Origin of the sequence: Aeromonas sp. R5-4 (assembly GCF_040908215.1) — a bacterium.
Classification (GTDB): domain Bacteria; phylum Pseudomonadota; class Gammaproteobacteria; order Enterobacterales; family Aeromonadaceae; genus Aeromonas; species Aeromonas veronii.
Genome location: NZ_JBFODG010000030.1, coordinates 1 through 114,421, shown reverse-complemented (window position 1 = coordinate 114,421; position 114,421 = coordinate 1). Strand labels below are relative to the sequence as shown.

106 protein-coding genes and 2 tRNA genes (1 of these 108 cut by a window edge) are annotated in these 114,421 nt (G+C 59.6%); 58 read left to right on the top strand and 50 right to left on the bottom strand.

Features of this window, described 5'->3' with window-relative positions:
* From ispF to putP, 4 genes are all read right to left on the bottom strand, one after another.
* A protein-coding gene (gene ispF, locus AB5Y83_RS15915; protein ID WP_005335518.1) for a 2-C-methyl-D-erythritol 2,4-cyclodiphosphate synthase crosses the window boundary here: on the bottom strand, positions 1–329 show its 5' portion. It extends 148 nt beyond the left edge of the window; 329 of the gene's 477 nt are visible here — the first part of the coding sequence; the start codon lies at positions 327–329; its stop codon lies beyond the left edge, outside the window.
* Positions 330–475: 146 nt separating this feature from the next.
* Entirely contained in the window at positions 476–1,168 is a 693-nt protein-coding gene (gene ispD, locus AB5Y83_RS15910) for a 2-C-methyl-D-erythritol 4-phosphate cytidylyltransferase (protein WP_224969498.1), read from the bottom strand.
* Complete coding sequence (gene ftsB, locus AB5Y83_RS15905; RefSeq protein WP_005335520.1) at positions 1,161–1,478, bottom strand: cell division protein FtsB; 318 nt, start codon at positions 1,476–1,478, stop codon at positions 1,161–1,163. Before ftsB ends, ispD begins: the two co-directional genes overlap by 8 nt.
* 208 nt (positions 1,479–1,686) lie before the next feature.
* Positions 1,687–3,204 (bottom strand): sodium/proline symporter PutP, encoded by a 1,518-nt coding sequence (putP, locus tag AB5Y83_RS15900; protein WP_005354514.1) that lies wholly within the window; start codon positions 3,202–3,204, stop codon positions 1,687–1,689.
* Positions 3,205–3,529: 325 nt separating this feature from the next.
* Here putP and AB5Y83_RS15895 point away from each other — a divergent pair, with 325 nt between their 5' ends.
* Complete coding sequence (locus tag AB5Y83_RS15895; protein WP_368175495.1) at positions 3,530–4,423, top strand: VirK/YbjX family protein; 894 nt, start codon at positions 3,530–3,532, stop codon at positions 4,421–4,423.
* A 69-nt stretch (positions 4,424–4,492) separates the two neighbouring features.
* Here the strand turns inward: AB5Y83_RS15895 and AB5Y83_RS15890 are convergent, their stop codons facing one another.
* The 8 genes from AB5Y83_RS15890 to AB5Y83_RS15855 form a co-directional block, all read right to left on the bottom strand.
* The gene (locus AB5Y83_RS15890; protein ID WP_005354531.1) at positions 4,493–5,419 is read right to left on the bottom strand and encodes a L,D-transpeptidase family protein; all 927 of its coding nucleotides are present in this window, start codon (positions 5,417–5,419) and stop codon (positions 4,493–4,495) included.
* Between the two features lie 187 nt (positions 5,420–5,606).
* The gene (locus AB5Y83_RS15885; protein ID WP_058059635.1) at positions 5,607–6,848 is read right to left on the bottom strand and encodes a mechanosensitive ion channel family protein; all 1,242 of its coding nucleotides are present in this window, start codon (positions 6,846–6,848) and stop codon (positions 5,607–5,609) included.
* Positions 6,849–6,991: 143 nt separating this feature from the next.
* Positions 6,992–8,191 (bottom strand): acetate kinase, encoded by a 1,200-nt coding sequence (locus AB5Y83_RS15880; RefSeq protein WP_005354534.1) that lies wholly within the window; start codon positions 8,189–8,191, stop codon positions 6,992–6,994.
* 221 nt (positions 8,192–8,412) lie between these two features.
* On the bottom strand, positions 8,413–8,883 hold the full coding sequence (locus AB5Y83_RS15875; protein WP_201990144.1) for a YhcH/YjgK/YiaL family protein: 471 nt from the start codon (positions 8,881–8,883) through the stop codon (positions 8,413–8,415).
* Between the two features lie 314 nt (positions 8,884–9,197).
* The gene (locus AB5Y83_RS15870; protein ID WP_042084524.1) at positions 9,198–10,304 is read right to left on the bottom strand and encodes a 1-acyl-sn-glycerol-3-phosphate acyltransferase; all 1,107 of its coding nucleotides are present in this window, start codon (positions 10,302–10,304) and stop codon (positions 9,198–9,200) included.
* 130 nt (positions 10,305–10,434) lie between these two features.
* Positions 10,435–11,133, bottom strand: a complete 699-nt coding sequence (locus AB5Y83_RS15865) for an aspartate/glutamate racemase family protein (protein ID WP_368175494.1) — start codon at positions 11,131–11,133, stop codon at positions 10,435–10,437.
* A gap of 126 nt (positions 11,134–11,259) precedes the next feature.
* Positions 11,260–11,850 (bottom strand): LysE family translocator, encoded by a 591-nt coding sequence (locus tag AB5Y83_RS15860; protein WP_005335534.1) that lies wholly within the window; start codon positions 11,848–11,850, stop codon positions 11,260–11,262.
* 125 nt (positions 11,851–11,975) lie between these two features.
* Positions 11,976–12,572 carry a LysE family translocator gene (locus AB5Y83_RS15855; protein WP_005335536.1) on the bottom strand — a complete coding sequence of 199 codons (597 nt, stop codon included), beginning with the start codon at positions 12,570–12,572 and terminating at the stop codon, positions 11,976–11,978.
* Positions 12,573–12,688: 116 nt separating this feature from the next.
* Here AB5Y83_RS15855 and AB5Y83_RS15850 point away from each other — a divergent pair, with 116 nt between their 5' ends.
* From AB5Y83_RS15850 to AB5Y83_RS15840, 3 genes are all read left to right on the top strand, one after another.
* Positions 12,689–14,065, top strand: a complete 1,377-nt coding sequence (locus tag AB5Y83_RS15850; RefSeq protein ID WP_042084528.1) for a PLP-dependent aminotransferase family protein — start codon at positions 12,689–12,691, stop codon at positions 14,063–14,065.
* A 54-nt stretch (positions 14,066–14,119) separates the two neighbouring features.
* Positions 14,120–14,587: a hypothetical protein gene (locus AB5Y83_RS15845; protein WP_323907083.1), complete on the top strand. Its 468-nt coding sequence runs from the start codon at positions 14,120–14,122 to the stop codon at positions 14,585–14,587.
* A 168-nt stretch (positions 14,588–14,755) separates the two neighbouring features.
* Positions 14,756–16,417 (top strand): hypothetical protein, encoded by a 1,662-nt coding sequence (locus AB5Y83_RS15840; protein WP_368175493.1) that lies wholly within the window; start codon positions 14,756–14,758, stop codon positions 16,415–16,417.
* Between the two features lie 115 nt (positions 16,418–16,532).
* On the opposite strand, the gene AB5Y83_RS15835 is transcribed toward AB5Y83_RS15840, so the two are convergent.
* A complete protein-coding gene (locus tag AB5Y83_RS15835; protein WP_368175492.1) occupies positions 16,533–16,946 on the bottom strand; it encodes a CBS domain-containing protein in 414 nt (137 codons plus the stop codon).
* A 154-nt stretch (positions 16,947–17,100) separates the two neighbouring features.
* On the opposite strand from AB5Y83_RS15835, the gene AB5Y83_RS15830 reads away from it, so the two are divergent.
* The 3 genes from AB5Y83_RS15830 to AB5Y83_RS15820 are packed head-to-tail and all read left to right on the top strand — an operon-like array spanning position 17,101 to position 20,313.
* Positions 17,101–19,011 (top strand): ABC transporter ATP-binding protein, encoded by a 1,911-nt coding sequence (locus tag AB5Y83_RS15830; protein WP_368175491.1) that lies wholly within the window; start codon positions 17,101–17,103, stop codon positions 19,009–19,011.
* Positions 19,004–19,465 carry a DUF2390 domain-containing protein gene (locus AB5Y83_RS15825; protein ID WP_368175490.1) on the top strand — a complete coding sequence of 154 codons (462 nt, stop codon included), beginning with the start codon at positions 19,004–19,006 and terminating at the stop codon, positions 19,463–19,465. Before AB5Y83_RS15830 ends, AB5Y83_RS15825 begins: the two co-directional genes overlap by 8 nt.
* Positions 19,459–20,313 (top strand): 23S rRNA (adenine(2030)-N(6))-methyltransferase RlmJ, encoded by an 855-nt coding sequence (locus AB5Y83_RS15820; RefSeq protein WP_368175489.1) that lies wholly within the window; start codon positions 19,459–19,461, stop codon positions 20,311–20,313. Before AB5Y83_RS15825 ends, AB5Y83_RS15820 begins: the two co-directional genes overlap by 7 nt.
* Positions 20,314–20,431: 118 nt before the next feature.
* Here the strand turns inward: AB5Y83_RS15820 and AB5Y83_RS15815 are convergent, their stop codons facing one another.
* Positions 20,432–20,638, bottom strand: a complete 207-nt coding sequence (locus AB5Y83_RS15815; protein WP_043821654.1) for a hypothetical protein — start codon at positions 20,636–20,638, stop codon at positions 20,432–20,434.
* Between the two features lie 191 nt (positions 20,639–20,829).
* Between AB5Y83_RS15815 and AB5Y83_RS15810 the strand changes: the two genes are divergently transcribed.
* Both AB5Y83_RS15810 and AB5Y83_RS15805 read left to right on the top strand, forming a co-directional pair.
* Entirely contained in the window at positions 20,830–21,195 is a 366-nt protein-coding gene (locus AB5Y83_RS15810; protein ID WP_042084552.1) for a DUF2061 domain-containing protein, read from the top strand.
* Positions 21,196–21,382: 187 nt separating this feature from the next.
* A complete protein-coding gene (locus AB5Y83_RS15805) occupies positions 21,383–21,979 on the top strand; it encodes an MliC family protein (protein WP_127006138.1) in 597 nt (198 codons plus the stop codon).
* 38 nt (positions 21,980–22,017) lie between these two features.
* Here AB5Y83_RS15805 and AB5Y83_RS15800 read toward each other — a convergent pair whose 3' ends face one another.
* A complete protein-coding gene (locus AB5Y83_RS15800) occupies positions 22,018–23,193 on the bottom strand; it encodes an aspartyl protease family protein (RefSeq protein ID WP_368175488.1) in 1,176 nt (391 codons plus the stop codon).
* 725 nt (positions 23,194–23,918) lie between these two features.
* On the opposite strand from AB5Y83_RS15800, the gene AB5Y83_RS15795 reads away from it, so the two are divergent.
* From AB5Y83_RS15795 to AB5Y83_RS15785, 3 genes are all read left to right on the top strand, one after another.
* Entirely contained in the window at positions 23,919–24,521 is a 603-nt protein-coding gene (locus tag AB5Y83_RS15795) for a hypothetical protein (protein ID WP_019445334.1), read from the top strand.
* A gap of 66 nt (positions 24,522–24,587) precedes the next feature.
* On the top strand, positions 24,588–25,775 hold the full coding sequence (locus AB5Y83_RS15790; protein ID WP_368175487.1) for a restriction endonuclease: 1,188 nt from the start codon (positions 24,588–24,590) through the stop codon (positions 25,773–25,775).
* 260 nt (positions 25,776–26,035) lie between these two features.
* Positions 26,036–26,521: a GNAT family N-acetyltransferase gene (locus AB5Y83_RS15785; protein WP_368175486.1), complete on the top strand. Its 486-nt coding sequence runs from the start codon at positions 26,036–26,038 to the stop codon at positions 26,519–26,521.
* A 125-nt stretch (positions 26,522–26,646) separates the two neighbouring features.
* Here the strand turns inward: AB5Y83_RS15785 and eno are convergent, their stop codons facing one another.
* The 5 genes from eno to rlmD all read right to left on the bottom strand — a co-directional run bounded on the left by eno (position 26,647) and on the right by rlmD (position 34,693).
* Entirely contained in the window at positions 26,647–27,948 is a 1,302-nt protein-coding gene (eno, locus tag AB5Y83_RS15780; RefSeq protein ID WP_005335583.1) for a phosphopyruvate hydratase, read from the bottom strand.
* 89 nt (positions 27,949–28,037) lie between these two features.
* Entirely contained in the window at positions 28,038–29,675 is a 1,638-nt protein-coding gene (gene pyrG / locus AB5Y83_RS15775) for a glutamine hydrolyzing CTP synthase (RefSeq protein WP_005343329.1), read from the bottom strand.
* 141 nt (positions 29,676–29,816) lie between these two features.
* On the bottom strand, positions 29,817–30,614 hold the full coding sequence (mazG, locus tag AB5Y83_RS15770; protein ID WP_368175485.1) for a nucleoside triphosphate pyrophosphohydrolase: 798 nt from the start codon (positions 30,612–30,614) through the stop codon (positions 29,817–29,819).
* A gap of 73 nt (positions 30,615–30,687) precedes the next feature.
* Complete coding sequence (gene relA, locus AB5Y83_RS15765) at positions 30,688–32,901, bottom strand: GTP diphosphokinase (protein WP_005335588.1); 2,214 nt, start codon at positions 32,899–32,901, stop codon at positions 30,688–30,690.
* A gap of 469 nt (positions 32,902–33,370) precedes the next feature.
* The gene (gene rlmD, locus AB5Y83_RS15760) at positions 33,371–34,693 is read right to left on the bottom strand and encodes a 23S rRNA (uracil(1939)-C(5))-methyltransferase RlmD (protein WP_368175484.1); all 1,323 of its coding nucleotides are present in this window, start codon (positions 34,691–34,693) and stop codon (positions 33,371–33,373) included.
* 153 nt (positions 34,694–34,846) lie between these two features.
* Here rlmD and barA point away from each other — a divergent pair, with 153 nt between their 5' ends.
* The 7 genes from barA to galE all read left to right on the top strand — a co-directional run bounded on the left by barA (position 34,847) and on the right by galE (position 43,822).
* Complete coding sequence (gene barA, locus AB5Y83_RS15755) at positions 34,847–37,564, top strand: two-component sensor histidine kinase BarA (protein ID WP_107682715.1); 2,718 nt, start codon at positions 34,847–34,849, stop codon at positions 37,562–37,564.
* A gap of 89 nt (positions 37,565–37,653) precedes the next feature.
* On the top strand, positions 37,654–38,133 hold the full coding sequence (locus AB5Y83_RS15750; RefSeq protein WP_005335594.1) for a DUF1456 family protein: 480 nt from the start codon (positions 37,654–37,656) through the stop codon (positions 38,131–38,133).
* 34 nt (positions 38,134–38,167) lie between these two features.
* On the top strand, positions 38,168–39,055 hold the full coding sequence (locus AB5Y83_RS15745; RefSeq protein ID WP_368175483.1) for an N-acetylmuramoyl-L-alanine amidase: 888 nt from the start codon (positions 38,168–38,170) through the stop codon (positions 39,053–39,055).
* 155 nt (positions 39,056–39,210) lie between these two features.
* Positions 39,211–39,678: a Dps family protein gene (locus AB5Y83_RS15740; protein ID WP_005362843.1), complete on the top strand. Its 468-nt coding sequence runs from the start codon at positions 39,211–39,213 to the stop codon at positions 39,676–39,678.
* A gap of 288 nt (positions 39,679–39,966) precedes the next feature.
* Positions 39,967–41,616 carry a hydroxylamine reductase gene (gene hcp, locus AB5Y83_RS15735; RefSeq protein WP_368175505.1) on the top strand — a complete coding sequence of 550 codons (1,650 nt, stop codon included), beginning with the start codon at positions 39,967–39,969 and terminating at the stop codon, positions 41,614–41,616.
* 111 nt (positions 41,617–41,727) lie between these two features.
* Positions 41,728–42,714: an FAD-binding oxidoreductase gene (locus tag AB5Y83_RS15730; protein ID WP_368175482.1), complete on the top strand. Its 987-nt coding sequence runs from the start codon at positions 41,728–41,730 to the stop codon at positions 42,712–42,714.
* A gap of 94 nt (positions 42,715–42,808) precedes the next feature.
* Positions 42,809–43,822, top strand: coding sequence for a UDP-glucose 4-epimerase GalE (gene galE / locus AB5Y83_RS15725; RefSeq protein WP_368175481.1), 1,014 nt, complete (start codon positions 42,809–42,811; stop codon positions 43,820–43,822).
* A 69-nt stretch (positions 43,823–43,891) separates the two neighbouring features.
* Here the strand turns inward: galE and AB5Y83_RS15720 are convergent, their stop codons facing one another.
* Complete coding sequence (locus AB5Y83_RS15720) at positions 43,892–44,593, bottom strand: phosphatase PAP2 family protein (protein WP_368175480.1); 702 nt, start codon at positions 44,591–44,593, stop codon at positions 43,892–43,894.
* A 258-nt stretch (positions 44,594–44,851) separates the two neighbouring features.
* On the opposite strand from AB5Y83_RS15720, the gene mpl reads away from it, so the two are divergent.
* Both mpl and AB5Y83_RS15710 read left to right on the top strand, forming a co-directional pair.
* A complete protein-coding gene (gene mpl, locus AB5Y83_RS15715; RefSeq protein ID WP_204381565.1) occupies positions 44,852–46,222 on the top strand; it encodes a UDP-N-acetylmuramate:L-alanyl-gamma-D-glutamyl-meso-diaminopimelate ligase in 1,371 nt (456 codons plus the stop codon).
* Positions 46,219–46,830 carry a flavin prenyltransferase UbiX gene (locus AB5Y83_RS15710; RefSeq protein ID WP_042052375.1) on the top strand — a complete coding sequence of 204 codons (612 nt, stop codon included), beginning with the start codon at positions 46,219–46,221 and terminating at the stop codon, positions 46,828–46,830. The genes mpl and AB5Y83_RS15710 overlap by 4 nt, the downstream gene beginning before the upstream one ends.
* A gap of 72 nt (positions 46,831–46,902) precedes the next feature.
* On the opposite strand, the gene AB5Y83_RS15705 is transcribed toward AB5Y83_RS15710, so the two are convergent.
* Positions 46,903–47,517 (bottom strand): TetR/AcrR family transcriptional regulator, encoded by a 615-nt coding sequence (locus tag AB5Y83_RS15705; RefSeq protein WP_005335617.1) that lies wholly within the window; start codon positions 47,515–47,517, stop codon positions 46,903–46,905.
* A gap of 201 nt (positions 47,518–47,718) precedes the next feature.
* On the opposite strand from AB5Y83_RS15705, the gene hpt reads away from it, so the two are divergent.
* The 8 genes from hpt to AB5Y83_RS15665 all read left to right on the top strand — a co-directional run bounded on the left by hpt (position 47,719) and on the right by AB5Y83_RS15665 (position 53,488).
* Positions 47,719–48,249 (top strand): hypoxanthine phosphoribosyltransferase, encoded by a 531-nt coding sequence (gene hpt / locus AB5Y83_RS15700; RefSeq protein WP_005335618.1) that lies wholly within the window; start codon positions 47,719–47,721, stop codon positions 48,247–48,249.
* Positions 48,250–48,360: 111 nt separating this feature from the next.
* Positions 48,361–49,278: an ABC transporter ATP-binding protein gene (locus tag AB5Y83_RS15695; RefSeq protein ID WP_019445350.1), complete on the top strand. Its 918-nt coding sequence runs from the start codon at positions 48,361–48,363 to the stop codon at positions 49,276–49,278.
* Entirely contained in the window at positions 49,275–50,048 is a 774-nt protein-coding gene (locus AB5Y83_RS15690; protein WP_005362866.1) for an ABC transporter permease, read from the top strand. The genes AB5Y83_RS15695 and AB5Y83_RS15690 overlap by 4 nt, the downstream gene beginning before the upstream one ends.
* Before the next feature lie 225 nt (positions 50,049–50,273).
* A complete protein-coding gene (locus AB5Y83_RS15685) occupies positions 50,274–51,425 on the top strand; it encodes a double-cubane-cluster-containing anaerobic reductase (RefSeq protein WP_368175479.1) in 1,152 nt (383 codons plus the stop codon).
* Positions 51,426–51,434: 9 nt separating this feature from the next.
* Positions 51,435–52,217, top strand: a complete 783-nt coding sequence (locus tag AB5Y83_RS15680) for an acyl-CoA dehydratase activase (RefSeq protein ID WP_368175478.1) — start codon at positions 51,435–51,437, stop codon at positions 52,215–52,217.
* Positions 52,214–52,522 carry a DUF3343 domain-containing protein gene (locus AB5Y83_RS15675; protein ID WP_064339450.1) on the top strand — a complete coding sequence of 103 codons (309 nt, stop codon included), beginning with the start codon at positions 52,214–52,216 and terminating at the stop codon, positions 52,520–52,522. Before AB5Y83_RS15680 ends, AB5Y83_RS15675 begins: the two co-directional genes overlap by 4 nt.
* Positions 52,523–52,536: 14 nt before the next feature.
* Entirely contained in the window at positions 52,537–52,956 is a 420-nt protein-coding gene (locus AB5Y83_RS15670) for a MauE/DoxX family redox-associated membrane protein (protein ID WP_232489825.1), read from the top strand.
* Between the two features lie 4 nt (positions 52,957–52,960).
* Positions 52,961–53,488, top strand: coding sequence for a rhodanese-like domain-containing protein (locus AB5Y83_RS15665; RefSeq protein WP_368175477.1), 528 nt, complete (start codon positions 52,961–52,963; stop codon positions 53,486–53,488).
* Between the two features lie 83 nt (positions 53,489–53,571).
* Here the strand turns inward: AB5Y83_RS15665 and AB5Y83_RS15660 are convergent, their stop codons facing one another.
* The 10 genes from AB5Y83_RS15660 to thpR all read right to left on the bottom strand — a co-directional run bounded on the left by AB5Y83_RS15660 (position 53,572) and on the right by thpR (position 62,549).
* Positions 53,572–54,936 (bottom strand): cation:dicarboxylase symporter family transporter, encoded by a 1,365-nt coding sequence (locus tag AB5Y83_RS15660; protein WP_368175504.1) that lies wholly within the window; start codon positions 54,934–54,936, stop codon positions 53,572–53,574.
* A 152-nt stretch (positions 54,937–55,088) separates the two neighbouring features.
* Positions 55,089–55,439 carry a putative quinol monooxygenase gene (locus AB5Y83_RS15655; RefSeq protein ID WP_005354654.1) on the bottom strand — a complete coding sequence of 117 codons (351 nt, stop codon included), beginning with the start codon at positions 55,437–55,439 and terminating at the stop codon, positions 55,089–55,091.
* 24 nt (positions 55,440–55,463) lie between these two features.
* The gene (panC, locus tag AB5Y83_RS15650) at positions 55,464–56,321 is read right to left on the bottom strand and encodes a pantoate--beta-alanine ligase (RefSeq protein ID WP_368175476.1); all 858 of its coding nucleotides are present in this window, start codon (positions 56,319–56,321) and stop codon (positions 55,464–55,466) included.
* Positions 56,322–56,522: 201 nt separating this feature from the next.
* Positions 56,523–57,317 (bottom strand): 3-methyl-2-oxobutanoate hydroxymethyltransferase, encoded by a 795-nt coding sequence (gene panB, locus AB5Y83_RS15645; RefSeq protein ID WP_042063124.1) that lies wholly within the window; start codon positions 57,315–57,317, stop codon positions 56,523–56,525.
* Positions 57,314–57,823 carry a 2-amino-4-hydroxy-6-hydroxymethyldihydropteridine diphosphokinase gene (folK, locus tag AB5Y83_RS15640; protein WP_005354659.1) on the bottom strand — a complete coding sequence of 170 codons (510 nt, stop codon included), beginning with the start codon at positions 57,821–57,823 and terminating at the stop codon, positions 57,314–57,316. The genes panB and folK overlap by 4 nt, the downstream gene beginning before the upstream one ends.
* Positions 57,824–57,834: 11 nt before the next feature.
* Positions 57,835–59,301, bottom strand: a complete 1,467-nt coding sequence (gene pcnB, locus AB5Y83_RS15635; protein WP_139440709.1) for a polynucleotide adenylyltransferase PcnB — start codon at positions 59,299–59,301, stop codon at positions 57,835–57,837.
* A 346-nt stretch (positions 59,302–59,647) separates the two neighbouring features.
* Entirely contained in the window at positions 59,648–60,556 is a 909-nt protein-coding gene (gluQRS, locus tag AB5Y83_RS15630; protein ID WP_368175475.1) for a tRNA glutamyl-Q(34) synthetase GluQRS, read from the bottom strand.
* Positions 60,557–60,667: 111 nt separating this feature from the next.
* Positions 60,668–61,117, bottom strand: a complete 450-nt coding sequence (gene dksA, locus AB5Y83_RS15625) for an RNA polymerase-binding protein DksA (protein WP_005335644.1) — start codon at positions 61,115–61,117, stop codon at positions 60,668–60,670.
* A 119-nt stretch (positions 61,118–61,236) separates the two neighbouring features.
* Entirely contained in the window at positions 61,237–61,980 is a 744-nt protein-coding gene (gene sfsA / locus AB5Y83_RS15620; RefSeq protein WP_368175474.1) for a DNA/RNA nuclease SfsA, read from the bottom strand.
* The gene (gene thpR, locus AB5Y83_RS15615; RefSeq protein WP_368175473.1) at positions 61,977–62,549 is read right to left on the bottom strand and encodes an RNA 2',3'-cyclic phosphodiesterase; all 573 of its coding nucleotides are present in this window, start codon (positions 62,547–62,549) and stop codon (positions 61,977–61,979) included. The genes sfsA and thpR overlap by 4 nt, the downstream gene beginning before the upstream one ends.
* Positions 62,550–62,727: 178 nt before the next feature.
* On the opposite strand from thpR, the gene hrpB reads away from it, so the two are divergent.
* The 3 genes from hrpB to AB5Y83_RS15600 all read left to right on the top strand — a co-directional run bounded on the left by hrpB (position 62,728) and on the right by AB5Y83_RS15600 (position 68,027).
* Positions 62,728–65,175: an ATP-dependent helicase HrpB gene (gene hrpB, locus AB5Y83_RS15610; RefSeq protein WP_368175472.1), complete on the top strand. Its 2,448-nt coding sequence runs from the start codon at positions 62,728–62,730 to the stop codon at positions 65,173–65,175.
* A 73-nt stretch (positions 65,176–65,248) separates the two neighbouring features.
* On the top strand, positions 65,249–67,567 hold the full coding sequence (mrcB, locus tag AB5Y83_RS15605; protein WP_368175471.1) for a penicillin-binding protein 1B: 2,319 nt from the start codon (positions 65,249–65,251) through the stop codon (positions 67,565–67,567).
* 58 nt (positions 67,568–67,625) lie between these two features.
* Positions 67,626–68,027, top strand: coding sequence for a VOC family protein (locus AB5Y83_RS15600; RefSeq protein WP_100645137.1), 402 nt, complete (start codon positions 67,626–67,628; stop codon positions 68,025–68,027).
* A 78-nt stretch (positions 68,028–68,105) separates the two neighbouring features.
* Here the strand turns inward: AB5Y83_RS15600 and AB5Y83_RS15595 are convergent, their stop codons facing one another.
* Positions 68,106–68,426, bottom strand: a complete 321-nt coding sequence (locus tag AB5Y83_RS15595) for an SMR family transporter (protein ID WP_005335659.1) — start codon at positions 68,424–68,426, stop codon at positions 68,106–68,108.
* Positions 68,423–68,809: a multidrug efflux SMR transporter gene (locus AB5Y83_RS15590; RefSeq protein WP_368175470.1), complete on the bottom strand. Its 387-nt coding sequence runs from the start codon at positions 68,807–68,809 to the stop codon at positions 68,423–68,425. Before AB5Y83_RS15590 ends, AB5Y83_RS15595 begins: the two co-directional genes overlap by 4 nt.
* Before the next feature lie 158 nt (positions 68,810–68,967).
* On the opposite strand from AB5Y83_RS15590, the gene AB5Y83_RS15585 reads away from it, so the two are divergent.
* From AB5Y83_RS15585 to ppa, 3 genes are all read left to right on the top strand, one after another.
* Positions 68,968–69,849 (top strand): LysR family transcriptional regulator, encoded by an 882-nt coding sequence (locus tag AB5Y83_RS15585; RefSeq protein ID WP_076492513.1) that lies wholly within the window; start codon positions 68,968–68,970, stop codon positions 69,847–69,849.
* 109 nt (positions 69,850–69,958) lie between these two features.
* Positions 69,959–71,539, top strand: coding sequence for a DUF3369 domain-containing protein (locus AB5Y83_RS15580; protein WP_005354680.1), 1,581 nt, complete (start codon positions 69,959–69,961; stop codon positions 71,537–71,539).
* A gap of 216 nt (positions 71,540–71,755) precedes the next feature.
* Positions 71,756–72,286: an inorganic diphosphatase gene (ppa, locus tag AB5Y83_RS15575; RefSeq protein WP_005335667.1), complete on the top strand. Its 531-nt coding sequence runs from the start codon at positions 71,756–71,758 to the stop codon at positions 72,284–72,286.
* 26 nt (positions 72,287–72,312) lie between these two features.
* On the opposite strand, the gene AB5Y83_RS15570 is transcribed toward ppa, so the two are convergent.
* On the bottom strand, positions 72,313–72,660 hold the full coding sequence (locus AB5Y83_RS15570) for a hypothetical protein (RefSeq protein ID WP_219264406.1): 348 nt from the start codon (positions 72,658–72,660) through the stop codon (positions 72,313–72,315).
* A gap of 139 nt (positions 72,661–72,799) precedes the next feature.
* Here AB5Y83_RS15570 and AB5Y83_RS15565 point away from each other — a divergent pair, with 139 nt between their 5' ends.
* The 10 genes from AB5Y83_RS15565 (at position 72,800) to AB5Y83_RS15520 (ending at position 82,844) form a co-directional block, all read left to right on the top strand.
* Positions 72,800–73,690 carry a hypothetical protein gene (locus tag AB5Y83_RS15565; RefSeq protein WP_043821720.1) on the top strand — a complete coding sequence of 297 codons (891 nt, stop codon included), beginning with the start codon at positions 72,800–72,802 and terminating at the stop codon, positions 73,688–73,690.
* Positions 73,691–73,910: 220 nt separating this feature from the next.
* The gene (locus tag AB5Y83_RS15560) at positions 73,911–74,453 is read left to right on the top strand and encodes a YtfJ family protein (RefSeq protein ID WP_005343253.1); all 543 of its coding nucleotides are present in this window, start codon (positions 73,911–73,913) and stop codon (positions 74,451–74,453) included.
* 44 nt (positions 74,454–74,497) lie between these two features.
* On the top strand, positions 74,498–74,797 hold the full coding sequence (locus tag AB5Y83_RS15555) for a hypothetical protein (protein WP_257701034.1): 300 nt from the start codon (positions 74,498–74,500) through the stop codon (positions 74,795–74,797).
* A 31-nt stretch (positions 74,798–74,828) separates the two neighbouring features.
* On the top strand, positions 74,829–75,419 hold the full coding sequence (locus tag AB5Y83_RS15550) for a DUF2796 domain-containing protein (RefSeq protein WP_368175469.1): 591 nt from the start codon (positions 74,829–74,831) through the stop codon (positions 75,417–75,419).
* Between the two features lie 4 nt (positions 75,420–75,423).
* Positions 75,424–76,113 carry an ABC transporter ATP-binding protein gene (locus AB5Y83_RS15545; protein WP_005335686.1) on the top strand — a complete coding sequence of 230 codons (690 nt, stop codon included), beginning with the start codon at positions 75,424–75,426 and terminating at the stop codon, positions 76,111–76,113.
* A complete protein-coding gene (locus tag AB5Y83_RS15540) occupies positions 76,107–77,354 on the top strand; it encodes an ABC transporter permease (protein WP_368175468.1) in 1,248 nt (415 codons plus the stop codon). The genes AB5Y83_RS15545 and AB5Y83_RS15540 overlap by 7 nt, the downstream gene beginning before the upstream one ends.
* A gap of 32 nt (positions 77,355–77,386) precedes the next feature.
* Positions 77,387–77,860 carry a DUF3299 domain-containing protein gene (locus AB5Y83_RS15535; protein ID WP_026034852.1) on the top strand — a complete coding sequence of 158 codons (474 nt, stop codon included), beginning with the start codon at positions 77,387–77,389 and terminating at the stop codon, positions 77,858–77,860.
* 104 nt (positions 77,861–77,964) lie between these two features.
* A complete protein-coding gene (locus AB5Y83_RS15530) occupies positions 77,965–78,825 on the top strand; it encodes a TIGR03899 family protein (RefSeq protein WP_019444767.1) in 861 nt (286 codons plus the stop codon).
* Positions 78,826–79,101: 276 nt separating this feature from the next.
* Positions 79,102–80,739: a PAS domain-containing methyl-accepting chemotaxis protein gene (locus tag AB5Y83_RS15525; RefSeq protein WP_368175467.1), complete on the top strand. Its 1,638-nt coding sequence runs from the start codon at positions 79,102–79,104 to the stop codon at positions 80,737–80,739.
* Between the two features lie 560 nt (positions 80,740–81,299).
* Complete coding sequence (locus AB5Y83_RS15520) at positions 81,300–82,844, top strand: RNA-directed DNA polymerase (RefSeq protein ID WP_205759603.1); 1,545 nt, start codon at positions 81,300–81,302, stop codon at positions 82,842–82,844.
* Between the two features lie 147 nt (positions 82,845–82,991).
* On the opposite strand, the gene cysC is transcribed toward AB5Y83_RS15520, so the two are convergent.
* The 5 genes from cysC to cysG form a co-directional block, all read right to left on the bottom strand.
* Positions 82,992–83,591 (bottom strand): adenylyl-sulfate kinase, encoded by a 600-nt coding sequence (gene cysC, locus AB5Y83_RS15515; RefSeq protein WP_368175466.1) that lies wholly within the window; start codon positions 83,589–83,591, stop codon positions 82,992–82,994.
* 138 nt (positions 83,592–83,729) lie between these two features.
* Positions 83,730–85,454 (bottom strand): SLC13 family permease, encoded by a 1,725-nt coding sequence (locus tag AB5Y83_RS15510; protein WP_107682750.1) that lies wholly within the window; start codon positions 85,452–85,454, stop codon positions 83,730–83,732.
* A 4-nt stretch (positions 85,455–85,458) separates the two neighbouring features.
* Positions 85,459–86,886 (bottom strand): sulfate adenylyltransferase subunit CysN, encoded by a 1,428-nt coding sequence (gene cysN / locus AB5Y83_RS15505; protein WP_106844398.1) that lies wholly within the window; start codon positions 86,884–86,886, stop codon positions 85,459–85,461.
* Positions 86,887–86,898: 12 nt separating this feature from the next.
* Positions 86,899–87,831, bottom strand: a complete 933-nt coding sequence (gene cysD, locus AB5Y83_RS15500) for a sulfate adenylyltransferase subunit CysD (protein ID WP_335843379.1) — start codon at positions 87,829–87,831, stop codon at positions 86,899–86,901.
* Between the two features lie 72 nt (positions 87,832–87,903).
* Positions 87,904–89,340 carry a siroheme synthase CysG gene (gene cysG / locus AB5Y83_RS15495; RefSeq protein WP_368175465.1) on the bottom strand — a complete coding sequence of 479 codons (1,437 nt, stop codon included), beginning with the start codon at positions 89,338–89,340 and terminating at the stop codon, positions 87,904–87,906.
* 197 nt (positions 89,341–89,537) lie between these two features.
* Between cysG and AB5Y83_RS15490 the strand changes: the two genes are divergently transcribed.
* Positions 89,538–90,461, top strand: coding sequence for an SPFH domain-containing protein (locus AB5Y83_RS15490; protein ID WP_005335703.1), 924 nt, complete (start codon positions 89,538–89,540; stop codon positions 90,459–90,461).
* The gene (locus AB5Y83_RS15485; protein ID WP_201907593.1) at positions 90,458–90,913 is read left to right on the top strand and encodes an NfeD family protein; all 456 of its coding nucleotides are present in this window, start codon (positions 90,458–90,460) and stop codon (positions 90,911–90,913) included. Before AB5Y83_RS15490 ends, AB5Y83_RS15485 begins: the two co-directional genes overlap by 4 nt.
* Positions 90,914–90,982: 69 nt before the next feature.
* Here the strand turns inward: AB5Y83_RS15485 and AB5Y83_RS15480 are convergent, their stop codons facing one another.
* The gene (locus AB5Y83_RS15480; protein ID WP_368175464.1) at positions 90,983–93,088 is read right to left on the bottom strand and encodes a methyl-accepting chemotaxis protein; all 2,106 of its coding nucleotides are present in this window, start codon (positions 93,086–93,088) and stop codon (positions 90,983–90,985) included.
* 140 nt (positions 93,089–93,228) lie between these two features.
* Between AB5Y83_RS15480 and nadA the strand changes: the two genes are divergently transcribed.
* Positions 93,229–94,302: a quinolinate synthase NadA gene (gene nadA / locus AB5Y83_RS15475; RefSeq protein WP_005335706.1), complete on the top strand. Its 1,074-nt coding sequence runs from the start codon at positions 93,229–93,231 to the stop codon at positions 94,300–94,302.
* Between the two features lie 70 nt (positions 94,303–94,372).
* Here nadA and AB5Y83_RS15470 read toward each other — a convergent pair whose 3' ends face one another.
* Together AB5Y83_RS15470 and gap are read right to left on the bottom strand one after the other, a co-directional pair.
* Positions 94,373–95,239, bottom strand: coding sequence for a D-hexose-6-phosphate mutarotase (locus AB5Y83_RS15470; RefSeq protein WP_368175463.1), 867 nt, complete (start codon positions 95,237–95,239; stop codon positions 94,373–94,375).
* A gap of 86 nt (positions 95,240–95,325) precedes the next feature.
* Entirely contained in the window at positions 95,326–96,321 is a 996-nt protein-coding gene (gene gap, locus AB5Y83_RS15465; RefSeq protein ID WP_005335708.1) for a type I glyceraldehyde-3-phosphate dehydrogenase, read from the bottom strand.
* A gap of 347 nt (positions 96,322–96,668) precedes the next feature.
* Between gap and malQ the strand changes: the two genes are divergently transcribed.
* The 4 genes from malQ to msrB all read left to right on the top strand — a co-directional run bounded on the left by malQ (position 96,669) and on the right by msrB (position 103,729).
* Positions 96,669–98,858 carry a 4-alpha-glucanotransferase gene (gene malQ, locus AB5Y83_RS15460; protein ID WP_252412449.1) on the top strand — a complete coding sequence of 730 codons (2,190 nt, stop codon included), beginning with the start codon at positions 96,669–96,671 and terminating at the stop codon, positions 98,856–98,858.
* An 82-nt stretch (positions 98,859–98,940) separates the two neighbouring features.
* Complete coding sequence (gene glgB / locus AB5Y83_RS15455; RefSeq protein WP_058059677.1) at positions 98,941–101,118, top strand: 1,4-alpha-glucan branching protein GlgB; 2,178 nt, start codon at positions 98,941–98,943, stop codon at positions 101,116–101,118.
* Positions 101,118–103,274 carry a glycogen debranching protein GlgX gene (gene glgX / locus AB5Y83_RS15450; RefSeq protein WP_368175462.1) on the top strand — a complete coding sequence of 719 codons (2,157 nt, stop codon included), beginning with the start codon at positions 101,118–101,120 and terminating at the stop codon, positions 103,272–103,274. The genes glgB and glgX overlap by 1 nt, the downstream gene beginning before the upstream one ends.
* A gap of 68 nt (positions 103,275–103,342) precedes the next feature.
* Positions 103,343–103,729, top strand: coding sequence for a peptide-methionine (R)-S-oxide reductase MsrB (gene msrB, locus AB5Y83_RS15445; protein ID WP_005354730.1), 387 nt, complete (start codon positions 103,343–103,345; stop codon positions 103,727–103,729).
* A gap of 75 nt (positions 103,730–103,804) precedes the next feature.
* Here msrB and chrA read toward each other — a convergent pair whose 3' ends face one another.
* Positions 103,805–104,956, bottom strand: a complete 1,152-nt coding sequence (chrA, locus tag AB5Y83_RS15440) for a chromate efflux transporter (RefSeq protein WP_128815817.1) — start codon at positions 104,954–104,956, stop codon at positions 103,805–103,807.
* Positions 104,957–105,029: 73 nt separating this feature from the next.
* Positions 105,030–105,485, bottom strand: coding sequence for an NUDIX hydrolase (locus AB5Y83_RS15435; RefSeq protein WP_058056594.1), 456 nt, complete (start codon positions 105,483–105,485; stop codon positions 105,030–105,032).
* A gap of 206 nt (positions 105,486–105,691) precedes the next feature.
* Between AB5Y83_RS15435 and AB5Y83_RS15430 the strand changes: the two genes are divergently transcribed.
* Both AB5Y83_RS15430 and AB5Y83_RS15425 read left to right on the top strand, forming a co-directional pair.
* A complete protein-coding gene (locus tag AB5Y83_RS15430) occupies positions 105,692–105,919 on the top strand; it encodes a hypothetical protein (RefSeq protein ID WP_040068243.1) in 228 nt (75 codons plus the stop codon).
* Positions 105,920–106,064: 145 nt separating this feature from the next.
* A complete protein-coding gene (locus AB5Y83_RS15425) occupies positions 106,065–106,382 on the top strand; it encodes a hypothetical protein (protein WP_201958292.1) in 318 nt (105 codons plus the stop codon).
* Positions 106,383–106,518: 136 nt separating this feature from the next.
* Here AB5Y83_RS15425 and AB5Y83_RS15420 read toward each other — a convergent pair whose 3' ends face one another.
* On the bottom strand, positions 106,519–106,995 hold the full coding sequence (locus AB5Y83_RS15420; protein ID WP_005304871.1) for an Lrp/AsnC family transcriptional regulator: 477 nt from the start codon (positions 106,993–106,995) through the stop codon (positions 106,519–106,521).
* A 467-nt stretch (positions 106,996–107,462) separates the two neighbouring features.
* Between AB5Y83_RS15420 and AB5Y83_RS15415 the strand changes: the two genes are divergently transcribed.
* A complete protein-coding gene (locus AB5Y83_RS15415; RefSeq protein ID WP_368175461.1) occupies positions 107,463–108,281 on the top strand; it encodes a Cof-type HAD-IIB family hydrolase in 819 nt (272 codons plus the stop codon).
* A 51-nt stretch (positions 108,282–108,332) separates the two neighbouring features.
* On the opposite strand, the gene AB5Y83_RS15410 is transcribed toward AB5Y83_RS15415, so the two are convergent.
* Positions 108,333–108,896 carry a DUF2799 domain-containing protein gene (locus AB5Y83_RS15410; RefSeq protein ID WP_042062007.1) on the bottom strand — a complete coding sequence of 188 codons (564 nt, stop codon included), beginning with the start codon at positions 108,894–108,896 and terminating at the stop codon, positions 108,333–108,335.
* Positions 108,897–109,103: 207 nt separating this feature from the next.
* On the opposite strand from AB5Y83_RS15410, the gene AB5Y83_RS15405 reads away from it, so the two are divergent.
* Together AB5Y83_RS15405 and AB5Y83_RS15400 are read left to right on the top strand one after the other, a co-directional pair.
* On the top strand, positions 109,104–109,943 hold the full coding sequence (locus tag AB5Y83_RS15405) for an isopenicillin N synthase family dioxygenase (protein WP_368175460.1): 840 nt from the start codon (positions 109,104–109,106) through the stop codon (positions 109,941–109,943).
* A 211-nt stretch (positions 109,944–110,154) separates the two neighbouring features.
* The gene (locus tag AB5Y83_RS15400) at positions 110,155–111,468 is read left to right on the top strand and encodes a sodium-dependent transporter (protein ID WP_124928530.1); all 1,314 of its coding nucleotides are present in this window, start codon (positions 110,155–110,157) and stop codon (positions 111,466–111,468) included.
* A gap of 3 nt (positions 111,469–111,471) precedes the next feature.
* Here the strand turns inward: AB5Y83_RS15400 and AB5Y83_RS15395 are convergent, their stop codons facing one another.
* On the bottom strand, positions 111,472–112,191 hold the full coding sequence (locus AB5Y83_RS15395) for an ABC transporter substrate-binding protein (protein ID WP_058059681.1): 720 nt from the start codon (positions 112,189–112,191) through the stop codon (positions 111,472–111,474).
* 432 nt (positions 112,192–112,623) lie between these two features.
* On the opposite strand from AB5Y83_RS15395, the gene AB5Y83_RS15390 reads away from it, so the two are divergent.
* Positions 112,624–113,937 carry a sodium-dependent transporter gene (locus AB5Y83_RS15390; RefSeq protein WP_201938699.1) on the top strand — a complete coding sequence of 438 codons (1,314 nt, stop codon included), beginning with the start codon at positions 112,624–112,626 and terminating at the stop codon, positions 113,935–113,937.
* Between the two features lie 304 nt (positions 113,938–114,241).
* Here AB5Y83_RS15390 and AB5Y83_RS15385 read toward each other — a convergent pair.
* Positions 114,242–114,317, bottom strand: a tRNA-Val gene (locus AB5Y83_RS15385).
* 17 nt (positions 114,318–114,334) lie between these two features.
* Positions 114,335–114,410, bottom strand: a tRNA-Lys gene (locus AB5Y83_RS15380).
* Positions 114,411–114,421 lie beyond the last annotated feature (11 nt).

Below are 114,421 nucleotides of genomic sequence, written 5' to 3'. Positions count from 1 at the left end.
ATATGGGGCGCCATTTTGGGGGCTTGGGCGATGATGGTCACATCCAGGTTGCCGATGGCATAACCCGCCTTCTGTACCCGGGCAAAGACATCCCGCAGCAGGATGCGACTGTCGATCCCCTTGAACTCGGCAGCGGTATCGGGGAAGTGGCGACCGATGTCACCGGCACCGATGGCCCCCAGCAGGGCATCGCTCACCGCGTGCAGCACCACATCGCCGTCAGAGTGGGCAACCAGCCCCTGCTCGTAGGGAACCGGCACGCCACCCAGCATGCAGGGGCCAACACCACCAAATTTATGAACATCAAAACCATGACCAATGCGCATCATCAGCGGCAACCTCCCAACATGCTGAAACCAACCCCATCAATTTTGTGTACGTCCACACCATGTCCAATCCGGATCATGCTAACTCCTTGTTCGGGCCTGTTTGTTCGAGACACTCTGCTCTGAACGGTCTGTTCTGACTGAGGGGCTTATGCCTGCTGGCTTAAAAACAGCCCCGCCAGCGACAAGTCTTCCGGCCGGGTCACTTTGATATTGTCGGCGCGCCCCTCCACCATCCGCACAGTGAATCCGGCCCGCTCCATGGCGGAGGCCTCGTCGGTGATGGTGGCGCCCAGCAGCAGCCCCTCTTCGAGCGCCCGCTTCAGGGCACGGGTAGGGAACATCTGCGGCGTCAGGGCATGCCAGAGCTGCTCGCGCTCGACGGTGGCGATGATATTGCCCTCCCCATCGGAGCGTTTCATGGTATCGCGCACCCGACTGCCGAGAATGGCACCGCCGCAGTTCATGGCCGCGGCAATCAGCGCATCTAGATCGCCGTGAGTCAGACAGGGACGGGCCGCATCGTGCACCAGCACCCACTCCCCTTGCGCCACATGGAGACCATTGAGGACGGAAAAGGCGCGCTCGGCGCCTCCCTCTACCCGCACAATGCGCGGGTCGGCCGCCACGGGCAGGGCCTCGAACCAGCGGTCATGGGGCGCCAGCGCCACGATCACCTGGGCGATGGCCGGGTGGGAGAGCAGCCGCTCCAGGGTATGTTCGAGAATGGTTTTACCCGCCAGTTGCAGGTACTGCTTGGGGCAATCGGCCCCCATCCGGCTGCCGATACCGGCGGCAGGGACGATCGCCGTCAGGCCGGATATCCGGCTGGCATCAGTCATCGTAGGGCTCATCGTCCGGCGCTGTCTCTTTGTCTTTCTCTTTGGGGATGATCCGGTAGAAGGTCTCCCCCTGCTTGATGTAACCCAGATCGTTGCGCGACAACTCCTCGATGGCCTCGAGGCCAGAGGTGAGATCATCTATCTCGCGGTAAATGAGGTCGTTACGATCCTTGAGAGTCTGGTTGTCCCGCTGTTGCTGCGAGATGGCCTCCGACAGGTTCTGATAATCGGATAGCCCGTTCTTCCCCAGCCAGAGGTCATATTGCAGTCCCCCCAGCAGGAGGATCAGGATCAGGGTGAATAGCCGCATGCACTAGGTCTCCTTCAGGCGGCCTAGTGTCCCATATTCGGTGCCAAGACAAAAGAAAGCGAGCACCCGGGAGCCACCGGCCGAACATAAAAAAGTGCCCAAGAGTGAATCAGATAGCACAAAGCCCCGCCAAACCGGTGCAAGGATGGCCAACCAGGGCGCTCCTTGTCCGGGGGCGGGGCTCTCAATCAGAAAGCGGTAAGGGGGATCAGTTCACCGCGACCGGCTCTCCCGCGCTCTCGGCCGGAGTGTTGTACTCCTCCTCGGCATCGCGGAAACGCTCCAGCATCGCTTTTGAGGGCGCTTCGCCCAGCAGACTGCCCACCACGATGGCCAGCAGTGCGAACAGGAAGCCCGGGATGATCTCATACAGCCCCAGCCAGCCGAACTGCTTCCAGACGATGACGGTGATGGCACCGACCAGCATGCCCGCCAGCGCGCCGTTGCGGGTCATTCGCGGCCAGAGCACCGAGAGCAGCACCACGGGGCCAAAGGCGGCACCGAAACCGGCCCAGGCGTAGCTCACCAGCCCCAGCACCCGGTTTTCCGGATTCATGGCAACGGCGATGGCAATCACCGCGATCAGCAGCACCATCAGGCGACCCACCCACACCAGCTCACGCTGGGAGGCGTTCTTGCGCAGGAACGGCTTGTAGAGATCCTCTGTGATGGCGCTGGAGCAGACCAGTAATTGACAACTTAGAGTGCTCATTACCGCCGCCAGAATGGCGGAGAGCAGCACCCCGGCGATCCAGGGGTTGAACAGGATCTTGGAGAGCTCGATAAAAACCCGCTCCGGGTTGCCGGTCACCCCAGCTGCCACTTCCGGGAAGCGGGCAAAATAGGCCAGCCCGAAGAAGCCGATGGCCACCGCGCCAGCCAGACAGAACACCATCCAGGTCATGCTGATTCGGCGGGCATTGGCCATGGAGTGGTGGGAGTCCGCCGCCATGAAACGGGCCAGAATGTGGGGCTGGCCGAAGTAGCCAAGGCCCCAGGCCATCAGCGAGACAATGGCGATCACATCCAGATTTTTGAACATGTCGAGGTTGGTAGCGCTCTTGGCGGCCACCTCGATCATGGCGCTGTCCACCCCGCCGACGGCGATGATGACGAAGACCGGGGTCAGGATCAGGGCGAAGATCATCAGGGTTGCCTGCACCGTGTCGGTCCAACTCACCGCGAGGAAGCCGCCGAAGAAGGTGTAGGTGATGGTGGCGGCGGCACCGACCCAGAGGGCGGTGTTGTAATCCATGCCGAAGGTGCTTTCGAACAGACGGGCACCGGCCACCACGCCGGAGGCGCAATAGATGGTGAAGAAGAGCAGGATCACCAGCGCCGAGAGGATGCGCAGCACCTTGCTGTGATCTTCAAAGCGATAGGTGAAATAGTCCGGCAGGGTCAGGGCGTTGCGGTTCTTCTCGGTATGCACCCGCAGGCGACCCGCTACCCAGCGCCAGTTGAGGTAAGCGCCGATGACCAGACCGATGGCGATCCAGCTCTCGGAGATGCCGCTGACGAAGACAGCGCCGGGCAGCCCCATCAGCAACCAGCCGCTCATGTCGGAGGCGCCGGCAGAGAGAGCGGTCACCCAGCTCCCCATCCGGCGACCGCCCAGAATGTAGTCATCAAAGTTGCGGGTGGCGCGATAGGCGACGAAGCCGATCAACACCATCCCGAGGATATACACCAGGAAGGTGATTAACATAGGTGTGCTAGCTGTCATGCAAAACTCCGTTTTGTGTCATTTTCTGCCCGCTCTGGTGACGGGCTCATCCCTAAAAAACCGGCCTAGCTTAATCAGCCGTTCGCGCCAGCTCAACCACTTTTAACAAACACAAAACACAATAAAAACCTTTGCGCATCAAATCATCTGCCGCATCAAGAGGATGGCGCCAGATTTCCTGCCATGGTCGTATTGTCCATATCGCAGCGCCCGCCGCTACTGAGCGTTCTGTTTTCACATTTTGTTACTATCCATTTTTTACAAGCCAGCGCCCCGCTCCTACACTCCCCGCCCTGTCTCATCACACCAGCCAGAGGTCGGCACCATGTCATCTCATCTGTCACACCTGCGAACCCTCGCCCGCCGCCTTCATCCGGTGGCGGAGTCGGGTCATCTCATCCGACGGGCCAAGTATGTGGGGCGTCTCTGGCTCAATCCCGGCGCCCGCGCCCTCTATCGCCAGCAGCAGGAGCAACCACTGCTGGCGCAGGCGATCAGCCGCTTCCCCGATATTCTGGAAAAGCCGATCCACCCCTATCGCCACAAAGGGCTCCGCAAGCGCCTGCGAGCGGGGCTTATCAGCGGCCACTACCAGCAGCTGGCACGTCAGCTGCCCAAGGCGCAACAGCTGGCAATCTACAGCGGGCGCGGCCTGCTGCTGGCCCAGTGGCAGAGCGACAAGCTGACGGCCCCCCTCACCCTGCAACTGGATTACCAAACCCACATGGGCAAAGAGGGGGAGATGAGCCTGACCCTCAAGCTGGGTGACGCGGCGCTCTATTACATGGCCCTCAATCTGCGCCCCGCGCCGAACCCGACCCTCGAGATCTGCTCGCTGCAGGGCGGCAAGGGGCAGAGCGAGGAGATCAAACAGGTCACCAAGGCGTGCGGCGGGCTGCGCCCCATGTCCCTGCTGGTCTATATGGCCGCCGAGCTGGCCCGGGGGCTGGCGTGCAAGAGCCTGCTCGGGATCCGCACCCAAAGCCACGTCTATCAGAGCAGCAAGCGCACCGCCGATCGGGTCAAGTTCGATCTCGACGGCTTGTGGCAGGAGCATCAGGGCTGCGTGCAAGATGAACTCTGGATGAGCCTGCCGCTGGAGGTGCCCCGCAAGACGCTGGAGGAGATCCCCTCCCGCAAGCGGGCCAGCTACAAGGCGCGTTATCAGCTGCTCGATCAGCTCGGCAGCGAGCTGCAGACAAATCTGCTACGAAGCTGAGTCAACCTAGCAGAAACAAAAAGGGCGAACAGCATGCTGTTCGCCCTTTGTCGTTACGGGGATTTGCCCTTAGCGGTTGATCGCCATCGGCATGCCGTTGCGCTGCTCCAGCGCCTGCTTCACCAGTTGGGAGTCGCTGTCGGCGTGGGCAATGAAACGGGTCACCGCCGGGGTCATCGGCAGCGGTGCCGGCAGCTTGGAGTTGAACTCCTCTTCGCTGCGCGACAGCGGCTGATGCACTTCCAGATAGCGGACACCGTTGGGCTCGAGAGAGGCCTTGATCGGCTGGTTGACGAACTGGACGCGAGTACCGACCGGTACCTGCTTGAACAGGTAGGCGATGTCGTCGTTGCGCAGACGCACACAGCCGTGGCTCACCCGCAGGCCGATGCCGAAGTTGGCGTTGGTACCGTGGATGGCGTACATCTTTCCGATGTAGAGGGCAAACAGACCCATGGGGTTGTCCGGGCCGGCCGGCCATACCGCAGGCAGGCTCTCGCCACGGGCGGCATATTCGGCATGCATCTTGGCGGTCGGGGTCCAGGTCGGGCCCGCTTTCTTGCGCTGCACGCTGGTCACCCAGTTTTCCGGAGTGTCGGTGCCGAGCTGGCCGATACCGATGGGCAGCACTTCCACCACTTTTTTACCCTTGGGGTAGTAGTAGAGGCGCATCTCGGCCACGTTCAGCACGATCCCTTCACGGGGTGCATCCGGCAGGATCAGTTGCTGGGGGATCACCAGCTTCTCGCCGGTCTGTACCAACAGGGGATCCGCATCGGGGTTGGCTTCGGTCATGTTGGTGAGCCCCAGCTGGAATTTGGCCGCAATGGCCTCCAGCGGCTGGCCGTTCTCTTCGGCCGGAACCACATATTCCAGATTCTCCCCTACCAGACGGCTGTTGGCCGCAGGCAGAGCATATTCAACAGCGAAAACCGGCGCAGCGGTCAGCAGCAGGCTGTAGCAGAGTGTTGCCACACTATTGCGAAGGAGCTTCATAACTTTCCCATGATGATGACTTGAAGTGACGTCTCTGGGCTGGCAGCTGATCAAGAGGGGATCAGGGGCGCGAAGAGAAGGCCGCCATTTTTCTCCTCTAAACGGCAAATTTCAACTGACAAGTGGCGACGGGTCGATGATTAATATGCGGTTTTTTCCGCGTCTCCGACCCGCCCCATTTCCCTGTTTATCCCCGTTGCCAGGCACGCATGTCGTAACCTGTGGGAGATTGATGCAACCGCAGATGAAATTGCTCAATGATGGCGAAGATATGGTCGAAAATATCGGCCTGGATCCCTTCGTAATCGGCCCATGCGGTGGTCGCGGTAAAGCAATAAATTTCCAGCGGCAGACCATCTGACGTGGGCGCCAGCTGGCGCACCATCAGGGTCATGTCCTTGCGAATACCGGGGTGGGCACGCAGATAGGCATCCAGATAGGCGCGCAGGGTGCCGAGGTTGGTGAGGTGACGGCCGTTGATGGGGCAGCTCAGGGCATCGCTCAGCTGCTGGTTGTAGGCACTCAGCTCCTGCTCCTTGCGGCTGAGATAGGGTGCCAGCAGCTGCGCTTGCTTGAGCTGCAACTGCTCATCGGCTGTCAGAAAACGCACGCTGGTCATGTCGATATTGACGCTGCGCTTGATGCGACGGCCGCCCGACTCGGTCATCCCCTGCCAGTTCTTGAAAGAGTCGGAGATCAGGGCATAGGTAGGAATGGTGGTAATGGTCTTGTCCCAGTTCGACACCTTGACCGTGGTAAGCCCGATGTCGGTCACCTCGCCATCGGCGCCGTACTTGTCCATCTGCAGCCAGTCACCGACGCTCAGCATCCGGTTGGCGGAGAGCTGGATCCCCGCCACCAGCCCGAGGATGGGGTCCTTGAACACCAGCATCAGCACTGCGGTCATGGCACCCAGACCGCTGAACAGGAACAGCGGCGACTTGCCGAGCAGCAGGGCGATCATCAGGATGCCCACCAGAATGCTGCCTACCAGCTTGGCCCCCTGGAAGATGCCGCGCAGGGGCAAATCCCGACCAAGGCGGGTGTAACGGCTCACCGACAACAGGCAGTCGAGCAGGGCGAAGAAGGCCAGCAGCAGGAACAGCAAAATCCAGAGCTGGGCCACCATCTCGATAAGTTTGAGGCTATCTGATTGGCGAGGCAGCCAGATCTCCGCCTGACCGAGCAGCACGGCCCCCTGCAACACGAAAGCGAGCCGGTTGAAGAGGCGCTGTTGCAGCTGGGGCGGCAGCCACACCTGCTTGGCCTTGCCGAGGATCCCCACCAGCCGGACCAGCAGTACCCGGTGCAGCGCCATGTGCAGCAGCAACGAGGTGATGACGATAAAGCCCAGCGCGATCACCAGCGCCATCAGGCTGGTCACTTCCACCCCAAGGCCCGACAACCAGTTAAAAAACGCCTCTTTCATTGCTCTCTCCCGAACCGGGCAGCCCGCTGGCTGCAAAAACAGTGGTGGTCAGGGTACCGCTCCCCTCCCCCATGTCAAATCGGCGTACGCCAGAAATGACAACGCCCGGCACTGGCCGGGCGTTGTTTCAAAGCGAGGCTGACTTAGCAGACCAGGCTCAGGGCATCGCGAGCGATGACCAGCTCTTCGTTGGTCGGGATCACCATGGCGCAACGGCTGTCGGCGGTGGTGATGCGACCTTCGCCACCCAGTACCGCGGCGTTGTTGGCCTCTTTGTCCACCTTGAAGCCGAACAGGGCCAGACGGTTCAGCACCATCTCGCGCACCATGGCGGCGTTCTCACCGATACCGCCGGTGAAGACCACGGCGTCCAGACGACCGTCCATCGCAGCGGCGTAGGCACCGACATACTTGGCCACACGGTAGGTGAAGACATCCAGCGCGCGCTTGGCACCGGCGTCGGTGGCGTAGTTGGTGGTGACGTAGCGGCAGTCGCTGCTCGCTTCGGTCATCCCCAACAGACCGGACTCACGGGTCAGGGTGTGGTTGATCTGCTCAACGCTGTAACCGAGCTGGTCGTGCATGAAGAAGACCACGGCCGGATCGATATCACCGGAGCGGGTACCCATCGCCAGACCTTCCAGCGGAGTCAGACCCATGGAGGTGTCAACGGATTCGCCGTTCTTGATGGCGCAGACAGAGGCACCGTTACCCAGGTGGCAGTTGATGATGTTCAGTTCATTCAACGGCTTGCCCAGCTCTTTTGCCGCTTCTTCCGCGATGTAGCGGTGAGAAGTACCGTGGGCACCGTAACGACGGATGCCGTGTTCGCGGTAGAGCTTGTGCGGCAGCGCATAGAGGTAGGCCTCTTGCGGCAGGGTCTGGTGGAACGCGGTGTCGAAGACGGCCACGTTCTTCTCGGACAGCTGCGGGAACACTTTCAGCGCGGCGCGAATACCGATGAGGTGGGCCGGGTTGTGCAGCGGGGCGAACGGAATGGCGGCTTCGATACCGGCGATCACGCCGTCATCGATACGCACGGAGCGGGAGAACTGCTCGCCACCGTGTACGATTCGGTGACCGATGGCCACCAGTTGCTCGGCAAGAGTCGGATCCTGCGGCAGGATGTGACCCACGATATGGTCGAGGGCCTCCTGGTGAGCGGCACCCGCTCCCAGCATGGCTTCGCCCTTGACCCCGTGGAGTTTCCATTTGATACGTGCATCATCCAGATTGAAGCATTCGGCCAGGCCGGACAGCATGTCCTCACCTGTTTCGGCGTCCATTACGGCAAATTTCAGGGAAGAGCTACCGCAGTTAAGGATCAATACCAACTTGCTCATTTTCTACATCTTCCTGTGCTTCGGCTTTATGCCGACAGTGTCGTGTCATCCAAAAGAGGATGGGATTCCCCTGCCGGGGGCTTATGGTCGCAGGAGGGTGCGTCCAATTTTTCAATTCTTGCTCTTGAAAGAGTGATCGCAACTTGTGGTGCGTATCACTGGTTTCAATGCTTGCGAGTCTCAACGCATCAGCTGCGCAGGGCTCGCCTCAATGGGAATGCTCAGGCGATAACCAGCAGATCCTTGTGTACCTTGACCACCAGCTTCTTCACCTTGGCGGGCTGGTTGAAGGTACAGAGCGGGCGGTGCAGCTCGCCCGGCCAGAAAATGGCGAAATCGCCCGGTTGCAGCGCCAGGTAGCTGGTCTGCTCGTCATCGACAAACCAGAGGTCGGGATGGGGATGGTCGGCGCCGTCGCTCACGTAGTCGTGGGGGCCCACACCTATCCACTCTTCACCGCGCAGCAGCAGCTGGATATCGAGATACTGCTGATGGAATTCGCCACGGCGATCCGCGGCTGGCTCGGTCAGATCCTCGCTCACCAGACAGAACAGGTTGAGGCCATCAATCTCGGTCTTGCCGAGCGGAGCGTCACCCCAGTGAGCCACGCTCTTCACTACCTCAGCCATGATGCGGGCCAGCGGGGCGGGCAGCGGCGTCCGCTGCAGGGTGTTCAGGCTACCGGTGATCATGGCGTCTGTTTCCTGTTAGGTATATCTGGGCGGCATCTTTGCCCGCCAATGAAAAAGGACCTGTGACAGGTCCTTCAATAATGCCGTCTGCAATCCGTGCAAACCGGTTTAGAGCTTTTGCTCATGTTCAGCTATATGGGCACTGTTACACACTCGTCAGCACCTTGCCAAGAGACATAATCCCATTTTCATAGTGATCGTACCAGCTGAAACCATATTATTTACCACCCTTTCCCCCTCGACTTTGACCAGACGCAAAAACGGGCGCATCAGCGCCCGTTTTTTTCGCAAAACCGTTTAACAACCGGTTTCATTCAAGCCTTTTGGGCATTTTCCACCGGTTTGGCGTACATGGCCCGCCAGATCGCCTTGTGCTCTTCCGGCACCTCTGACTGACGAGTCAGGAAGGCCGCCTGTTCGATAGTATTGGCCTTGCCGGAGACATCTGCCGCCAGATAGTTGCTGGGGAAGAGGTGGTAGCTGCTCCAGATCGCCTTGTCGATCAGCGCGGCCAGTTCGTCCGGATCGCTGAAGCCCTCGGTGATCGGCGCGCCGAAGGAGACGTGTACCCGCCCCTTCATACCGACGATACCGGCGACGATACTCTCGATATCCTCGAACTCGCCCTTCTCGTAGCTGCCGTTGACCGACTTCTCGTAAAGCTCTCGCGCCTTCGCCTTGTCGGTCGGATCCAGCTCGTAGCTGATGCTGACCGGCACGATATTGAGGCTGCGCATGTAGTCGACGAAGTCGATCTTCTGCTTCTTGCCGTCGACGTAGAACATCTTGAGGATGGCGGGATCTGTCTTGTCATCGCCATTCTTGGCGCGTCCTTCCTTCTGGGCAATCCAGATGGAGTGACCTTCATGGACCGAGTTGCCAATATAGGCAGACAGCTCGCCGAGCGCCTTCATCATCTCCCGCGGCCCCTTGGCGGAACGTTTGACGATAAAGCTCTTGTTGAGCTTCATCAGCTCGGTGGCGCAGGGTTTGCGCAGCAGGTTGTCACCGATGGCGATGCGCACGGTATCAAAACCGTGGGTGTGCAGCCCCCAGTTGACGAACGCCGGATCCATGGCGATGTCTCTGTGGTTGGAGACAAACAGATAGCCCTGCTCTTTCTTCAGATGCTCGATCCCGGAGAAGGTCACCCCCTTGGTGGAGGTGGCGATCATGCGGGACATATACCGGGTGACCCCCATCTGGACCTGATGCACCGTGGTCACTTTTGACCATTTGCGGCGCAGGAACAGGCGGATCATCGGGCGGATGGCCCAACCCAGCCAGCTCATCAGGGAACCGAAACGATACTTGGCGATGGCGCCGATAAATTCATCATCCTGGATCAGCCGTTCGATGGCTGCCGGCACTTCTTCATCGCGGTAGGGGCGAATATCCGCGAATCTATCTACTTCAGTCACAATGTCAGCCTTGCATGCTAGGAAACCGCAGCCAACCCGCGTTGGCCGGGGAAAATTCAGGGCGCAATTTTACACGCTTTTATGGCAAGGGGTATGAGACAAGCATGAATAGTGAGATCTGACCAGTTTATTAATCAGCTGCCAGTGCCAGCGCGACCGCCGCTTCGGCATGGATGGCGGTGGTGTCGTAGAGCGGCACCGCCGCCCGGGCATCCCCCACCAGCAGGGCAATCTCGGTGCAGCCAAGGATCACCGCCTCGGCACCCGCAGCCGCCAGCCCCTCGATAATCGCCAGATACTCGGCCCGCGACGATGCGCGGATCTCCCCCAGACAGAGCTCGTCATAGATGATCCTGTGTACCCGCTCCCGCCCGGCCTCATCGGGTACCAGCACCGCCAACCCGAAGCGCTCCTGCAAGCGCCCTTTGTAAAAATCCTGCTCCATGGTGAAGCGGGTGCCGAGCAGGCCGACCCGGGTTATCCCGTCCGCCCGCAATTTGGCCGCGGTGGCATCGGCGATATGGAGCAGCGGGATATCGATGGCCGCCTCAATCTCGGGCGCCACCTTGTGCATGGTGTTGGTGCCGATCAGCAAGAAATCGGCGCCGCCATCCTGCAACTTGCGCGCCTCCGCCGCCAGCAGGCGGGCGGTAGCGGGCCAGTCACCGGCATGCTGCAGCCGCTCGATACCGGCAAAGTCGACGCTATTGAGCAGCACCCGCGCCGAGTGCAAGCCACCTAGCTGTGCCCGCACCCCGCGGTTGAGCGCCTGATAGTAACTGACGGTGGACTCCCAGCTCATGCCACCCAGCAGACCGATACATTTCATATGAACTCCTTTCATCCCAAGGGAGGGCAGAACCACGCCACCTTGCAGGCAAGGTCACGGGATCGAGATAAAAAAGGCCCCGCAGGGCCAACAAGACAGCCGGTAAAGGCCCGGGTCAACCCCGGGCTAAATCCAGATCATCCCGACACAGGCGGCCGTCGCCAGCCCCATGCCGAGATTGAAACGCCGCCAGCCCCGGGCTGTGCGGATGATTTGCCGCACCTGGGCACCAAAAAGCACCCAGAACGCCCCGGTGTAGAGGCCGGTAATAAAGAAGATCACCAACACCCAGAGCGCGGAGGGCCAGTAAGCCTCCCCCGCCAGGGTGAAACCGCTGATGGCGGAGAGCGCCATCATCCATGCCTTGGGGTTGAGCAGTTGCAGCATGGCCCCCTGATGGGCGGGAATGAGCGGCCGGTTCCCCTCGGCCGGGCCGCTGGCGGTCGCCACCTTCCACGCCAGCCAGAGCAGATAGGCCGAGCCGATAAGCTTGAGGCCATCGTGCAGCAGCGGCACCTTCTCGAACACCACGCCAAGCCCCAGCGCGGTGGCGAGGATCATCAGATTGATCCCCCCGACCACCCCAACCAGCAGGGGAATCGTGCGGCGAAACCCCTGCGCCGCCCCGGCGCTGGTGAGCAACATATTGTTGGGCCCCGGCGTGCCGCAGGTAACCAGGGCAAACCCCGCCAGGGGCAGTAACCAGTTCAGATCCATCTCAACCTCTTGTCGATACAACGCACCCGTTATGGGGAAAGCCTTCTAATATGCAGAGCCAACCCCGTGGCGACAAGTCAGAAATGCCTCTTTCTAGGCCACCTCCCCCATCAGCGCAACACGGCTCAATACCAGAGCATCACCACACAGAGTGCCGTCAGCAGACCGAGAGAACCGTTGAGTCGCCGCCAGCCCCGATCCGAGCTGATCCAGTTGCTCAGCTGATGGCCGAACAGTACCCAGACAAAGCAGACCGGCAGGGCCACCAGTACAAACATGACCATCACCGCCAGCTGACTCGACCAGTAACTGGCGCCGGGCAGGCTGAACAGACTGATGGCGGAGATCCCCATCATCCACGCCTTGGGATTGAGGAACTGAAAGCCCAGCCCCTCCAGCATGGTTAGCGGACGGGCGCGTCGGGCCGGATCCCCCGGCGCCCCGGCCACTGCGATACGCCACGCCAGCCAGAGCAGATAGAGGCTGCCGAAGATCTGCAAACCGAGGCGCAACAAGGGCCAGCGCTCGAACAGCGGATAGAGCCCCAGCGCCAGCACCAGTTGCAACACCGGCTGCCCCAGCCCCACCCCGAGCAGATGTGGCAGGGTGCGACGCACCCCGAAGTTGGCGCCGGAGGCTGTCAGCATCAGGTTGTTGGGCCCCGGCGTACCGCAGGTGAGTACGGCAAAACCGAACAGGGTGACATACCACTCCATCGTCATATTGTGACTCCTTGCTTGCCACATTGTATCGATACAATGCGTGCTATTTGGTTGTTATCAGGTTGAAATTCACGCTATATTGACAACAAATTTTGATCAATGGATTTATTGTCACCATGACAATCTGGACACCCGACCTTACGGCCTTCGATGGCCCCCTCTACCTCAAGCTGGTCAAAGCTATCGAACAGGGGATCGCGAATGGCGAGCTGCCACCGCAGACCCGATTGCCCACCCACCGATCCCTGGCGGATCGTCTGGGTGTCACCGTTGGCACCGTCACTCGCGCCTACAGCGAGGCGGAGCGGCGCGGCCTGCTGGCCGCCCGGGTGGGCCACGGCACCTGGGTCAAGGGAGCGAACACGGATCCCGCCAATGAGTGGGTGATCCGCCAGGAGGAGGGGCACCGCATCGAGCTATGGCAAAACCTGCCGGTGCAGCTGGATCGGGCGGCCATCATTCGCCCCATGTTGGGGGAAGTGGCGGACGGGGATCTCAACGCCCTGCTCGGCTACGACAAGGAGGCAGGACGACCGGATCAGCGCCAGCAGTTCGTCAACTGGCTGGCGGAGCAAGGAGTGGCCTGCAGTGAGGATCGCCTGCTGTTCAGCCACGGCGCCCAGCACGGCATCATGCTGGCGCTGCTGGCGACCGGCTGCGTGGGGGAGACCATCCTGTGCGAGGGGCTGAGCTACCCCGGCATGCTGGGCAATGCCCGCCAGCTGAAGAATCAGGTGGTGGGACTGGCGATGGACGAGGAGGGGCTGCTGCCCGAGGCGCTGGACGCCGCCTGCCGCACCCGCCGGGCCAAGCTGCTCTACCTCACCCCGACCCTGCAAAACCCCACCACCGCCATCATGAGTCTGGCGCGGCGGGAGGCCATCGTCGCCATCGCCCGTCGCCACGATCTGCTGATCATCGAGGATGACGTCAACGGTCTGCTGCCCCAGCAACCTGTGATCCCTCTGGTCAATCTGGCGCCGGAGCGGGTCATCTATCTGGGCAGTCTGGCCAAGATCGCTTGCGGCGGCCTGCGGGTGGGCTTCGTGCTGACGCCCCCTGCCCTGCGCAGCGCCTTCGCCCAGACCATGCGGCTGTCGAGCTGGATGGTGAGCCCGCTGCTGATCGAGCTCGCCTGTAAAATGGTCAGTCAGCGCCAGATCATGCCGCTGGTCGAGCAGCAGCGGGAGATCCTCAAGCGCCGTGGCGAACTGCTGCGCCACCTGCTGCCCGCCGCCCGCTGGCAGCCGGGCAGCATGCACGCCTGGCTGCCGCTGCCGGAGCCCTGGCGCAGCCAGCAGTTTGCTGCTGCCGCCGACGCCCTTGACGTTGGCGTGGCGAGCGGGGAACACTTCGCCGCCGGTCAGTTTGCCGCTCCGCAGGGGGTGCGCCTGAGCCTGAGCCAACCCGCCACCGACGCCCGGGTCGGCGAGGGGCTGGCCCGTCTGGCCCAACTGCTGCAGGGGACGCCCCCCAGCAATCCCCTGCTATAGTCAGGGCCAGCCGACCTGACCTTCACGCTTCATCGTCATAGCCAAGGAGATGCCGTGCCCCCCATCAGAGCCGCCCTGTTGCTTGCCACCCTGTTGCTGGGTGGCTGCGCCTCGTCAACGACCCACCAGCAGCTGGGGGCCGCGCTCAATGGACTGGAAGGGGAGTTGCAACGACTGGAAGAGGAGCTGGCGGCGATGAACGGCCTGCACTATCAAAAGGCGATCGATGCACCGCTCAGTTTGCGCCGCGCACTCGGGGCGCCGCAGCCCACCCCAGAGGGGCTGGTGCCAGTGACCAGCAAGCTGGAGGATGGGCCACTCCTGCACTATCAATACCGACTGCCAGCGGGGATGGCGAGCCTGCCCCAGGACAACCTCTGCCAGCGCTACGAGTTCGAGCTGCGTCATCTGGGCCGCCTCGGCAAACTGGAATTAAGCTGGCTGGGGGAACAGGGCAAAGGGTCGCGACTGATCCGCCAGAGCGACTGCCCCTTCGGGACGCAGGTCCGCCCTCTGCAATAACAGGTTGCCGCCCTGAGAGGTGGCATAACCGATTGAAATAACAGCCCATAGTGCGCCTTCCAGCACCCTGCTGGCTACTGTCAGCTTTTCACTCAGCGAGTGCTGTGCCTATGTTCCTCTTGGGTCTACCATAATCAACCTAATGGTTTGCTCACAGGAAGTACCTGCATGACGATACTGCTGCTCGAAGAGGATCCCCTGCTCCGTAGCGCCATCACCCGGGAACTGACCGAACAGGGGGTACCCGCCGACCGGATCCACTACCACAGCCATCCAAACCACGAGCGCAGTGGTCTGCTGGCCCTGCTGCAACAGCACGCCTTCGACGCCATCATCTGTCAGCAGGACAAGCAGCAGGATCTTGACGGAGCCCGGCTGCTGCACGAAGCGCACTATCTCGGCCTGCTGCAACCCGGTTGCGTATTGCTGCTACTCGATGCCGATCAGAGCGAGCAGGAGTTTCTCCCCTCGGATCTCTACTTCTCCCTCTATCTGCCCCTCCCCTTCATGACCCAGCAGCTCACCGCGGTGCTTGGCCAGCTGGTGAAGTTAAGCAACCTGACCCGTATGCTGGCCGCCCCCATTCTGCTGCGGGAGTGGCAACTGGCTACCGCCCTCTGTGAAGACCTGCTGTTTCAACGGGAGAATCGCTCGCTGACCCCCTGGCTGGATCGGCTCAAGGGCTATCTGCTGCTGCAATCGACCGAGCGGATCACTGCCGCCCAGCACTATGCCCTCTGTGCCAACGAGTATCAGGCGAGCTGGCCAAGGGCCGGGCTCTTCTACGCCATGCTGAGGCTCGGCAAATTGCAGAGCGCCCGGATCGACTTGCAGCGCCATCAAGCCAGCGTCTCGATGGCCACCCGGCTGGAGCTGCAACTCGCCAGCCAGCTGCATCAGCATCACTGGCTGGCGGCCTGGGAGACCATGGGAGAGCTGCTGCAGATCCGCCCCCATCAGCCGCGCTGGCATCAGCTGGCGATGTTGCTCGGGCTGGTGCTGCAAGATGAGGAGAAGGTGCTGGAGCAGGCCAACAGCCTGACCCTGCGCCACTTCAGCGAACAGCGCGTCCGGCTCGCCATCGACAGCTTCATGCTCAATGCCAGTCTGGCTGTGCTGTGGCACGCCCCCTCCAGCAACCGGATCCGCTCCCTGCAACAGGAGTGGGAGCACCTCAAGCGCACCGTCCACCTGCAACCCCACGAATATGAGCTGCTGCAGGCGTTGATGCTGGGGCTGGATTACCGCTTCGACGAGGCGCTGATCCTGATTGCCCACCACCAGCCGGATAAGGGGAGCGACAACCACCTCACCCTGCTGCTCGGCTTTGCGGTCAGCCAGTTCTGCGGTTTGCCCCACCACGCCCAGCGCTACCTGATCCAGCTGACCCAATACCGCGTCAGGGTGGCGCCCCACCCGCTCACCCGCCAACTGTTCCACCATCTGGTGGCCGAGCTGGGCCAGCGCCTGACGGCGAGAGAACAACGGCTGAGCGAACTGCGCCAGCTGCGCCACAAGGCGATGCAGGCCAGCCAATATCAGACAGCCCTGCAAGCGGGCTTGCAGCTGCTGGAGGAGTTCCCCGCCCTGCCGGGCGATGCCTGGCAACTGCTGGAGCTGCTGCAACACTGCTGGCCAGCCGGTATGGCGGCCCCCAGGGTGGCGCTGCTGGTCGATACCCTGGAGCGACGCCTCAAGCACAGCCCCGCGTTTCTCGATCAGCATGCCCAGCAGTACCAGCGCACCCTGCAGGAGATCCGCACCCATCTTCAGCCGCACCTCTCCGGCAGCGGCCCCTCCTGTCTTGTCGCAGGGCAGCCCGAGCCGTGATGATGCTGGCGGCGTGCAAACCAGCATTGTCGGCAAAGCCAACATAGAGAGAGGGGAGCCTTGGCTCCCCTCTCTCTATTTGTTCTCTGTCAGCTAGTGGCGATAAGCGTTGGGCTCAAACCAGCGCGTCACTCTCCAGCGCCGCCTTGAGAAAATCCTTCCAGCTGATGATGCCGACCAGGGTGCCATTCTCCAGCACTGGCAGGCAGGAGACCCCCTTCTCCAGCATCAGCTTGACGCCGTCGCGCACGGTGAGATGGGGAGCGATAGTAACGGGGTGACGGCTCATGATCTGATGGGCCCGCTTGGTGAGGGTTTCGGTATCACGGCTCATCTCGGCTTCGGAGTCGAGATAGGGGCTGATGGCACGGAACAGATCCCGATCCGAGATGACCCCTACCAGCACCCCTTCTTCCAGTACCAGCAGGTGGCGAAAGTGTGCCTGCTCGAAGATATCCTTGATGACACTGAGTCGATCATCCATTGAAACGGTGGCGACCCGGGTCGTCATAATATCCCTGATATGCATGCTAACCTCCCGTAACCAAACTGGTTTCTCTGTTATGGCATGTTTTTGCAGCGCCAGCCAGTGGCCAGCCCTTCGCTACAGTGCAAATCAGCGTCATTTCACGTAAGATCCGCGCCAGTTTTTCTCCTCCATTTTGAGCAAGCAGATCCCACCCATGATAGTTGCCAGTCAAATCGAACTGATCCGCGGCGGCCGCAAGCTGCTGGACAACGCCTCCGCCACCATTCACCCCGGCCACAAAGTGGGTCTGGTGGGCAAAAACGGCTGTGGCAAGTCCACCTTTTTTGCACTGGTACGGGGCGAGCTGGCCATCGACAGCGGCACCTTCAGCCTGCCCGCTGGCTGGCAGATCGCAGGCGTCGCGCAGGAGACCCCGGCGCTCGACTGCTCCGCGCTCGAGTACGTGATCGACGGCGACAAGGAGTTCCGCTCGCTGGAAGCCCAGCTGGTGCAAGCCGAGCAGGATGACAATGGTCTGCTGGTGGCCGAGCTGCACGGTCGCCTCGATACCATCGGCGCCTACAGCATTCGCGCCCGCGCCGCCGAGCTGCTGCACGGCCTCGGTTTCAGCGACGAGCAGCTGAGCTCGCCGGTGCGCAGCTTCTCCGGTGGCTGGCGCATGCGCCTGAACCTCGCTCAGGCGCTGCTCTGCCGATCCGATCTGCTGCTGCTGGATGAACCGACCAACCACCTGGATCTTGATGCGGTGATCTGGCTGGAGAAGTGGCTCAAGGGCTATCAGGGCACGCTGGTGCTCATCTCTCACGACCGCGATTTCCTCGATTCGGTCATCAGCCGCATCATCCATATCGAGAACGGCAAGCTCAACGAATACACCGGCGGCTACTCCGACTTCGAACTGCAGCGCGCCGAACATCTGGCCCAGCAGCAGTCGATGTACGAGAAGCAGCAGCGGGAGATGTCCCACATGCAGGCGTATGTGGACCGCTTCCGCTACAAGGCCTCCAAGGCCCGCCAGGCCCAGAGCCGCCTGAAAGCGATGGAGCGGATGGAGAAGATCCTGCCCGCCCACGCCGACTCCGAGTTCAGCTTCGAGTTTCGCGAGCCGTCGGCCCTGCCGACCCCGCTCATTGCCATGGAGAACCTCAGCGCCGGTTACGGTGACAAGGTGATCCTGGAGAAGATCAAACTCAATCTGGTACCGGGTTCGCGCATCGGTCTGCTCGGTCGCAACGGCGCCGGTAAATCGACCTTTATCAAGATGCTGTCCGGCTCCAACCCGCCGCTCTCCGGCAAGCTCGAAGTGAGCGCCGGGGTGAGCATCGGCTACTTCGCCCAGCATCAGCTGGAGACCCTGCGTCTCGATGATTCCCCGCTCGATCATCTGGCCCGCCTCGCGCCGGACAAGACCGAGCAGGAGCTGCGCAACTATCTGGGCAGCTTCGGCTTCCACGGTGACAAGGCGCTCGACAAGGTGGCCCCCTTCTCCGGCGGCGAAAAAGCGCGGCTGGTGCTGGCGCTGATCACCTGGCAAAAGCCGAACCTGCTGCTGCTGGATGAACCGACCAACCACCTGGATCTGGAGATGCGCCACGCCCTCACCATGGCGCTGCAAGGCTTCGAAGGGGCCATGGTAGTAGTCTCCCACGACCGTCACCTGCTGCGTACCACCACAGATGACTTCTATCTGGTGCACGGTGGCCGGGTCGAGCCGTTCGACGGCGATCTGGACGACTACCACAAGTGGCTCGGCGAGCAGGAGAAAGAGGCCAACGCCAAACCGGCCGATGGCCCCGTCTCTGCCAACTCGGCGGTGGCGCGCAAGGATCAGAAGCGGCGCGAGGCGGAGTTCCGGCAAGCGACACGTCCCCTGCGCCAAAAGCTCGAGAAGCTCGAAGCGAGCATGGAGAAGCTGCAGGGCAAGCTGGCCGACATCGAAAATCAGCTGGCCGACCCAGCTATCTACGAAGAGAGCTCTAAAACCAAGCTCTCCGAACTGCTCAAATCCCAGGGCCCCCTCAAGGAGCAGCTGGAAGAAGTTGAGCTGGAGTGGATGAGCCTCTCCGAAGAGCTGGAAACCATGGAGCAAGCCTTCTTTGCGTGACGAACAGCTGATGGCCAGCGAGCGGGTCGCGGTCCACGAATTGCCGACGCCGATCGGCTTCTGGCACTGGAGCGGCAAGGTCTATGGTGAGCGCAGCCAGGATTGGCTCACCGTGCAGGAGCAGGGGGGCAACGTCAATCTGGCGCTGCTGCTGCACCGGCTCGATCAACTCGGCATCGTGGTCGATCTCACCGACCTGCAACCGGCGCTGGTGCAGACCGAAGCGGTGCTGACCCCGTGGCGCGCCCTGCGCCAGAGCGCCAAGACGCGACTCGACGAGCAGCAGTATCAGTCGATGCTGGCCCACGAGCTGGAGCTGGAGCGGCTGCAACAGGGCGTCCTGTTGCAGACCCTGCGCAATCTCTCCCTGTTTCGCGGCAACAGCCGCAATTTGTTGAACTATCTATCGTTACTGGGTGCCCAGCAGGGCCCCCTCAGAGATCTAATATGCTGAGCTACCGCCACGCCTTTCACGCCGGCAACCATGCCGACGTGCTGAAACACGCCGTTCAGGCCCTGATCATCGAGTCCCTCAAGAAGAAGGAGAAACCCTTCATCGTGCTGGACACCCATGCCGGTGGCGGTCTCTACGACCTGCGCGGCGACTGGTCCCAGAAGAAGGCCGAGTATGCCGACGGCATCGGCCGCCTGTGGGACGAGCGGGCCCAATGGTCTGCCATGGCCCCCTATCTCGGCGTCATAGAGGAGATGAATCAGAACGGCGAGCTGCACTACTACCCCGGCTCGCCGGAACTCTCCCGTCGCCTCACCCGCGAGCAGGACAAGCTGGCGCTGATGGAGCTGCACAACAACGAGGTCGAAGATCTGCGCGCCAACATGGGTTACGACCCTCGCGTTGCCGTCCACCATAGGGACGGCTTCGAGGGGCTGGTCGCCCTGCTGCCCCCCACCCCGCGCCGCGGGCTGGTGCTGATCGATCCGCCCTATGAACTCAAGGAAGATTACTTCGCCGTGGTCGATACCCTGAAAAAGGCACAGAAGCGCTGGGCCACCGGCATCTACGCCCTCTGGTATCCCATCCTCGGGCAGGAGGCGGACAAATCCCGCGATATGCTACGCGCCATCAAGCGCGAAAACTTCGGCAACGTCCTGGTGGCCGAGCTGGAAGTGGCCGGTCAGACTGCCGACTGGGGCATGAACGGTTCAGGCATGCTGATCATCAGTCCGCCCTGGATGCTGGACGAGCAGATTGAAGCCTTCCTGAAACCGCTGTGTGCCAAGCTGGCACAGGGTGCTGGTGCCCAATACAAGGTGGAGTGGCTCAACAAGGCCGAGGATTAATCCCCCGCCCCTACGGCGCTCACCGGGTTCAAACGCAAAAGCCCCATCACGGGGCTTTTTCTATTGGTGCGGCCGCTGTGTGCAGCAACCTGAGCAGGAGCCCCCTCCACAGCGCGCCCTATGAGCGGGCGGGCAGATCCTGTTTCAGCGCAACCAGCAACAGGGCCAGCAGGCCAAAAGGCGGAAACAGACAGAGCAGGGAGCAGATAAGGGTGATAAGCGCCGGATGCTCGCTCTTGCGGCGCGCCAGTCGCCAGGCGATGAGGCCGACAATGACCATCAGCAACGCAATGAACTGGCCTAGCAGGGTGGCATTGATATTCATGAAAGATCCTTTTTCATGGGCAAGTGTGAAGAACCTGTACTTTATCGCCTTGGTTGCGATTGGCAACCGCTGAAGCGCACCGGCCACTCGCCCGTTGATAGGTTCTCTCTATCCTGGCAATAGATGAGAATAGTTTTCATTTAATCTCATTTCGGCGGATACTCTCATCATCAACAGAGGGAGCCGCCATCATGAAAAAGACCATCAGCTTTGCCATCCTGCACTTCGGTGTCGCCTTTACCGTGGCCTACCTGCTGACCGGTGAGCTGCTGACCGCCAGCCTGATCGCCCTGATCGAGCCTGCCGTCAACACGGTCGCCTTCTACTTTCATGACCTTGGCTGGCACAAGCTCAAGCCAAATCACAGCCTGCAGGCCAAGACCAGCAGCTTCGCGGTGGTCCACTTCTCGGTGGCCTTCGGGGTTGCCTTCCTGCTGAGCGGCGAGCTGCTCACCGGCGGCGTGATGGCGATGATCGAACCGGCCATCAATACCGTGGTGTTCTTCTTCCACGAGCGGCTGTGGCGCGCCCGCAGTCAGCAACTGGCGCTGGCCTGATCGACCGGGCAACCCGCCTCCCCCCTTTATCGCGGCAACAAAAAACCCGACATTCCGGCCAGGAGTGTCGGGTTTTTCCGCTTGGCAGCCATTCAGCTGTGCAAATGCGCTCGGCTCACCTGCTGCATTGCCCTGTAGAGTGTGCTGTAGTAGGCAGATATGCCCTCCTCATTGCTGGAATCTATCGATGAACAAGACCTTGCTTGCCACCCTGCTGTTTGCCCCTCTGCTGGCTAGCGCCGCAACCCCCTCCTTTGACTGCACCAAAGCGTCCGGATCGGTCGAAACCCTGATCTGCAAGGATGCCGGACTGGCCGCCCTTGATAACGAACTGGCGGCCCTCTATCCCAAGGCGATTGCCGCACTCTCTCCCGAGCAGCTCAAGACCGAGCGCGCCATGCAGCGCGGCTGGATCAAGGGTCGCAACGACTGCTGGAAGGGGCAGGATCTGCGCCAGTGTGTGGAGGATAACTACCTGCTGCGGATCACCGAACTGCAGATCAGCGGCGGCCAGCTGATGGTGCCGGCACCGGTCAACTACAAGTGCGGCAAGAACGTCACTCTCTCCACCTACTTCTATAACGATGCCAAACTGCCCGCCGCGGTGATCAACCTGAGCGAGGGCGACAAGCAGCAACAAGTGCTCGCCTATGAAGCCCCCAGCGCCAGCGGCGCCCGTTATGAAGGGCAAAACCTCACCTTCTTCACCAAGGGGGACGACGCCACGCTGGAGCGTTACGGCCAGCCAACCCTCACCTGCATGGAAAATCCAACCAAGGGCTGAGGCTCATAGGGGCGGCTCGTCTTGCCGCCCCACCTTGACTAGATGGCGATATCCAGCGGTTTTCCTTCCCGCACAACCCGCAACTTGAGCGACCCCGGCTTGCCGGTGCTGAGCAGTTCACGCACCTTGTCGATCTCGAGGGGACGATAAGCCACCCCGTTGATCTGCTCCAGAATGTCGCCGTTGGCCAGACCATAGGGGGCAAGATCCCGTTCATCGCTGTAGTAGACCTGCAGATGCTCGCCATCAAAACGCACCCCGATATTGCGCAGGATTGGCGGCACTTTGCGCGCCAGGCTGTCGGCGTCGTAGCAGAGCATCATCCGCCCGGGTATGATCGCAAAGCGATTGAAGCGGTTAACAAAATCCAGCCCCAGACCATACTGCTCATTGCTGTTTTCAGACACGCGCAGCTCACCGAGCTGGCGCTCATCAAAGTGCAGGCCGGTGAGGATATGGTCACGCCCCTCCACCATACCGCTGGCGTCCACCCCTTTGCGTGGCGTGGCATCTTCGCCAGCAATCGCCTTCTGGGTGGCCATAAAGTCGATAAAGGCATGGTCGGCATAGCTCTGATCGGCCCCGGTATCCAGATACATGCGCACGCTGCTCTCGCCGTGGGTCAGATAGACTGCCGGGGAGCGGTTGTAGCTATCTTCATAGCCGATGCAACGCTCGAACATGGCAGCCGACGGTGCCGTCAGCGAAGCCGTGAGCTGATGCCTGTCGCGATCAAACACCCAGTTGAAACGGCGGATGGTGTCGATCCCGAGGATGCCATCGATACGGCTGCCGAGAGACTGGGAGAAAAGATCGAAATCAACGGTTGCCCACAGATCGCTGTCATCAATGGTGACCGACCCCACCGAGAAGGGCTGCGGCTCAACAAAGCCAAGCTGCTCGCTGCCCAGTTGGCTCGAAACGCTGTTCACACTGGCAAAATCAGCCTGATAGGCCCTGGGCAATTCCCTTAAGGTCAGCGCCTTGAAGCGGCTGGCCAGACGACGATCGATAAAGGTGATACTGGCCCCGGTATCGAGCAAAAACTGGTACTGCTCACCAGCGATGGTGACGGGGATCAGGGGGGCGCTTTCGTAATGCACTGTCAGCACCGGGCCGGGTGCATTGCGCTTGGTGGATGAATCCGGGGCTGTGCAGCCTTGGACGACGAACAGGGCCAACATGGCCAGCGCCACTTTGAACTGCGACTTCATAACTCTCCTTCCCGATAGCAGATGCCCCCGCAACGCCACCGCATAATGCTATCTTGTTGATTTATAGATAAATAAGCTATTTCAGCGGGGGATGCGGACAATAACAAAGAGTTTTATGCTGGTTCAAGCCGGATATGACCATGAATATTCTATGGTGATAGATGAAAAATGGTTGTTCACGCTATCTCGGCGCGCCATCAATCGTTGGCGACATTTGATTAATTTATTGATCTTGCACAGAAAATCTCAACATTGAGCTTTCTCTCCACAGCGCCATGGTTAATATTGCCATTTGGCAACACTTGCCTCGTCGGAGTCTCCCATGAGCCATGCCAACCCCATCCCGTTGGTGAAACGCAGCAGACTGGAGGCTGAAATTCAGGGGCGGTAGCCATGCCGGATGGAATGGATAAGCGAGAGTTACCTTCGACCCACTCAAAATGGTGACGACCTCATTTTTATTTCTGACCTGCTCAAGCAAGCGTGCTTTGGCGGCGCTTTCTATGCGCAACCCATGTACTGTTTTTTTCATACAGTGGTCACCGTGGAGCATAAAGAGGAAGTCAAGCGAATACTCCCAGCATGAGAAGCAAACGGGTAACATTATGAGTTAATAATGATTTTCACTTGGTGGCGATGAAAATGTTACGGAGTTATATGGAATTCTCTGCTAACGGATTAGTACCGCCTTCCATCTAATCACTGTTATGGATTCTGAGCGCTAAATGGTTACCAATAAAGGATTGAAAGACTTGAATTATATAGAAAGATTAATAAATGCGGTCGACTACACGCGCAGCTTAGGATTGAAGATTGAAAAATCTCCGATCCCGCTAGGTGAAAAGATTGAACGTTCAACCATGCAAGATATTTTTCAACTATGTGGTGATGCGTTATACCACTATGGTTATCAAAATTCAGAAGATTTAGCTGGGCAATGTGCGCCTGTACATTTAATGCTAATGTCTCATCTTAAAAGCGACATGAACATTGAAAGCTTTATCACGATAGGTGATAGATATTGGGATGATTACGTCTATTGTGAGATGTCTAAAGATTCTATAGAACGTGAACTTGAGAAGCCGAGTATTGATGGAGACATTAAGGCTCATGTTTGGCTGACCCTTACAGATGGTACGATTTTAGACTGTACTGCAGAGGCACATGCCGATCTCCTTTTCAAGCGAGGCCTACATCCTGCCCACAAATGCATAATGCTCGTTGATCCAACTCAGGAAAAAAGTGCTAAGTCGGGATATCATAGGCCTTATCTGATAGGAACTGATTTTTTAGAAAAGACAGGGATGTATCGGATTGTACATCCATAACAAAGCATTGCAGCGGACAAGCCGCTGAATGCGGCGTTACCCCTCAATTGAAACCCGAGTAAATTTATGACAGAAAGCCCGTTAAATGCTGCGTTGAGAATTTTTGAAACAGCAGAAGCAAACCTAGTAAAGCTTGAAAAAATCTGGATAGAAATGGAATCAATAATTCCTAGCGGAGTGGCGTTTCTAGACGATTCTGGCTATGAGAATAATTGCAGAGATTTCGAAAATGTTTTGTCCTGTCTCCCCAAAATCGATGGTTGGAAACCAAAAATTTACTTGATGAACTTGAATGGGATAGGACAGAACAGACTTGATGCAATGGAAGTTGGCGAAATAGAGTGCCAAATTTCGGTTGAGAATCAGATATACGAACCAGCCAAGTTAATTCGCGAATATAGGCATAAGTTCGATCGTAAGAGGCGTGAGCTAGTGCGAGATGCACTTCAATCGGCTATTGATAGCATAGATGAAGACTTGAGAGATCTCGCAATTGAGCTCGAAGGTAAATCTGAAGTCAATGAAGCCGTTACCCGCTCTAGCTTTGATGATTTAAAGTCTCATATTGCTGAAATTGATACGTTACTGGGCAGTGAGCCTCGCCCTAGTAGATGGACAGACCTGCACCGACACTTACATTTCGGGTTACTCGGAGATCTTCAAGATATCATTAATCATGACTGGCCGAGCGTAAAAAGTGGCATTAGAAAGTCACTGTACGGAGAGAAAGAGCCCATACCTGTCGAAATAGACGATCTTGGCAGTTTAGTATCTAGCAAGCCTACAGGCCCCATTGTTGTACAGCTTAAATGGGAAAAGCTCTCTCCAGATGATTTTGAGAGAGTAATATTTGCTCTGATCTCTTCTGAAAAAGGCTATGAAAACCCCGAGTGGCTGATGAAAACTAACGCTCCTGATAGAGGAAGAGATTTATCCGTATTAAGAGTTCATAACGACCCTCTTGGCGGTGTGTTCCGGCATCGAACAATTATTCAATGTAAGCACTGGTTGTCAAAAAGTGTTTCTGTATCTGATATAGCAGAGCTTAAAGAACAAATGAAACTTTGGGAGCCTCCAAAAGTTGATATTCACGTAATCGCTACTTCGGGAAGATTTACTTCTGATGCTGTAGCTTTAGTCGAAAGACATAATCAGTCTGATAGTGGTTTAAGAATAGAAATGTGGCCAGAAAGCCATTTGGAACGTTTGTTATCTCGTCGTCCATCGTTAATTGCAGAATTTGGGCTTCGATGAGAGACAAGGGAATTGGGACCCCCACCATTTTGAGTGCCGCGTAGCGAGCCCACTTAGCCACCGACGGGCACGGTATTGTTGTGGCCTCCTCTGATTTGCTGAGACGAAGCTACAGCACGTAAGTTCGATTAGCGAAGCGTAATCGGACGTTCGTGATAACAATATTTCGTGATAGCACCAGTTGCCTTAAGATTCCGAATTTCAGATGGCATCTTTATTCACCTGTAGCTTTGCTGGCTTAACACATCCAAAGGAGATTTATGAAGCCTGACTTAACCGGCACTCGGGTTGTATTGCGCACCATTGGCCCGCAGGATGCAGCCGATCTGTTCGAGATTTATGGCAATCCACTGACCATGGAGTTTGCCTCTGATCCCTGCTTTACCTCTCCCACCATGGTGGCGCAGTTGATGGCAAGCGTGGTGCGGCTGGAGCAAACGGGGGAGTCGCTGGAGTGGGCGATTGTCGAGCGGGAGGGCAACAAGGTGATCGGTACCTGCGGCCTGCACAGTTTCAGCGAGGCGGGTCGCTGCTGCGAGGTAGGTTGCCTGCTCAATGCGGCCTATTGGCGCAGAGGGTTTATGTCGGAAGCGCTGGGATTGCTGTTCGCCCACGCCACCACACTGGGAGTCACCTGCCTCACCGCAGATATCGATGCAGATAACGTCCGTTCTATCGCCCTGTTTGAAAAGCTAGGCTTCAAGGCGCATGCAGGGCGCTATCAGCGCATGCTCCCCTTTGTCTGACCCGAAGACCAGAGCCACAACGTCCTCGCCTCTCAGGGCGTTGTGGCAAGGATCAGGCATAAAAAAACCGGAACCCTTGGGTTCCGGTTTTTTTTCATTCCAGCCGTGGCTGGCAAACCAGCAAATTAAGCCTGGTTTTTAACTTCTTTCAGACCGCGGAAAGGAGCTTTGGCACCCAGAGCTTCTTCGATACGGATCAGCTGGTTGTACTTGGCTACACGGTCAGAACGGCTCATGGAACCGGTCTTGATCTGGCCAGCAGCGGTACCAACAGCCAGGTCGGCGATGGTAGCGTCTTCGGTCTCACCGGAGCGGTGGGAGATGACGGCAGTGTAGCCAGCGTCTTTGGCCATCTTGATGGCAGCCAGAGTTTCGGTCAGGGAACCGATCTGGTTGAACTTGATCAGGATGGAGTTGGCGATGCCGTTGTCGATACCGCGCTTCAGGATCTTGGTGTTGGTTACGAACAGGTCGTCACCAACGATCTGGATTTTCTTGCCCAGTTCAGCAGTCTGGTAGGCGAAACCTTCCCAGTCAGATTCGTCCAGGCCATCTTCGATGGAGACGATCGGGAACTTGGTGGTCAGGTCAGCCAGGAAGTCGGAGAAACCGTTAGAGGTGAAGACACGACCTTCGCCTTTCAGGTTGTACTCTTTCTTCTCTGCGTCGTAGAACTCGGAAGCAGCGCAGTCCATAGCCAGGGTGATGTCGGTGCCCAGTTTGTAACCGGCAGCGGCAACGGCTTCAGCGATAACTTCCAGCGCTTCGGCGTTGGATTTCAGGTTCGGAGCGAAACCACCTTCGTCACCAACTGCAGTGTTGTAGCCCTTGGACTTCAGCACTTTGGCCAGGTTGTGGAACACTTCTGCGCCCATGCGAACGGCTTCTTTCAGGGTCTTGGCGCCAACCGGCTGGATCATGAACTCCTGGATGTCGACGTTGTTGTCGGCGTGCTCACCACCGTTGATGATGTTCATCATCGGCAGCGGCATGGAGTAAACACCCGGGGTGCCGTTCAGCTCGGCGATGTGGGCGTACAGCGGCATGCCTTTGGCAGCAGCGGCAGCTTTAGCGTTAGCCAGGGAAACAGCCAGGATGGCGTTGGCGCCGAACTTGGATTTGTTCTCGGTACCGTCGAGGTCGATCATGATCTGGTCAACGGTGGCCTGGTCCTTGGCATCTTTACCCAGCAGAGCTTGAGCGATCGGGCCGTTTACGGCTTCGATGGCTTTCAGCACGCCTTTACCCAGGAAACGGCTCTTGTCGCCGTCACGCAGTTCCAGCGCTTCGCGGGAACCGGTGGACGCGCCAGACGGAGCGGCTGCCATACCAACAAAACCACCTTCCAGGTGAACTTCGGCCTCAACGGTCGGGTTACCACGGGAGTCGATGATTTCACGACCGATCACTTTAACGATCTTGGACATGTGTATTTCCTCAGGTTTCGTAAAAAAACAACAAAAATATGCCAAAAAAAGCGGCTGTGGCACAGTGCCCCAACCGCATTTATTTTCAATTACTTCAAATTACGCTTCTGATACTCGCCTGCCGCCTTCACAAAACCGGCGAACAGAGCGTGGCCATCACGGGGAGTAGAGGTGAACTCCGGGTGGAACTGCGCAGCCACGAACCAGGGGTGATCCGGGATCTCGATGATTTCCACCAACTTCTTGTCGGCGGAAAGACCGGTCACTTTCAGACCTGCCGCTTCAATCTGCGGCAGCAGCTTGTTGTTTACTTCGTAACGGTGACGGTGACGCTCGTAAATGGTCGGGCTGCCGTACATCTGACGCACCTTGGAATCTTCGACCAGGTGGCAGAGCTGGGAACCCAGACGCATGGTACCGCCCAGATCAGACTTCTCGGTACGGGTCTCGATGTTGCCCTCTTCATCCACCCACTCGGTGATGAGGCCGACAACCGGGTATGCGCAATCTTTCTTGAATTCGGAGGAGTGAGCCCCTTCCATGCCCGCCACGTTGCGAGCGAATTCGATCATGGCAACCTGCATGCCGAGGCAGATACCCAAGTAGGGGATCTTGTTCTCGCGGGCATACTGGGCAGCCAGAATTTTGCCTTCCACACCGCGCTCACCGAAGCCACCCGGCACCAGGATCGCGTCCAGACCTTCCAGCAGCTCGGCGCCACGGGTCTCGATATCCTGAGAGTCGATGTACTTGATGTTGACGGAGTGACGGGTCTTGAGACCACCGTGCTTAAGCGCCTCGTTGACGGACTTGTAAGCGTCCGGCAGGGAGACGTACTTGCCGACCATACCGATGGTCACTTCACCAGTCGGGTTGGCCTCTTCGTAGATAACCTGTTCCCACTCGGACAAGTCAGCCTCTTTGCACTCCAGACCGAAACGCTCGGTGAAGTAGGAATCCAGATTCTGGGATTTCAGCAGTGCCGGGATCTTGTAGATGGAGTCGACGTCTTTCATGGAGATGACGGCGCGCTCCGGCACGTTGCAGAACAGGGCGATCTTGGCGCGCTCGTTGGCCGGAATGGCACGGTCAGAGCGGCAGATCAGCACATCCGGCTGGATACCGATGGAGAGCAGCTCTTTGACGGAGTGCTGGGTCGGCTTGGTCTTCACTTCACCGGCAGCAGCCAGGTAAGGAACCAGCGTCAGGTGCATGAACATGGCGTTGTTGCGGCCCACTTCGGCAGCCAGCTGACGAATGGCTTCAAGGAACGGCAGGGACTCGATGTCACCTACAGTACCGCCCACTTCGACGATGGCAACCTGATGGCCTTCGGCACCGGCAATCACCCGCTCTTTGATGGCGTTGGTGATGTGCGGGATAACCTGAATGGTGGCGCCCAGATAGTCACCACGACGCTCTTTACGCAGTACGTCGGCGTAGATACGGCCGGTGGTAAAGTTGTTGCGACGGGTCATCTTGGTGCGGATGAAACGCTCGTAGTGGCCCAAATCCAGATCGGTTTCGGCCCCGTCCTCGGTTACGAACACTTCACCATGCTGGGTCGGGCTCATGGTGCCCGGATCCACGTTGATGTACGGGTCCAGTTTCATGATGGTCACATCCAGACCACGGGCTTCCAGAATGGCTGCCAGAGAAGCTGCGGCAATGCCTTTGCCGAGGGATGAAACAACGCCACCAGTAACAAAAATATATTTGGTCGTCATGCTGAACCTGAAAGAAGTTTAGGGAATTTTAAGGGGTGCTTCGGGGATGAAGCAGGACGGGGAAACAGTATACCAAAAACCCCTCTCCCAAACAATGAGCAAAAATCTATCAGGCTCACCGCCCCCCCATCTTGCGCCAAATCAACTTTGCTCGGTTTCCTTCGCCTTATCCCAAGCGGCATCGAGCTTTTCGAGGGTGCAATCGGTCATTTTCAAGCCTTCTGCGGCGATTATCTGCTCAACCTGACGAAAGCGACGTTCGAACTTGGCGTTGGCGCCTCGCAGTACCTGCTCCGGATCCTTGCCCAGATGGCGCACCAGATTGACGGTGGCAAACAGCAGGTCACCGAGCTCATCGCTCACCCGAGCCTCGTCCACATCGGCCATCAATGCCTCTTCCATCACCTCGTCGATCTCTTCGTGGATCTTGTCCACCACAGGCCCCAAGGTTTTCCAGTCAAAACCGACGGTGGCACAGCGTTTCTGGATCTTGCCGGCGCGGGTCAGGGCAGGCAACGCCTGCGGGATGTCGTCCAGCACGCTCTCTTTGTCGAGGGCCGCTCGCTCTTTGGCTTTTTCCGCTTCCCAGTTCGCTTTTACCGCCTGCTCGTTGGAGAGATCTGCATCGGAAAAAACGTGGGGGTGACGGCGAATGAGTTTCTCGCTCACCGTATCGACGATATCGGCGAAGTCGAACAAGCCCCGCTCTTTACCCAGCTGGGCGTAAAACACCACCTGAAACAGCAGGTCACCCAACTCCCCTTTCAGCCCTTGCCAATCCTCGGTCTCGATGGCATCGGCCACCTCGTAGGCCTCTTCCAGGGTGTGCGGCACTATGGTCTGGAAGTCCTGTTTCAGATCCCAGGGGCAGCCGTTTTGCGGATCGCGCAGACGAGCCATGATATCGAGCAGTTGGGGCAGATCGTAACGTTGGGACATGGGATATTCGCTTTCAATTCGTTCAAAAAGGGTCGTAAATACAGACCGGCCACTGGGGCCGGTCGGTTCGCTATCAAAGCCGCTTGGCGCTGATCACGTCGTTGAGCTGACTGAGCTTGGCCAACGCCCGGTTGAAGGCGTTGATGTTGTAAATCTCCAGCTCCATGTCGATCTCCGCGGTCTGCTCGCGCACATTGGAGCGCGAGCGCACCCCCATCACATTGATCTTCTCGTTGGCCAGCACTGTGGTGATATCGCGCAGCAGGCCGGAACGATCGTTGGAGATGATCCGGATGGTGAGGCCGTAGCCGCCGGAGTAGTTCTCCCCCCACACCGCATCGATCAGCCGCTCGGGGTTGCGACGTGACAGCTCCTTGAGCTGCTCGCAATCTTCCCGGTGGATCGAAACGCCGCGCCCCATGGTAATAAAGCCCTGAATGGAGTCCCCCGGAATGGGCTGACAGCAGCGGGCGATATGGGTCATCAGGTTGCCGACCCCTTCCACCACGATGTGATCCTTGGGCTTGTGGCGCATCGGCGCATTGGCCTTCTGCTCCAGCTTCTCCAGCAGGCGGCGATCTTCCTCTTCCGCCGTCGGCTTGTTGTAGCAGGTGTCGAGATAGTTGAGCACCTGGTTGATGCGGATGTCGCCGCTACCGATACCGGCCAGCAGATCGTCGGTGCTCTCCAGATTGAAACGGCGCAGCATGTTGCCCTTGTCGATCTTGGACATGCTGAGATTATGGCGATCCAGCTCCTTCTCGAACAGCTCGCGACCGGCCACGATATTCTTGTCCCGATCCAGTTTTCTGAACCAGGTCGCCACCTTGGCCCGCGCCCGGCTGGAGCGCAGGAAGCCGGCGTTGGGGTTCATCCAGTCGCGGCTCGGGTTCGGCTCTTTCTGGGTGATCACCTCCACCTGATCGCCGGTCTGCAGCGCATAGGTAAACGGCACGATGCGGCCGTCAATCTTGGCGCCGATGCAGCGGTGGCCGATCATGCTGTGGACGTGATAGGCAAAATCGAGCGGGGTGGCACCTGCCGGCAGGTCGATGACATCCCCTTTCGGGGTGAAGACGTAGACCCTGTCCTCGAACACCTGACTGCGCAGATCTTCCAGCAGGGAGCCGCTCTCGGAGAGATCCTCCTGCCAGGCGAGCAGCTTGCGCAGCCACTCGATCTTGTCTTCGAAGGTGTTGGCCTTGCCGCCAGCCTGTGCCCCTTCCTTGTAGCGCCAGTGCGCCGCGACGCCTAGCTCGGCATCCTGATGCATCTGGTCGGTACGGATCTGGATCTCGACCGTCTTGCCCTCCGGCCCCACCACTACGGTGTGGATCGATTGGTAGCCGTTGGGTTTGGGGTTGGCGACATAGTCGTCAAACTCGCGAGGAATGTGGTGGAACTGGGTGTGCACGATACCGAGCGCCGCATAGCAATCCTGCAACCGCTTGGTCACTACCCGCACCGCGCGCACGTCGAACAACTCGTTGAATTCGAGGTGCTTCTTCTGCATCTTGCGCCAGATGCTGTAGATGTGTTTCGGCCGACCGTACACCTCGGCGTCAACTCCCGCCTCTTTCAGGCCATTACGCAGGGATTGCACAAACTCGCGGATGTAGCGCTCGCGGTCGAGCCGCTTCTCGTCGAGCTGCTTGGCGATCTGTTTGTAGGTATCCGGATGCAGGTAACGGAAGGCGAGATCTTCCAGCTCCCACTTGAGCTGGCCGATGCCCAGACGGTTGGCGAGCGGTGCATAGATGTTGGTGATCTCCTGGGCCATCAGCACCCGGGTCTCTTCATCTGCCGTCTTCGCTTCCCGCAGGCAGGCGATCCGCTCCGCCAGCTTGATCACCACGGCGCGCACATCCTCGACCATGGCGAGCAACATGCGACGCACGTTGTCGACCTGCTCCGGCGAGGTTTCGCTGCGATGGAGGGTCTGCAGGGAGCGGATGGCTTCCATCTCCAGCACCCCTTCCACCAGCTTGGCGATCTTGGAGCCGAAGTCCTCGTCCATCCGCTCCTGGCTGATGAGACCGGCTTCGACGAAGGGGTAGATGATGGCCGCTTTGAGGGTACCGATATCCATGCTGAGCATCTGCAGGATGCCCACCATTTCGATGCCGCGCACCAGCAGCTTGCTGGTCAGCGCCTCGTCACCGAGCGTCAGACAATACTGGTAGACGGTTCGCAGCTGATCCTTTTCACTGTCACTCAAGGAGAGCGAGCTGACCCACTCTTCCAGGGTGAAGTTGTCTTTCAAATGAATATCGCGAACCGCAACCATGGTATCAATCCTTTAAATTATCGGGCCGAAAGCTGTCACTTTCTCCCCTCATGAGATTGCCTCAAATGGGGATATCCAGCGCACTTTTCAAGGCATATTGTCCAGAAAGACAATAGAGCGCGCCAACAGGCCCTGCCGAACGACGAGGGTCTAGATTACCCCAATCACATCAGCTCAAACAGCCGCAGACACGCCAGATTGCATATCTGCATCGCCGTACTGATGAGCAGGATTACTTCATATACACATCAGCCCAAACAGCCGCAGACACGCCAGATTACATATCCGCATCGCCGTACCGATGAGCAGGATTACTTCATATACACACCTGCTCAAACAGCCGCAGACACGCCAGATTACATATCTGCATCGCCGTACTGATGAGCAGGATTACTTCATATACCACACCAGCTCAAACAGCCGCAGACACGCCAGATTACACATCCGCATCGCCGAACTGATGAGTCATTTACTCCCGTTCAAACAGCGCCATGGACTCCAGATGACCGGTGTGGGGGAACATGTCGAGCATGCCGAGGCGCACCAGACGGTAACCCCCTTTCACCAGCACCTGACTGTCCCGCGCCAGGGTGACCGGGTTACAGGAGACGTAGACCACCCGCTTGGGTGAAAGTTTCACGACGTGTCCCATCACTTCCAGCGCGCCGGGGCGAGCCGGATCCAGCAGCACCAGATCAAACCCTTCCCGCGCCCAGGACATGCCGACTATGTCATCGCTCAGGTCTGCCTTGTAGAAACGGGCATTGGTGATGCCATTGCGACGGGCGTTCTCTTCGGCCCGCTGCACCATGGCCAGTTCACCTTCCACACCCACCACTTCGCGAGCCTGACGGGCCAGCGGCAGGGTGAAGTTGCCGATGCCGCAGAAGAGATCGAGCACCTTGTCATCCTTGCTCGCCCCGAGCCATGTCAGCGCCTGCTCAACCATGCTCTGGTTGATGGGGCCGTTGACCTGAATGAAATCACCGGGAGCAAATGCAAGAGACAGGCCATCCAGCGAATAGGATGGGGAAAATTGTTGCTGCAGCGCTTCGATGCGATCATCGGCCGCTTGCAGATAGAGGTCGATCCCCTGCGCTTTTGCAAACTCCACCAGCAGGGCGCGATCCGCCTCATTAGGGCGGCCGGTGTGACGCAGCAGCATCATGATCCCCTGCTCCGCCTGGATAAGCTCGGCATGGCCCAGCTCGCGCTGGCTCTTGAGGCGATTGAGGCACTCACGCAGCGGGGCAATCAGCGCAGAGAGCGGCTCGGCCAGCACAGGGCAACTGTCGTTCTCCACCAGATCGTTGCTGTTGCGACGGCGGAAACCAACCCGGGTGCAGCGACCGTTCTTGTCAAATTTGATGGCCAGACGACAGACCCGGCGGTAGGCACGATCTTCACCGGTCAGTACCGGCTCCAGCGCAGGCGCCTTGATGTTGCCCAACCGCTCGAACAGGCTGACCAGTCCCGCCGCCTTGGCGGCTTGCTGATCGGCAACCGACATGTGCTGGGCACTGCAACCGCCGCACTCGCGATAGTGGCTGCAGAAGGGGGCGATACGGTTGGCCGCCGGGGTCACCACCTGCTGCAAGGCGGCGTGACCATACTGCTTTTTCTCTTCGGTGATGCGTGCCTTGACGGTCTCGCCGGGCAGTGCCCCTTCGACGAAGATCGCCTTGCCCTGATGGCGACCGATACCGACGCAGTGGTGATCGAGGGTGTCTATCGTAAATTCAATGCGTTGGAGCTGGGTGGACTTCTTTTGGGGCTTGAAAAACTGGGCCATAAAACTTGGTGCCTATAGGTGGCTATGTCATGATTGTGGAATCTGCTGCCGGGTATTGTCCCACAAGAATAATAGTATGACCAAATACGGCCACAGAGCCCGTGTATTGCCATCAACCCTATCGCCAACCCTGTTCACTGGTGGCCTGTTCGTATGACCAAATATGGCCTGAGAGCACGCGTTCTCGCCTTCACCATCCTGCCGACCCTGATCATCGGTGGCCTGATGGCCGGTTACTTCACCTTCCACCGCTACCAGCAGCTGGAAAACAACCTCATTGATCAGGGGATCAACATCATCGAACCGCTGGCGATCGCCAGTGAATACGGGATGACCCAGCACAGTCGCGAATCCCTCAAGCGGCTCATTGGCCTGACCCATCGCAAGAACTCCCCCTTCATCAAGTCCATCGCTGTCTTCACCCAGGACAACCAGCTGTTCGTCACCTCGAACTACCACCGGGATTTCACCCGGCTCAGGCTGCCCGATGGAGAGCCTATTCCGGATCTGACCAGCGTGACGTTTCAGGGGGACGACATCATTTTGCGCACCCCGATCCAGGCTGAAACCAGTCTGGATGGCTTCCCGCTGCCCAGCGATGTAGAGCCGCCGATGATCGGCTACATCTCGATGCAGATGGCGACCGACCGGGCCATGCTGCTGCAGTACCGCGACACCTTCTTTGCGGTGATCATGGTGCTCATCGGGGTGGCCTTCAGCACCCTGTTTGGCTTCCGTCTGGTCAAGAGCGTGACCCAGCCCATCACCAACATGGTGCAGGCGGTGCACAAGATCAGGGAGGGGCGCCTCGATACCCGGGTCAGCGGCCAGCTCACCGGCGAGCTGGATATGCTGAAAAACGGCATCAACGCCATGGCCAAGGCGCTCTCCGAATATCACGAAGAGATGCAACAGAATATCGATCAGGCCACCTCTGACTTGCGCGAAACTCTGGAGCAGATCGAGATCCAGAACGTCGAACTCGACATGGCCAAGAAGCGGGCGCAGGAGGCGGCGCGGGTCAAGTCGGAGTTTCTGGCCAACATGTCCCACGAGCTTCGTACACCGCTCAACGGGGTCATCGGTTTTACCCGCCAGCTGCTGAAAACCAGCCTGACCCCGAGCCAGACCGACTACATGCAGACCATCGAGAAATCGGCGCGCAACCTGCTTGGCATCATCAACGACATCCTCGACTTCTCTAAGCTGGAAGCGGGCAAGCTGCAGCTGGAGCATATCCCGTTCAGCCTGCGCGACACCCTCAACGAGACCATGCACCTGCTCGGCCCCAGCGCCCACGACAAGCAGCTGGAGCTCTCCCTGCGGGTGGATGCCGATGTGCCGGACTACCTCACCGGCGACCCCATGCGTCTGCAACAGGTGCTGACCAACCTCACCGGTAACGCCATCAAGTTCACCGAGCAGGGCAACGTGGATGTCCATATCGAGCAGACCGGCAGTGGCAACCACAAGGTGAGGCTCAACGTCCAGATCCGCGATACCGGCATCGGCATCTCCCAAGAGCAGCAACATCAGCTGTTCCAGGCCTTCAATCAGGCCGACTCCTCCATCTCTCGCCGTTATGGCGGCACGGGCCTGGGCCTCGTCATCACCCAGAAGCTGGTGCAGCAGATGGGCGGCCAGATCCGCTTTGAATCGGAGCTCGGCAAGGGCTCCATCTTCTCCTTCAGTCTGGATGTAGAGGTCTCCCCCCTGCCCCAGACCGATCAATTGCCGCTGGATCGGATCCGTGGCAAACGGCTCTGGCTGCTGGAACCGGATCCCTTCGCGCAAGCCTCTCTGCTCGCCCTGTTGGCGGAGTGGCACCTCGACGTGCACCCACTGACCAGCGATGATCCCTGGCCCGAGATGAGCGAGCAGGAGATGGTGATCATCGGCAGCAGCACCCTGCATACGCCGCAGCAGGTGCTCGGCCGTCTCGACAAACTGAACGGCCAGCAGCAGAACACCATAGTACTGCTCAGCAGCCACGAGCCAGCGCTCTATGAAGCGATGCTGGCCCATGGCGCCCAGCACTGTCTCTCCAAACCGGTCAACCACCGCAAGCTGCTGCACGCCCTGCTATCGCCGGAATCGAGCCGCCAGAAGCTGCCTGCGCAACCTGCGCCGCGCCAGTTGCAGCCAATCAAGGTGCTGGCGGTGGATGACAACGCCGCCAACCTCAAGCTGATCGCCGCCATGCTCAAGGAGATGGTGAGTCAGGTGGTGGTGTGCAAAAACGGCAAGGAGGCGGTCAAGCAGGCCCAGAGCCAGCCGTTCGACATCATCTTCATGGATATCCAGATGCCGATCATGGATGGCATCAGCGCCACCCAGGCGATCCGCAACCAGTCCCTCAACACCACCACCCCGATCGTGGCGGTGACCGCCCACGCCATCCCCGGCGAACGGGAGCGGCTGATCCGGCAGGGGATGGACGACTATCTGGCCAAGCCCATCGACGAGAGCATGCTGGCCCAGCTCATCACCGACTTTGCCCATCGCCGTCACCAGAATAATGGTGCCCAACAGATCGACTGGGCACTGGCGGTGCGGCAGGCGGCGGGGAAAGAGCATCTCGCCAGAGAGATGCTGACCATGCTGCTGGCCAGTTTTGACGAGGTCGAGCCGGTGCTGGATAGCGCGCTGGCGGGCGAAATTGAAGATAGCGAGGTGCTGGCCCAGCTCCATCGCCTCAACGGTGGCTGTGCCTATTCCGGGGTGCCGGGACTGCAACGCCTGCTCTCCCAGCTGGAGCAACAGCTGCGTGACGGCGTGCCGGTGAGCGAACTGGAACCCGAGCTGCTGGAGCTGCAAGATGCGCTGGAACTGGTGCGCCAGGAGGCGCCCCGCTATCTCGGCAAGGCTTGATGAGCTTGACCTGAACTGTATCGGCCCCCGCTTTTTCTGACGCGAGGGCTGCCAGATGGTAAAGTTGCGCCGTTTACACAGGAGTCAGCATGACCAACAACGATATTCTGCGCCGTCTGCGCTACGCCCTCACCATCAGCAACGATCAGATGGTCGAGATGTTTGCCAAGGGCAACCTGACGGTCACTCACGCCCAGCTGCACAGCTGGTTGATGAAAGAGGCGGCGGAAGGTGAAGAGCAAGAGGCAGGCTATGTCGCCTGTCCCGACTCGGCCCTGAGCCAGTTCCTCGACGGCTTCATCATCGCCCGCCGCGGCGTGCGGGAAGATGCACCGGCCCAGGTGATCCCGAACCGGATCAACAACAACATGATCCTGCGCAAGCTGCGCATCGGTCTCAACTTCAAGGAAGAGGATATGCTCGGCACCCTCAAGCTCGCTGACTTCAACCTCTCCAAGTCCGAGCTCAGTGCCCTGTTCCGCTCCAAGGATCACAAGCACTATCAGGATTGCGGGGATCAGATCCTGCGCAACTTCCTGATCGGTCTCACGGCCAAATACCGCGGCTAACCAGCCGCGCGACTGACCAGACCGGGCCTTCGACATGTGCCAGCGACTCACTCCTCCCACGCTCAGCAGACTGACTGTGGCAGGGGGATGGCGCTGGCGCTGTCTTCTTCCCTTCTTTTTTCTGCCACTGGTTCTGCTGCTGGGTGGTTGTACTCCGTCCGAATATCAGCTCTCAACCCGCTATCAGAGCGCCAACCAGAACGAGCGGATCGGCTTTCTGATCCTCCACTACACCGACGAAGATGATGCCAACTCCTTGCGCCTGCTGACCGAGCCGGAGCACAAGGTGAGCGCCCACTACCTGATCCCCCGCGACAGCCAGGAGACCCCGCTACCGGTCTATCGGCTGGTACCGGACAGCGCGCGCGCCTGGCATGCCGGACGCAGCCGCTGGCACCAATATGCCGGGCTCAATGCCAGCTCCCTTGGCATCGAGATCGTCAACCTCGGTTATCCAGCGGAAGATGAGCCGCTGGCCCCCGATGCGCGGCGCTGGCAACCCTATACCCCACAGCAGATAGCCGCCGTCGGCGCACTCAGTCGGGAGCTGGTCGCCCGCTACCAGATTCCACCGACCCAGGTGCTGGGCCACAGCGATGTCGCCCCCGAGCGCAAACAGGATCCCGGCCCCCACTTCCCCTGGCGCCAGCTCTATCTTGAGTACGGGGTCGGCGCCTGGCCCGATGAAGATCGGGTAGCCGAGTTACTGGCCAGCCCATTGCCCGATTGGGATGCGACCATGTGGCAGCAGCAGCTGGCCCGCTATGGCTACGGCCTGTCCCAAACCGGCCAGTGGGATGAGCAGAGCCGCGCCGTCATGAGCGCCTTTCAGCTCCACTTTCGCGCCAGCAAGGTCGATAGCGAACCGGACCGCGAGTGCCAAGCCATCCTGATGGCGCTGCTGGAAAAATACTTCCCCTAATTCTCATCCATTGCCCCTGTTGCTGCGTACTGTTTGATAGCCGTTAGCTATCAAACAGTTAGGCACAAGCAATTGTCCCTGCATTTTGCAAGGCGTTACTCTGACTGCGTTCCGAAAGAGAATTTCAAACCGATTTCCAAATCTGGAGGTGAATGATGAAAAGCCCGATTGGTCTTGATACTGCTCAATCACAAGCCCTGGCAGCCGAGTTGAACAAATTGCTGGCCAGCTACCAGATCCTCTACATGAACGTGCGCGGCTTCCACTGGAATATCCGTGGCAACCAGTTCTTCGAACTGCACCTGAAATTTGAAGAGATTTACAACGACCTGCTGCTGAAAGTCGATGCGCTGGCCGAGCGGATCCTGACCCTGGACGGGGTGCCCATGCACAGCTTCAGTGACTACCTGAAAGTCTCTGCCATCCCGGAGCAAAAAGGGCTGCACGATGGCCGCGCCTGTGTCGAATCCCTGCTGGATAGCTTCCGCGAACTGCTGGTCGCCCAGCGCCGTATTCTGGGCCAGGCCGCCGAAGCCGGTGATGAGGGCACGGCCTCCATCCTCTCCGACTATGTGCAGCAGCAGGAAAAACTGGTCTGGATGCTGCGCGCTTATCTGGCCTGATAGTGAACCAAGCCAGCTACAGCGTACGTATGCTGGCTTGAGTAAGTACCGGGCCGAAAGCTCCTGACCAGACCACGGCCCAATCCATCTGATTGTTATGTTCTGTTGCAAACCTGAGTTGTCTCTCCTTTTATCCACCCGCTTGCCGCCCTGTTTGGGCGGCTTTTTTGTTTTTGATCTGCATCAAGGGAAACTTAATTGGCAAATTGAATACCTATTAAGTTTTTCGCGAGAGGAATAGAATCGCCACAAAACAGACAACTGAAATGTCCAATTAGGAGAGGCATGATGTTTTGTGTGCAATGTGAACAGACAATTCGTACCCCGGCAGGCAACGGCTGTGCCTACGCACAAGGTATGTGCGGCAAGACGGCGGAAACCTCGGATCTGCAGGATGTGCTGATCTACACCCTGCAGGGGCTCAGCGCCTGGGCGCTGGCCGCCCGCGAGCAGGGCATCATGGATCGCGAGATCGATGCCTTCGTACCCAAGGCCTTCTTCGCCACCCTCACCAACGTCAACTTCGACTCGAATCGCATCGTGGCCTATGTCAATCAGGCCCTCGCCTATCGCCAGCAGCTGGCCGATCGTATGACCGCCATGGCGGTGCAGGTCAAAGACTTGCCGCACTCCGCTTACTTCGAACCCGGTGCCGAGCTGCTGGAGCAACTTGCCCATGCCGCGCCTGCAGCCCCCAATCGGGGCAAGAGCGAGGTGAACGAAGACATCATGGGGCTGCGCCTGCTCTGCCTCTACGGCCTCAAGGGCGCCGCCGCCTACATGGAGCACGCCCGGGTGCTGGATCAGCAGAGTGACGAGGTGGCCGCCGAGTTCCACCGCATCATGAGCTGGCTCAGCACAGATCCGAGCGAAATGGGTCGGCTGTTCAGCTGTGCCATGGAGATCGGTCAGCTCAACTTCAAAATCATGGAGATGCTGGATCTCGGTGAAACCAGCGCCTTCGGTCATCCGGAACCGACCCGGGTCAGGGTCACGCCAATTCCCGGCAAGTGCATTCTGGTCTCCGGCCACGACATGATGGATCTCAAGCTCATTCTGGAGCAGACCAAGGGAACCGGCATCCATGTCTACACCCATGGCGAGATGCTGCCCGCGCTGGCCTACCCCTTCTTCAAGCAGTACCCCCATCTGGTGGGCAACTACGGCTCCGCCTGGCAAAACCAGCAGAAGGAGTTTGCCAACTTCCCGGGCGCCGTGGTGATGACCTCCAACTGCATCATCGACCCGAATGTGGGCAACTACTCGGATCGCATCTTCACCCGCTCCATCGTCGGCTGGCCGGGCGTCACCCATCTGGAGGGGGATGATTTCTCCGCCGTGATTGCCAAGGCGCAAGCGCTGGAAGGCTTCAAGCACACCGAGCTCGAGCACTTCATCACCATCGGCTTTGCCCGCAACGCCCTGATGCAGGCTGCGCCCGCGGTGATTGAGAAGGTCAAAGCCGGAGAGATCAGCCACTTCTTCCTGGTGGGTGGCTGTGACGGTGACAAGGCCGAGCGCGCCTACTTCACCGAGTTTGCCAAGGCGGCGCCGCGCGACAGCCTGCTGCTCACCTTGGGCTGCGGCAAATACAAGTTCAACAAGCTCGACTTTGGCGACATCGGCGGCATTCCGCGTCTGCTGGACGTGGGTCAGTGCAACGATGCCTACTCCGCTATTCAGTTGGCGCTGGCACTCTCCGAGGCGTTCGAGTGCGGGGTCAACGATCTGCCGCTGACGCTGGTGCTCTCCTGGTTCGAGCAAAAAGCCATCGTCATTCTGCTCACCCTGCTATCCCTCGGGGTGAAAGACATTCGTACCGGCCCGACCGCCCCCGCCTTCCTCACCCCGGCCCTGCTCAAAGTGCTGGAGGAGCAATTCGGTCTGAAAGGAACCACCACGGCCGAGGCTGACCTGGCCGAGATCCTGGCGGCCTGATCGGCACCTCATGTTGTAAGCGTTTGGCGAGCCGCCCGGCTCGCCTTTTTTCTGGATCCGGCTTTTTCACCAGACGTTTTTCGAACCGTTTCAAACCTAAGGAGCCTTGTGATGACCTCTCTCACGCTCACCTGCATTGGCCGCCAACAGAACACCCACGACGTAGTGAGCTGGCAGCTGGTGCCGTTTTCCGGCAGCCTCACTCCCGTGCTGGCAGGCCAGTGCATCATCCTGCATACCGAGATTGACGGCCAGCCCCACTGCCGTGCCTATACCCTCTCCTCCAGTCCGCAGGATGCCTGCTGGCAGGTCACCATCAAGGATGTGGGACAGGTCTCCCGCCATCTGCATCAAACCCTGCAAGTGGGGGATGAGATCCGGGCCGATGGCCCGTTCGGCGATTTCAACCTGACCGCCTTGCCTTGCGAACGGCCACTGCTGCTAAGCGCCGGTTCCGGCATCACCCCCATGTGGGCCATGCTGCGGGACGAGCTCGCCAAACGGCCGGATGCCGATATCCGCTTTATCCATAGCGCCCGCTCGCCAGCAGATGTGATCTTCGCAGATGACTTGGCTGCATTGGCCGAAGCTCATCCCGGTGTACGCCATGCCCTGATACTTGAAGAGGCGCCAACGGCTCATCCCTGGGTGGGCCGACTCACCCCCGCCATGCTGGCCGAACTGGCCCCAGACCTGCGCGAACGCCATGTCTATCTCTGTGGCCCGGCCCCCTATATGGCGGCGGTCAGAACCATGCTGACGGAGCTGGGATTGCCGCCGGAGCAACTGCATCAGGAGTCCTTTGGTCTTCCTCCCGCAGAGCCCGCCACCACCAGCGACCACTTCTGGCTGACCCTGAAAAAGAGCGGCAAAAAGGTGAAGATCCTGCCGGGTCAGACCCTGCTGGCGGCTCTGGAAGCTGCTGGTGAAACCATGATGGCTGCTTGTCGCGCCGGAGTATGTGGCAGCTGTCGTTGCACCACCACAGGTGACATCGAGCGCCAGAGCGTGATGACCTTGAGTGCTCAGGATCTGGAGAGCGGCGTTGCTCTGGCCTGCTCCTGTACCGCGAAAGGGGATATCAGTCTCGATTATTGAGATACACAAAGGGCTTCATTGGTATCTCAACCTTTTCCCGAGCGGGCAGGACGGGTAGACTCGGCCCCAGTTTCACCAGAACACGGGATAAAAAATGACAATACTGGTCACAGGGGGCGCCGGCTATATCGGCTCCCACACCCTGGTTGAGCTGATCGGCGCGGGGCAGCAGGTCGTGGTCCTCGACAACCTATCCAACTCCTCACCGGAGTCACTCAAGCGGGTCGAGCAGATCACTGGCAAGCCGGTCACCTTTGTCGAAGGGGATGTGCTGGACAGAGCCTGCCTGCAGCAGCTGTTCGCCACCCACCAGATCGAATCGGTCATTCACTTCGCCGGCCTCAAGGCTGTCGGAGAGTCGAGCCAGATCCCGCTCACCTACTACCAGAACAACATCAGCGGCACTCTGGTGCTGTGCGAAGAGATGGCCAAGGCTGGCGTTTTCCGCCTGGTATTCAGCTCCTCGGCCACCGTCTATGGCGATCCCGCTTCGGTACCGCTGCGGGAAGATTTCCCCACCAGCGCCACCAACCCCTACGGCCGATCCAAGCTGATGGTGGAGGAGATCCTGCGCGATCTCGCCAAATCTGATCCCCGCTGGGCTATCGTACTGCTGCGTTACTTCAACCCGGTCGGCGCCCACGAGAGCGGCCTGATTGGTGAAGATCCCAACGGCATCCCCAACAACCTGCTGCCCTATATCAGCCAGGTGGGTGTCGGCAAGCTCAAGGAGCTGGGGGTATTCGGCAACGACTACCCGACCCCGGATGGCACCGGCGTGCGCGACTACATCCATGTGGTGGATCTCGCCATCGGTCACCTGAAAGCACTGGCGCGCATCAAGAGCGACACCGGCGTCTTCACCTACAACCTGGGCACAGGTCAAGGCTACTCGGTACTGGAGATGGTCAAGGCGTTTGAAGCGGCCAGCGGCCGACCCATTCCCTACCAGATCAAACCCCGTCGCCCGGGCGACATCGCCGAGTGCTGGGCAGAGCCGACGCTGGCCCGTACCGAGCTGGGTTGGCAGGCTGAGCGCGGTCTGGAGCAGATGATGGTCGATACCTGGCGCTGGCAAAGCAACAACCCGAACGGCTATCAAGGCTGATCTCTCACGGGTGGATAACAAAACGCCCCGACATTTTCATGTCGGGGCGTTTTATTTTGCGACGTTCAATCAGTGGGTCTGACTGCGCAGCAGCGGCACACGGGCCAATCGGGGGGCGATGCGGTCTATCAGCCGATCTGCCAGCGGGGTCAGCAGCAACCAGGGCAAGCAGAGGGTCGCCAGCCCCAGCGCGCCGACGTAGACATCGGTAAACCAGTGAGCCCCAGCCAGAATGCGCGGCGCGGAAAAGATCGGCACCATCAGCAATGCGGTGACTCCCGCCCAGCGCGGCAGATAGCGCAAGGCGTAGCCGGCGAAGATCATCAGGAACAGAGCGTGATCCCCGGGGAAGCTGTCACCGGAAGAGTCCTTAGTCGGAATAGCGCTGATCTGGGTCACCCGCAGCGCATCGGCCACCATCAGGGTCGGGCTGGGTCGCTCCACCGGCAATCGGTGACCAAGCTGGTTGATCACCAGAGCACTCAGCAGCATCACTATGCCCATCGCCACCAGCTGGCGACGACCCGCCAGATCCCGGGCGAAGAAGCAGCGGGCCAGGATCAGCCCCATACAGGCCAGCACCGCCAGATCGAACAGCCGGTTATTGGTGATGGCCACCAGATCGGCCCACAGAGCCGACTGGCCGAGCCAGCCGTTAACGGCATGAAAAATCGCGAGGTCCCACTGATCCCAGGGACCATGAGCGGGCAGCGCAGCCCAACTGATGGTCACCAGACCACCGACCAGATAGCAAAGCAGGAACTTGCCCATGGGGACTCTCCTTTGGAAAAGGGCGATATCGTAAAACTGTAGCGTGCGTCACAAAACCGAAGAATTGTAAGAAAGTGCGACACAATATCAAGTCTCAAATAAAGCCTTCCAACCCATTCCAATCTCGCATATCCCAACAGCGCCAAGATTTCTGCCTCCAGTGCTGCATCTGTGGGCCTCTCACCATGAGTGCGGCTTGTGCCACCACCGCAACACCCCCTAGAATGCGCACTTCCCTTTACTGCGAAAGGAAGCGGTATGCATATTCACATTCTCGGGATCTGCGGCACCTTTATGGGTGGTCTGGCGGTGTTGGCAAAACAGCTTGGTTACCGGGTAACCGGTTCGGATGCCAACGTCTATCCCCCCATGAGTACCCAGCTCGAGCAACAGGGCATCGAACTGACCGAAGGCTATGACCCCTCCCAACTCGATCCGGCGCCGGATCTGGTGGTGATTGGCAACGCCATGAGCCGCGGCAACCCCTGTGTTGAATATGTGCTGGACCGCAATCTGCCCTACATCTCCGGCCCCCAGTGGCTGCTGGAGCACGTGCTGCAGGATCGCTGGGTGTTGGCCGTTGCCGGCACCCACGGCAAAACCACCACCGCCAGCATGCTGGCCTGGGTGCTGGAGTACGCCAAGCTGGAGCCCGGTTTCCTGATCGGCGGCGTGCCGGGCAACTTTCCGGTCTCGGCCCGCTTGGGGTCTGCCCCCTTCTTCGTCATCGAAGCAGACGAGTATGACTGCGCCTTCTTCGACAAACGCTCCAAGTTCGTCCACTACCATCCGCGCACCCTGGTGATGAACAACCTGGAGTTCGACCACGCGGACATCTTCCCGGATCTCGCCGCCATCCAGCGCCAGTTCCACCACCTGATGCGCACCGTACCGAGCAACGGTCGGGTGTTGTTCCCGAAGGCGGATGACAACCTCACCGCCGTGCGCAAGATGGGCTGCTGGAGCGAAGTGGAGCTGGTGGGTCAGGATGACGCCAAGTGGAAAGCGGTCAAGCTGGCCGATGACGGCTCCGCGTTCGAGGTGTGGCTGGATGGCGAAAAGCAGGGCGAGGTGCACTGGGAGTGCATCGGCGAGCACAACGTCAACAATGGCCTGATGGCCATCGCTGCCGCCCGCCACGCCGGTGTCATGGTGGAGCATGGCATCGCAGCCCTCTGCCAATTCAAATCCCCCAAGCGGCGGATGGAGCTCAAGGGTGAGGTAGCGGGCATCAGCGTCTATGACGACTTCGCCCACCACCCCACCGCCATCGAGACCACCCTCGGCGGCCTGCGCGCCAAAGTGGGCGAGGCCCGCATTCTGGCGGTGCTGGAGCCACGCTCCAACACCATGAAGCTGGGGGTTCACAAGGAGGAGCTGGCTGGCTGCTTCGATGGCGCCGACGAGGTGTTCTTCTTCCAGCCGCCCAACATCGGCTGGGATCTCGGCGAGGTGACGGCCCATATGACCCGTCCGGCCAAGGTATTCAACGATCTGGAGACCCTGATCAACCGGCTGGTGGCCGAGAGCCGCGATGGCGACCATATTCTGATCATGAGCAACGGCGGCTTCGGTGGCATTCATGACAAGCTGATCGCCCGCCTCAAGGATTACCACGGCGAACTATGAACAAAGCGATCACCCTGGCGCTGACCGGCGCCTCCGGCGCCCCCTACGCCCTGCGCCTGCTCCAGTGTCTGGTGCAGGCGGACTATCGGGTCTACCTGCTCGCCTCATCGGCGGCTCGTGTGGTACTCAAGACCGAGCAGCAACAGGATTGGCCCGGCTCGCCGAAAGAGCTCTCTGCCTATCTTTGTCGCCAATATGGCGCCAAGGAGGGGCAGATTGTCGCCTGCGGCAAGGAGGAGTGGTTCTCGCCGGTGGCCTCCGGTTCGGCCGCGCCCAAACAGATGGTGGTCTGCCCCTGCTCAATGGGCACCGTCTCGGCCATTGCCAACGGCACCTCGGACAACCTGCTGGAGCGGGCAGCGGATGTGGTGATCAAGGAGCGCGGCCAACTGATCCTGGTGCCCCGCGAAACCCCCTTCTCGGCGATCCATCTGGAGAACATGCTGAAACTGGCACGGCTCGGGGTGACCATCATGCCTGCCGCCCCCGGTTTCTATCATGAGCCGAAAAGCATCGCCGATCTGGTGGACTTTATGGTCGCCCGCATCCTCGATCATCTGGGTGTCGAGCATGAGCTGACCCACCGCTGGGGCTATGGCCACCAGTGAGGTGACCGCCATATCCGGCCATAAAAAAACGGCGCCACTCAATGAGTGACGCCGTTTTTTCGTTAAGTCGTGTTAGCGAGCCTGAATTGGCGCCGTCACGTACTTGAACAGGAAATCAGTCACCTCTTGGCGCACCGGGCGCTGAGGTTGATTGATCATCTGCATCATCACATAGCCAAAACCGGTCAAAGAGCGGGCCAGATCCTGTGCTGACAGCACGCTGGTGATCTCCCCTGCATCCATGGCGGTTTGCAGCTCGCTGGCGATCAGCTCAAGGCACTGATCGAGCAGCCGGGTATAGCGGGGCCATACCTCTTCCCGAACCGATGAGCTCCACTCCAGCCAGATACCGGCATAATCCGGTTGATCGTAGGCGGCATCGACAGAGAGGCGTACATGACGCTGGATCTTGTCGAAAATGGAGCCCTGGTCACCGTATGCCTGCGACAGCATCTGGTTCACAAAGCGTTCGATCTCGGCCAGCACCTCATCTACCAACTCCTCGCGGGTGTTGAAATAGTTGAAGACGGTAGCCACAGAGACCTTGGCCTGTTCGGCTATCTCGGCGTGACCTGCACGGCCAATGCCGCGACGGGAGAACACCTCGATGGCACATTCCATCAATTGGGAGCGACGAGCTTCCGGCGACAGCCGGGTACGACGTCTTATTTCTGCGCGTGGTTCCATAGTTTTTATCATCTAATAGTTATTGATTATGGTGTTTATAGTATTTTAACTAATCATGCCTGAGTGCCTGCTAACTCTATCAATTAAAATAAGCCGATAAAAGCACCACGTATCTCTAGCACCCTTCAACATGAGTGGTAGAATCATCGGTTTTGATATTCATGAACGGCCAAATCCCCTTTGGCCTTATGGGAGTAAGTGATGAAACACACCGTCGAGGTGATGATCTCCGAGGCTGAAGTAGCCGCCCGGATCGCCAAATTGGGTGAAGAGATCACCGCCCGCTATCAGGGTTCTGACGAAGTCGTGATGATTGCGCTGCTGCGCGGTTCCTGCATCTTCCTGGCCGACCTCTGCCGCCAGTGCCAGCTGCCCATCACCCTGGACTTCATGACCGCCTCCAGCTACGGCTCCGGCATGCACAGCACCCGTGACGTCCGCATCCTCAAAGACCTGGACGACGATATCAAAGGCAAGGATGTGGTGATCGTGGAAGACATCATCGACACCGGTTACACCCTCAACAAGGTGCGCGAGATCCTCTCCCTGCGCGAGCCAAAATCCCTGGCCATCTGCACCCTGCTGGACAAACCCTCCCGCCGCGAAGTGCAGGTGCCGGTCGACTGGATTGGCTTCGCCATTCCGGACGAATTCGTGGTCGGCTGTGGCATCGACTACGCCCAGAAGTACCGCAACCTGCCGTTTATCGGCAAAGTGGTACCCCAGGAGTAAGCCAGGTTCAGGAATATCACGGGTGAAGCGGCCTTGTGCCCTTTACTCTGTGCAGGCGGCCTTGGCCGCCTTTTCTGTATCGAGCCGGATTCAACCATCACAGAGGTTGCAATGAACGCACTGGAAATCAGCGGCCTGAAAAAGACCTATCAGGGGGGCGTCGAAGCCCTTAAAGGCATCGATCTTACCGTCAGGCAGGGGGATTTCTTCGCCCTGCTCGGCCCGAACGGCGCGGGCAAGTCCACCACCATCGGCGTCATCAGCTCGCTGGTGAACAAGAGCGCCGGCAAGGTGAAGGTGTTTGGCTACGACATCGACAGCGATCTGGAACAGGCCAAGGCCCAGCTCGGACTGGTGCCGCAGGAGTTCAACTTCAGCCAGTTCGAGAAGGTGATCCAGATTGTCACCCATCAGGCCGGTTTCTACGGCGTGCCCAAGGCGGAAGCGAAGATCCGCGCCGAGAAGTACCTGCGTCAGCTTGATCTGTGGGAGAAGCGCGACATGCCTGCCCGCACCCTCTCGGGCGGCATGAAGCGTCGCCTGATGATCGCCCGCGCCCTGATGCACGAGCCCAAGCTGCTGATCCTCGATGAACCGACCGCCGGGGTCGATATCGAGATCCGCCGCTCCATGTGGACCTTCCTCAAGGATCTCAACGAGCAGGGCGTCACCATTATTCTCACCACCCACTATCTGGAAGAGGCCGAAATGCTCTGCCGCAACATCGGCATCATCGACAAGGGGCGTCTGATCGAGAACACCAGCATGAAGAATCTGCTGGGCAAGCTGGGTCGCGAGACCTTCCTGCTCGACCTTGCGCCAGGTTCTGCCGTACCTGAGGTGCCAGAGTTCAACGGCCGCATGCAGGATGAGCGCACCCTTGAGGTAGACCTCGACAAGAGCCAGTCACTCAACAGCCTGTTCGAGCAGCTGTCGAGCCAGCAGGTGCAGGTCGTGAGCATGCGCAACAAGGCCAACCGGCTGGAAGAGCTGTTCGTCAATCTGGTCGAAGAGGGGAGAAAAGCATGAATCTGGCCATCTATTACATCGCCTTCAAGAGCATTCTGGCCAAAGAGGTGAGCCGCTTTACCCGGATCTGGATCCAGACCCTGGTGCCGCCTGCCATCACCATGAGCCTCTACTTCGTCATCTTCGGCAACCTGATCGGTTCGCGCATCGGTGACATGGGCGGTTTCACCTACATGGAGTTCATCGTGCCCGGCCTCATCATGATGTCGGTGATCACCAACTCCTACTCTAACGTCGCCTCCTCCTTCTTCAGCGCCAAGTTCCAGCGCAATATCGAGGAGATGCTGGTCGCGCCGGTGCCCAACTACGTCATCATCGCCGGTTACGTTGGCGGCGGCGTGGCACGCGGCCTCTGTGTCGGCCTCATCGTCACCCTGGTGTCGCTCTTCTTCGTGCCGCTGCAGATCCACCATCTGTTCAGCGTCTGCGTGACCGTGCTGCTCACCGCGATCCTCTTCTCGCTGGGTGGCCTCATCAACGCGGTGTTTGCCAAGACCTTTGACGACATCAGCATCATCCCCACCTTCGTGCTGACGCCGCTCACCTATCTGGGCGGGGTGTTCTACTCCATCAGCCTGCTGCCGCCCTTCTGGCAGGGCGTCTCCCAGGTGAACCCCATCATCTACATGGTGAACGCGTTCCGCTACGGCTTCCTCGGTATCTCCGACGTGCCGCTCGGCACCGCCTACCTCATCATCATCGGCTTTATCGTGGCCCTCTACGGTATCGCCTGGTGGCTTATCTCCCGCGGCACCGGTCTGCGCCACTGATGACCAGAACGGGCACCTCGCTGTGCCCGTTTTTTATTCCCCTGTAGCCCCTTCAACCTGCCAGCCCCCTTCGCAATAACCAGCCTGTTATTAAGGCTTTACCTGACACCTTGTGATCCACCGCAATTTTCGAATCACCCCCAAAGGTATAATTCTCGCGGTTGGATGTGCCGTCACGGATGGCTCGTCCGTCTCTTCATTTCTCTCATCAGGGCAGGATCGCCTATGTCACTTATCACCGAGTTGCCAGCCATATTCGATAGTTTTTCAGATGCCCGTCGTCAGGGCTTTCTGGCTGTAATGGCACTCAAGGAGCGACAGATCCCCCTGGTCGGCACCTACTGTACCTTTATGCCGCAGGAGGTGGCGATAGCCGCCGGCGCCGTGGTGGTATCGCTCTGCTCCACCAGCGACGAGACCATCGAGGAGGCCGAAAAGGATCTGCCCCGCAACCTCTGCCCGCTCATCAAGAGCAGCTACGGGTTCGGCAAGACCGACAAGTGCCCCTACTTCTACTTCTCCGATCTGGTGGTAGGGGAAACCACCTGCGACGGCAAGAAGAAGATGTACGAGTACATGGCAGAGTTCAAACCGGTGCATGTGATGCAGTTGCCCAACCGCGCCGATGACGAGGCCTCCCGCACCCTGTGGCGCAGCGAAATCGTCCGCTTCAAGGAGTTGCTGGAGCAGCAGTTCGGCAAGCCCATCAGCGAGCAGGCATTGCGAGACGCCATCGTGCTGAAAAACCGCGAGCGCCGCGCGCTGGCCGATTTCTACCGGCTGGGCCAGCTCAATCCGCCGGCACTCAGCGGTACCGACCTGCTCAAGGTGGTCTATGGTGCCACCTTCCGCTTCGACAAGGAGCAGCTCATCAGCGAGCTGCAGGAGATGACCCGCCGCATCAAGGTAGAGTATGCCGAGGGCAAGCGGCTCGATGCCCGCCCGCGCATCCTCATCACCGGCTGCCCCATCGGCGGCGCGGCCGACAAGGTAGTGCGCCTCATCGAGGAGCACGGCGGCTGGGTGGTGGGTTACGAGAACTGCACCGGCGCCAAGGCAACCGAGCAGTGCGTCAGGGAAGAGGGCGACCCGTTCGATGCGCTGACCGACAAGTATCTGGCCATCGGCTGCTCCTGCATCTCCCCCAACCACCAGCGCATGAATCTGCTGAGCCAGATGGTGGAGGAGTATCAGGCGGACGGAGTGATCGATGTGATCCTGCAGGCCTGCCACACCTATGCGGTGGAGTCGCTCGCCATCAAGCGCCATGTGCGCGAGCGCCATGGCATCCCCTACATGGCAGTCGAGACCGACTACTCCAGCGCCGACAAGGGACAACTGGCGACCCGGCTGGCTGCCTTTATCGAAATGCTGTGAGGAGGCGTAGTGTCACTCTCCATCGGGATTGACTCGGGCTCCACCGCGACCAAGGGGATCCTGTTCGACCACAGGGATGGCGGGCGTATCGTCCGCCGTTTTCTGGTACCGACCCCCTTTCGTCCGCTGGCCGCCATCGAGCAAGGCTGGGAGGAGCTCTCGTCCGATTTGCCAGAGCGCCCCCACCTGACCCTGACCGGCTATGGCCGCGATCTGGCGTCGTTCGCCGATCGCCGGGTTACCGAGATCTCCTGCCATGGGCTGGGGGCTCGCCTGCTCTGCCCGTCGGTACACACCGTCATCGATATCGGCGGGCAGGATAGCAAGGTGATCCAGCTCGATAGCGACGGCAACCTCACCGACTTTCTGATGAACGACAAGTGCGCCGCCGGTACCGGTCGCTTTCTCGAGGTGATCACCCGCACTCTGGGTGCCCGGGTAGAGCAGCTTGACGAACTGCTGCAAGGGGCCGAGCCCCACGACATCAGCAGCATGTGTACCGTGTTTGCCGAATCGGAGGCGATCAGCCTGCGCTCGGCGGGCATTCCCGCCGAGTCGATCCTGGCCGGTATCGTCCGCTCCATGGCCCGGCGCAGTGCCAATTTTATCGGCCGCCTCGGCGCCCGACCGAGCGTGCTCTTTACCGGCGGCGTCAGCCACTGCGCCACCTTCCGCCACTATCTGGCCGAAGGGTTGGGCTGCGAAGTGGCCACCCACCCGGATGCCCAGTTTGCCGGTGCGCTGGGGGCTGCCCTGTTCGGCGCGCGCGCCAGCACAGGAGGCAAATCATGAATCAGGAGTTTCTCTACCTGTTCCACTCTACCCTCGGCACGGTCAGACTGCGCAAGCGGCTGGAGCAGCACGGTCAGTCGTTTCGGGTCTGCGATGTGCCGCGCCTGCTCAGCGCCGGCTGTGGCCTCGCCATTCGCCTCCACTGCCCGCCAGATGAGTGGCAACAGTGGTGTCAGAACGGTGAAACCGCCGCCGTCTTTCGCTGCGAAGCGGACGGCGACTATCAGGAGCTGGCCTGCTATCCGGCCGATAGCTCGGACATGGCGAAGCAAACGCCAGTGGTTGGCAGTCGGAGTCATGGATGATAAAGAGCTATCCCATGGCTGTTTATCTGCGCATGCTGGCCAATCTGGCTCTGGGAGGATTCTTCCTCGCCTCCGCCGGGTTCAAGCTGATATCCCCCGCCCTGTTTGTCGAGCAGATCGGCGCCTTTGGCCTGATCTGGCCGCTGCTGATCCCGCCGGTGGCCTGGGGGCTGATTGCCCTTGAGCTCTGCGCAGGGCTGGCAGTTATCGCCAACCGGCGCTGGGGACTCTGGCTGGTGATCGGGCTGCTCGCCCTGTTTATTCCGGTGTTGGGCTATGGCGTTGCCATCGGGCTCGACATCTCTTGCGGCTGTCTGGGCAGGGCTGATCTCAGCTCGTTGCCGGAGGCCATTGTGCGGGATCTGCTGCTACTGACGCTTGCGGGCGCCCTGCTGCGAACTTCCCGCCCCGTTTTTCCCGTTCCAAAGGAGTAGTGACATGATGACATTGCGATCCCGCACCCTGGTAGCCTCGCTGATCGCCGCCAGCTTTGCCCTCGCGGGCTGTGGCGACAACCAGTTCGAGCAGGAGGTGAAGCTTGAGCAATCGGCTGTACAGCTGGCACAGGAGGCGCAGCAGGGGGGCTATCAGCTGCTGACCGTGGCCGAGCTGAAGACCCGGATGGACAAGGGCGAGGAGCTGGTGATCATCGACACCATGCCTTTTGAGGACTCCTACAAGAAAGAGCACATTCCGGGGGCCAAAAACTTTGTCTTTGTGAAAGAGGCCAAGGCTGGCGACAACTGGAGCGAGATCGTCGAGGGGAGCGGCACGGCGGAGCAGTTCCAGGCGCTGCTGGGTGAAGACAAGTCCCGCCCGGTGGTGATCTACTGCGGCTTCGTCAAGTGCGGCCGCAGCCACAACGCAGCCGCCTGGGCGGTGACTCAGGGCTATCAGCAAGTCTATCGGGTACCGGGCGGCATCTTCGCATGGAAAGGAGCCGGTTACCCCGTCTCTGCCGAGTAACCGCGTCTGCCCACAAGGCAACACAGCCGATATGAAAGAAGCCCGCAACTGCGGGCTTCTTTCATATTACGTGGCACTCAGGGTTAGCTGGCGGCCTGCTCCTGCGGCTGCTCCGCTTGGGCCAGCTGCTGCTTGCCCAGCAACCGCTTGGTGATCATCGCCGCCATGATGGAGCCGTTGACGTTGAGAGCTGTGCGGCCCATATCCACCAGTGGCTCGATGGCGATCATCACCCCCACAAGCGCGATGGGGAAGTTGAGGGTGGAGAGCACGATCAGCGCAGCGAAGGTGCCGCCACCGCCGACGCCAGCCACCCCGATGGAGCCCAGCGCAATCACCGGCAGCAGGGTGAGCAGGAACAGGGGATCAAACGGGTTGATGCCGAGCATGGGGGCAATCATCGCCACCATCATGGCTGGATAGATGCCGGCACAGCCGTTCTGGCCGAGGTTGGCACCGAACGAGGCGGCAAAGTTGGCGATGCTGGCGGGCACCCCAAGGCGCTGCTGGGTCTCGATGCTGAGGGGGATGGAAGCCGCGCTGCTGCGGGAGACAAAAGCGAAGGTGAGCACGCCCCACACTTCCCGCAAATAGTGCAGCGGGTTCTGACCGATCAGCAGCAGGATCACCATGTGTACCGCAAACATCGCCAGAATGGCGACGTAGCAGACCAGAATAAAGCCGAGCAGGCTGAGGATCTCGCTCATGGGATAGTGAGCCACCACCCGGGCGATCAGCGCCATCACGCCATAAGGGGTGAGCGCAATCACCACCCGCACCATCTTCATCACCCACAACTGCAGGGTGTCGATGGCCACGGCGGCGCGGGCACCCGCCTGTGGATGCTCTGCCTTCAGCTGCAGCAGGGCAACCCCGGCCAACACGGTGAAGATCACCACCCCGATCACCGAGAGACCGCGGCTACCCGCCATATCGGCGGCAAAGTTGGTGGGCACCAGCGAGAGCAGCAGGGTCGGCAGGGTCTGGGCACCGTCGATGGTGCTCATACTCTGTTGCAGGGCGGCCGTGTCGCTGCCGTGACTCAGCAACCCGGCTGCGGTGAGACCGCTCAGGTGGGTGATGGTCATCCCCACCAGACCGGCGATCATCACAAGCATCAGCATGGAGCCGATCAGCACGGCGCTGATCTTGCCGAGAGACTGGGCCTGCTCCAGCTTGTTGATGGCGGAGAGGATGGAGGTGAACACCAGCGGCATCATCACCACCTTGAGCAGGCTGACATAGCCGCCGCCGACGATATTGACCCACTCCAGGGTCTGCTGGACGCCGGCATCATCGGCGCCCCAACCCAGTTGCAGCGCCAGCCCGAACAGGGCGCCAAGCAGCAGACCCGCAAGCACCTTGCGCGAGAGCGGCAACCCTGTGGGTAACCGGGTGAGAGCAAAACAGAGCAGACAGAAAACAAGCGATGCAATCAGGACAAACATCATGAATACCTGTAGCGGCCATCAGGCCAAAAGTGGATAGAAACGAAGGGAGATGCGGGCTGGGCCGCAGAACAAAACGCCGGAATGCAGGAGAGTGCAGGCGTGAAAAAGCAGCGGACGCCCGAGGGGGCGTCCGCTGGCATTCGGGGGAATTACTTCTTTACGGGGGCGTCGTACTGTTCGGGTTCGTCGCTATAGACGCAGACATTCCACTTGGCGGCCAAACCATCTTCCGCCAGACAGTAACGCTCGAAGAAAGCCTTGATCTCCGCGCGCTGGCAGTGCGCCTCGAAAGCAGCCATATCTTGCCAAATCTCGTTGAACACGATGGGAAAGCTCTCCCCCTCGGCAAACGGGCTCGCGATGTGGCGGGTTACCCGATATTGCAGGCAACCATCCTCACGCAGGGTGTTGGGCTCGAGCGCCTGCAGCACCTGAAACAGGGCTTGCTCCTGACCGGGTTTGGGCAGGAATTGGGCAATGCAGTAAACCTTCTTGGACATGGGGTCCTCCTGGTTGTGGCGAGCTCAGGCTTGCTGCAGCGTGACCACTTGATTGTCGATAAGACGGGCCTTGCCCAGATAGGCAGCCATCAGGATCACCAGCTGCGCGCTCTCGTCAGTGGCGGACTCGAGGGTGGCGGCATCGACGATGTCGATGGCATCGGTACGGAAACCGGCATTGTCGAGACGCTGGCTGGCCTGCGCCACCAAGGAGGGCAGGTGGTGGTCACCCGCTTCAATCTGCTCGGCGATCCAGTTCATTGTGCGCGCCAGCTCGGGGGCAATGGCCCGCTCGGTGGCAGTCAAGTAGCCGTTGCGGGAAGAGAGTGCCAGCCCGTCTTCGGCCCGCACGGTGGGCACGCCAACGATCTCGATGGGCATCGCCATGTCGGCCACCATCTTGCGAATGAGCGCCAACTGCTGGTAATCCTTCTGGCCAAAGCAGGCCACATCCGGCTGTACCAGATTGAACAGCTTGGTGACGACGGTACTGACCCCGCGGAAGTGACCCGGGCGCAGCGCTCCCTCCAGCAGATTGGAGAGACCCGGCACCTCGACGAAGGTCTGGCTCGCCAGCCCCTGCGGATACATGATCTCCGGGGTCGGGGTGAACACCATGTCGACGCCGGCCGCTTCCAGCGCAGCGCAATCCTGCTCCAGAGTGCGCGGATAGTTGGCGAGATCCTCAGCCTTGTCGAACTGCATCGGGTTGACGAAGATGCTGACCACCACCTTCTCGGCGTGGCTGTGCGCCTTTTTCACCAGCGTCAGGTGGCCCTGATGCAGGTTACCCATGGTGGGCACGAATGCAATGGCACGCCCTTCACGGCGCCATTGGCTGATCTGCTCACGCAGAACGACGGGATTATTTACGACCAACATCAGCAGTTCACCTTCCGATAAATCAAAAAGAGAGACGGGTTGCATCCACAAATAGCGCTCGGGCGGGATGGGGCACGAACATGGCTATCAGCAGTTCACCTTTAGATGAATCAATAAGATACGGATTAGCTATACAGATTAACTGTGCGAGGCTGACAAGCAGAGACGGGGGCCGCAGCCCCCATCATGCAACCGCCAGGATCAGTTGAAGCAGTGCTCCGGGCCGGGGAAGCTCCCCTCGCTCACCTGCTGGACATAGAGGCGGATGGCGGCACGCACATCGCCGGTCTCGGCCAGGAAGTTCTTGGTGAACTTGGGGACATAGCCGGAGGTGACGCCAAAGGCATCGTGCATCACCAAAATCTGACCATCGGTCGCGGGGCCGGCACCAATGCCGATCACCGGGATGCGAAGCGCCTTGGTGATGCGCTCGGCCAGCGCAGTGGGCACACACTCGAGCACCAGCAGCTGGATACCGGCCGCTTGCAGTTCGAGGGCCTGACGGTAGATCTCCTGCGCCTGAAACTCATCGCGCCCCTGCACCTTGAAGCCGCCAAAGACATGAACGGATTGCGGAGTGAGACCGAGGTGACCACACACCGGCACCCCGTTGCGGGTGAGGTGGCGGATGGAGTCACACAGCCAGTCGCCCCCTTCCATCTTGACCATGCGGGCACCGGCCGCCATCAGGCGGGCGGCGTTCTGGTAAGTCTGCTCGGGGGTGGCGTAGCTCATGAACGGCATGTCGGCGACCACCAGTGCCTTGCTGGCACCGCGCGCCACACAGCGGGTGTGATAGACCATCTCATCCATGTTGACCGCCAGGGTATCCTGACCCCCTTGCAGCACCATGCCCAGTGAATCGCCGATGAGCAGCACGTGGGCCCCCTCGTCGTCGAACAGCTTGGCAAAGGTGGCATCATAGGCGGTGATGGCGGTGAACTTTTGACCGTCCTGCTTCATCTTCAGCAGGCTGGCGGTGGTGATCTTGCTCATAGAGGCTCCTGTACGTCTGCACGCGGGGCAATGATGGCCAAATCATTGTGCGGGCAGCGGGCAACCAGTCGGGCGAGCGGGGTGCCGCAGGGCAGCACCAGAGCAGGCGCAATTTCGGCAAGGGGCAGCAGCACGAACTCCCGCTCCTTCATGCCGTAGTGGGGTACGATCAGGCGCTCATGGTTGATCACCTGATCCCCATAGAGCAGCAGATCGAGATCCAGAGTTCTCGGCCCCCACCGCTCATCTTTGCGCACACGTCCCTGTTCCAGCTCGATTTTTTGTAATTGATCCAGCAGCGCAAGGGGCGCGAGCCGGGTATTGAGCCGGGCCACGGCATTGACGTAGTCCGGCTGGTCAGCAGGCCCCATGGGGCGGCTGCTGTAAAACGACGAGGCCTCCACCAGCACAGATTCCGGCAACCTTGCCAAGGCGGCAACGGCGCGACGAGCCTGACCCAGCGGATCAGACAGGTTGGAACCAATGGCGATGAAGACCTCGGTCATCACGTCTGTTGTCACTCGGCCACTTTCGGTTTGCGGCGACGGGGACGACGACGGTTGCGGCTGTTGCTGCTGCGCTTCTCGCCATCGTGGCTACGGACCTCACCGCGCTCACCGCTTGCCGGGCGACGGGTCGCTTCCCGTTGCAGTTGCGGGCGCACATCCGGATTGGAGGCAACATAACGCTCCCACCAGCTGGCCAGCTCACCGAGACCGCGCTCGACCCGGTTGCGCAGCAACAGGAAGTCGAACGCCGCGCGGAACTTGGGATGCTCCATGGCGCGCTCGGGGTGCTTGCCCTGACGACGGGTCAGCCGCTGTTGCAGTGCCCAGATGTCGCGGACATCTGTGGTGAAACGGCGGGGAACGGCGATGATCCGCACCTGATTGTCCAGCACCTCGTTGATCGCCAGCATGAAGGCGTCATACCAGGGCAGGCCGCTCTCGTTCTCCAGCACCCGACCACGGGCCTCGACGCAGCCCCACAGCAGGGTGGCGTAGAGGAAGGCGGGGGTGACGCGCTTATCTTCGCGGACGCGGGTGTCGGTATCGATCAGTGCCTGCTCGATAAACTGCTCGTAGGGCGAGTTGCCGTGCGGGGTAAACAGCGCAGCCACTTGCGGGAACAGCTGCTGGAACAGGCCATACTCGCGCAGCAGTTTGTAGGTCGCCAGACCGTCGCCAGCCAGGAACAGCTTGAGGGTCTCCTCAAACAGGCGGGCAGCAGGGATGTCTTGCAGCAGTGGCGCCAGCTCCTTGATGGGGGCGGCGGTACGCGGGCTGATGGTCATATCCAGCTTGGCGGCAAAGCGCACGGCGCGCAGCATCCGCACCGGATCTTCACGATAACGGGTCTCGGGATCGCCGATCAGCTCAAGCTTGCGCTCGGCCAGATCTTCCAGACCCCCCTCGAAATCGTGCAGGGTGAAATCTTTGGCGCTGTAGTAGAGGGCGTTGACGGTAAAGTCGCGGCGCTCGGCATCCTCTTCGATGGTGCCGTAGACGTTGTCGCGCAGCAGCATCCCTTCATCAGACTGGGCCGACACATGTTTGCTGGTATTGACCTGATGGTGGTGACCCCGGAAGGTGGCCACTTCGATCACGTCACGACCAAAGACAATGTGGGCCAGGCGGAAACGACGGCCAATCAGGCGGCAGTTGCTGAACAGCGCCTTGATCTGCTCCGGCGTCGCATCGGTTGCGATGTCGAAATCCTTGGGCGTCTTCCCGAGCAGCAGATCCCGGACTCCGCCGCCGACCAGGTAGGCCTCATAGCCCCCTTTGTTCAGGCGATAGAGCACCTTGAGTGCATTCTCGCTGATCTCTTTGCGCGAAATAGGGTGCTGATCACGGCTTAAGGTACGACGTTGACCGGCGACACGGGCTGGAATGGGGGATTCCACCGACTGCTCGCCGTCTTCCTTGCCGAGCACCTTGCGGCAAAAGTTTGCGATCTGGGAAAAAATGGTACACCTCTTCATGACTTCTAAATTGACGGGAGGCCAAAAAATAGCGGCCTATCATAGCTCACGCCTAACCAAATGAAAAACCGTGCTGACAATTGATCCCGCATGAAACCGTCTGCCAGCGAAAATAGCGGTCAATCTGCACATAGCTCAGGCCTGCACAAATGAAAAACCATGTGGCTACTTCAGCTCATTTGAATCAAACCGAGCCAAAAAATAGCGGTCTAACTGCGCATAGCTCACGCCTGACCAAATGAAAAACCGTGCTGACAATTGATCCCGTTTGAAACGGATCATCCCGGTAAAATCACAATCAACAGCGGCAATTTACGCTCAATCAAACAAAAATCACCTGGTCGACTCAGCAATCCGCGAGCGGGATTTTCTCGCTGGCGGGCACCCGTTCTAGCTGCCAGTTAGCGATACCCCATTCGATGATCTCGTCGATCCGGCTCGCCATCAGCTCGGGCGGCGGGCACTGGCCGAGGAAGTGCAGCGCCTGCCACAGGGCCGGTCGCACCTCATCAAGCGCCAGGGCCGGCGCATGGTTCTGCTTGGAGAGCTTGTTGCCGTCGGCCAACACCGCCAGCGGCAAATGCACCCAGTCGGGCACCGGTGCACCCAGGGTCTGGTAGAGGGCAATCTGGCGCACCGTGGGCTCCAGCAGATCGGCGCCGCGCACTATCTCGGTGATGCCGCTGTCCATATCATCCACCACTACTGCCAGGTTGTAGGCGTAGAGCCCGTCGCGGCGACGGATAATAAAATCCTCCTCGGCGAGCGCCGCCGGGACCGCGATATGGCCCTGCAAACGATCGTCGAAGTGGTAGACCGGATGGTGCTGGCGCAGCCGGGCGGCGCAACCTTCGGCCGCAAGCCCGAGGGTGCGGCAGTGGCCGCTGTAGAGACCGCCCGCGGCCATGATTTCGCGCCGGGTGCAGCGGCACCAGTAGAGGTCCCCCGCCCGATAGAGCTGGTCGATGATCTCGTCATAACGGCCGTGGCGCGCGCTCTGGAACATCACCTCCCCATCCCACTCGAGGCCATATGCTTCAAGGGTCTTGAGGATCAGGGCCGCAGCCCCCGCCATCTCCCGCGGCGGATCGATATCCTCGATGCGCACCAGCCAGCGTCCCTGCTGCGCTCTGGCCTGCAAAAAGCTGCCGAGGGCGGCGATCAGCGAACCGAAATGAAGCGGGCCTGAGGGTGAGGGGGCAAAGCGGCCGACATAGGGACGTGCAAAGGGTGAGGACGGGGGATTCACTGGCATGACTGTTCGGGTAAGCGATTCATTGAGGCTGCATTCTGGGGCGCGACCGCCAAAAGCTCAATAAAAAAGGGAGCCCGCGAGCTCCCTTTTTCATATACCAGAGGGTCGGGATCAACCGGCCATCTGTTTTTCCTTGATCTCGGCCAGCGTCTTGCAATCGACACAGAGGTCGGCAGTCGGACGGGCTTCCAGACGACGGATACCGATCTCGATACCGCAGTGTTCGCAGTAACCAAAATCATCGTCTTCAAGCAGCTGCAAGGTCTTCTCGATCTTCTTGATCAGCTTGCGTTCACGGTCGCGGGTACGCAGTTCAAGAGCGAACTCTTCTTCTTGCGCGGCACGATCCACGGGATCCGGGAAGTTGGCAGCCTCGTCCTTCATGTGATCAACGGTGCGGTCAACTTCCTGCATCAGTTGGTTGCGCCAGGCACCCAGGATCTTGCGAAAATGCGCCTTCTGTTGGTCATTCATGTACTCCTCACCCGGCTTTTCCTGGTAAGGCGCGACACCCGCAATGGCCAGGGGGCCCAGAGATTTCCTGTTTTCGCCTGTTGGCATGCCCTGTCTCCTAATTCAGCACGCTACCCGTGCCATCCATAAATTGAGGGCGACATCTATAGCAGAAGGGTAACGGGTAAGCAAACGAGCCGTACCAATAATGTTACCCACTCCAATATTTATGAACTCCCCTCGGGTAACAGGTGGCTGGATTCAAACGGGATAAATCCTTGTGCCACCATGCCTTGCACCACAACATGGGGCCGATAGCATAAAATTTCAACCCCCGCCGCAATTGCCTGTTCAATTAGCAGACTATAGTGCGGATCTATGTGCGCTGCAGGGCGCATCCGGCTTATTCCGGAGTGCAACACCATAAATAGCAGCACGGCTCTGTGACCGGCCGCTTTCATGGCCATCAATTCACGTAAATGCTTGGCGCCACGGGCAGTTACCGCATCGGGGAAGTAGCCCATGCCGGCCTCTTCCCGCTCATCGAGCAGGGTGACCGATTTTACCTCGATGTAACAGTTGCCCTTCTCCTCATCTTCCAGCAAGAGGTCGATGCGACTGTTCTCTTCGCCATATTTCACCTCGGTGCGCAATCTGGCATAGCCGCACAGCGGCGCGATGGCATCCTGCTCGATCAGCTCACGGGCAATCTGGTTGGCGCGCGCCGTGTTGACGCAGATAAAGTGGCCGGCCGGGCTCTCGGCGATCTCCCAGCTATGGGGTAGCTTGCGCTTGGGGTTGTCGGAGGTCGAATACCAGACCCGGGTGCCCGGATCGGCGCAGCCGGTCATGGCGCCGGTGTTGGCGCAGTGGATGGTGATCACCTCACCATTGGCCAGTTCGACATCGGTCAGAAAGCGCTTGTAGCGGGCAACAAGCTGCCCGGATTGCAGTGGCGGCTCGAATATCACGGGTTCGCCCTCCGCGCCTGTTCGTTGTCCCACTCATCCCGAGCGCCCTCATCCTTGGCTCTGGCCCGCAGCGGCCAGCAGGCGAGCGGCTGGTAGCGCACCCCGTCCGGGGTCGAGATCGACTCATAGAGACAAAATTGATCGGCCTTCAGCAGAAAATCGGGGGCCGGCAGGATGGCTGGCGCCTCGCCTGCCTTGCGCGACAGGGTGACATGAGGGCGATAACCCTGTTCGCCATTGCCAAGCCCCAGCTTCTCGCCGTGACGCCGCAGCGCCTTCGCCAACACGGTCAGCTCGTTGGGCCACTCCTTCGGGCCAATCCAGCCAGCCTTGGCGCGGCTGAACCAGCCTGTCTCGTCAAGCCTGATGGTGAGCGGCGGACAGTGCTGGCGCTCAACGGCGGCAATCAGGCGACGGGTGGTCAACTCGTCAGCCTCACCCAGAAAAGCCAGGGTCAGGTGGAGGTTGGCTTGCGGCACCGGCTGACCGGGCCAGGGCAGCTGATCGCGCCAGGCGATGAGCTCGGGGGCGAGCTCCTTGACGGGCAGGGCAAAGAAGAGTTTGGCCATGTGGTGATAATGCCTTTTTCACGCTCATTGGATGGGCCCATTCTATGGCAGCCTTTCGGCCATGTCTCGCCACCCTCCCGCCCGAGTAGCCATCTGCGCACATCCACTCACGGTGGCGCAGGTGGCTGTGGCAGAATAGGCGCCGTTTTACCGGTTGCCACAGAAGGTGCTCATCGCTTTGTCCCAGCTCCCCATCGTTTCGGTATTGCCCGAACTCTTTGCCGCCCTCGACAGCCACACCAGCGTGATCCTGCAGGCGCCCCCAGGCGCAGGCAAATCGACCCTGCTGCCGCTGGAGCTGGTGCGTCAGAACCGGCTGCCCGGCCGCATCATCATGCTGGAACCAAGGCGCCTGGCTGCGCGCAATATCGCCACTTTTCTGGCCCGTCAGCTGGGGGAGAAGGTGGGCGAGCGCATCGGCCTGCGGGTGCGTGGCGAGAGCCGCACCAGCGCAGCAACCCGGCTCGAGATCGTCACCGAAGGGGTACTGACCCGGATGTTGCAGCAAGACCCGGAGCTGACTGGCGTCTCGCTGGTGATCTTCGATGAGTTCCATGAACGCAGTCTGCACGCCGATACCGCGCTGGCCTTCGCTATCGAGAGCCAGCAGGGATTACGCGATAACCTCAAGCTACTGGTGATGTCCGCAACCCTGGATGGCATGGCACTCGAGACCTTGTTGCCGGATGCCCCTGTGGTTCGCTCCGAGGGGCGCGGCTTTCCCATCGACTACCACTACCGCCCCGCCAATCGCCAGCAGTGGCTGGAGCCGCAGGTCGGCGCAGTGGTGCTCGAAGCGCTGGCCGATCAAGATGGCAGCCTGCTGGTCTTTCTGCCGGGACAGGGTGAGATCGAGCGGCTGGCACAATGGTTGGCAGACAAACTGCCGGACGACGTGACCCTCGCCCCCCTTTACGGTCGCCTCGATATGGCGGCCCAGCAGGCGGCCATCGAACCGGCACCTGCGGGCCGCCGTAAGCTGGTGCTCACCACCAATGTGGCGGAGACCTCCCTCACCATCGAGGGGATTTCGGTGGTGATCGACAGCGGACTGGAACGACGGGCTTCCTTTGATCTGAAAAGCGGCGTTACCCGACTGGAGACCCGCCAGATAGCCAAATCCTCCGCCACCCAGCGGGCCGGTCGCGCCGGTCGCCTCGGCCCCGGTATCTGCTACCGGCTCTGGAGCAGCGAGGTGCAGGAGCGGCTCGCCGAGCAGAGCCCGCCAGACATCCTCACTCAGGAGCTGACCGGCCTGCTGCTGGACGCCGCCCAGTGGGGGGCAAAGGTGGAAGATCTGCCGCTTCTCGATATGCCTCCCGCCGCCGCGGTGGCCAGCGCCCAGCGGCTGCTGGTGGCCCTCGGCGCCATGAAGCCGGAGGGTGAGCAACAACTCACTCCCGCTGGCCGCACCATGGCGGCCTTCGGTACCCACCCTCGCCTCGCTCGCATGCTGCTGCGCGCCCGCGAGCTGGAGTCCGAGGGTCTGACAGGGATTGTCGCCGATGCCGCTTATCTGGTGGCGTTGCAGGAAGAAGATCTGCGAGGATCGGAGCGCCTCTCTGTGCTGTTCCACCGCCGTCAAAGTGCCCTGCGTCAGGGGGCGGCTCGCTGGTTTGAACGGCTTGGCGTGCGCCCTGCCAGTGCGCAGGGTCAGTGGCTGGGGCTACTCTGCGCCCTCGCCTGGCCGGATCGCATCGGCAAACTGCGCAGCGGCAGTCGCTATCAACTCAGTGGTGGGGTGAGCTGCGATCTGGTAGAAGGTCATCTCTGTCAGGGACAAGGGGCGCTGATCGCCATCGAGATGGGGCAGAACGATCGCGGCAGCCGCATCTTTATCGCCGAACCGATAGAGCTGGATGAGCTGGCGCGTCTGCTGCCGGAGCTGGTGAGCGAGCGCCAGTGGTTCGACTGGGACGAGCGCGAGGAGCGGGTGCGAGCCGAACGCCAGCAGGTGATCGGCGAGCTGGTGCTGAGCCAGCGACCGCTGACCGAACTCTCTGACGAGCAGAAAGGGCGCTGCCTGCTGCAAGGCATTCGCCGCAAGGGGCTGCATGTGCTGCCGTGGGACGAGAGCAGCGAAGGGCTGCTGGCCCGTCTGCGCTGCGCCCGCGACTGGCTGCCCGATGAGGGGTGGCCCGCGATGGATGAGGAAAATTTGCTGACCACGCTGGAACAGTGGCTGCTGCCAGCGGTGAGCGGCATGACCCGGCTGGAGCAGTTGAAAAAGCTCAATATGAGCGACATCCTGCGCCAATCCCTGCCCTGGCCGTTGCCCAAACGGCTGGACGAGGCGCTGCCGAGCCACTTTGCGGCACCGACCGGCAGCCGGGTGCGGATCCGCTATCAACCGGGGCAGGCACCGGTAATCCCGGTGCGTATTCAGGAGATGTTCGGGCAAGGTTCGACCCCCTGCGTGGCCGATGGCCGGGTACCGCTGGTGGTGGAGCTGCTCTCCCCCGCCCAGCGACCGCTGCAGATCACCGCCGATCTGGCCGCCTTTTGGGCTGGATCCTACGAACAGGTGAAGAAAGAGATGAAGGGACGCTATCCCCGCCACTACTGGCCGGATAATCCGCTGGAAGCGATGCCGACCAGGGTCACCAAAAAGAAGATGGGCATCTAGGTTCGATGGGTTAATCCCGCTCGGACGTTCGCGAATGCGACATAACAAGTAGAAAGGAAAGCAAAGAGGATTTATGGCAACCCAACGACGCAAGCGAGCCCCCAAGAAGGCAGCGCCCAAACGCACCATCTGGCGCAAGCTGTTCTGGCTTGGCTTCAAGCTCTCCCTGGTGGTGGCGGCCTTTATGGTGGTGTTTGGCATCTACCTCGATACCAAGGTGCGCGAGCGCTTCGATGGCGAGAAGTGGCAGCTGCCGGTGATGGTCTACAGCCGCCCGCTGGAGCTCTACCCCAGCCAGCGCCTGTCGCGGGACCAGATGCTGCGCGAGCTCAACATGCTGAGCTACAAGCAGGTGCGCCAGCCTCACACGCCGGGTGAATACACCATCAACGGCAACCGCATCGAGCTGATTCGCCGTCCGTTCGAGTTCTATGATGGCGCCGATGGGGCCCGTGGCCTGCGCCTCACCTTCAACGGCCCGCGCCTCGAGGGGATCCAGTCGCTGGAGAACCAGCGCCAGCTCGGTTACGCCCAGATGGACCCAGTGCTGCTCGATCGCCTCAATACCGAAGATCGGGAAGATCGCCTGCTGGTGCGTATCGCCGAGGTGCCCGACAGCCTGCTGGTGACCCTGCTCACCACCGAAGATCGCGACTTCTACCAGCATGGCGGCGTCTCGCCGGTGGCCATCATGCGCGCCATGTTCGCCAACCTGATCGCGGGTCGCACCGTGCAGGGGGGCAGTACCCTGACCCAGCAGCTGGCCAAGAACTTCTTTCTGACCCGTGAGCGCAGCCTGTGGCGAAAACTGCAGGAAGCCTATATGGCGGTGCTGATCGACTATCGCTACAGCAAGGACGAGATCCTGGAGTCCTACCTCAACGAGGTCTATCTGGGGCAAAACTTCTCGCAAGGGGTCTATGGTTTCGGCCTCGCCTCCTACTTCTACTTCGGCATTCCGGTCAACGAGCTGGATATCGATCAGGTCGCCCTGCTGGTCGGTCTGGTGAAAGGCCCCTCCTATTACGATCCCTGGCGCTTCCCGGAGCGGGCCAAGACCCGCCGTGATCTGGTGCTGAAGCTGCTGATGGATCACGGCAGCCTGACCCAGGCCGAATATGAGCTGGCCAGCCGCCAGCCCCTCGGCATCATCGCCCGCGGCCAGATGAGCTATGGCCGCACCCCGGCCTTTATGGGACTGCTCAAGCGAGAGATCCAGAGCCGCTTCGGCGCCGATCTGCTCAAGCAGTCCGGCCTCAAGATCTTCACCAGCCTCGACCCCATCGCCCAGCACGCGGCCGAGCGGGCGGTCGAATCGGGCCTCGCCGATATCGAGAAACTGCGCGGCAAGAAGAAGCTGGAGGCGGCCATGGTGGTCTCCGACTGGCACAAGGGCGAAGTCGTCGCGCTGGTGGGTGGCCGCGATCCCCGCTACGCCGGGTTCAACCGGGCGCTGGATGCCCGCCGCCAGATCGGCTCGCTGGTGAAACCGGCGGTCTACCTCACCGGTCTCTCCAACGGCCTGACGCTCGCGACCCCACTCAAAGATCAGCCGATCCGTATTCGCGGTCAGGATGGTCAGGTCTGGACGCCGCAGAACTACGATCGCAAGTTCCGCCAGAGCGTGCCGCTGATGGATGCGCTGGCCAGCTCCCTCAACGTGCCGACCGTCAATCTGGGTCTGCAGGTGGGGCTGGAGAAGGTAGTCGACACCCTGCACAAGCTGGGAGTCCAGCAGGAGATCCAGCCCTACCCGTCGCTGGTGCTGGGGGCGGTGGCCCTCTCCCCGCTGGAGGTGAACCAGATGTATCTGCCCATCGCCAATCAGGGGCTGACCCAGCCGCTATCGGCCATTCGCGCCGTGGTGAACGGGGATGGCAGCCTGCTCTATCAGCATGATCAGACCGCCAAGCGGGTCACCGACCAGCAAGCAAGCTGGCTGACCCTGTTCGCCATGACCAAGACGGTGAGTCAGGGTACGGCCCGCGCGCTCAGTGCCAAGTTCCCCAGCGCCACCATGGCGGCCAAGACAGGCACTACCAACGAGCTGCGCGACTCCTGGTTTGCCGGGATGGACAACAACGAGCTGGTCAGTATCTGGGTCGGTCGCGACGACAACACCCCGGCGGGCTTGACCGGTGCCAGCGGTGCCCTGCAGCTCTTTAGCGGCTACATGAGCCAGCGCGGCGTCAACAGTCTGGGATTGAAGATGCCGGAAGGGGTCACCTGGGCCAACTTCTCCCGCGCCAGCGGCACCCGCGTCACCAGCGACTGCCCGGGCAGCCTGCAGGTGCCGGCCAAGGCATCCACCATGGGCTCCCCGGCCGGTTGCGCCAGCAGTGCGTCGCCGCGCAGTGCACTGGATGACTGGTTCGGCGGTTTCTTCAACTAGATCAACGACACGGGCAGCGCAGGCTGCCCGTTCACTATGCTGCTGACAAGGAAACACCATGACCTTTCCGCTGTTTGACGCCATCCACCATGTGGCCATCATCGCCAGCGATTACCCACGCTCGCGCCACTTCTACCACGAGGTGCTGGGGCTGCCCATCATCGCCGAGACCCTGCGCGAAGCGCGCCAGTCGTGGAAACTGGATCTGGCCCTGCCGGACGGCAGCCAGCTGGAGCTGTTCAGCTTCCCCTCGCCTCCCGAGCGCCCCTCCAGGCCCGAGGCGTGCGGCCTGCGCCATCTCGCCTTTCGGGTCAGCGATCTTGACCGGGTCATCGCCCACCTGCTGGCCCATCAGGTCGAGGTAGAGCCGGTGCGGGTGGACGAGCTGACCGGCAAGCGCTTTACCTTCTTCGCCGACCCCGACGGCCTGCCGCTGGAGCTATACGAAGCGCCGCGCTGAGCCTGAGTCGGTCAAACAGTCGGCCAAACAAAAAGCCGCCCGGCGAAACCGGGCGGCTTTTCTTATTGCTTCAGGTCATCAGGCGGTAGTCAGCATAACGACAGCCAGCGCCATCACCATCATGCCAGCCCAGCCGATGGGCTTGAGCCGCTCACCGAAGAAGAGCAAACCGCCCAGCGCCGTACCGACGATGCCGATAGCCCCCCAGGTGGCGTAGGCAACAGCCAGGTCAATCTGGCCGCCACTTACCGCTTCCGAGAGCAGGGTAAAGGCGCCGAGTACCAGCATGATTCCCAGGAATCCCCACCCCTTGTAACGAAAACCCTTGGAGCGGTTGATGGCCATGTTGGCGCCGATATCGATCAGTGCGGCACCCAGTACAATCACAAACGGACTCATGCTGTGGCCTCCGCTTCTACTGACTTGTCTGCGGGCTCATCATGGGTCTCCCCCATGGTCACCATAACAATCCCCACTATCGCGAGAGCCAGGCCAATCAGCGCCTGAACGGTCACATCGTAACCAAGGAACATGACCGACACTATGGTGATCAAGGTGATCCCGAGACCCTCCCAGAGCGCAAACGCAATACCAATGGAGATTGTTTTGGCGGCTTTCGCCAGCAACCAGTACGAGAAACCGATCAACAGCCACATCGGGATGTAGTTCATCCAGCCAGCTCCCTGCTCGGGGATCATGGCCATGCTGGAGGTACCGGCGACCTCGGTCACGATGGCACCGGTCAAAAACAGCCGGGCCAGAAACATACGACTCAATAACATATAAGATGCCTTTGTTGCTTCGACGGGAGAGATGGTAAACGGGGAGAAGCAACTCGCGACAATCGCTCAGCGTCGATTATTCCGACGCCACAGGTTTGCCTTGCCTTGGTTCGGCACGCTAAGGTGATGGTGAAAAACTCCGCCACAGCCTGTAAAACATGAAGCTATATCAAATAGAACTCTTTGTAGAGTCCGCCAATAGCGGCTCTATTGCCAACACCGCCCGTCGCCTCGGCAAAAGCCGCAGCGCCGTCAGCACCTCCATCGCGGCGCTGGAAGTTGAGCTTGGCGTCGAACTTTTTGAACGAGGTGCCAATCAGAGTCGGCTGACCGAGATCGGCGAGTTGGTGCTGGATGATTGCACCCGCCTGCTACAGGCAGCCAACAGCCTGCAGCAGAAGTGCAAACATTACGCCTCGGGGGCCGAAGTGGCGCTGCGGGTTGCCCGCGATGACGCGATTCCCGAGCCGGTGTGGCGCGAGATGCTGGCCAGCCTGCACAATCAGTTTCCCGGTACCAGTATCTCTCTGGTGCTCGCCTCCCCACCCGAACTGCCGGCGCTGGTGGAAGAGGGATTCGTCGATGCCGCTTTTGGCCTTATTACCGAAGATCAGGAGCGCAGCGGCCTCAATATCGACGTGCTCAACCCGATCCGCACCCTGATGGTGGTGGCACCCAGCCATCCGCTGGCCGGACTGAAGCGGGTCAAACAGCAGGATCTGACCGATCACACCCAGGTCACCCTCTCGTATGTAGATGAATTTTCGGTAAAAAGCCTGCTACCTGTGGGGGGCATGCATATCGGCCTCTCCAGCTTCGAGTTGATGCGCAATGCGGTGCTGGACGGGCTGGGCTGGGCAGTGCTCCCCTCGCCGCTGATCCAGAGTCAGCTGCGACAAGGCTCCCTGCTGACCCTGAAACACAAGTTCAGCCTGCAGTGGCGGGATTACGGGGTCTATCTGGCGGAAAACGCCTATCACGGCAAGGTGTTGGCCTGGTTGAAGAAGTCGATCCAGGGGTATCTGGAACCTTTCGAGTAGCGATAAAGAGGCGGAGCCAGCTCACGATATCTGCTTATCCTGATGATCCGAGCGGATGTGATCGTGCATACTGTTCACATACTCATTGAGCGCCGGAGGCGTAACCGATATGAGCAGTGCCCAAGACAAGGACGATATCTTGCTGGACGACGACATCATCGAACTCGATGATGAGGAGGTCGTGGTCCCCAAGGCACTCAACCCATGGCAAGTACTGATCGTGGATGATGAGCCGGATATCCATCATGCTACCCGCCTGGCCCTCTCCAACATTCACTACAAATCCCGTCCGCTGGAGCTGCTCAATGCCTACAGCGGCGCCGAAGCTGGCCGTATGCTGGAGGCCAATCCCAGGATTGCGCTAATCCTGCTCGATGTGGTGATGGAGACCGAAGATGCAGGTCTGCGGCTGGTGCACCGGATCCGTAACGAAATGCACAACTCGCTGGTGCGGATCGTGCTGCGTACCGGCCAACCCGGCCAAGCCCCCGAGCAACGGGTGATCCTCGATTACGACATCAATGACTACAAGACCAAGACCGAACTGACGGTACAAAAGCTTTACACCACCGTCATCGCATCCCTGCGTTCATACGAAACCCTCAGTGCCATCGACAAGAGCCGGCAGGGGCTCGGCAAAATTCTGGAAGGGGCGGGCGATCTCTACCATCTTCATTCACTCAAGGAGTTTGCCTCCGGCGTGCTGAAACAGATCAGCGCCATTCTCGATGTGGGCACCGAAGGGGCAATCTGCGCCGAGCGCCGTCCCGGCGAACAGGGGCTGGAGATCCTCGCCGCCACCGGCGACTACGAGACTCTGCTGGATGATGGCAAGATCACCGACTTTCCCACCCTCAATGACTCGGTCATGAAGGCACTGGCGGCGCGCTGCAACCGCTTTGAACACCCGCAGGACTCCCTCTATATCGCCGCCCAGAATGGTCGCGAGTTCGTGCTGAGTTTTACCCCGACCCAGCCTCTCGATCCCCTCGAGTGCGATCTGCTGGATGTCTTCTGCCAGCGCATCTCGGCGGCCTACGACAACCTCTATCTCTACAACCAGTTGTTGCGCGCCCAGGAGGCCACCGTGGTGGCGCTGGCGGCGCTGGCGGAGTTTCGCGACTCCGACACCGGCGAGCATGTCTTGCGGGTGCAGAAGCTCTCGGATGCCATCGTGGCCGAATTGAAGCAGATGACGGCCTATCCCGAGCAGCTGACCCCGGAGTTTGTCGAGATGATCGGCATGGCCTCCATCCTGCACGATGTGGGCAAGGTGGGCACCCCGGACCATATCCTGCACAAGCCCGGCCGTTTCGACCCGGAAGAGCGGGCCATCATGGAGCAGCATGCCGGCATCGGCGCCAATATCCTGCACAAGGCGGGCGAAATGGTGGAGGGAACCAGCTACCTCTCTCTCGGCGCCGAAATCGCTCGGGGCCACCATGAACACTTCGATGGCAAGGGCTACCCGCAGCAGCTGGCTGGTCAGCAGATCCCGCTGTCGGCGCGGATTGTGGCGGTAGTCGATGTATTCGATGCCCTGCTCAGCAAGCGCCCCTACAAGGAGCCCTGGACGCTGGCGCAGACCATGGAGTATATCCAGTCCCGCTCCGGCACCCAGTTTGACCCTCATGTAGTGACAGCCCTGTCGCGACTGGTCAACGAGTCGAGACTCCCCTACTCGCTCTGACCCCCTTTGCTCGCAACTCCACATGCCCTGCCGGTGACCAAGGTCAGCGGCAGGGCATCAAAACAGCCGTTTTGTTTCATCCCGCACACATCAAAGTGCCGCAAAGCGGAAACATCCCCCTTCTTTGTTAGCGATATCCGCTGAAATATGGTCATTTAACATCACATCGCTATAATATCGGCCTGCAAACCTGATACTAACAACGAAGGAATTATCATGAGCCTGAACCTGGTACCGGCCGGCAAGAGCCTGCCCGACGATATCTATGTCATCATCGAAATCCCGCAGAATGCCGACCCGATCAAATACGAAGTCGACAAGGACAGCGGTGCTATTTTCGTCGATCGCTTCATGTCTACCCCGATGTTCTATCCGTGTAACTACGGCTACGTGAACGCGACCCTCTCTCTGGATGGTGACCCCGTCGACGTACTGGTTCCGACCCCCTACCCGCTGCTGGCCGGTTCCGTCATTCGCTGCCGCCCGGTTGGCGTGCTGAAGATGACCGACGAATCTGGCGAAGATGCCAAGATCGTTGCTGTACCGCACTCCAAGCTGACCAAGCAGTACGACCACATCCAGGATGTGAACGATCTGCCGGAACTGCTGAAAGCCCAGATCCAGCACTTCTTCGAGCGCTACAAAGAGCTGGAAGCGGGCAAATGGGTCAAGGTGGAAGGTTGGGGCGACAAGGCCGCTGCCGAAGCCGAGATCAAAACCTCTGCCGAGCGTTACGCTGCCAAGTAAGCGTCACCCGGTATGAAAAAGGCGCCTTATGGCGCCTTTTTTGTTGGTATTTGCGGCAGCTGATCGGCCGCATCTCCGGCAGGATTGCCCTGAATGTATATTTCACGACCATCTTTCTGGTAGGGACGATAGTAATCACCGCCACAGCGATAGCCGCCGCCCGGCTGGCTCATCAGCTCGCAGTTGACCGGCAACACCTCCAGCCACTTGATGGCCTGCTGGTAGCGCAACCACTCCTGCCATTCGTGTTCGCGCGCCAACTGATCACGCAGGGCAAAGGTATCCGCAACAGACATCCCCTTGTTGACGATCACCTGACCCGCCATGGCTGGCAGGCTGAGCAGCCCAAACAGCACTATGATCCAAGGCTTCATAACCCCTCCAGAGTGACTTAATTTCACAATTAAATTAAAAGTCACATCAATCTGTTATCCAGATCACAAAACGAAACATCACCAAAGTGGTGCCGGCTCACCTAGTTGTTAATTATCGTCCACGGCAGGAAGCACCACCATGAAGCTGACCCCCGCGCTGTTGCTCAGCCTCACTCTCTGCACCACTCTTGGTGCTACAAGCAACGCCAGCGAGATCAACATGAGCTGGCAGTGGCAATCCACCGATGGCCAGCGCAAGCACTTCCAGCTGACCACCGACGATCAGGTGATGGCCGCCAGTCGCCACGAGATGAGCCTGCTGAAGGCCTCTCTCACCAATCCGCTGGAGACCCTTTACGCCTACATCAGCCCGCGGCTCTACAACAGCATCAACCTGATCAACCAGAGCAGCCCCGAGACCGCTACCAAGTTTCGCAATCTGGAGCAGGCCTTCACCCTGCGGGACGACAGCATGGAGTCGATGCTGTTCTGGCAAGCCTACCAGCAGTATCAGGAGGATGCCTTCTACCAGATGAGGGTGATCCCCTGCGTCCATCCGGCCAATCGCAAACTGCCTTGCGTGCGACCCGATTACTCCCAGCTCTTCTACCACTTCAAGGGGCATCTCAAGCCGCTGGCGCAGCAGTTTGCCGCCAAGGATCTCGCCACCAGCGTCAGCCTGCTGCAGGAGTGGCTGAACGCCATCCCCACTCAGCCGGAGCAGCTGGATCACTTCGCGCCGCCGCTGCAAGCGTTGCAGGATAACAAGGCCGACAGCGACGAGAAGGCGCTGCTGATGGCCAGTCTGCTGGCGGAGCTGGCGCCGCAATATGTGCTCAGCATCATCTATCCGGATATCAGCATCGGCAGCGTCTCCCCTGCCTGGCTGGCCATTACGGCAGACAGTGGCGTACCCGGTGATGTGGTGGTGATCAACAATCAGCGCCATGTGCTGTTGACCGGCTCGTCCCTGCTGGCCCAGCAGATGACCATGGCCAAGATCCCCCTCATCAGCGAGTCGCTCTACTGACGCCGACAGCTCAGACCAGCAGCCAATTCATTGATTTTTATCGATGTCATGCCATCCTAGCCGCCCTTGCCAGCCAACCCCCTGACTGGCGGGGCGCCGACGCTTCTGAATTGCGATCTTATTTAACACTTTTTAAACAGATCCGATCAGTTTAGGATGAAGCTCGCCCATTCCCTCAATCCGAAACTCGTTATAACATAACAAATGGAGTGTCATCAGGATGAAACATCTCGTACTTACTTTGGCGCTGCTGCCATCTCTGGTCTTTGCTCACAACTTCAAGGATGGCAACCCGGTGCCGCTGGTCAATGTCAGCGACAAGGGCGAGCTGGTTCTGAACGGCAAGGATATCGGCTACCAGCCGTGGCAGAGCACCTCGCTCACCGGCAAGGTGTTTCTGATCCAGCATATTGCAGGTCGCTCCAGTGCCAAGGAGCTGAACGCCCCGATGATCGAGGCGATCAAGGCCGCCAAGTTGCCGCAAGACAAGTACCAGACCGTTACCGTCATCAACAGCAATGACGCCATCTGGGGCACCTCCGGCTTCGTGAAGAGCAGTGCCGAGGACAGCAAGAAAGAGTTCCCCTGGTCCGCCATGGTGCTGGATGCCAAGGGTATGGCGCGCAACGCCTGGGATCTGACGCCGGAAAGCTCGGCGATCATCCTGCTGGATAAAGAGGGCAAGGTGCTGTTTGCCAAAGATGGCCAGCTCGATGCCAACAACATTGCTACCGTGATGGGGCTCATCAAGTCCCATCTCTAAGTCAGAGAGAAAGGGCGCTGATGGCGCCCTTTCCATAAGGGTCTATGGGTCGTATCAAACTGAAAATCTGGATCTTGCTGCTGGGCTGGTTATGGCTGCAGCCTGCCCTTGCCCGGCACCAGTTTGAATCCGCCCTGCCCGGCCACGACGACCATCACTGCCTGGTTTGCGCCCTCCATCTGGATGGCAAGCAGGTCATCACCGCCACCCCCTATTGCTTCCCCGGTTCGACCTCTGTTCTGCCCGTCGTTGCAACCATGCAACACTCGGCGGATACAGCCACGCTTCACAGCTATGCCATCCGTGCGCCGCCCGCCTCTGCTTTTCTCTATCCCTTTGTTTAATTTCGCTATTTGTTTTGAAAAAGGATTAAAGATGAAAGCAGTTACTCTGTTGCTGGCCGCAGCGACCTTTGGCGCACACGCAAATCACGACGAACACGAGAGCCACAGCCACGGCGCCCACGAGCATGGCCATGGCCACCTCAATCTGGTGGTCGATGGCGACCAATTGATGATCGAGCTGCAGGCGCCCGCAGCCGATCTGGTAGGCTTCGAGCACGCCGCCAAGAGCGATGAAGAGAAGGCGCAGTATGCCAAGGCGGTCGCCCGCCTCCAGCAGCCTGACGCCCTGTTCCGCTTCGACCCGGCGGCTGGCTGCAAACTGACCCAGCAGGAGTTGCAAGCCGCCAAAGAAGAGCATGATCACGACCATGACCATGACCATGACCATGACAAGGCTGCCAGCGACAAACATGAAAACCACCATGATCATGACGAAGCGGGCCACGCCGATATGGGCGCCATGTACACCTACACCTGCGCTACACCAGCCAAACTGACCGGCCTTGAGGCGACCCTGTTCAGCGTCTATCCGAGCCTTGCGAAGCTGAGCGTGCAGGGCATTCTGCCTACCGGCCAGACCGCTGGCGAGCTGACCCCGTCCGCCAACAAGCTGAGCTGGTAACGCCATGAAAAAAGCCGTGGTTGAGATCCGCGATCTGGCCTTTGCCTGGCCAGGTGGCGACGCTGTACTCGATCTGCCCGCCCTCACCATCCGCGAGGGTGAGCGGGTCTTTATCAAGGGCCCGTCGGGCTCCGGCAAGTCGACCCTGCTCGGGTTGCTGGCCGGGATCCAGACCGCCAACCACGGCACCCTGGAGGTGCTGGGCCAACCATTGGCCCGGCTCTCTGGCCGTGCCCGTGACCACTTCCGGGCGGCCAATCTGGGTTATATCTTCCAGCAGTTCAATCTGCTGCCTTTTCTCTCGGTGCAGGACAACGTGACTGCTGCCCTCACCTTCTCGCCCGCCAAACGGGCCCGCCTGCAAGGGAGTCCGGAGCAGGAGGCGCGCCGTCTGCTGGCGGAGCTGCAACTGCCGGATGACGCACTGCATCGCCCCGTCCACGCCCTCAGCATCGGCCAGCAGCAACGGGTTGCTGCCGCACGGGCGCTGATCGGCTCGCCGCCACTGGTGATCGCCGACGAGCCCACCTCGGCCCTCGACACCGACAACCGGGCCGCCTTTATCAAGCTGCTGTTCGAGGAGTGCGACAAGCAGGGCTCGACCCTCATCTTCGTCAGTCACGACCCTTATCTCGAACCCCTGTTCCCGCGGGTCGAAAACCTGCAACAGCTCAACCGGAGGGCATCATGCTAAAGCTCGCCCTGCAAAGTCTCTGGGCCCGCCGCCTCACCGCCGGGCTCACCCTGCTGGCCGTCGCCATCAGCGTCACCTTGCTGCTCGGGGTGGAGCGGGTGCGCACCCAGGCCCGCGAAAGCTTCTCCAACACCGTATCGGGAACCGATCTCATCGTCGGCGCCCGCTCCGGTCAGGTGAACCTGCTGCTCTACTCGGTGTTTCGCATCGGCAACCCCACCAACAACGTGGGGTGGGACTCCTATCAGGCCATCAAACAGAAACCCGGCGTCGCCTGGACCATCCCGCTTTCGCTTGGTGACTCCCACAAGGGATTTCGGGTGCTCGGCACCAATGGCGACTACTTCACCCACCTGAAGTACGGTCAGCAACAGTCGCTGCAATTGCGGGAAGGGCGACCGTTCGAGACGCCGTTTGAAGCTGTGCTCGGCGCTCAGGTGGCCGAGAAGCTCGGCTATCACCTCGACCAATCCATCGTCATCGCCCACGGTGCTGGCAACACCTCGTTCAGCCAACACGACAATCTGCCGTTCAAGGTGGTGGGAATTCTGGCACCGACCGGTACGCCCATCGATCGCACCATCCATGTGCCGCTGGCGGGGGTAGAGGCGATCCATCTCGGTTGGGATACCGGCCGCCACAGCAAGAACGTGACGCCGGAGCAGGCGCTGGCGCAGGATCTCACCCCGAAAACCATCACCGCCTTTATGGTGGGGCTGAGCAACCGGATCCTGGCGTTCCAGCTGCAACGCAGCGTCAACACCTATCCCAAGGAGCCGCTGATGGCGATCCTGCCTGGGGCCGCCCTGCAGGAGCTGTGGAGCCTGATGAGCGTGGCGGAAACCGCGCTGTCGGTGATCGCCGGTTTTGTGGTGGTGGCGGGCCTGATAGGCATGCTGACCACCCTGCTGGCGGGGCTTAACGAGCGGCGCCGGGAGCTCGCCATATTGCGATCCCTCGGCGCGGGCCCTGCCCATCTGTTCCTGCTGCTGGCGCTGGAGGCCATGGCGCTGACCACGGTCGGTATCGCCCTCGGGGTCGCCGTACTCTATCTGGGGCAGGGGCTTGCCTCGCCCTGGCTGCTCAGCCACTATGGCCTGCAATTAAGCTTGGGAGTGCCGAGCGCCTACGAATGGCAGTTGCTGGGCATGGTATGGCTGGCAGGCATGGTGATTGGTCTGCTCCCAGCTGCCCGCGCTTACCGCTACAGCCTGAGCGATGGCATGAGCATTCGCGTCTAGCGAGACGCCCAAAAATAGAAACAGAAGGACAGATGATGAAGTGGAAAATTGTGGCGCTGCTCGCCAGCCTGCTGGTGCTGCCCGCCCTGGCCGCCGATTACAAGACCATCGACTGGGATGTGCTCATCCCGGAAGGGGAGAAACTGCTGCCACCGCCCCAAGTCAATCACGAAGATCCCATGTCGGTGCCGCAACCGGTGGGCGGGGTAAACAAGAAGCTGGACAACCAGGATGTGCGCATTCCGGGCTTCGTGGTGCCGCTGGAAGGGGATGCCAAGAAGATCACCGCCTTCCTGCTGGTGCCCTACTTCGGCGCCTGCATCCATGTGCCGCCGCCGCCCACCAATCAGGTGATCTATGTGAGCTACCCCAAGGGTGCGCCGGTGGATGATCTGTGGGATGCCATCTGGGTGAAGGGCAAGATGCGCACGGTCAGCTCCAGCCACGAGATGGCCACCGCCTCCTATTCGATGGAAGCGGTCGAGGTGAGCGTCTACGAGGAGTAATCCTCCCGTTGCAAAAAAAGCGGCCTCCACGGAGGCCGCTTTGTTATCTTGGCATCCCGGTTGGAGTAACATTCAGCTCCAGAACCTGTGCGAATGGAGTCAGCATGGCAGACCTCCCCCCCCCGAAAAAAGAGAGTTCGATCCTGAGCAGCCAGGAGCAGACCCTGCGTCTGGCCCGCAGTCGCGGTATCGATGGCATGCTCACCCGCAACAGCGACAGCACCTTTGAACAGCGCGCCACCTTTCGCCATCTGGCGGATCAGGCCGCCCGCCAGCGCAATCTGGAAGCCATCATGGTGATGGCCTCCCGTCACTGCGAAGAGACCGCGGCCGGCGGCGAGATGGACAGCGACTGGCTGACCCGCTTTCTGCAACTGGCGGAAGATATCAGCATGGTGCCGATGCAGCAGCTGTGGGGGCGGATCTTCGCACTGGAAGTCGCCACGCCGGGCCGCTTCTCCATCCGGGCGCTCGCCACCCTCAAAGAGATGACCCAGCGCGAGGCCCAGCTGTTCCAGCGCATCTGTTCACTGACCTGCCACTACACCGGCAGCGACGAGCAGCGACTGCTGCTGGGGCTGCACAAGGGGGCCACCCTGCTGAGCCGCGCCAAGGCAACGCGCCTTGGCCTTGGCAAATACCGACTGCCCTACAACGCCCTGCTGCAACTGTTTGAGCTCGGGCTGCTGCACCGCGCTGAGCTGGAATCCGGCCCGCTGCCCGCCGATGGGGTCGAGCTGGAGTTTGGCAACCAGCGCTGGCGGCTGCAGTGCAAGCAGAACAACATCACCCTGCTCTACTACCGGCTCACCCCGGTGGGCAACGAGCTCGCCCAGCTGCTGCAAGAGTCGCCGCTGGAGGAGTACCTGCAAGATCTGAAAACCGTGCTGGTGCAGGGTATCCAGATTGAAGTGATGCAGCTCGTCAGCGCCCCCTCCTCACCCGCTCCCGACCCTCTCCCCTGATCTCTGGCGGGGCAGCTGATGCCCTGTCGGTTCGTGGATCCTTCGCATCCAGCTGCTGGCTCCAAGCTTATGGGCTTGACCAGAATAGGTTGCAAATTGCAGATGCCGCAGAGGAACACCCCGTCTGCTCCGTTGCATATTGCAAACAGCAACGGTCTTTTCCTGCCAAAACGGCACTAATAACACATCAATCATTAGCTTTTGCCAGCTGGCCCACCCCTTGCAGATGTCTTGATGTAGATCAAAATCTAACCATCACAGCTCGGGAGTAAGGCCATGAGAATCAATCAACCGGTTACCCAAAGAGAACGTCTCTATCCAGACCACCAGAGCCTGATCTCCACCACGGATCTGGAGAGCCGCATCACCTACGCCAACGATGAGTTCTGCGAGATTGCGGGCTTCCAGCTCGACGAGCTGGTGGGGGAACACCACAATCTGGTGCGCCATCCTGACATGCCGAAACAGGCCTTTGCCGATCTGTGGAACCATATCCGAGAAGGCAAGAGCTGGATGGGGCCGGTGAAAAACCGCTGCAAAAGTGGCGACCACTACTGGGTCAGCGCCTTTGTCACCCCCATCAAGGATGCCAGTGGCCGGGTGGTGGAGTATCAGTCGGTGCGCACCGCTCCGAGCGAGGAGATCAAACAGCGGGCCGAGAAGGTCTATGCCGACCTTCGCAACAACAAGCTGCCGCTGGCGCTCAAGCTGCCCACCTTCTCCCATACCCTGGCCATCAACCTCTGTCTGCTGCTGAGCCTGCTCGCCATGTTTGCGCTGGGCTATAACCACGACATGAACTGGCAACTGGCGCTGGCCGCCCTGCCGCTGGCGATAGCGGCCATCACCCTGAATGCCCTCTCCCGCCGCCTCGGCAAGCTCAACAAGATGGCCCGCAGCCGCTTTGACAACCCGCTGATGCAGCTGCTCTACACCAACAAGGTGGACAACATCGCCGCCATCGAACTCTCGATGGTGATGAATCAGGCCGAGTTCAACGCCGTGCTGGCCCGTACCCAACAGACTTGCAGCAAGATCCTGCAGGCCGCCGAAGGGGATCTGCGCAACGCCGAGTCCATCACCGACAACCTGCAACAGCAGCAGGCCGAAACCAATCAGGTGGCGACAGCCGTGACCGAGATGTCGGAATCCATTCGCGAGGTTTCACAGAGCTCCAGCGAATCCTCCAGCCTGCTGGACGAGACCGCCGACCTGTTCAAGAACGGCAACCACAGCGTGGCCGAAACCGTGGCTGCCGTGGCAGGTATGAACAGCGAGCTGACCACCTCCAAGAGCGTGATCAGTGCGCTGGTCGGCCACTGCCGCGACATCGATGGCATCCTCGATGTGATCAACAACATCGCCAACCAGACCAACCTGCTGGCCCTCAACGCTGCCATCGAAGCGGCACGGGCTGGCGAAGCGGGCCGCGGTTTCTCGGTAGTGGCTGACGAGATCCGCTCGCTCGCCATCAAGACCCAATCCTCGACCAGCGAGATCCAGAAGATGATCACCGAGCTGCAAACCAGCGCCGGGGATGCAGAGCAGGCGATGGAGAAGGGCTGCCAACTCTCCGAAAGCTGCCAGCAGAAAGCCTCGGCGACCGGCACCATTCTCCAGCAGATCAACGATATGCTGCAGCAGGTGGCCTCCGGCAGCGGCCAGATTGCCCAGGCGGTACAGGAGCAGTTCCACGTCACCGCCGAGATCAACCGCAACGTGCTCAGCATCAAGACCCTGGCCGATGACTCCAGCGTCGGCAGCCAGCACGCCGTGCACGGCATCACCCAGCTGGTCAACCAGTTGAGCGATCTCGACCGGCTGGTACGCCAGTTCCAGAAGGGGGCTCCGGCAAGCCAAAGCCGCTACGAAGTGGCCACCACCCGCGCCGTACCGGTTCGCCAAGCCAGATAACCACTACACAAACCATCACCGCAGACAAACCCTATGGGCCTTTGGATCCATAGGGTTTTTTAATGCCCGCCAACAAAAGGCGACACTGCCGTTTCACTGTCCGATTTCCCTCTGCGCTAATGGGCGGCGGTTCTGGCACGAACATATCGCTACCCGTTATTGATTAATTTGTTGATCTTGCTCAGGAAATGGCCCGCTTGCGCTTTTCACCAAAGCCCCGTTCGGTAACATAGTCGCTTGGCAACCTCTCGCAGGAGTCAGCCATGAGCCAAGCCAGTGCCAAAACGCAGGTAAAAAGCAGCAGACTGGAGGCTGAAATTCAGGGGCGGTAGCGTGGTTGGTGCAGAGTGTAGCGAAACCCAACAGACGAGCATGATCACCTCAACAAGCGCGGGATAAACATGGATTGGGCCGATCGGCAAAACAAATTTTCAGATACATTGCGCGGTAAACGTTGGGCTTCACTGCGTTTAGCACCAACCTACGATTTTATCCCAACATAGGAGATAAAATCATGTCAAAAGCTCTTCAACTAAACATTTACAGCAAGGGTGTAAAAATTGAAACTTGTAACATCCATGACTTCTAATGAAGCACAAGATTTTTTTCTCAAACATAAGAGTTATTGTAACTTCCCATTACCACCATATTTTGATTTCGAGCCTCTCCTTTCAGAAGTAAAAAATCATCTTGCAACCAAACAAAATGGCTTAAATGATATTGGTTTGAAAGATGCATCAAATTATGATGATGTGAATTATGTTCTGCAAACGAACAAAGATGGTCATTATTCATGGCGACCATTTCAACTCATCCACCCCGCATTATATGTTCACCTTGTCACCAAGATTACTGAAGAAGACAATTGGCGGCTAATTAAACAAAGATTTGATTTATTCCAAACCAATGAAAGGATTTTTAATGCAGGGATTCCAAGAGAGGCTGGTGAAGATAGTGCATCAGATGCTGCAGAAACTGTCAAAGGGTGGTGGAATGATGTTGAACAACAATCATTATTCAAAGCTCTTGAGTTTAAATATTTATTTGTCACTGACATTTCAAATTTTTACCCCTCCATTTATACCCACTCAATTTCTTGGGCAATCCATACTAAGCCTATTGCGAAAGAACAAAGAAATAGAAGTCGGATGAGTTTAATTGGTGTGACAATTGACAAAACTCTTCAACACATGCAAAACGGTCAAACTAATGGAATACCACAAGGCTCTGTCTTAATGGACTTTATTGCGGAGATACTATTAGGTTATGCAGATTCAGAGTTAACCTTAAAATTAGACTCCTTAGGCATTGAGGATTATTATATTATTCGATATAGAGATGACTACCGTGTTTTTACGAATACAAAAGAAGACAGTGAAACAATAGCTAGACAGATTACATTGACACTTCAAGAGTTAGGCTTGCAATTAAATTCATCCAAAACAAGCATTAGTGAAGATGTTATAATGAGCTCCATTAAAGAGGATAAAAGAGTAGCATTGTCTATTTTTGGAAAAAGCCAATGGGAAACAACAATTCAAAAGTCACTATTAAAGTTAATCATGTTTTCTCGGATGCATCCTAATTCCGGCCAGATTGATAAGCAGTTAGCTAGATTAAATAAGAAGTTGGAAAGCAAACAACAACTCAAAGAAGATTCGAAAATAATTATTAGTATAATTTCAGATATAATGCTCACAAATCCAAGATCATTTCCATCATGTGCACTAGTGTTAAGTAACACTCTAAAATTCATCAATGAAAATGATGAAAAGATTCAACTCCTAACTAAAATAAAAGATAAGTTTCAGTCTATGCTTGGTACTGGAGTATTAGACATATGGTTACAACGTATATCCTATCCAATTCAGCCTGATTTACAATTCAATGAATCACTATGTAAAATAGTCGCTAACATTCCTAATATCAACATATGGGAGTCTTCATGGATTAGTGAAGAAGCATTTAAGACAGGAGCTCTTGCCACACCTATTGTTAATAGAGAAACATTGGATGCTTGTGAAGCGATCATAAGTGAGAATGAAGTTGTTTTGTTTCCTTACGATGCTGACTTTGAAGATGAAACTGATGATATTAATTTATAGGTGCGTGGAATTTAATACACGTTTTTTTAATCTACATTGCGCACCATTTTAAATACAAGCTAACAGGTGGCAATGAACTCAATAAAATGACAAACAATAAATAAAGGGGCCAACGCCCCCTTGTTTATCAATATTTGGTTCAGACAATCAACCTGACTCGATCAGCCCCCGCAGCCTTAGCGCAGTCAACAACTCCTCCACCAGCGTATCCACCGGTTTACCGGCATTAAGCAGATGAATTTCCGGACTTTCCGGTGCCTCGTAGGCGGAGTCGATACCGGTAAAATTCGTAATTTCCCCTGCCCGCGCCTTCTTGTAGAGTCCTTTGGGATCGCGCTCTTCGCAGATGGCGAGCGGCGCATCGACAAAGACCTCGACAAACTCCCCTTTCCCCAAGAGGCTGCGCACCAACGCCCGCTCGGCACGAAATGGCGAGATAAAGGCGGTGAGAACGATAAGGCCCGCATCCACCATCAGTTTTGCCACCTCGCCGACCCGGCGGATATTCTCCTGCCGCGCAGCATCATCGAACCCGAGATCGCCACAGAGGCCGTGGCGCACATTGTCCCCATCCAGCAGATAGGTGTGCTTGCCTTGTGCCGCCAGCGCCTGCTCCAGCGCCCCCGCCAGGGTCGATTTGCCCGCCCCCGACAGCCCGGTAAACCAGATAACCAGCGGTTTTTGCCCTTTAAGCTCGGCCCGGCTCTGTTTGTCGACGGCATGCTTGTGCCACACGATATTGCTCATCCCACACTCCTTGCTTGGCGCTCACGCCTCAAAACTTAAACGGTCCGGCACCACGGGGAGCCGCCTCGGACGATCAGCCGACAACGTGCTGGTGCCATGGCATTGCTCATCCCACACTCCTTGATTGGCGCTCACGCCTTAAAACGGAAACAGCAGGGGCACCATCACAATCACCCCGAGGCTATAGGCCAGCGAGACCGGCAGGGCCAGCTTGAGGTAGTCCGGCATCTTGTAGTTGCCCGCGGCATAGACCATCAGGTTGGTCTGGTAGCCGTAGGGCAGGATAAAGCTGGAGCTCGCCCCGAACAGCACCGCCAGAATAAACGGCATGGTCGAGACATCCATGCTGAGCGCCAGCTGGTAACCCATGGGGAAGGCCAGCGCGGCGGCGGCGTTGTTGCTCATCAGTTCGGTCAGCACCAGGGTAAACAAATAGATACCGATAAAGGCGATGATGGGGCTGGCACCGTTGAACTCCCCCATCAGCCAGTCGGCGATAAGCTTGGCCAGTCCGCTCTTTTCCAGCTGATCGGCGATGGCGAGCGCCCCGCCCACCACCAGCCAGATATCCAGCGGGAAGCGGCGGCGGATCTCGTCCAAGGTCAGAATGCGGGTGAGCAGCAGCGCCACCAGCATCAGCAGCAACCCCTTGAACAGCGGCACCAGATCAAACACAGAGAGCGCCAACACCCCGAGAAAGCCCAGCACCACGGCAGCGCTACGCTTGCCATCGAGACGGGTGGAGGCTTCCAGCCCGCTCACCACCACAAACTCCCGCCCCAACGACTTGTTGCGGGCAAACTGGGGGCCGGGGGCCAGCAGCAGGGTATCACCGGCGTGCAGCTCAATCTGGCCGAGGCCACCGGTAAGCTGGGTTTCGCCGCGGCGCACCGCCAGTACCACCGCATCGAAGTGGGTGCGAAATTCGGCATCCTTGATGGTCTGCCCCACCAGCCGCGAACTGTGGCTGACGATCACCTCCACCAGATGCTGGCCGTTGAGGCGGTGCTGGCCGTAGAGATCCAGCCCTTTCATCTCCTGCAATACGCCGACGCTCTCCACATCGCCGCAAAACAGCAGCACGTCCCCTTCGTGCAGCTCGTGTTCCGGCTGCACCGGGCAGATCACCTGCTCGCCGCGAATGATCTCCGCCAGATAGAGGCTTTTCAGGCTGCGCAGGCCGTTCTCCTTGACGCTGCGCCCCGCCAGCGGTGAACCGGCGCCCACCTTGGCTTCGAGAAAATAGCCGGATTCGCGGCTCATCTCGGTATCCTGCTCCGGCAGGTGACGGGCAAACAGTAGCACGGCCACCAGACCTGTCAGCAGGGTACCCGCTCCCACCATAAAGAAGTCGAACATGCCGAGCGGCGGCGCCCCCATCTTGATGAGGAAGCTGTTGACGATAAGGTTGGTGGAGGTGCCGATCAGGGTCAGCACCCCGCCAAAGGTGGCCGCGAAGCACATGGGCAGCAGCAGCCGCGACGGCGCATGGTTGGGGTTGCGTTTGACCGCTCCCAGCATGGAGGCCACCACGGCGGTGTTGTTGACGAAGGCAGACAGGAAGGCGGTGGAGAACCACACCTTCACCAGCACCTTGTTGAATGAACCCGTGCCCACCAGATTGGCGAACCAGCTCATGATGCGGGTCTTCTCCACCGCCAGCGACACCAGCAGCAACAGCACCAGCGTCAGCAGGGCACTGTTGGTGTAGCCCGCCACCACGGCATTGATATCCGCCAGCCCGCTCAGGTAGGTGATGAGCACGGCGCCCGAGAAGAGCAGCGCCGGGCGGAGTTTGCCCTGGATCAGCAGGGCCACGAGAGCAGCCAGCAGACCCAGCACCAGGAATTGTTGCCAGGTCATGGGCTTACTCCTTGCTTGTGTCGTTACCGATGGCAAGGGCTTGCCAGTGCGGGAAGTGCTTGCGCACCAGCGCGTTGAGCTCGATTTCGAACTCGCTGTAGTGCCCTTTTACCGCTTTCGCGGCCAAGCCTTCCACTATCATGCCGGCGCCGACGGTGACGTTGCTCAGCCGGTCGATCAGGATAAAGCTGCCGGTATCGCGGATCTCCTGATACGGGTCGAACGCCACCGGGTCGGTGAGGCTCAGCTCGCACAGGCCGATCTCGTTGAGCTTCAGCTCGCTGGCGGGCAACTCGTCGAGCTTGTTGATCTCGATGCGGTGGCGGATGGCCTCCACCTGACCGCGACTCTTCTTGGTCGCCAGTTTGACGTCGTAGACCCGGCCCGGTTGCAGGGACTCCTCCCCCATCCAGACGATATGGGCCAGCAGATTCTGGGTCACTTGCGGCCGCTTGGCGGCATCCACCAGCAGGTCGCCGCGACTGATGTCGATCTCGTCGGCGAAGGTGACCGTGATGGCCTGACCCGGCAGGGCGTAATCCAGATCGCCGTCGAAGGTGACGATGCGGGTGACTGTGCTCTCCTTGCCCGACGGCAGCACCGCAAGCCGGTCGCCCACCCGCAGGATGCCGGAGGCCAACGTGCCCGCGAAGCCGCGAAAATCGAGGTTGGGGCGGTTCACATACTGCACCGGCAGGCGCACCGGATGACGCTCCAGCTCGCGCTCAACCTCGGCAGACTCCAGCAGAGCAAGCAGAGTTTCGCCCTGATACCAAGCCAGCTTGTCGCTCTGGTTGACCACGTTGTCACCGTCCAGCGCCGAGACCGGCACGATATGGATGGTGTCGACGCTGAGCTTTTTGGCGAACTCGCGGTAGTCGGCGCTGATGCGCTCGAACACCTCCTGACTGAACTCCACCAGATCCATCTTGTTGACCGCCACCACGAACTGCTTGATGCCAAGCAGGCTCGCGATAAAGCTGTGGCGACGGGTCTGATCCAGCACCCCTTTGCGGGCGTCGATCAGAATGATGGCCAGATCGCAGGTGGAGGCGCCGGTGGCCATGTTGCGGGTGTACTGCTCATGGCCCGGGGTATCCGAGATGATAAATTTGCGCTTGGCGGTGGAGAAATAGCGGTAGGCCACGTCGATGGTGATACCCTGCTCGCGCTCCGCTTGCAGGCCGTCCACCAGCAGCGCAAGGTCCAGCTTCTCGCCGGTGGTGCCGAGCTTCTGGCTGTCGGACTCCAGCGCTTTGAGCTGATCTTCATAAATCTGCTGGGAGTCGTGCAGCAGGCGACCGATAAGGGTGCTCTTGCCGTCATCCACGCTGCCGCAGGTGAGAAAACGCAGCAGACTCTTGTGCTGCTGGGCGTGCAGATAGGCTTCGATGCCCTGTTCGGTGATGGCGGTCTGAATATGGCTGTTCATGCTGACGACTCCTTAGAAATATCCCTGACGCTTCTTCTGCTCCATGGAGCCGGCCTGATCGTGGTCAATCAGCCGCCCTTGCCGCTCGCTCGAGGTGGTGAGCAGCATCTCTTCAATAATTTCCGGCAAGGTGGTGGCATCGGATTCGATGGCTCCGGTCAGCGGGTAGCAACCGAGGGTGCGGAAGCGCACCAGCTCCTGCTTCACTTCGTCTTCCGGGCCGATGGGCATACGATCGTCATCCACCATGATCTTGATGCCGTTGCGCTCCACCACCGGGCGCATGGCCGCGAAGTAGAGCGGCACTATGTCGATGTTCTCGAGATAGATGTATTGCCAGATATCCAGCTCAGTCCAGTTGGAGAGCGGGAACACCCGGATGCTCTCCCCCTTGTTGACCTGGCTGTTGTAAACGCGCCACAGCTCCGGGCGCTGGTTCTTCGGATCCCAGCGGTGAGACTTGTCACGGAAGGAGTAGACCCGCTCCTTGGCGCGGGACTTCTCCTCGTCGCGGCGGGCGCCACCGAAGGCGGCGTCGAAGCCGTATTTGTTGAGCGCCTGCTTGAGCCCCTCGGTCTTCATGATGTCGGTGTGCTTGCCGCTGCCGTGGACAAAGGGGTTGATGCCCATGGCGAGCCCCTCCGGGTTCTTGTGGACGATCAGATCCAGCCCGTACTTTTTGGCGGTCTCGTCGCGGAACTTGATCATCTCCTTGAACTTCCAGTCGGTATCGACGTGGAGCAAGGGGAACGGGATCTTGCCCGGATAGAAGGCCTTGCGGGCCAGATGCAGCATGACGGAGGAGTCCTTGCCGATGGAGTACATCATCACCGGGTTTTCAAATTCGGCAGCCACCTCGCGGATGATATGGATGCTCTCGGCTTCCAGCTGCTGCAAGTGGGTCAATCTTTCACGGTCCATGTTGGTCCTCGGGTCATTGCTTATGCGCCTGCTCGGGGCGCTGGGTGGTTCAGTGCGCGGCCGCACCGGCAGCCGCATCAAATATCTCTTTCTCGGTCAGGCCAGCTGCACCAGCTTGAGGTCACAGCCATCGAGATCCGGGTTAGCGCGCTGCTGCTCGCCGCTTTTTTCTCCAAACCAGGCCAGCCGCTCGCGCAGGGCGACCACTTCGCCGATGACGATAAGCGACGGGCTCACCGCCTGTTTGGCCAGCTCGGCCAAATCGGCCAGCGTGCCGGTCAGCACCCGCTGGCGGGATGTGGTGCCGCGCTCGATGATGGCGATGGGGGTGGCTTGGCTGCGGCCGTGATCCATCAACTGCTGCTGGATATGCTCGGATCGCATCAGCCCCATGTAGATGACCAGGGTCTGACTGGTAGCGGCGAGCTGCTGCCAGTCGGGCTCCTTACCCTCTTTTTGGCAGTGACCTGTGATAAAGACGGCGCTCTGGGCATAGTCACGGTGGGTGAGTGGAATGCCGGCATAAGCGGTGGCACCGGCAGCAGCCGTGATGCCGGGCACCACCGAGAAGGGGATGCCTTCGTCGGCCAGCACTTCCAGCTCCTCGCCGCCACGGCCAAACATAAAGGGATCCCCCCCTTTCAGCCGCACCACCCGGTTGCCCGCCTTGGCGTAGTCCACCAGCAGGCGATTGGTCTCCTCCTGCGGCACGCTGTGGGCACCCGCCTTCTTGCCGACCGACACCAGGGTGGCATCGCGGCGCACCAGATCGAGGATCTCGGCGGAGACCAGCTGGTCGTAGAGCACCACTTCAGCCTGTTGAATTTGTTGTAGCGCCTTGAGGGTCAAGAGGCCCGGATCGCCGGGGCCCGCGCCGACCAGCACAACTTCTCCTACTTCGCTTTTCGCCTGGTCGAGGCCATCACTCAGCCACTGCTCGGCACCTTGCCAATCCTCTTTTTCAATCAGGCTGGCGAGGGTGTTGGAGGCAAAGGCCCGCTCCCAGAAGCGGCGGCGATCGGAAATCGAGGAGAGCACCCGCTTGGCCTTGTCACGGACCCGGCCGGAGAGCTCGGTCAGCCCGCCGAGATGGCGCGGCAGCAGGCTCTCCAACCGCTCGCGCAACAGGCGCACCAGCACCGGCGCCTTGCCGCCGCTGGAGACCGCCACCATCAGCGGTGAGCGATCGATGATCGAGGGGAAGATAAAGCTGGAGCGTTTGGGGTCATCCACCACGTTGACGAACAGACCCAGCTGGTTGGCGCTCTGATAAACGAGGGCGTTGACTTCGAGGTTGTCGGTCGCCGCCACCACCAAAATCTGGCCTGCCAGATGGGCCGGGGTGAAGCGCTCCGCCAGATGGGTGAAACGACCGGTGAACTCAGCAAATTCCGGTTCAAGCTCCGGGGAGACCAGGGTCAGCCGGGCACCGGCCGCCAGCAGCAGGCGCGCCTTGCGTAGGGCAACCTCGCCCCCGCCCACCAGCAGTACCGGGCGGCCTTCCAACTTGGCAAACATAGGTAAATAATCCATTTCGGCCCATCCCTCGGAACACGACTAATATGGGGCGACTATAGGCAGGGCAGCTTATCCCTCAAAATAATAAAAAATGCTTTTTAATGCGTTTAGGTAATTAGCAAAGCCGATTCATGACAAAGGCGTACAAAGTCACTTGTGGTACCTGACGCCAGACCATAGGCTAGGGACTGTGTTTCATAAGGAGCTAAATGATGAATGAATCATTGATTGTGCTAGGGATTTTTGTGTTCCTGGTGCTCGCCACCCTGAGCGCGGGCATCAAGATCGTGCCCCAGGGCTACAACTGGACGGTGGAGCGCTTCGGCCGCTACACCCGCACCCTGACCCCGGGTCTCAACCTGCTGATCCCCTACGTGGATCGGGTCGGCCACAAGATCATCATGATGGAGCAGGTGCTGGACATCCCGGCACAAGAGGTGATCTCCCGCGACAACGCCAACGTCACCATCGACGCCATCAGCTTTGTGCAGGTGGTGGATGCCCGCAAAGCGGGTTACGAGGTCAACGATCTCACCAGCGCCATCCGCAATCTCACCATGACCAATATGCGCACCGTGCTCGGTGCCATGGAGCTGGACGAGATGCTCTCCCAGCGCGACACCATCAACGAGAAACTGCTGCGCACCATGGATGCCGCCACCGCCCCCTGGGGTATCAAGGTGACCCGCATCGAGATTAAAGATGTGCGCCCGCCGCTGGCACTGGTCGAGGCGATGAACGCCCAGATGAAGGCCGAGCGCCAGAAACGGGCCGAGGTACTGGAAGCCGAAGGCGTGCGCCAGTCCAAAATCCTGAAAGCGGAAGGCGAAAAGCAGTCCCAGATCCTCAAAGCCGAAGGTGAGCGTCAGGCCGCCTTCCTCGCCGCCGAAGCGCGGGAGCGGGCTGCCGAGGCGGAAGCCAAGGCGACCCATATGGTTTCCCAAGCGATTGCTGAAGGAGACCTGCAGGCCATCAACTACTTCGTGGCCCAGAAATATACCGAGGCACTGGCCCGCATCGGTGAAGGCCCCAACAGCAAGATCATCATGATGCCGCTGGAAGCGGGCAGCCTGATTGGCTCGGTGGCTGGCATGGCCGAGCTGTTCAACAAAGATGGCAAGGGCAGCAAGTCATGACAGCCCTGTTAGAGGGGCTGACCCACTGGCACTGGCTGGGGCTCGGCTTCATTCTGCTGGCCATCGAGGTGCTCGGCTCGGTGGGCTTTTTGCTCTGGACCGGCATCGCCGCGCTGGAAGTGGGGCTACTGCTGCTGATCTGGCCCTTTGGCTGGCAGGCGCAGTTGCTGCTGTTTGCGGTGCAATCCCTGCTCACCACCTGGGCCTGGTGGCGCTGGCAGCACCAGCGCGACAACTCGGGTCAGGATGCCGCCAGCACCATCAACGAGCGGATGCAGAGCTATATGGGCCGCGAGCTGACCCTGCTGGATGATGTGACTCAGGGTACCAGTCGGGTGCATCTGGACGATACGGTCTGGACGGTGCGCTGCGACGAGTCGCTGCCTGCGGGCAGCAAGGTCAGGGTGGTGGGGGCCGACTCCCATATCCTGCTGGTTGAACTCCGCAACTGACGCAACTCTACCATCGAGTCATAAAAAAGCCCGCGATCGCTTGCGGGCTTTTGTCTCTCTGGCTGCCACTCAGGTACGCAGCCGATCGAGCTGACTGGCCAGCGCCGTGGCCGCTTGCTCCAGCGCTTCGCTCAGTTGATGGCTGGAGCTGGCCTCCTGCCCGATCACGTTGGCGGTATCACCAATCCGCATCAAATTCTTGTTTATATCATCACTGACGGCGCTCTGCTGCTCGGCGGCGGTGGCCACCTGACTGATGTGGTCGTGGATCTGCTGGATCTGGGCCACCACCCGATTGAGCGCCTCGAACGCCTGCTCGGTGCCCTGCACCGTGGTGGTGGAGCGCTCGATGCCGGTATTCATCAGACGTTGGCTGCTGCTCACCTCGGTCTGCAGGCTACCAATCAGCTGGCCGATCTCGTCGGTAGATTCACGGGTCTTGGTCGCCAGCGCCCGCACCTCGTCTGCCACCACAGCAAAGCCACGGCCCATATCACCCGCTCGTGCCGCTTCAATGGCGGCGTTGAGGGCCAGCAGATTGGTCTGCTCGGCAATGGCGCGGATCACATCGAGGATACGGCTGATATTGGTGCTGCGCTGGGCCACCAGCGCCACCGCTTTATCCGCCTCATGCATATCGCCGACCAGAGTATGGATCTCGTTGCGGGCATTGCTGAGGGTCTGCTGGGCGGTATTGATGTGGTGGGTCGCCGCTTCGGACTCCTGCGCCGCCTGCTCGGCATAACCCGCCACGCTGACTGCCGTGGTGCTCATCTGATGCATGGCGCTCACCACGCTCTCCAGCTCCAGATTCTGCTCGTCCAGACTACTGCGCATGGTGTCGGCGGTATGTTTCATCTCCCGCGCCTGCTGGTAGACCTGCTGACCAATCCCCTTGCTCATTTGCACCATGCCCCGCAGCTTGCCGAGAAAGACATTGAGCTGGGCGCCCAGATCGATCAGCTCCTGATGGGTGTCGATCTCCATCTGCTGGGTCAGGTCCCCCTCGTTGCTGGAGAGATGGCCCACATGGCGGCTGATAAGAGAAAGTGGCGCTGTGATGGTCTGGATAAACCAGACCAACAACCCCAACACCAACAGGGTAATCCCGCCCATGGCGATGACCTGCTGCCACTGGGCATCCACCAGCAGGGTGCCCAGTTCATTGCTGATGGCGTGTGCCTTGCTCAGCGCCAGCGCCTTGGGCACCTTGATCATCAACCACCACTGGGTATTGGCTGCCTCAACCCGGATGGGCTGATGAAGAATGAAGTCACTGTCGCTGCTGACCGGCCGACCGTCAGGCAGGGTCAGGCCCACCTCCTTGAGCGGACGGCCCAGCTTGTCGGCATAGCGGTTGCTGCCCACAATCAGCCCCATTTTGCTGACCAGGGTCACATCCGCCTTGTTGTCATAGAGGCTCTTGCCAAGGTTTTCAGCCAGTTGCTGGAAGATGGGCAGGTTCATATCCACCCCGGCCAGCCCGACAAACTTGCCGTCACGCAGCACGGGCACAGTCAGACTGGTCATCAGCATCTTGTTGCCCGGGCTGATTTCGTAGAGGTAGGGCTCCATCAGGCAGTGCTGGCGGGTATCGCGACCACAGAGATACCACTCGCTGTTGCGAATGCCGAACTCGTTGAGGGAGGTATCAAACTTGGCCTCGCTGGCAGCGGCGTCCACCGCTTGCTGAGCGACGGCCCCTCCCTGATCCTTGGTGAAATAGACCTCCAGACTCCCCTTGCCTGCCACCGAGTGGCTGGCCCCGCCCAGCCAGTTGCCATCCTCGCCATCATAGCCGTCCGGTTCAAACTGGGCGTAGATGGAGCTGATCCCGCTCGCCTGCTGCAGGCTGCTGCCAAGCAGAGACTCCACTTGGGGCCGCGACAAACGCAGTTCCGGTTTGGCCATCCCGGCTTCAATCTGGGCGGTCACGGTCAGGGGGATCTGATAGGAGTTCTGCATCAGCGAGGCAATCTGGATGGCATAGCGCTCTGCCTGATACTGCAGGCTGCGGGAGACCTCCTCTTCCAATGCATCGCTGGTCTGGGTCATCACCATGTTGCGAAGGGAGCTGAAAGAGGCCGATTGCAACAGGGTCATGGCCAGCCCGGTCAGCAGAAACAGCCCCATGGTAAGGCACAACAACTTGAACTTGAGGGAACGTTGCTTCATGCGACAACTCCTTATGGCAGAATAACAACGAATTACTTGAGTATATTCGCCCACTTGCGCTTCACCCGATTTGTTGATGGGTTTGTGGCAGGCTTCTGGTTATAATTTTTGCCTTCCCGAGCGTTGATGGAACAGTCGCAATGAGCAATGCACTGAGCAGTGTCCCGCCGGTAGTCGCGATGGACTACCCCTTTCCGGCCAAACCTCTTCCCCTGAGTGCCGAGCAGAGAACGACCTTGACCACAGAAATCAAGGCGCTGCTCAAGGAGCGCAAAGCGGTACTGGTTGCCCACTACTACACGGATCCCGAGATCCAGGCGCTGGCCGAAGCCACCGGCGGTTTCGTCGGTGACTCGCTGGAGATGGCCCGCTTTGGCCGCGATCACGAGGCGCAAACCCTGATCGTCGCCGGGGTGCGCTTTATGGGGGAAACCTCCAAGATCCTGAGCCCCCACAAGCGGGTGCTGATGCCGACTCTGGAGGCCGAATGCTCCCTCGATCTGGGCTGTCCCATCGAGCAGTTCTCCGCCTTCTGCGATGCCAATCCCGATCATACCGTGGTGGTCTATGCCAATACCTCGGCCGCCGTCAAAGCACGGGCTGACTGGGTGGTGACCTCCAGCATCGCGCTGGAGATCGTCGAGCACCTCGACAGTCTGGGTCACAAGATCATCTGGGGCCCGGATCGCCATCTGGGTGCCTACATCGAGAAGAAGACCGGGGCGCAGATGCTGCGCTGGCAGGGCCACTGCATCGTCCACGACGAGTTCAAGGCCCGTGCCCTGCGCGAGCTGAAAGAGCAGAATCCGGACGCCGCCGTGCTGGTTCATCCGGAATCCCCCGCCTCGGTGATCGAGTTGGCCGATGCGGTGGGCTCCACCAGCCAGCTGATCAAGGCGGCCAAGGAGCTGCCCCAGCAGAAGCTGATCGTGGCGACCGATCGGGGCATCTTCTACAAGATGCAGCAGGCCTGTCCGGAAAAAGAGATGGTGGAAGCACCGACCGGTGGCGATGGCGCCACCTGCCGCAGCTGCGCCCACTGCCCCTGGATGGCGATGAACGGTCTGGTGGCGATCAAGGAAGCGCTCACCGACGGTGCGGAGCGCCACGAGATCCATGTCGATGAAGATCTGCGGGTCAAAGCCTTGATCCCCCTCGATCGCATGCTCAATTTCGCCGCCGAACTCAAGCTCAAGACCCAGGGCAACGCCTGATTGCCGCCGTCACGAGATGCAAAGAGGGCTCCCGCGGGAGCCCTCTTTATTTATCTGAACCTCATCCAACTCAGATGATTACGGTGGAGAGGCTGTGCTCTTCATCCGGCGCGACGGTCACCCCCGCCTCGCCGGCGATGGCCGCTTCGACACAGAGCATGGTGCGATAGCCATCGTCGCTCATGTCGGCCATGGCGGTAGCCCCTTCTAGCCAGGGGGTCCAGACCACCACGCTATCGTGGTTGCCGCTCACTACCCGGGTCTCGCGCTCACCATCCTGCACCCTCACCAGCGCCTCTGGCTGCCAGTAAACCCGATCCAGCGGCCCGCTCAGGGTCAATGCCCCCTGCTGCTTGGCATCCTGCTCGGTCAGCTTGTCGGCATAGAGCTCACCCAGACCGCTCACGCTCACCGCCTCCGGTGCGCTGATCTGCAAATAGGTGTGCAGCGCACCGCTGTAAGTCAGCGGCTGAGCACCTGTATTGCGAGTGGTCAGCACCAGCGAAAGCTCTTTGCCAACCAGCACGTCCAGTTCCAGCTCGAAGGCGTGATCCCACAGGGCGCGGGTTGCGTCGCTGTCGCGCAGGGAGAGATGAACAAGCGTGCCATCGGCGTGATCGGAAACCCCGTCCAGCATCCAGAGGCTGGTGCGGGCAAAACCGTGGGAGGGCTTGCCGCTACCAACGCGGGCAGGCGCCGGGCCAAACCAGGGCCAGCAGATCGGGATACCACCGCGAACAGGCTTGCTGCCATCCAGCACCGCCTTGTCACTCAGCCAGATGGAGGCCGGCTCGCCATGACGCTGATAGCTCAGCACATGGGCGCCAAACAGGCTGATTTCTGCCTTGGCATAGTCGTTGTTGATGGTGAGAACCGGCAGACCGGCCGCATTGTTGGCAAGCTTGCAATTGGCTGTCAGGGGACGAATGGATTGCATGTGGACTCCTGTCATCAGGGGAAACCGAAAAACAAAAAGGCGGCCAATGGCCGCCTTTTTCAAGCTACGCGATTGCGCATCCCAAATTACTTGGAGATGTGAGCGATCAGGTCCAGAACTTTGCTGGAGTAGCCCATTTCGTTGTCGTACCAGGATACAACTTTAACGAATTTGTCGTTCAGCTGGATACCAGCCTTGGCGTCGAATACGGAGGTCTGACGCTCACCCAGGAAGTCGGTAGATACAACTTCGTCTTCGGTGTAGCCCAGAACGCCTTTCATAGCGCCTTCGGAAGCAGCTTTCATCGCTTCGCAGATTTCTGCGTAGGTGGCAGCTTTCTTCAGGTTAACGGTCAGGTCAACAACAGACACGTCCGGAGTCGGAACACGGAAAGCCATACCGGTTAGCAGGCCTTTCAGTTCCGGGATAACTACGCCAACAGCTTTGGCAGCACCGGTAGAGGACGGGATGATGTTCTGAGCCGCACCGCGGCCACCGCGCCAGTCTTTGGCAGACGGACCATCAACGGTCTTCTGGGTAGCAGTGGTAGCGTGAACGGTGGTCATCAGGCCAGACTCGATACCGAAGGTATCGTTCAGAACCTTGGCGATCGGTGCCAGGCAGTTGGTGGTGCAGGAAGCGTTGGAAACGATGTCCTGGCCAGCGTAGGTAGAGTCGTTAACACCCATTACGAACATCGGGGTAGCGTCTTTGGACGGGCCAGTCAGAACAACTTTCTTGGCACCAGCAGCGATGTGCTTACGAGCAGTCTCGTCGGTCAGGAACAGACCGGTAGCTTCAGCAACAACGTCAACACCGATTTCGCCCCACTTCAGGTTGGCCGGGTCACGCTCAGCGGTAACACGTACGGTTTTGCCGTTTACAACCAGGTTGCCGTCTTTAACTTCAACGGTACCGTTGAAACGACCGTGAGTTGAATCGTACTTCAGCATGTAAGCCATGTAGTCAACATCGATCAGATCGTTGATACCAACAACTTCGATGTCTGCACGCTCGCAAGCCAGACGGAATACGAAACGACCGATACGGCCAAAACCGTTAATACCTACTTTGATAGTCATATTTAGTTACCTAACTGTTCAGTAGTCAAAGAAAATTCCGCTTGTAAATTTACTAGAACTCTCCGGTGAGTCAACCAACATTCTGTCTGAAATTGCGCTATATCATGAAAAACTGTGAAATTAATTTTCTGTTTATGTAACTGATTACCACGTTTTGACGAAAAAAGTGCCAGATCGTGGCATCGCGCAGATATCAACAATAGTGCCTACTCGGTCACACAACCATTCACAGAGATATGTAAAAATGTGCGCGGTTTAGCATGGCCAAAGAGCCACTGTTCAAGTACCACCCCATAAAAATCAAACAAAATAGTATAGATAGAATCCACAGCGGGAATTCTCAAACTATGACCACCCTGATTGAACAGCTGGCTGCCGCAAAAGGTATCGCCAGCGAGTACGTCGATGCCTGGGGCCACCCGGCCCAGGTATCCGAAGAGAGCAAGGCCGCCATGCTGGGCGCCATGGGCTACCGCGTCGATGACGAGGCCGCACTGGTGCAGCAGCTGGAAGAGGAGCATCGCCAGCACTGGCTGCGGGCGCTGGATCCTGTGATGGTGGTTCGCACCGGCGACGCCGTTACCCTTGAGGTTCGCCTCCCCATCGAATTCGTCAACGACGCCCTCACCTGGCAGCTTCATCAGGAGCAGGGTGCTGTGCTGTCCGGTCAATTCACCCCCATCGAGGGTGAGCTGGTCGGCGTGGCCGAATTTGAAGAGATGGAGTGCCAGGCCTATCGCGTCACGCTGGAGATGGCCCCGGAGCTGGGTTATCACCAGCTGGTGTTGCTGGAAGAGGGCAATGACGAACCGCTGGCCACCATGCGCCTCATCGTCGCCCCCAAGGCCTGCTACAAACAGGCGCCGATTGCCGATGGCCGCAAGGTATGGGGTCCGAGCGTGCAGCTCTACTGCCTGCGCAGCCGCCACAACTGGGGTATCGGTGATTTCAGCGATCTGGGCCAGCTGGTCGAGAAAGCGGCCGCCTGGGGTGCCCACTTCGTCGGCCTCAACCCTATCCACGCCCTCTATCCGGCCAATCCCGAGAGCGCCAGTCCCTACAGCCCCTCTTCCCGTCGCTGGCTCAACGTGGCCTATATCAATGTGGAAGCGGTGCCCGAATTCCAGCAGAGCGATCGCCTGAAGGCGGAAGTGGCAAGCCCTGCCTTTCAGCAACATCTGGCCGATCTGCGCGCCAAGGAGAACGTCGATTACACCGGCGTGATCCAGACCAAACTCGGCATGCTGCGTCAGGTGTTCGACGAAGCCAGCCTTGGCGCCGAGCGTCAGGCCGCCTTTGATGCCTTCGTGGCCGCCGGTGGCGACAGCCTGCAACAGCAGGCAGCATTTGATGCCCTGCAGGCCCACTTCTATGCCAAAGGCGAAAATGCCTGGGGCTGGCCGGTATGGCCGCAGGAGCTGCGCGATTACCACAACCCTGCCGTTGCCGCCTGGATGGCCGAGCACCCGCAAGATGTCAACTTCTACCTCTATCTGCAGTTCTTGGCCGACGAGCAGCTGGCGCAAGCCGATGCCCGTGCCAAGGCTGCCGGCATGGTGATGGGTATCTACCGGGATCTGGCGGTGGGCGTCTCCGAAGGCTCCACCGAGATCTGGGCCAACCAGGATCTCTACTGCCCGAAAGCCTCGGTCGGTGCGCCGCCCGATATCCTCGGCCCGCTCGGTCAGAACTGGGGCCTGCCCCCGATGAACCCGAACAAGCTGTTTGAAGCGGCCTACCAGCCGATGGTGGACTTGTTCCGTGCCAACATGCGCTCCTGCGGCGCACTGCGCATCGACCACGTGATGGCCTTGCTGCGCCTGTGGTGGGTACCGCCCGGAGCGTCCGCCGCCAAGGGCGCCTACATCTACTATCCGGTCAACGATCTGCTGGGCATTCTGGCCCTAGAATCCCACCGCAATCAGTGCCTGCTGATCGGCGAGGATCTGGGCACCGTGCCGGAGGGGATCGACGTGACCCTGAAAGAGAACGGCGTTCACTCCTACAAGGTGTTCTTCTTCGAGCGCTCCAAGGAAGATGGCGGCTTTATCTCCCCGGCGCACTACACCGAGCAGGCGATGTCGGCCCTGACCACCCACGACATGCCGACCCTCAAGGGCTTCTGGCACTGCGATGATCTGGCGCTCGGCCGTCAACTTGGTCTGTATCCGGATGAAGACGTATTGAAGACTCTGTATGCTGATCGTCACCAGGCCAAACAGCGGATCCTCGACAGCTTGCATGCCCACAAGGTCATCTCTGACAACATCAGTCATGACGTGAACTGGGTCGGCATGAACACCGAACTCAACCACGGTCTGCAGATCCACATGTCCCGCGGCAGCTGCGCCCTGTTCAGTACCCAGCTGGAAGATTGGCTGGAGATGGACAAGCCGGTCAACGTACCGGGCACCAGTTACGAATACCCCAACTGGCGCCGCAAGCTTTCCGCTGATCTGGAAGATATTTTTGCCAATGAGGCACTCAAGGCACTGGCTGGCAAGATGAGCCAAGCCCGTGATGAGGCCAGTCGTTGAGACGCTGTCTCCCACAGCGCTCTCACCTAAATCCACTCCGGCTTCGGCCGGAGTGGATGCTCTGTCATGAAAGGAAATCTCGATGCTCGTTGAACGTTTGGTTGCTGCCCGCTGTTCCGATCCCTTCTCTCACTTAGGCCTGCAGGCCAATCCGGATGGGCCCGGCCTCAAACTGACCGCCTGGTTGCCTGATGCCCTCGAAGTCCGCGTCAAGGATCTCAAGTCGGGCAAAGTCGTTGCCACCCTGGCGCCCACCGATGAATCGGGTCTTTTTGAAACTGTTTTCACCCGCCGCAAAAACTCCTTCCCCTATCAGCTGATCGCCAGCTACCAAGATGCCACCACCGAGGTCATCGACCCCTATCAGTTTCAGGATGCCGCCTGGGCAGGCCTGGCCGAACTGACCGCCCAGCCGGAAAACCTCTACCACACCCTTGGCGCCCAGCTGCGCACCGTGGAGCATCTTGGCCAGCAGGTGGAAGGGGTACGTTTTGCGGTCTATGCGCCGAGCGCCACCGCCGTGAGCCTCATCGGCGATTTCAACTTCTGGGATGGCCGCCGCCATCCGATGCAGCGCAGCCTCTGCGGTCACTGGGTGCTGTTTGTGCCGGGCCTCAAGGCCGGGGATCGCTACAAGTTTGAGCTCAAAGACCCCATGGGCAACCGGCTGCCCCACAAGAGCGATCCGGTCGGCTTTTACTGCGAGCAGTATCCGTCGTTCGCCTCCGTGGTCTATGACCACGCCCAGTACCAGTGGCAGGATGCCGAGTGGATTGCCAGCCAGCACAACGACAAACGCGAGCAGCCGCTCTCCATCTATGAGCTGCACGTCGGCTCCTGGAAACGCCACCCCAACGGCGACAGCCTGAGCTGGCGTGAACTGGCAGTGGAGCTGGTCGCCTACGTCAAGGAGATGGAGTACACCCACATCGAGCTGCTGCCTGTCTCCGAGCACCCCTTCAGCGGCTCCTGGGGCTACCAGCCGGTGGGCATGTTCTCCCCCACCAGCCGCTACGGCACCGCTGATGATTTCAAATACTTCGTCGATCAGTGCCACCAGGCCGGGATCGGCATCATTCTGGACTGGGTGCCCGCCCACTTCCCGTCCGATGCCCACGGACTGGCCCGTTTCGACGGCACCCCGCTCTACGAATATGAAGATCCGCGCCGTGGCTGGCACCCGGACTGGAACTCCTACATCTACGACTTCGGCCGCGACACAGTGCGCCAGTTCCTGGTGGCGAGCGCCCTGTTCTGGCTCGACAAGTTCCACATCGACGGCCTGCGGGTGGATGCGGTCGCCTCCATGCTCTATCTGGATTACTCCCGCAACGCCGGTGAATGGGTACCGAACGTCGATGGCGGCAACCACAACTACGAGGCGATCAGCCTGCTCAAGTGGACCAACGAGGAGGTCTACGGCAAGTATCCCCACGCCATGACCATAGCCGAAGAGTCCACCGCCTTTGCCGGTGTCTCCCGCCCCACCTTCCTCGGCGGCCTCGGATTTGGCTTCAAGTGGAATATGGGCTGGATGCACGACACTCTCACCTATATGCAGAAAGAACCGATCCATCGCCGCTACCACCACAACGACATGACCTTCTCCATGGTTTACCACTATGACGAGAACTTCATCCTGTCGCTCTCCCACGACGAGGTGGTGCACGGCAAGCACTCCATGCTCTACAAGATGCCGGGCGACGAGTGGCAGCAAGCCGCCAACCTGCGGGCCTACATGGGCTTCATGTACGCCCACCCGGGCAAGAAGCTCAATTTCATGGGCACCGAAATCGCCCAGAGCAACGAGTGGAACCACGACGCCCAACTGCCGTGGCATCTGCTGCAATATCCCAAGCATGCCGGTCAGCAGCGGCTGATCCACGATCTCAACCACCTCTACCGTCATGAGCCTGCCTTGTATCAGGCCGATTATGAGCAGACCGGCTTCCGCTGGCTGGATCACAACGATGCCGACAACAGCATCTTTGCCTGGCTGCGGGCGGACAAAGAGGGCAAGCAAACTATTGTGGTGGCTTGCAACTTCACCCCGGTGCCCCGTCTCGAATATCGGATCGGCGTCCCTGCGGCGGGCCACTATCGGGTGGTGCTCAACACCGACAGCGAGTATTACTGGGGTAGTAACTATGATGTAGGTCTGGTGTTCGCTGCCGAACCGACCCCCTGGCAGGGGATGGCACACAGCATAGTGCTGGATCTGCCGCCGCTGGCGACCTTGTTTATCAAACAGGAGTCTTGATGCTTGTAATGGAAAAAGGGGTGGGCCACCCGCTGGGGGCCCGCCTTGACGAGAACGGTTGCCACTTCTGCGTCTGGGCCCCCCAGTCGGATAAGGTGGAGATCTGCCTGTACGACGAGCAGGAGCAGGAGCTGATGCGGCTGGAGTTGCCCGGCCGCCGTGGCCAGTATCGCTTTGGCTACGTGCGCGGCGTAAAGGCCGGTCAGCGCTACGGCTATCGGGTCTATGGCACCCCGCAGGAGGGGATGCTGTTCGATCCGCAAAAACTGCTGATCGACCCCTACGCCAAGGCGCTCAGTCGTCCCACCTACTGGGATGAAGCCCTCTATCAGGGTGACAGCGCCGGGATGATTGCCAAGTCGGTGGTAGTGGATGACAGTTTTGACTGGCAAGGGGTTGGCAAACCCGGGATCAGCCCGGCCCGCACCATTATCTACGAGACCCACGTCAAGGGCTTTACCAAGCAGCACCCGGGGATCCCCAAAGCGCTGCAGGGCACCTACCTTGGCATCTGTCACCCGCTGGTTATCGAGCATATGAAGAGTCTCGGCATCACCTCGGTGCAGCTGATGCCGGTGGCCGCCTTCATGTCGGAACCGCGACTGGAGCAGCTGGGACTGACCAACTACTGGGGCTACAACCCCATCGCCTTCTTCGCCCCCGAGCCGCGCTACAGCACCAGGGCGGACGAGGCGGTGACCGAGTTCAAGACCATGGTACGCGAGCTGCACCGGGCCGGACTCGAGGTGATCCTGGATGTGGTCTACAACCACACTGCCGCCTCGGGCTTCGACGGCCCTACCCTCTCGTTCAAGGGCTTTGACAACGCCGGTTACTACGCCTTCGAAGCAGGCCCCCACGGCCCGGACTACACCCGTCACGCCAACGTGACTGGCTGCGGCAACAGCGTCAATCTGGATCATCCCAACACCCTGCGACTGGTGCTCGATGCTTTGCGCTACTGGGTCACCGAGATGCAGGTGGATGGCTTCCGTTTCGATCTGGCGGTGACGCTGGCGCGGGAAGCGGGGGAGTTCGAGCCCATGGGCGCCTTCTTCAAAGCCGTGATGGCCGACCCAGTGCTGTCACAGGTCAAGCTCATCGCCGAACCCTGGGATATCGGCCCCTTCGGCTACCGGCTGGGTCAGTTCCCGAGCCAGTGGCAGGAGATCAATGACCGCTATCGCGACACGGTGCGCGCCTTCTGGCGCGGTGATGCGGGCAAGATGGGGGACTTTGCCACCCGCTTGGTGGGGTCGCGGGATATCTTCCCGAAGAACTGGCGAGCGCCCCACACCAGCGTCAACTACCTCTGCTATCACGACGGTTTCACTCTGGAGGATCTGGTCTCCTACAACCAGCGCCACAATCAGGCCAATGGTGAGGACAATCGCGATGGCCACGGCAACAACCTCTCCTATAACCACGGGGTAGAGGGACCAACCCTGGATCCGCGGGTCAACAGCCTGCGCCAGCAGCAGAAACGCAATCTGATTGCCACCCTGCTGCTCTCCCAAGGCACTCCCCACTTCCTCGCCGGGGACGAGATGGGCCGCAGCCAGCTTGGCAACAACAACGCCTACTGTCAGGACAACCAGATCAGCTGGGTCAACTGGCAGTGGCGACCGGAGGATGAACGGCTGTTCGCCTTCACCCAGCAGATGATGGCGCTGCGGGCGGAGTCGTGTGTCTTCTCCAACCTGCAACTGAGCGACGACAGCTGGAATGGCGCACCGTCCAGCTGCCATCAGGTCAACTGGTATCACCCGGACGGCCACCAGCTCACCGATCAGGATTGGCACGCCCCCATGGGGCAGGCGTTCGCCATGGATATCGGCATGATCAACTGTGTCGGCGAGCGCTGGTACGTGCTGTTCAACGCCAGCGACTACGATATCCAGTTCCGCCTGCCGCCGCCGGGGGAAGGGCTGGAGTGGATCCAGACCATCGACACCGCCACCAACGATGGCCTCCCCTTCCTGCCGGATGACATCAAACGGCAGGTGGCGGTCGGCCGGGCCCACTCCCTCAAACTGCTGGAACGGGTAGCGTTGGCCAGCACGGCGGAGGATGCCCAACCACCGCAGCAGGAAATTCTCCCTGCATCCGGTGAGGAGATGGTTGCCACCTCGATCACAGATACAGGCAAAGCATAAGAGGCATGCTGGAGTCAGCTTTACGGAGCCGTTATGCTGGGCTCCGGTATGGATGGCAAGGAGTCGGTATGAGCAGTAACAATCCGGAACAGTGGCGCAGCAAACTGACCCCCGAGCAGTTTCACGTCTGCTGGGAGAAGGGCACAGAGCGCCCCTACAGCGGCGCCCTGCTCCACAATCGCAAGAGCGGCGACTACCTCTGTGTCTGCTGCAAGAGCGTGCTGTTTCACTCAGGAGCCAAGTTTGATTCCGGCTGCGGCTGGCCCTCGTTCGACAAGGCCATCGAGGGGACGGTGGAGTACACCGAGGACAACAGCCACGGCATGAAGCGGGTGGAGATCACCTGCCGCCAGTGCGGCTCTCACCTTGGTCACGTCTTCCCCGATGGACCGACCGAGACTGGCCAGCGCTACTGCGTCAACAGCCTGAGTCTGGATTTCGATCCCGACGCTTAAGCGGCTTACCCATTGCAATAAAAACGGCGCCTCCGTTATGGAGGCGCCGTTTTTTTTATCGGGATTTCAACGCATTCACGCCAGCAGGATGGCGGCCATCACCAGCAGTGCAGCGATGGCCGGCACCGGCAACTTCACCACCCGCAGCAGATAAAAGCCTATGGCCGCCAGCGCCAGATCGGTCGGCGCCAGCACCGCGTTCTGCCACACCGGCTGATAGAGGGCCGCCAGCAACAAGCCCACTACGGCGGCGTTGATACCAGTGACGGCCCCCGCCAGACGGGGCCGGGCCAGCCACTGTTGCCAGCAGGGGCCCACCGCCCAGAGCAGCAGAAAGCCGGGCGCAAAGAGCGCCAGGGTCGCCAACAGGGCCCCGATCATCGGCATCTCGGGCTGCAGCTGGGCGCCAAGATAGGTGGCAAGGGTAAACATGGGGCCCGGCACCAACTGGGCCAGGCTGTAACCGGTCAGAAACTGCTGCTCGTTGAGAGTGTGGCCCACGCTCTCTTGCAGCAGCGGCAGCACCACATGGCCACCACCAAACACCAGACTACCGGCGCGATAGAAGTCAGCAACCAGTTGACCAAGTGGACTACCGAGCAGCGGCAGGCCGATAAAAAGGATGCCAAACAGCAGCAGGGTCAGCCAATGAGGCTGACTGCTGGCGGCAGAAGGCAGCTCGGCGGAGGCTGGCACACTACCCGCCCCGCGTTGGCTGCGGGCGCAGATCAGCGCCGCTCCAGCCAGCATCAACAGTTGAGTCATCAGACCGGGCTGCCACCAGAGTGCTGCAGCGGTCACCACCATAATCCCTTGGGTCATTCCCGTGGCACAGAACTGACGACTCATGGTGAGCACCGCATCGGCCACCACGATAAGCGCCAGCAGTTTAAGGCCATGCAAGGCAGCATCGAGCCACAGATTGCTGCCCAGCTGACCGATACCGATCGCAGCCGCCAGTAGCAGAAGAAATGAGGGCAGCGTGAAGCCAACAAAAGCAGATAGCGCCCCGCCCAGACCGGCGCGATGACGACCGATGGCGAAACCAAGCTGGCTGGAGGCGGGCCCCGGCAGCAGTTGGCACAGCGCCAGCAAGCGGGCAAATTCGGCCTGTGTCAGCCAGCCGAGCCGCTGGACGAAGGTACGCTGGAAATAGCCGATATGAGCGGCCGGACCACCAAAGCTGATGCATCCCAGCCATAAAAACTGAATAAATACCTGCCCCACGATCTTCCCCCTCATCCCTCTTCTCCCGATAGAGAGGAGATATTATGACAGCGCGATGATCGTTTTATGACAATCAGGCTGATTCGGCCGACACCATGGGCACATCACCCGGCAGATAGCAGCGTCCCGCCAGCCAGCAAGCGATGGATTGGCGGCTGGCGTCGAAATGGGGCTCGGGCAACTCGCGCGGATCGCACCAGACCCAGCCTTCGCACTTCTCCGGCTCCAGCAGTTGCGGTTCGCCATCGGCCCGGGCGTACAGTGTCACCGAGATATAGTGCAACCCGCTCTCGCGCCAGGTCTCCAGATTGTTGGTCACCGCCACCACCTCGGGCCCCTGGATCTCAAGTCCGGTCTCCTCGGCAACCTCGCGGATCGCCGCCGACTCGAAGCTCTCCCCCAACTCCAGATGACCACCCGGGATCGACCAGTAGGGGGCATGGCTCCCTTTGCGCTTGCCAAGCAGCACCTGGCCTTGGGCGTTGGTCAGAATGACGCCGACCCCGACGCGGGGATAGAGAGTGGACATGAAAACGCTCCTTCAATCAGGCAGTAAAACGGCCCCACCTTAGGCCCAAGGAGGGCACAGGGCAAGCCCCAGCTGCACGGCACCTGCGCCTGTCGGTGGCCCCTCCCCTTGCCCCTTAACCGGTTATCACTGATGCTGGGGAGTGAAGCCCGGATGGAGAGGTCATCCCCATCCTCTCAGTCCCCCATCACCCCGAGGAGTCCGCCATGAAAAAATTGCTCCCCCTGTGCGCCCTGCTGCTCACGGCTTGCCAAACCACGCCGTCCCCCAACTCGCTCGCCATCGATGATGCCGACGCCTGGCAGGCCATTTGCAAAGATGGCACCCGGGTTCGCGCCGTGGTCGCAGAGGGGATCTGTGGGGATCATCGCGGGGTAGCCATGTGGACGAATAAGCCAAGAGCTGAACGGATGGCAGAAGAAGCCGCCAAATAGTGTGATCCAGGCACCATAAAATGACGTTGCCGGCCAATTGGCCGGATTTTTTCGCGATCTCGCCAGCACTTTGCCACCTTGTTCATGGTGCGCTCAGTTTTCTGTTCCCATACTGGCCCTACAGTTCCAAAAGAGGAGAGACAAGATGCAAACATCCATCGTTGGGCTCTCCATTCTGTGGGGGCTAGCCAGTTTTGGTGTTCAGGGGGATTTCATCGAGAGCCGTGATTCCGTTGCGCCATCCTGGCAAGCCGAGTCCAGAGTGGAGATGGAAGGTTATCTGATTGAATCGCTTGGCGAAGATCGCTGGGTGTTCGATAACGGCAGCGAGAGCCTGCTGGTCTCCCTGCCCGAGGGGCAGTGGGTGCCGACCGGCGAGCGGCTGCGAGTCAGCGGTGAACCGCAGCAGGAGCAGAGCGGCTGGCTGCTGCAGGTGGAAGACATCAGCCAGGTCAGCGTCTGACCACGGCAGTCGCCATTCCCCGTCACCGCGACAGCTAATCCAGACCCGATAACCACTACCGAATAACCAAGAGCGAATAGCAAAAGAGGAGGCCACTGGCCTCCTCTTTCTGTTTATATAAGCGGCTTGCGCGGGCTCACCCCAGATGGTTGAGCGGCAGCGCCGTCTTGTGCTTGATGCGGCGCAACACGAAGCTGGAGCGCACCCCGGTTACCCCCGGAATATGGGTCAGCTTGTCCAGCAGGAAGTGCTGATAGTGCTCCATGTCGCGCACCACCACCTTGAGCTGGTAGTCGGCATCATTGCCGGTGATGAGATCACACTCCAGCACTTCGGGCAGTTCGCTGATGGCACGATCGAAGTTTTCGAACCGCTCGGGCGTGTGTCTGTCCATGGAAATGTGAATGTAGGCGGTGAGGGTGAGGCCAAGCTGGCGGGCGTTGAGCAGAGTAACGTGGGTGTCGATGAGACCGGCATCCTCCAGCGCCTTGACCCGGCGGGAGCAGGGGGACGGCGAGAGCCCTACCAACTCGGCCAGTTCCAGATTGCTGATGCGGCCATTCTCCTGCATCAGCTCGAGAATATGTCTGTCTATGCGATCAAGTTTCAGCATTTACCCTTCCTCGTTGCAATGACTAATCTACTTTTTCTAGATTAAGGGTGAACTATTGCAAAAACAACCGAAATAAGTGGTTACTTTGCAACCACTCACCGGCACGGGAGGGATACTATGGTTACATCTTCCGGTGGCAAAGCAGATACCTGACCGGGTCTCTGCGGTGAAGGACCTTACCGGGTCAAGAGCCCCATCAGCCGTCTTACCTTATCGGGAAATGACGGGCTGGAACGAGAGAACCCCCTCCCCGAAGGCAACAAAGCAGGCATCCCGGCGCCTGCTTTGTTGTTTTTAGTGCTAGCTGGTTATCCCATAACCCCGCTCCCGATCACAACCTTGCCGCTCGACGGCACGGAACCCTTGCATGGCATTGATGGTTTTGGGAGTTTATTGCTCATCCCATGACGGTGGAGTGATATGGATGGCTGCAGCCACCACCCACCGTTCGCATCTCCGGAGGAGCTATGAGTGAGTACAAGGCCATCGCGCTCGATATGGATGGCACCCTGCTGACCCGGGATCACAGGATCTCGTCGGCCACCCGGGCGGCACTGGCGCAGGCCCGCGCCCAGGGCATCAAGGTGCTGCTAGTCACGGGACGCCACTACATGACGGCGCGCCCCTTCCACCACGAGCTGGCGCTCGATACCCCTCTCATCTGCAGCAACGGCGCCTATCTCTATGATCCGGTGCAGGACCGGATCCTCAGCGGCGACCCGCTGGCGGTTGCCCCGCTCGCCGAGCTGCTGGACGCGGTCAAGGCGCAGCAGATGGGGGCCCTGTTTCACCTGAGCGAGGGGATCGGCTACATCGGCTGCGAGGAGCATGTCACCCGCATCCGCAGCTGGTCGGCCAATCAGCCCGCACACCTAAAGATTACGATCCACCCGGTCGAGGAGCTGGCAGGCTGGCTCGACAACCCGGTCTGGAAACTGGAGCTGTTCAATCAGGATCCGGCGCGCCTGCACGCCTTTATGGGCGAGGTGGTCGAGCAGATGCCCTTTACCCGTGACTGGGCGGCCCCCTATGCGGTGGAGCTGGTGCAGCCGGGTTGCAGCAAGGGAAACCGGCTGGCCCAGTGGGCGGCCAGTGAAGGGATTGCGATGGAGCAGGTGGTGGCGTTTGGTGACAACAACAACGACATCAGCATGTTCGAACAGGTGGGGCTGGCGGTCGCCATGGGCAATGCGGCCCCGCAGATCCAGAGTCATGCCGACCAGGTCACCGCCGACCACAACGAAGATGGCATCGCACTGGCGTTGCAGCGCTGGGTACTGCCCTGATCTGACAAGATGCAACATGGCCAGCACGCTGGCTGGCCATGACGAGAGGGATTAACCGCCGAAGGAGAACTGGATCACCCGATCCGGGTAACGCAGACGGTTGTATTCGTAGCGCAGGGATTCGTAGTGACGAATGGCGCGGTTGCGCTTGGACCGATAATAGTCGCGCTGTTCCGTGTTGGTTTCGTTGCGGATGCTGCGCTCCAGCGCATCGATATCCCGCTCGGTACGCTCCAGCTCGTCGCTGATCTCCCGCAAGCGGGCGGCCAGTTTGTACTCTTCATAGCCGCGCTGATACTGCTTGAGGAAGCTGGCATCGTTGGGGCACACCCCGCGGTACTCCTGCCCCTCCTTGCCCTTGCTGTAGGCCAGCTCGGGAATGCAGTAAAGCTCCAGCCCCTTGTCGTAGCCCCGTTTCCACTCGGCCTCATCCACTCTGAGACCATACTCGCTGCAAGACGAAACGTAGTCGCGGGTCGCCTGACGGGTTTTACCCTCCGAACCATCCTGATAACCCAGGTTGTACCAGCTCATGGTACGGCACTCGTCTTCTGACAGGGAGCTGCATCCCGCCAGCAATACCGGCAGGGTCAGCAACAGGATTTTGGGGGACATGAACAGACTCCGGAAAAGACAGTGACCGGCATTCTAGAGAGGATAAAAGGCCATAACAAGGGATGTGCGTCCGCGCGGATTGAGGCTGTTTTTTTGATGTGTTTGTCACTATTTGAGGCTGTGCCAGGCGGGGCGGCCAACCCGCTTTCCTTGTTATCAGGCGCAAGGTAAACTGCGCCATCTTTTAACTGGCGCGCAACAAAAACAATGAAAGTCCTGACCGTCGATTACCGCTCACCCGATGCGGCCCAACGCTTCACCGAATCCCTGCGAACCACCGGCTTTGGCGTGCTGACCAACCACCCCATCCCGAAAGAGCTGGTGCAGTCCATCTATGACAACTGGTACCGCTTCTTCATGAGCGAGCAGAAGCAGGATTTCCTGTTCAACCGCGAGACTCAGGATGGCTACTTCCCGCCGTCGGTGTCGGAGGTGGCCAAGGGCCATAGCCAGAAAGACATCAAGGAGTACTTCCACCTCTACCCCTGGGGCCAGATGCCGGACGAGCTGAAAGAGCAGGCGATGGAGTACTACCGCCTCGCCAACGGTCTGGCCGCCGAGTTGCTGGGCTGGGTCGAGCAGTACACCCCGGCCGATATCGCCGCTCACTACAGCTGCCCCCTCTCCTCGATGATCGACGAGAGCCAGAAGACCCTGCTGCGGGTGCTGCACTACCCGCCGTTCGATGGCACAGAGGAGCCGGGAGCCATCCGCGCCGCCGCCCACGAAGATATCAACCTGCTCACCATTCTACCTGCGGCCAACGAGCCGGGGCTGCAGGTGAAGGGTTCCGATGGCAAGTGGATGGATGTGCCGTGCGACTTTGGCACCCTCATCATCAATATCGGCGACATGCTGCAGGAGGCCTCTCGCGGCTACTACCCCTCCACCACCCACCGCGTCATCAACCCGACCGGGGGCAGTGCCAGCAAATCGCGCATTTCCCTGCCGCTGTTCCTCCATCCGCGCCCGGATGTGGTGCTCTCCGAGCGCCATACCGCCCACAGCTACCTGATGGAGCGGCTGCGGGAGCTGGGAGTGATCTAGTCAGCAGACGAGCAGTTGTCAGAGGCCAAACCGGAGCAATCTCGCTCCGGTTTTTATTTGGTGGCAGGATTGGGCAAAAAACAGAATTAAATTAGTCAATCATGCCAATAAATCGCATTTATGCCTGATAACCGTCGTAGTGATTGCGCAGCGACCTCCGTAACATGAGCGCCATTCTGCCCCCGACAAGGGGCGCTCGATTGGAGTTCTTATGAAGCAGTCCCAATGGTCATCCCGACTCGGCTACATCCTCGCCGCTGCGGGTTCCGCAGTCGGTATCGGCGCAATCTGGAAATTCCCCTACGTCACCGCCGTCAACGGCGGCGGCGCCTTCCTGCTGGTCTTTCTGCTGTTCAGCTTCACGCTGGGGGTGGCGGTACTGATGGGGGAGACTCTGCTCGGCAGCATGAGCCGCCGCGGGGTAGTGGGTGCCTTCTCCGATCTGCTCGGCAAACAGTGGCGCTGGGTTGGGGTAATGGGGGTGATCTCTACCCTGCTCATCTACTGCTTCTACAGCGTGGTGGGCGGCTGGACCCTGGGTTATACCGGCATGGCCATCTCAGGCCAGCTCAACCATGGCGATGCGGCGGCCCTCACCGCCCGCTTCAATGACTATGTCAGCGGCGACGTCTGGCCAATCCTAACTCACCTGCTGTTTGCCGCCCTCACCTGGATGGTGGTACAAGGCGGGATCCAGAAAGGAGTGGAACGTACCCTGCGCTGGATGATGCCCGCCCTGTTCCTGATGATCCTGATGCTGGTCGCCTTTGGCCTCACCCTGCCCAATGCGATGGCGGGAGTACGTCACTTCCTGATGCCCGACTTCAGCAAGCTGGGGATGTCCGGCGTGCTCGATGCCATGGGGCTGGCCTTCTTCTCCCTCTCCATCGGTCTGGGCATCCACACCACCTACGGCGCCTATCTGCCGACCAGCGAAGGGGTTGGTCGCTCAAGCCTCTGGGTGGTGCTGCTGGCCAGCATGGTGGCAGTGCTGGCGGGGCTGATGATCTTCCCGGTGCTGGCCTCGACCGGTATCGACCCGGCCTCCGGCCCCGGTCTCACCTTTATGACCATGCCGGCGGTGTTTCAGCTGCTGCCCTTCGGTCAGGTGCTTGAGGTGATCTTCTTCGCCCTGCTGGTCTTTGCCGCGCTCTCCTCGGCCATCTCCCTGCTGGAGCATTTGCAGTGCTTCCTGTGCGAGACCTGGGGTTGGTCACGCCGCACGGCCTGCAGCGCCATCACTGGATTAGTCATGGTTAGCGGTGTTCCGGTCAGCCTGTCGTTTGGCCCGCTGCAACACGCCACTCTGTTTGGCAAAACCATCTTCGAGCTGCTGGACTTTGTCACCTCCAACCTGATGATGCCGCTGTTCGGCCTGATGCTGACGCTGCTGCTGGGCTGGAAGCTGGGACGCAAGGCGCTGCCGCAGGGGATTGCCAGCCACTGGCATCACCTGCTGATGAACTGCTGGCGCTGGATTGCCCCCTTGCTGATCGGCGGGATCTTGATTCGCGGTCTGGTGTGACGGTTACTCTTCGCGGGTGGGCTCATCGGCCCGCCCCTGTGCGGCTCTCACGGCCTCCAGGGCATGCTGCCAGCGGGTGATCTCGGCATCATCCGTTCCCTTGGAGAAGACGATATAGAGACCGGCCTGATGGAGCAGCACTCCACTGCTGACGATGCTGCGCCGGGATAACCCCATCTTGTCGAGGGTGGCCTCCATCACCAGCTCCGCCATCGGCAAGGCATCGATCTTGCCCAGCATCAGCCGCTCTATCGCCTCCCCGACTGTCTTGTAGCGCACCAGATTGGTGTAGCCCTCATGGGTCAGCCGCACGTCATCGGCATTACCCAGCACGACCCCCACTCTGGGCAGATCCCGCAGCTGTGCCAGCGAGGTCAGCGGGTGGCGACTATCCGGCGCCTGATAGATAAAGACCCGATTGATAAAGAGCGGGCCAACCCATTTGAAATGGGACTCCCGCTCCGGGAGCCGCTGTACCACGAACAGTCCATAGCCGGGCTCGACCCGTGCCAGCGCCAGCGCCCGCTTGAGCGGGTAAATCCGCACCGGATAGCGGGTGCCAAGCTCCTCCTGCACCTCATCGATCAGGCGAATGGCAAATCCGTCGAGCTTGCCGTCGCGGTATTCGGTAAAGGGGGGTAAGTCGTGACTCAGCAGGGTTAATCCGGGCTGCGCCGACACACTCAGGCTGATCAGTAACCAGGGCAGCACCATCCATCTCATACGACATCCTGTCTCATCGTTGTTCCCGTCAGCGCCATGTAGCGGTCACTAGTTCCAGAAGAAGCTACGTCGATTATCGCCCAGTAAATAGCCACAAGGTAGAAAAGATACGGCCCGGCGAGGTTTTCCCCCATTGAGTTGTACGTATAGCCAGAGTGGTGACAGCGGCACACATAAAAATTTTTTGATTTTATGTGTCAATTATTCTTTCCATGGTTTAGGCTGTTCCCTCATTCATTAGTCAGGTTGCCACCTCATGTCTGCCATCCTCGTGCTGTTTGGTCGATTTTTTAGCTCGCAAGAGAGGTGACCTTGCACGCACAGTTTTTCTGAATGTTCATTGCAAAGGTCGCCTCAGGCGGCCTTTTTTATGGTCTGTCGTTTATTGCTACAGAGGAGTATTGCTTCGATGTCGTGTTACCCGGAGGTTGTATGAGCCAGGTTCAGTGGTCTTCCCGTCTCGGTCATGTGCTGGCCGCAGCAGGCACAGCGATTGGCCTTGGTGCCATCTGGAAGTTTCCCTATGTGACCGCCACCAATGGCGGTGGCGCCTTCCTGCTGGTTTTTCTGCTGTTCAGCTTTACCCTGGGGGTAGCGGTACAGGTCGGCGAAACTCTGCTCGGCAGCCATAGTCAGCGCGGGGTGCTCGGCGCTTTTCGCAAACTGGTGGGGCCGAACTGGCGCTGGATGGGGTATATGGGGATCGCCTGCGGCTTCTTTATCTACAGCTTCTACAGCGTGGTCGGTGGCTGGACCGTGGGTTACGCCGCGCTGGCGATGGCTGGCAAACTCAACCTGAACGAAGGAAGCGCCCTCACCGCCCTGTTCAACGGCTATGTCAGCAACCCCTGGTGGCCGGTGCTGACCCATCTGATTTTCGCAGGCCTGACCTGGTGGTTCGTGCAGGGGGGGATTCAGAAAGGGGTTGAGCGGGCACTGCGCTGGATGATGCCCGCGCTCTTTATCATGATGTTGCTGCTGGTGGGGGTCGGTCTCTCCATGCCGGGCTCCATGGCGGGTGTGCGCCAGCTGCTGCTGCCGGACTTCTCCATGCTGACCGGCCAGAGCGTGCTGGACGCGCTGGGGCTGGCCTTCTTCTCCCTCTCCATCGGGCTGGGTGTACACACTACCTATGGTGCCTACCTGCCCAATAGCGAAGGGGTGCTGCGATCCGGGGTCTGGGTCGTCACACTGGCAAGCCTTATCTCGGTGCTGGCGGGCTTGATGATCTTTCCGGCGCTGGCCTCCACCGGTATCGACCCCACCGCAGGCCCAGGACTCACCTTTATGACCATGCCAGCCGTGTTCAGCCATCTGCCGTTCGGTCAAGGACTGGGGGTGGTCTTCTTCCTGTTGCTGCTGGTCGCCGCCCTCTCCTCCTCTATCTCCATGCTTGAGCATCTGGTGCGCTTCACCACCGAGGAGTGGGGCTGGTCGCGCCGTGGTGCCTGCCGGGTACTGACCCTGCTTATCATGGCATCCGGCATTCCAGTGAGTCTGTCGTTCGGCCCATGGAGCGATCTGACCCTGTTTGGCAAGACCATCTTCGAGCTGCTCGACTATCTCACCTCCAACCTGATGATGCCGCTGTTTGGTCTGGTACTGACCCTGCTGCTTGGCTGGCGCCTGGGTGATGCCATTCTCCCTGTAGGCCTGTCACCCGCCCTGCGTCTGGCGCTGCTCTGGTGCTGGCGCGTGGTGGCGCCGCTGCTGATCAGCGGGATCCTGATCCGCGGGATCATGTAACACCTTGTGCATCTTTGCGGGCAGGCCTTGGCCTGCCCTTTTTATTGCTGGCGTTTGCTTTATTACAGGCGTTCATATGAGCAGCATCACGATGGACAGGAGTGCAGTCGGGCAATCTCGGCAGAGCAGAGTAGAGGATGTGCGAAATGACAGAGTGCAGACTGGCACAATAAGAGGTGGTGCTTTGCTCGCCACAACGACAACAGAAGAAGCTGGAGTACTGAATTTCAGGCAAAAAAAATCCCCATCTGAATGGGGACTTTCTCTGCAACCGCAGCTGATATCTCAGCTTCGCTTGCGAATATGGTGGTCGTTACTGGGATCGAACCAGTGACCCCCTCCTTGTAAGGGAGGTGCTCTCCCAGCTGAGCTAAACGACCTGGGATTCTTGAAATGATGGTGGGTCGTGCTGGATTCGAACCAGCGACCAATTGATTAAAAGTCAACTGCTCTACCGACTGAGCTAACGACCCATCTAAATCAT

Coding starts and splice junctions, on each gene's coding strand:
- ispD (WP_224969498.1), bottom strand. CDS start 1,168: ATGACTGATGCCAGCCGGATATCCGGCCTGACGGCGATCGTCCCTGCC.
- ftsB (WP_005335520.1), bottom strand. CDS start 1,478: ATGCGGCTATTCACCCTGATCCTGATCCTCCTGCTGGGGGGACTGCAA.
- putP (WP_005354514.1), bottom strand. CDS start 3,204: ATGACAGCTAGCACACCTATGTTAATCACCTTCCTGGTGTATATCCTC.
- AB5Y83_RS15895 (WP_368175495.1), top strand. CDS start 3,530: ATGTCATCTCATCTGTCACACCTGCGAACCCTCGCCCGCCGCCTTCAT.
- AB5Y83_RS15890 (WP_005354531.1), bottom strand. CDS start 5,419: ATGAAGCTCCTTCGCAATAGTGTGGCAACACTCTGCTACAGCCTGCTG.
- AB5Y83_RS15885 (WP_058059635.1), bottom strand. CDS start 6,848: ATGAAAGAGGCGTTTTTTAACTGGTTGTCGGGCCTTGGGGTGGAAGTG.
- AB5Y83_RS15880 (WP_005354534.1), bottom strand. CDS start 8,191: ATGAGCAAGTTGGTATTGATCCTTAACTGCGGTAGCTCTTCCCTGAAA.
- AB5Y83_RS15875 (WP_201990144.1), bottom strand. CDS start 8,883: ATGATCACCGGTAGCCTGAACACCCTGCAGCGGACGCCGCTGCCCGCC.
- AB5Y83_RS15865 (WP_368175494.1), bottom strand. CDS start 11,133: ATGAAATGTATCGGTCTGCTGGGTGGCATGAGCTGGGAGTCCACCGTC.
- AB5Y83_RS15860 (WP_005335534.1), bottom strand. CDS start 11,850: ATGGATCTGAACTGGTTACTGCCCCTGGCGGGGTTTGCCCTGGTTACC.
- AB5Y83_RS15855 (WP_005335536.1), bottom strand. CDS start 12,572: ATGACGATGGAGTGGTATGTCACCCTGTTCGGTTTTGCCGTACTCACC.
- AB5Y83_RS15850 (WP_042084528.1), top strand. CDS start 12,689: ATGACAATCTGGACACCCGACCTTACGGCCTTCGATGGCCCCCTCTAC.
- AB5Y83_RS15840 (WP_368175493.1), top strand. CDS start 14,756: ATGACGATACTGCTGCTCGAAGAGGATCCCCTGCTCCGTAGCGCCATC.
- AB5Y83_RS15835 (WP_368175492.1), bottom strand. CDS start 16,946: ATGCATATCAGGGATATTATGACGACCCGGGTCGCCACCGTTTCAATG.
- AB5Y83_RS15830 (WP_368175491.1), top strand. CDS start 17,101: ATGATAGTTGCCAGTCAAATCGAACTGATCCGCGGCGGCCGCAAGCTG.
- AB5Y83_RS15820 (WP_368175489.1), top strand. CDS start 19,459: ATGCTGAGCTACCGCCACGCCTTTCACGCCGGCAACCATGCCGACGTG.
- AB5Y83_RS15815 (WP_043821654.1), bottom strand. CDS start 20,638: ATGAATATCAATGCCACCCTGCTAGGCCAGTTCATTGCGTTGCTGATG.
- AB5Y83_RS15810 (WP_042084552.1), top strand. CDS start 20,830: ATGAAAAAGACCATCAGCTTTGCCATCCTGCACTTCGGTGTCGCCTTT.
- AB5Y83_RS15805 (WP_127006138.1), top strand. CDS start 21,383: ATGAACAAGACCTTGCTTGCCACCCTGCTGTTTGCCCCTCTGCTGGCT.
- AB5Y83_RS15800 (WP_368175488.1), bottom strand. CDS start 23,193: ATGAAGTCGCAGTTCAAAGTGGCGCTGGCCATGTTGGCCCTGTTCGTC.
- AB5Y83_RS15795 (WP_019445334.1), top strand. CDS start 23,919: ATGGTTACCAATAAAGGATTGAAAGACTTGAATTATATAGAAAGATTA.
- AB5Y83_RS15790 (WP_368175487.1), top strand. CDS start 24,588: ATGACAGAAAGCCCGTTAAATGCTGCGTTGAGAATTTTTGAAACAGCA.
- AB5Y83_RS15785 (WP_368175486.1), top strand. CDS start 26,036: ATGAAGCCTGACTTAACCGGCACTCGGGTTGTATTGCGCACCATTGGC.
- eno (WP_005335583.1), bottom strand. CDS start 27,948: ATGTCCAAGATCGTTAAAGTGATCGGTCGTGAAATCATCGACTCCCGT.
- pyrG (WP_005343329.1), bottom strand. CDS start 29,675: ATGACGACCAAATATATTTTTGTTACTGGTGGCGTTGTTTCATCCCTC.
- mazG (WP_368175485.1), bottom strand. CDS start 30,614: ATGTCCCAACGTTACGATCTGCCCCAACTGCTCGATATCATGGCTCGT.
- relA (WP_005335588.1), bottom strand. CDS start 32,901: ATGGTTGCGGTTCGCGATATTCATTTGAAAGACAACTTCACCCTGGAA.
- rlmD (WP_368175484.1), bottom strand. CDS start 34,693: ATGGCCCAGTTTTTCAAGCCCCAAAAGAAGTCCACCCAGCTCCAACGC.
- barA (WP_107682715.1), top strand. CDS start 34,847: ATGACCAAATATGGCCTGAGAGCACGCGTTCTCGCCTTCACCATCCTG.
- AB5Y83_RS15750 (WP_005335594.1), top strand. CDS start 37,654: ATGACCAACAACGATATTCTGCGCCGTCTGCGCTACGCCCTCACCATC.
- AB5Y83_RS15745 (WP_368175483.1), top strand. CDS start 38,168: ATGTGCCAGCGACTCACTCCTCCCACGCTCAGCAGACTGACTGTGGCA.
- AB5Y83_RS15740 (WP_005362843.1), top strand. CDS start 39,211: ATGAAAAGCCCGATTGGTCTTGATACTGCTCAATCACAAGCCCTGGCA.
- hcp (WP_368175505.1), top strand. CDS start 39,967: ATGTTTTGTGTGCAATGTGAACAGACAATTCGTACCCCGGCAGGCAAC.
- AB5Y83_RS15730 (WP_368175482.1), top strand. CDS start 41,728: ATGACCTCTCTCACGCTCACCTGCATTGGCCGCCAACAGAACACCCAC.
- galE (WP_368175481.1), top strand. CDS start 42,809: ATGACAATACTGGTCACAGGGGGCGCCGGCTATATCGGCTCCCACACC.
- AB5Y83_RS15720 (WP_368175480.1), bottom strand. CDS start 44,593: ATGGGCAAGTTCCTGCTTTGCTATCTGGTCGGTGGTCTGGTGACCATC.
- mpl (WP_204381565.1), top strand. CDS start 44,852: ATGCATATTCACATTCTCGGGATCTGCGGCACCTTTATGGGTGGTCTG.
- AB5Y83_RS15710 (WP_042052375.1), top strand. CDS start 46,219: ATGAACAAAGCGATCACCCTGGCGCTGACCGGCGCCTCCGGCGCCCCC.
- AB5Y83_RS15705 (WP_005335617.1), bottom strand. CDS start 47,517: ATGGAACCACGCGCAGAAATAAGACGTCGTACCCGGCTGTCGCCGGAA.
- hpt (WP_005335618.1), top strand. CDS start 47,719: ATGAAACACACCGTCGAGGTGATGATCTCCGAGGCTGAAGTAGCCGCC.
- AB5Y83_RS15695 (WP_019445350.1), top strand. CDS start 48,361: ATGAACGCACTGGAAATCAGCGGCCTGAAAAAGACCTATCAGGGGGGC.
- AB5Y83_RS15690 (WP_005362866.1), top strand. CDS start 49,275: ATGAATCTGGCCATCTATTACATCGCCTTCAAGAGCATTCTGGCCAAA.
- AB5Y83_RS15685 (WP_368175479.1), top strand. CDS start 50,274: ATGTCACTTATCACCGAGTTGCCAGCCATATTCGATAGTTTTTCAGAT.
- AB5Y83_RS15675 (WP_064339450.1), top strand. CDS start 52,214: ATGAATCAGGAGTTTCTCTACCTGTTCCACTCTACCCTCGGCACGGTC.
- AB5Y83_RS15670 (WP_232489825.1), top strand. CDS start 52,537: ATGGCTGTTTATCTGCGCATGCTGGCCAATCTGGCTCTGGGAGGATTC.
- AB5Y83_RS15665 (WP_368175477.1), top strand. CDS start 52,961: ATGATGACATTGCGATCCCGCACCCTGGTAGCCTCGCTGATCGCCGCC.
- AB5Y83_RS15660 (WP_368175504.1), bottom strand. CDS start 54,936: ATGTTTGTCCTGATTGCATCGCTTGTTTTCTGTCTGCTCTGTTTTGCT.
- AB5Y83_RS15655 (WP_005354654.1), bottom strand. CDS start 55,439: ATGTCCAAGAAGGTTTACTGCATTGCCCAATTCCTGCCCAAACCCGGT.
- panC (WP_368175476.1), bottom strand. CDS start 56,321: ATGTTGGTCGTAAATAATCCCGTCGTTCTGCGTGAGCAGATCAGCCAA.
- panB (WP_042063124.1), bottom strand. CDS start 57,317: ATGAGCAAGATCACCACCGCCAGCCTGCTGAAGATGAAGCAGGACGGT.
- folK (WP_005354659.1), bottom strand. CDS start 57,823: ATGACCGAGGTCTTCATCGCCATTGGTTCCAACCTGTCTGATCCGCTG.
- pcnB (WP_139440709.1), bottom strand. CDS start 59,301: ATGAAGAGGTGTACCATTTTTTCCCAGATCGCAAACTTTTGCCGCAAG.
- gluQRS (WP_368175475.1), bottom strand. CDS start 60,556: ATGCCAGTGAATCCCCCGTCCTCACCCTTTGCACGTCCCTATGTCGGC.
- dksA (WP_005335644.1), bottom strand. CDS start 61,117: ATGCCAACAGGCGAAAACAGGAAATCTCTGGGCCCCCTGGCCATTGCG.
- thpR (WP_368175473.1), bottom strand. CDS start 62,549: ATGGCCAAACTCTTCTTTGCCCTGCCCGTCAAGGAGCTCGCCCCCGAG.
- mrcB (WP_368175471.1), top strand. CDS start 65,249: ATGGCAACCCAACGACGCAAGCGAGCCCCCAAGAAGGCAGCGCCCAAA.
- AB5Y83_RS15600 (WP_100645137.1), top strand. CDS start 67,626: ATGACCTTTCCGCTGTTTGACGCCATCCACCATGTGGCCATCATCGCC.
- AB5Y83_RS15595 (WP_005335659.1), bottom strand. CDS start 68,426: ATGAGTCCGTTTGTGATTGTACTGGGTGCCGCACTGATCGATATCGGC.
- AB5Y83_RS15590 (WP_368175470.1), bottom strand. CDS start 68,809: ATGTTATTGAGTCGTATGTTTCTGGCCCGGCTGTTTTTGACCGGTGCC.
- AB5Y83_RS15585 (WP_076492513.1), top strand. CDS start 68,968: ATGAAGCTATATCAAATAGAACTCTTTGTAGAGTCCGCCAATAGCGGC.
- AB5Y83_RS15580 (WP_005354680.1), top strand. CDS start 69,959: ATGAGCAGTGCCCAAGACAAGGACGATATCTTGCTGGACGACGACATC.
- ppa (WP_005335667.1), top strand. CDS start 71,756: ATGAGCCTGAACCTGGTACCGGCCGGCAAGAGCCTGCCCGACGATATC.
- AB5Y83_RS15570 (WP_219264406.1), bottom strand. CDS start 72,660: ATGAAGCCTTGGATCATAGTGCTGTTTGGGCTGCTCAGCCTGCCAGCC.
- AB5Y83_RS15565 (WP_043821720.1), top strand. CDS start 72,800: ATGAAGCTGACCCCCGCGCTGTTGCTCAGCCTCACTCTCTGCACCACT.
- AB5Y83_RS15560 (WP_005343253.1), top strand. CDS start 73,911: ATGAAACATCTCGTACTTACTTTGGCGCTGCTGCCATCTCTGGTCTTT.
- AB5Y83_RS15555 (WP_257701034.1), top strand. CDS start 74,498: ATGGGTCGTATCAAACTGAAAATCTGGATCTTGCTGCTGGGCTGGTTA.
- AB5Y83_RS15550 (WP_368175469.1), top strand. CDS start 74,829: ATGAAAGCAGTTACTCTGTTGCTGGCCGCAGCGACCTTTGGCGCACAC.
- AB5Y83_RS15545 (WP_005335686.1), top strand. CDS start 75,424: ATGAAAAAAGCCGTGGTTGAGATCCGCGATCTGGCCTTTGCCTGGCCA.
- AB5Y83_RS15540 (WP_368175468.1), top strand. CDS start 76,107: ATGCTAAAGCTCGCCCTGCAAAGTCTCTGGGCCCGCCGCCTCACCGCC.
- AB5Y83_RS15535 (WP_026034852.1), top strand. CDS start 77,387: ATGATGAAGTGGAAAATTGTGGCGCTGCTCGCCAGCCTGCTGGTGCTG.
- AB5Y83_RS15530 (WP_019444767.1), top strand. CDS start 77,965: ATGGCAGACCTCCCCCCCCCGAAAAAAGAGAGTTCGATCCTGAGCAGC.
- AB5Y83_RS15525 (WP_368175467.1), top strand. CDS start 79,102: ATGAGAATCAATCAACCGGTTACCCAAAGAGAACGTCTCTATCCAGAC.
- cysC (WP_368175466.1), bottom strand. CDS start 83,591: ATGAGCAATATCGTGTGGCACAAGCATGCCGTCGACAAACAGAGCCGG.
- AB5Y83_RS15510 (WP_107682750.1), bottom strand. CDS start 85,454: ATGACCTGGCAACAATTCCTGGTGCTGGGTCTGCTGGCTGCTCTCGTG.
- cysN (WP_106844398.1), bottom strand. CDS start 86,886: ATGAACAGCCATATTCAGACCGCCATCACCGAACAGGGCATCGAAGCC.
- cysG (WP_368175465.1), bottom strand. CDS start 89,340: ATGGATTATTTACCTATGTTTGCCAAGTTGGAAGGCCGCCCGGTACTG.
- AB5Y83_RS15490 (WP_005335703.1), top strand. CDS start 89,538: ATGAATGAATCATTGATTGTGCTAGGGATTTTTGTGTTCCTGGTGCTC.
- AB5Y83_RS15485 (WP_201907593.1), top strand. CDS start 90,458: ATGACAGCCCTGTTAGAGGGGCTGACCCACTGGCACTGGCTGGGGCTC.
- AB5Y83_RS15480 (WP_368175464.1), bottom strand. CDS start 93,088: ATGAAGCAACGTTCCCTCAAGTTCAAGTTGTTGTGCCTTACCATGGGG.
- nadA (WP_005335706.1), top strand. CDS start 93,229: ATGAGCAATGCACTGAGCAGTGTCCCGCCGGTAGTCGCGATGGACTAC.
- AB5Y83_RS15470 (WP_368175463.1), bottom strand. CDS start 95,239: ATGCAATCCATTCGTCCCCTGACAGCCAATTGCAAGCTTGCCAACAAT.
- gap (WP_005335708.1), bottom strand. CDS start 96,321: ATGACTATCAAAGTAGGTATTAACGGTTTTGGCCGTATCGGTCGTTTC.
- malQ (WP_252412449.1), top strand. CDS start 96,669: ATGACCACCCTGATTGAACAGCTGGCTGCCGCAAAAGGTATCGCCAGC.
- glgB (WP_058059677.1), top strand. CDS start 98,941: ATGCTCGTTGAACGTTTGGTTGCTGCCCGCTGTTCCGATCCCTTCTCT.
- glgX (WP_368175462.1), top strand. CDS start 101,118: ATGCTTGTAATGGAAAAAGGGGTGGGCCACCCGCTGGGGGCCCGCCTT.
- msrB (WP_005354730.1), top strand. CDS start 103,343: ATGAGCAGTAACAATCCGGAACAGTGGCGCAGCAAACTGACCCCCGAG.
- AB5Y83_RS15435 (WP_058056594.1), bottom strand. CDS start 105,485: ATGTCCACTCTCTATCCCCGCGTCGGGGTCGGCGTCATTCTGACCAAC.
- AB5Y83_RS15430 (WP_040068243.1), top strand. CDS start 105,692: ATGAAAAAATTGCTCCCCCTGTGCGCCCTGCTGCTCACGGCTTGCCAA.
- AB5Y83_RS15425 (WP_201958292.1), top strand. CDS start 106,065: ATGCAAACATCCATCGTTGGGCTCTCCATTCTGTGGGGGCTAGCCAGT.
- AB5Y83_RS15420 (WP_005304871.1), bottom strand. CDS start 106,995: ATGCTGAAACTTGATCGCATAGACAGACATATTCTCGAGCTGATGCAG.
- AB5Y83_RS15415 (WP_368175461.1), top strand. CDS start 107,463: ATGAGTGAGTACAAGGCCATCGCGCTCGATATGGATGGCACCCTGCTG.
- AB5Y83_RS15410 (WP_042062007.1), bottom strand. CDS start 108,896: ATGTCCCCCAAAATCCTGTTGCTGACCCTGCCGGTATTGCTGGCGGGA.
- AB5Y83_RS15405 (WP_368175460.1), top strand. CDS start 109,104: ATGAAAGTCCTGACCGTCGATTACCGCTCACCCGATGCGGCCCAACGC.
- AB5Y83_RS15400 (WP_124928530.1), top strand. CDS start 110,155: ATGAAGCAGTCCCAATGGTCATCCCGACTCGGCTACATCCTCGCCGCT.
- AB5Y83_RS15395 (WP_058059681.1), bottom strand. CDS start 112,191: ATGAGATGGATGGTGCTGCCCTGGTTACTGATCAGCCTGAGTGTGTCG.
- AB5Y83_RS15390 (WP_201938699.1), top strand. CDS start 112,624: ATGAGCCAGGTTCAGTGGTCTTCCCGTCTCGGTCATGTGCTGGCCGCA.